The 87,572-nt window shown below is 44.1% G+C and carries 77 protein-coding genes and 1 riboswitch; of the genes, 21 read left to right on the plus strand and 56 right to left on the minus strand.

Annotation, left to right across the window (positions count from 1 at the left end; genetic code table 11):
* Window positions 1–27: 27 nt before the first annotated feature.
* From FD04_RS04650 to FD04_RS04680, 8 genes are all read right to left on the minus strand, one after another.
* Window positions 28–843, minus strand: a complete 816-nt coding sequence (locus tag FD04_RS04650) for a hypothetical protein (RefSeq protein ID WP_054698992.1) — start codon at window positions 841–843, stop codon at window positions 28–30.
* A gap of 208 nt (window positions 844–1,051) precedes the next feature.
* Complete coding sequence (locus FD04_RS04655) at window positions 1,052–2,224, minus strand: aminotransferase class V-fold PLP-dependent enzyme (protein WP_056947393.1); 1,173 nt, start codon at window positions 2,222–2,224, stop codon at window positions 1,052–1,054.
* 12 nt (window positions 2,225–2,236) lie between these two features.
* On the minus strand, window positions 2,237–3,370 hold the full coding sequence (locus FD04_RS04660) for an aminotransferase class I/II-fold pyridoxal phosphate-dependent enzyme (RefSeq protein ID WP_056947394.1): 1,134 nt from the start codon (window positions 3,368–3,370) through the stop codon (window positions 2,237–2,239).
* Between the two features lie 448 nt (window positions 3,371–3,818).
* Window positions 3,819–3,983 (minus strand): hypothetical protein, encoded by a 165-nt coding sequence (locus FD04_RS12780; RefSeq protein ID WP_235805643.1) that lies wholly within the window; start codon window positions 3,981–3,983, stop codon window positions 3,819–3,821.
* A 42-nt stretch (window positions 3,984–4,025) separates the two neighbouring features.
* A complete protein-coding gene (locus tag FD04_RS04665) occupies window positions 4,026–4,532 on the minus strand; it encodes a hypothetical protein (RefSeq protein WP_056947396.1) in 507 nt (168 codons plus the stop codon).
* A gap of 12 nt (window positions 4,533–4,544) precedes the next feature.
* Window positions 4,545–4,988, minus strand: coding sequence for a hypothetical protein (locus tag FD04_RS04670; protein WP_054698987.1), 444 nt, complete (start codon window positions 4,986–4,988; stop codon window positions 4,545–4,547).
* Between the two features lie 122 nt (window positions 4,989–5,110).
* Entirely contained in the window at window positions 5,111–6,121 is a 1,011-nt protein-coding gene (locus FD04_RS04675) for a lipoate--protein ligase (RefSeq protein WP_054698985.1), read from the minus strand.
* 297 nt (window positions 6,122–6,418) lie between these two features.
* Window positions 6,419–7,429, minus strand: a complete 1,011-nt coding sequence (locus tag FD04_RS04680; RefSeq protein WP_054698983.1) for a lipoate--protein ligase — start codon at window positions 7,427–7,429, stop codon at window positions 6,419–6,421.
* Window positions 7,430–7,744: 315 nt separating this feature from the next.
* Between FD04_RS04680 and FD04_RS04685 the strand changes: the two genes are divergently transcribed.
* Both FD04_RS04685 and FD04_RS04690 read left to right on the plus strand, forming a co-directional pair.
* Window positions 7,745–8,212: a universal stress protein gene (locus FD04_RS04685; protein ID WP_054698981.1), complete on the plus strand. Its 468-nt coding sequence runs from the start codon at window positions 7,745–7,747 to the stop codon at window positions 8,210–8,212.
* Between the two features lie 121 nt (window positions 8,213–8,333).
* Window positions 8,334–9,242 (plus strand): RluA family pseudouridine synthase, encoded by a 909-nt coding sequence (locus FD04_RS04690; RefSeq protein ID WP_056947398.1) that lies wholly within the window; start codon window positions 8,334–8,336, stop codon window positions 9,240–9,242.
* 97 nt (window positions 9,243–9,339) lie between these two features.
* Here the strand turns inward: FD04_RS04690 and FD04_RS04695 are convergent, their stop codons facing one another.
* From FD04_RS04695 to FD04_RS04725, 7 genes are all read right to left on the minus strand, one after another.
* Window positions 9,340–10,560: an ABC transporter permease gene (locus FD04_RS04695; RefSeq protein WP_056947400.1), complete on the minus strand. Its 1,221-nt coding sequence runs from the start codon at window positions 10,558–10,560 to the stop codon at window positions 9,340–9,342.
* Window positions 10,557–11,450: an ABC transporter ATP-binding protein gene (locus FD04_RS04700; RefSeq protein ID WP_056947402.1), complete on the minus strand. Its 894-nt coding sequence runs from the start codon at window positions 11,448–11,450 to the stop codon at window positions 10,557–10,559. Before FD04_RS04700 ends, FD04_RS04695 begins: the two co-directional genes overlap by 4 nt.
* A gap of 402 nt (window positions 11,451–11,852) precedes the next feature.
* Window positions 11,853–13,622 (minus strand): ABC transporter ATP-binding protein, encoded by a 1,770-nt coding sequence (locus tag FD04_RS04705; RefSeq protein ID WP_235805644.1) that lies wholly within the window; start codon window positions 13,620–13,622, stop codon window positions 11,853–11,855.
* A gap of 20 nt (window positions 13,623–13,642) precedes the next feature.
* Entirely contained in the window at window positions 13,643–14,200 is a 558-nt protein-coding gene (locus tag FD04_RS04710; protein ID WP_054698977.1) for a MarR family winged helix-turn-helix transcriptional regulator, read from the minus strand.
* Between the two features lie 194 nt (window positions 14,201–14,394).
* Window positions 14,395–15,570, minus strand: a complete 1,176-nt coding sequence (gene queG, locus FD04_RS04715) for a tRNA epoxyqueuosine(34) reductase QueG (protein ID WP_054698975.1) — start codon at window positions 15,568–15,570, stop codon at window positions 14,395–14,397.
* 170 nt (window positions 15,571–15,740) lie between these two features.
* On the minus strand, window positions 15,741–18,119 hold the full coding sequence (locus FD04_RS04720) for a phosphoketolase family protein (protein ID WP_056947406.1): 2,379 nt from the start codon (window positions 18,117–18,119) through the stop codon (window positions 15,741–15,743).
* A gap of 788 nt (window positions 18,120–18,907) precedes the next feature.
* Window positions 18,908–19,636 carry a GntR family transcriptional regulator gene (locus FD04_RS04725; RefSeq protein WP_056947408.1) on the minus strand — a complete coding sequence of 243 codons (729 nt, stop codon included), beginning with the start codon at window positions 19,634–19,636 and terminating at the stop codon, window positions 18,908–18,910.
* A 159-nt stretch (window positions 19,637–19,795) separates the two neighbouring features.
* Here FD04_RS04725 and FD04_RS04730 point away from each other — a divergent pair, with 159 nt between their 5' ends.
* The gene (locus FD04_RS04730; protein WP_056947410.1) at window positions 19,796–20,311 is read left to right on the plus strand and encodes an aminoacyl-tRNA deacylase; all 516 of its coding nucleotides are present in this window, start codon (window positions 19,796–19,798) and stop codon (window positions 20,309–20,311) included.
* A gap of 98 nt (window positions 20,312–20,409) precedes the next feature.
* Here FD04_RS04730 and FD04_RS04735 read toward each other — a convergent pair whose 3' ends face one another.
* Entirely contained in the window at window positions 20,410–21,069 is a 660-nt protein-coding gene (locus FD04_RS04735; RefSeq protein ID WP_054698971.1) for an HD domain-containing protein, read from the minus strand.
* Window positions 21,070–21,296: 227 nt separating this feature from the next.
* On the opposite strand from FD04_RS04735, the gene aroD reads away from it, so the two are divergent.
* The gene (gene aroD / locus FD04_RS04740; protein WP_054698969.1) at window positions 21,297–22,049 is read left to right on the plus strand and encodes a type I 3-dehydroquinate dehydratase; all 753 of its coding nucleotides are present in this window, start codon (window positions 21,297–21,299) and stop codon (window positions 22,047–22,049) included.
* A 203-nt stretch (window positions 22,050–22,252) separates the two neighbouring features.
* Complete coding sequence (gene rbsK, locus FD04_RS04745) at window positions 22,253–23,185, plus strand: ribokinase (protein ID WP_054698967.1); 933 nt, start codon at window positions 22,253–22,255, stop codon at window positions 23,183–23,185.
* A gap of 720 nt (window positions 23,186–23,905) precedes the next feature.
* On the opposite strand, the gene FD04_RS04750 is transcribed toward rbsK, so the two are convergent.
* Both FD04_RS04750 and FD04_RS04755 read right to left on the minus strand, forming a co-directional pair.
* Window positions 23,906–25,759: a DUF2029 domain-containing protein gene (locus FD04_RS04750; protein WP_054698964.1), complete on the minus strand. Its 1,854-nt coding sequence runs from the start codon at window positions 25,757–25,759 to the stop codon at window positions 23,906–23,908.
* A gap of 156 nt (window positions 25,760–25,915) precedes the next feature.
* Window positions 25,916–26,233 carry a hypothetical protein gene (locus tag FD04_RS04755; protein ID WP_054698962.1) on the minus strand — a complete coding sequence of 106 codons (318 nt, stop codon included), beginning with the start codon at window positions 26,231–26,233 and terminating at the stop codon, window positions 25,916–25,918.
* 417 nt (window positions 26,234–26,650) lie between these two features.
* Between FD04_RS04755 and FD04_RS04760 the strand changes: the two genes are divergently transcribed.
* Window positions 26,651–27,304, plus strand: coding sequence for a response regulator (locus FD04_RS04760; protein WP_056947412.1), 654 nt, complete (start codon window positions 26,651–26,653; stop codon window positions 27,302–27,304).
* Here the strand turns inward: FD04_RS04760 and FD04_RS04765 are convergent.
* The gene (locus FD04_RS04765; RefSeq protein WP_056947414.1) at window positions 27,290–28,216 is read right to left on the minus strand and encodes a helix-turn-helix domain-containing protein; all 927 of its coding nucleotides are present in this window, start codon (window positions 28,214–28,216) and stop codon (window positions 27,290–27,292) included. The genes FD04_RS04760 and FD04_RS04765 overlap by 15 nt on opposite strands.
* Before the next feature lie 601 nt (window positions 28,217–28,817).
* Here FD04_RS04765 and FD04_RS04770 point away from each other — a divergent pair.
* The 4 genes from FD04_RS04770 to FD04_RS04785 all read left to right on the plus strand — a co-directional run bounded on the left by FD04_RS04770 (window position 28,818) and on the right by FD04_RS04785 (window position 33,124).
* Window positions 28,818–30,050, plus strand: a complete 1,233-nt coding sequence (locus FD04_RS04770) for an FAD-dependent oxidoreductase (protein WP_056947416.1) — start codon at window positions 28,818–28,820, stop codon at window positions 30,048–30,050.
* Entirely contained in the window at window positions 30,043–31,308 is a 1,266-nt protein-coding gene (gene preA, locus FD04_RS04775) for an NAD-dependent dihydropyrimidine dehydrogenase subunit PreA (RefSeq protein WP_054698957.1), read from the plus strand. Before FD04_RS04770 ends, preA begins: the two co-directional genes overlap by 8 nt.
* A gap of 78 nt (window positions 31,309–31,386) precedes the next feature.
* Complete coding sequence (locus tag FD04_RS04780; RefSeq protein WP_054698955.1) at window positions 31,387–31,947, plus strand: DUF1097 domain-containing protein; 561 nt, start codon at window positions 31,387–31,389, stop codon at window positions 31,945–31,947.
* Window positions 31,948–32,143: 196 nt separating this feature from the next.
* A complete protein-coding gene (locus tag FD04_RS04785; RefSeq protein WP_054699613.1) occupies window positions 32,144–33,124 on the plus strand; it encodes a choloylglycine hydrolase family protein in 981 nt (326 codons plus the stop codon).
* Between the two features lie 105 nt (window positions 33,125–33,229).
* On the opposite strand, the gene adhE is transcribed toward FD04_RS04785, so the two are convergent.
* From adhE to FD04_RS04800, 3 genes are all read right to left on the minus strand, one after another.
* The gene (adhE, locus tag FD04_RS04790; RefSeq protein WP_056947418.1) at window positions 33,230–35,851 is read right to left on the minus strand and encodes a bifunctional acetaldehyde-CoA/alcohol dehydrogenase; all 2,622 of its coding nucleotides are present in this window, start codon (window positions 35,849–35,851) and stop codon (window positions 33,230–33,232) included.
* A 333-nt stretch (window positions 35,852–36,184) separates the two neighbouring features.
* Window positions 36,185–36,703, minus strand: coding sequence for a DUF1836 domain-containing protein (locus FD04_RS04795; protein WP_056947420.1), 519 nt, complete (start codon window positions 36,701–36,703; stop codon window positions 36,185–36,187).
* Between the two features lie 153 nt (window positions 36,704–36,856).
* On the minus strand, window positions 36,857–39,184 hold the full coding sequence (locus FD04_RS04800; protein WP_054698951.1) for a cation-translocating P-type ATPase: 2,328 nt from the start codon (window positions 39,182–39,184) through the stop codon (window positions 36,857–36,859).
* Window positions 39,185–39,377: 193 nt separating this feature from the next.
* On the opposite strand from FD04_RS04800, the gene FD04_RS04805 reads away from it, so the two are divergent.
* Window positions 39,378–40,226: an aldo/keto reductase gene (locus FD04_RS04805; protein ID WP_056947423.1), complete on the plus strand. Its 849-nt coding sequence runs from the start codon at window positions 39,378–39,380 to the stop codon at window positions 40,224–40,226.
* Between the two features lie 84 nt (window positions 40,227–40,310).
* Here the strand turns inward: FD04_RS04805 and FD04_RS04810 are convergent, their stop codons facing one another.
* From FD04_RS04810 to FD04_RS04830, 5 genes are all read right to left on the minus strand, one after another.
* A complete protein-coding gene (locus FD04_RS04810) occupies window positions 40,311–40,730 on the minus strand; it encodes an Hsp20/alpha crystallin family protein (protein WP_054698949.1) in 420 nt (139 codons plus the stop codon).
* Between the two features lie 402 nt (window positions 40,731–41,132).
* Window positions 41,133–42,497 (minus strand): L-fucose:H+ symporter permease, encoded by a 1,365-nt coding sequence (gene fucP / locus FD04_RS04815; RefSeq protein ID WP_054698945.1) that lies wholly within the window; start codon window positions 42,495–42,497, stop codon window positions 41,133–41,135.
* Between the two features lie 67 nt (window positions 42,498–42,564).
* Window positions 42,565–42,960, minus strand: coding sequence for a D-ribose pyranase (gene rbsD, locus FD04_RS04820; protein ID WP_054698944.1), 396 nt, complete (start codon window positions 42,958–42,960; stop codon window positions 42,565–42,567).
* Window positions 42,961–43,218: 258 nt separating this feature from the next.
* On the minus strand, window positions 43,219–43,689 hold the full coding sequence (locus tag FD04_RS04825) for a DUF3021 domain-containing protein (RefSeq protein WP_056947425.1): 471 nt from the start codon (window positions 43,687–43,689) through the stop codon (window positions 43,219–43,221).
* Window positions 43,686–44,129: a LytTR family DNA-binding domain-containing protein gene (locus FD04_RS04830; protein ID WP_054698940.1), complete on the minus strand. Its 444-nt coding sequence runs from the start codon at window positions 44,127–44,129 to the stop codon at window positions 43,686–43,688. The genes FD04_RS04825 and FD04_RS04830 overlap by 4 nt, the downstream gene beginning before the upstream one ends.
* A 212-nt stretch (window positions 44,130–44,341) precedes the next feature.
* On the opposite strand from FD04_RS04830, the gene FD04_RS04835 reads away from it, so the two are divergent.
* Window positions 44,342–44,857: a helix-turn-helix domain-containing protein gene (locus tag FD04_RS04835; protein ID WP_054698938.1), complete on the plus strand. Its 516-nt coding sequence runs from the start codon at window positions 44,342–44,344 to the stop codon at window positions 44,855–44,857.
* A gap of 202 nt (window positions 44,858–45,059) precedes the next feature.
* Here the strand turns inward: FD04_RS04835 and FD04_RS04840 are convergent, their stop codons facing one another.
* The 6 genes from FD04_RS04840 to FD04_RS04865 all read right to left on the minus strand — a co-directional run bounded on the left by FD04_RS04840 (window position 45,060) and on the right by FD04_RS04865 (window position 51,864).
* Window positions 45,060–45,674, minus strand: a complete 615-nt coding sequence (locus FD04_RS04840) for a hypothetical protein (RefSeq protein WP_235805645.1) — start codon at window positions 45,672–45,674, stop codon at window positions 45,060–45,062.
* Window positions 45,675–45,760: 86 nt separating this feature from the next.
* Window positions 45,761–46,783: an SH3-like domain-containing protein gene (locus FD04_RS04845; protein ID WP_056947429.1), complete on the minus strand. Its 1,023-nt coding sequence runs from the start codon at window positions 46,781–46,783 to the stop codon at window positions 45,761–45,763.
* 177 nt (window positions 46,784–46,960) lie between these two features.
* Window positions 46,961–47,560 carry a hypothetical protein gene (locus FD04_RS04850; RefSeq protein ID WP_235805646.1) on the minus strand — a complete coding sequence of 200 codons (600 nt, stop codon included), beginning with the start codon at window positions 47,558–47,560 and terminating at the stop codon, window positions 46,961–46,963.
* 427 nt (window positions 47,561–47,987) lie between these two features.
* Window positions 47,988–49,157 (minus strand): iron-containing alcohol dehydrogenase, encoded by a 1,170-nt coding sequence (locus tag FD04_RS04855; RefSeq protein ID WP_056947433.1) that lies wholly within the window; start codon window positions 49,155–49,157, stop codon window positions 47,988–47,990.
* A gap of 391 nt (window positions 49,158–49,548) precedes the next feature.
* Window positions 49,549–50,940 carry an amino acid permease gene (locus FD04_RS04860; RefSeq protein ID WP_056947434.1) on the minus strand — a complete coding sequence of 464 codons (1,392 nt, stop codon included), beginning with the start codon at window positions 50,938–50,940 and terminating at the stop codon, window positions 49,549–49,551.
* Window positions 50,941–51,489: 549 nt separating this feature from the next.
* Window positions 51,490–51,864 (minus strand): hypothetical protein, encoded by a 375-nt coding sequence (locus tag FD04_RS04865; RefSeq protein WP_054698927.1) that lies wholly within the window; start codon window positions 51,862–51,864, stop codon window positions 51,490–51,492.
* A 208-nt stretch (window positions 51,865–52,072) separates the two neighbouring features.
* Here FD04_RS04865 and FD04_RS04870 point away from each other — a divergent pair, with 208 nt between their 5' ends.
* A complete protein-coding gene (locus FD04_RS04870) occupies window positions 52,073–53,974 on the plus strand; it encodes a flavocytochrome c (protein ID WP_056947436.1) in 1,902 nt (633 codons plus the stop codon).
* 265 nt (window positions 53,975–54,239) lie between these two features.
* Window positions 54,240–55,610, plus strand: coding sequence for a hemolysin family protein (locus tag FD04_RS04875; protein WP_056947507.1), 1,371 nt, complete (start codon window positions 54,240–54,242; stop codon window positions 55,608–55,610).
* Window positions 55,611–55,661: 51 nt separating this feature from the next.
* Here FD04_RS04875 and FD04_RS04880 read toward each other — a convergent pair whose 3' ends face one another.
* Window positions 55,662–56,177, minus strand: coding sequence for a helix-turn-helix domain-containing protein (locus tag FD04_RS04880; RefSeq protein ID WP_054698925.1), 516 nt, complete (start codon window positions 56,175–56,177; stop codon window positions 55,662–55,664).
* A gap of 161 nt (window positions 56,178–56,338) precedes the next feature.
* A complete protein-coding gene (locus FD04_RS04885; protein WP_235805647.1) occupies window positions 56,339–57,787 on the minus strand; it encodes an aminotransferase-like domain-containing protein in 1,449 nt (482 codons plus the stop codon).
* 36 nt (window positions 57,788–57,823) lie between these two features.
* Here FD04_RS04885 and FD04_RS04890 point away from each other — a divergent pair, with 36 nt between their 5' ends.
* The gene (locus tag FD04_RS04890) at window positions 57,824–58,441 is read left to right on the plus strand and encodes a LysE/ArgO family amino acid transporter (RefSeq protein WP_054698923.1); all 618 of its coding nucleotides are present in this window, start codon (window positions 57,824–57,826) and stop codon (window positions 58,439–58,441) included.
* Here the strand turns inward: FD04_RS04890 and FD04_RS04895 are convergent, their stop codons facing one another.
* Window positions 58,442–59,029 carry a TetR/AcrR family transcriptional regulator gene (locus tag FD04_RS04895; protein ID WP_056947438.1) on the minus strand — a complete coding sequence of 196 codons (588 nt, stop codon included), beginning with the start codon at window positions 59,027–59,029 and terminating at the stop codon, window positions 58,442–58,444.
* Window positions 59,030–59,347: 318 nt separating this feature from the next.
* On the opposite strand from FD04_RS04895, the gene nrdI reads away from it, so the two are divergent.
* The 3 genes from nrdI to FD04_RS04910 all read left to right on the plus strand — a co-directional run bounded on the left by nrdI (window position 59,348) and on the right by FD04_RS04910 (window position 65,056).
* Complete coding sequence (gene nrdI / locus FD04_RS04900) at window positions 59,348–59,815, plus strand: class Ib ribonucleoside-diphosphate reductase assembly flavoprotein NrdI (protein WP_056947440.1); 468 nt, start codon at window positions 59,348–59,350, stop codon at window positions 59,813–59,815.
* Window positions 59,816–59,826: 11 nt separating this feature from the next.
* Window positions 59,827–60,588 carry a nitroreductase family protein gene (locus FD04_RS04905; protein ID WP_054698917.1) on the plus strand — a complete coding sequence of 254 codons (762 nt, stop codon included), beginning with the start codon at window positions 59,827–59,829 and terminating at the stop codon, window positions 60,586–60,588.
* 277 nt (window positions 60,589–60,865) lie between these two features.
* The gene (locus tag FD04_RS04910) at window positions 60,866–65,056 is read left to right on the plus strand and encodes a mucin-binding protein (RefSeq protein WP_056947442.1); all 4,191 of its coding nucleotides are present in this window, start codon (window positions 60,866–60,868) and stop codon (window positions 65,054–65,056) included.
* A 168-nt stretch (window positions 65,057–65,224) separates the two neighbouring features.
* Here FD04_RS04910 and FD04_RS04915 read toward each other — a convergent pair whose 3' ends face one another.
* The 15 genes from FD04_RS04915 to folB form a co-directional block, all read right to left on the minus strand.
* Window positions 65,225–66,376: an MDR family MFS transporter gene (locus tag FD04_RS04915; protein WP_056947511.1), complete on the minus strand. Its 1,152-nt coding sequence runs from the start codon at window positions 66,374–66,376 to the stop codon at window positions 65,225–65,227.
* An 11-nt stretch (window positions 66,377–66,387) separates the two neighbouring features.
* Entirely contained in the window at window positions 66,388–67,410 is a 1,023-nt protein-coding gene (locus FD04_RS04920; RefSeq protein ID WP_056947444.1) for a zinc-binding alcohol dehydrogenase family protein, read from the minus strand.
* Between the two features lie 142 nt (window positions 67,411–67,552).
* A complete protein-coding gene (locus FD04_RS04925; RefSeq protein WP_056947446.1) occupies window positions 67,553–68,332 on the minus strand; it encodes an Ig-like domain-containing protein in 780 nt (259 codons plus the stop codon).
* 238 nt (window positions 68,333–68,570) lie between these two features.
* Window positions 68,571–68,822 carry a hypothetical protein gene (locus FD04_RS04930; RefSeq protein WP_056947448.1) on the minus strand — a complete coding sequence of 84 codons (252 nt, stop codon included), beginning with the start codon at window positions 68,820–68,822 and terminating at the stop codon, window positions 68,571–68,573.
* Window positions 68,823–68,852: 30 nt separating this feature from the next.
* Window positions 68,853–69,380 carry a shikimate kinase gene (locus FD04_RS04935; RefSeq protein ID WP_054698904.1) on the minus strand — a complete coding sequence of 176 codons (528 nt, stop codon included), beginning with the start codon at window positions 69,378–69,380 and terminating at the stop codon, window positions 68,853–68,855.
* Window positions 69,377–70,243: a prephenate dehydrogenase gene (locus tag FD04_RS04940; RefSeq protein WP_056947450.1), complete on the minus strand. Its 867-nt coding sequence runs from the start codon at window positions 70,241–70,243 to the stop codon at window positions 69,377–69,379. The genes FD04_RS04935 and FD04_RS04940 overlap by 4 nt, the downstream gene beginning before the upstream one ends.
* 14 nt (window positions 70,244–70,257) lie before the next feature.
* On the minus strand, window positions 70,258–71,544 hold the full coding sequence (aroA, locus tag FD04_RS04945) for a 3-phosphoshikimate 1-carboxyvinyltransferase (protein WP_056947452.1): 1,287 nt from the start codon (window positions 71,542–71,544) through the stop codon (window positions 70,258–70,260).
* 26 nt (window positions 71,545–71,570) lie between these two features.
* A complete protein-coding gene (gene aroC / locus FD04_RS04950; RefSeq protein WP_056947454.1) occupies window positions 71,571–72,737 on the minus strand; it encodes a chorismate synthase in 1,167 nt (388 codons plus the stop codon).
* A gap of 29 nt (window positions 72,738–72,766) precedes the next feature.
* Window positions 72,767–73,087, minus strand: coding sequence for a chorismate mutase (locus tag FD04_RS04955; protein WP_056947456.1), 321 nt, complete (start codon window positions 73,085–73,087; stop codon window positions 72,767–72,769).
* 381 nt (window positions 73,088–73,468) lie between these two features.
* Window positions 73,469–74,614 (minus strand): dihydropteroate synthase, encoded by a 1,146-nt coding sequence (gene folP / locus FD04_RS04960; protein ID WP_056947458.1) that lies wholly within the window; start codon window positions 74,612–74,614, stop codon window positions 73,469–73,471.
* A gap of 6 nt (window positions 74,615–74,620) precedes the next feature.
* Window positions 74,621–75,205, minus strand: a complete 585-nt coding sequence (locus FD04_RS04965; protein ID WP_054698900.1) for a non-canonical purine NTP pyrophosphatase — start codon at window positions 75,203–75,205, stop codon at window positions 74,621–74,623.
* The gene (locus FD04_RS04970; protein ID WP_056947460.1) at window positions 75,202–76,524 is read right to left on the minus strand and encodes a bifunctional folylpolyglutamate synthase/dihydrofolate synthase; all 1,323 of its coding nucleotides are present in this window, start codon (window positions 76,522–76,524) and stop codon (window positions 75,202–75,204) included. The genes FD04_RS04965 and FD04_RS04970 overlap by 4 nt, the downstream gene beginning before the upstream one ends.
* 5 nt (window positions 76,525–76,529) lie before the next feature.
* On the minus strand, window positions 76,530–77,099 hold the full coding sequence (folE, locus tag FD04_RS04975) for a GTP cyclohydrolase I FolE (RefSeq protein WP_056947462.1): 570 nt from the start codon (window positions 77,097–77,099) through the stop codon (window positions 76,530–76,532).
* Entirely contained in the window at window positions 77,089–77,595 is a 507-nt protein-coding gene (gene folK, locus FD04_RS04980) for a 2-amino-4-hydroxy-6-hydroxymethyldihydropteridine diphosphokinase (RefSeq protein WP_156660398.1), read from the minus strand. The genes folE and folK overlap by 11 nt, the downstream gene beginning before the upstream one ends.
* The gene (gene folB, locus FD04_RS04985) at window positions 77,588–77,953 is read right to left on the minus strand and encodes a dihydroneopterin aldolase (protein WP_056947464.1); all 366 of its coding nucleotides are present in this window, start codon (window positions 77,951–77,953) and stop codon (window positions 77,588–77,590) included. The genes folK and folB overlap by 8 nt, the downstream gene beginning before the upstream one ends.
* Before the next feature lie 164 nt (window positions 77,954–78,117).
* Between folB and FD04_RS04990 the strand changes: the two genes are divergently transcribed.
* A complete protein-coding gene (locus tag FD04_RS04990; protein WP_054698898.1) occupies window positions 78,118–78,621 on the plus strand; it encodes a phosphatidylglycerophosphatase A family protein in 504 nt (167 codons plus the stop codon).
* Window positions 78,622–78,700: 79 nt separating this feature from the next.
* On the opposite strand, the gene FD04_RS04995 is transcribed toward FD04_RS04990, so the two are convergent.
* Window positions 78,701–78,913, minus strand: coding sequence for a helix-turn-helix domain-containing protein (locus FD04_RS04995; RefSeq protein ID WP_054699609.1), 213 nt, complete (start codon window positions 78,911–78,913; stop codon window positions 78,701–78,703).
* A 503-nt stretch (window positions 78,914–79,416) separates the two neighbouring features.
* Here FD04_RS04995 and zwf point away from each other — a divergent pair.
* Both zwf and gndA read left to right on the plus strand, forming a co-directional pair.
* Window positions 79,417–80,889, plus strand: a complete 1,473-nt coding sequence (zwf, locus tag FD04_RS05000; RefSeq protein WP_056947466.1) for a glucose-6-phosphate dehydrogenase — start codon at window positions 79,417–79,419, stop codon at window positions 80,887–80,889.
* A 352-nt stretch (window positions 80,890–81,241) separates the two neighbouring features.
* Window positions 81,242–82,678, plus strand: a complete 1,437-nt coding sequence (gndA, locus tag FD04_RS05005) for an NADP-dependent phosphogluconate dehydrogenase (protein WP_056947468.1) — start codon at window positions 81,242–81,244, stop codon at window positions 82,676–82,678.
* Between the two features lie 319 nt (window positions 82,679–82,997).
* Here gndA and FD04_RS05010 read toward each other — a convergent pair whose 3' ends face one another.
* The 4 genes from FD04_RS05010 to FD04_RS05025 all read right to left on the minus strand — a co-directional run bounded on the left by FD04_RS05010 (window position 82,998) and on the right by FD04_RS05025 (window position 87,323).
* Window positions 82,998–83,558 carry a VanZ family protein gene (locus tag FD04_RS05010; protein ID WP_054698896.1) on the minus strand — a complete coding sequence of 187 codons (561 nt, stop codon included), beginning with the start codon at window positions 83,556–83,558 and terminating at the stop codon, window positions 82,998–83,000.
* A gap of 156 nt (window positions 83,559–83,714) precedes the next feature.
* Window positions 83,715–84,356, minus strand: coding sequence for an SDR family oxidoreductase (locus FD04_RS05015; protein WP_056947470.1), 642 nt, complete (start codon window positions 84,354–84,356; stop codon window positions 83,715–83,717).
* 329 nt (window positions 84,357–84,685) lie between these two features.
* Window positions 84,686–85,036 carry a hypothetical protein gene (locus tag FD04_RS05020; protein WP_054698892.1) on the minus strand — a complete coding sequence of 117 codons (351 nt, stop codon included), beginning with the start codon at window positions 85,034–85,036 and terminating at the stop codon, window positions 84,686–84,688.
* A 150-nt stretch (window positions 85,037–85,186) separates the two neighbouring features.
* Window positions 85,187–85,352, plus strand: a riboswitch (M-box (ykoK) riboswitch).
* Window positions 85,353–86,042: 690 nt separating this feature from the next.
* Window positions 86,043–87,323, minus strand: coding sequence for a cation:dicarboxylate symporter family transporter (locus tag FD04_RS05025; RefSeq protein WP_056947472.1), 1,281 nt, complete (start codon window positions 87,321–87,323; stop codon window positions 86,043–86,045).
* Between the last annotated feature and the right edge of the window lie 249 nt (window positions 87,324–87,572).

Below are 87,572 nucleotides of genomic sequence, written 5' to 3' on the forward strand. Positions count from 1 at the left end.
CAGTCTCTAAACGCTTGTTTTTGCACCTTACTTGACCACACTCTGCCCCGTTGGTACTAAATAAATGCCGAATGAGCCGTAGCCGCTGACCCACTTCTTGTAATCTGATGCGTAGCCATGCGGGGTCGCGTAAATACCGATTTGATAGCCCTTATACTTTGCCCGCTTGGCCGCGGTATATCCCTGCTTTTCCAACGCTGACGTAATCAACGTCGTGTAGTTGGTTTTACTGGTCGTATTGACCCAATTATATGGTGAGAATATCCCAATTGCTTTCGTGTTTTTATCCGTTTTAGAATAACCATTTGCTTTATTGATGCCAGCATTTAAGTCCGTTCGTGCATCCGCCGAATAAGCCGTATTTAAAATCGTGCCTGGAAACAATGCCAAAATATCGGCTTGCAACGTCTGTGCTTCACGAGCCGACTTGATACTAGCCAGATTAGCCCCGTAAGATTTGACATCTTCGCTATTGGCATAGGCATCCTTGGGGTTGTTGCCCTTCTTTAGATAACCACGAGCAACCAGCCCAGCAATTGAATTCGAATTATTCTTCACCAAATAGTAGATGCCAGTCTTCTTACCAAACTGAATCTTCACACTTTCCGACAAATACCACGTTGTACGCGGATAATTCTTTAAGTTGTGAAGCTTTTTGGTATGCTTCAAGTTCCACATATACGCAGACTTAGTTGTATCTTTAAGATGATAAGCTAGATCGCTATATTGCTTGGTTTTGACCCACTTGTACCCCGTTGCTGCATGACCCGTCATCGGAGCTGTCGTCACTCCGATACCCCCGACTAACATGCCAATTAATAATCCCATTGTTTGCTTCTTCATATGACTCTCCCCCATCGTCCGTTAATGGTGTTGCCTTTAATGTAGCAGAGCGAACTAATTGTGGCAAGTTTTGGACACAATGTCTCACAATAAGTAACTAAAAACAAGATTATCAGCCTATCATAAAAACAGCGCCGTGAATTCCACCGAAATTCACGACGCTGTTTTACGTACACCTATGTTTCAAAGTGCCTTATTCACTATTTCATTACACACGTTGCTTCTCAGCAATTTTGGCAAAGGCTTGCGCGAAATCAGCTTCGAGGTCTTCAACATCTTCTACCCCAACTGAAAGCCGTAGTAAGCCATCTGAGATGCCACGAGCATGGCGTTCATCAGCTGAAAGTTCAGCGTGTGACATCTTTGGTGGGTAAGAGAGAATCGTTTCCACTGCGCCAAGTGATACAGAGAAGACTGGAATCTTGAGTTCCTTCACTAGCTTACGGACGTTGTCTTCTGAGCCGATATCAAAGGATAGCACTGCACCACCAGAAATTGCCTGGTCGAATTGTACGTCATGACCCTTAAAGTCAGTTAGACCAGGATAGTTAACTCGTTGCACGATTGGTTGTTCTTGCAACCACTTCGAAATCGCTAAAGCGTTTGCCGCTTCCGCCTTCATCCGGATACCTAACGTCTTGATACCACGGAGCAGTAGCCAGCAGTCGCTCACACCCAGCGTCGCGCCCATGGCGTTTTGAATGAAGTAAACCGCATCACCAAGTTCTTTGGTCTTAGTGACAATCAAGCCGGCCAAAATATCAGAGTGCCCCGCTAAAAACTTAGTCCCTGAGTGCAACACCAAATCGACGCCTAAATCCAACGGTTTCTGGAAGATTGGTGTCATGAAGGTATTGTCAGCAAATACCAAAGCATCGTGTTCATGAGCAATTTTAACGACTTTCTTGATATCCGTTACTTTCAAGGTTGGGTTAGCTGGCGTTTCGACGTAAACGACCTTGGTGTTGGGCTTGAAGGCCGCCTTCAGCGCCGCTTCATCGTCAAGGTCAACAAAAGAATACTCGATACCGTAGTTCGGTAATAATTCCGTCACGAGTCGGAAGGTGCCACCGTAGACGTCATTGGTCACGATAACGTGATCGCCTTGATGAAGCGTTAAAAAGGCGGTTGAAATAGCGGCCATGCCAGTCGCAAAGGCGAAGCCACGGGTCCCATGCTCCAGCTCGGCAATGCTTTCTTCTAGAACGTCCCGAGTAGGATTGCCACTTCGCGTATAGTCGTATTTGCCAAAGTGATCTAAGTCCGGTTGTGCGAACGTTGATGAAAGTTGGATTGGTGGGTTAAGTGCCCCCGTTGCTGGATCTGGTCTAGTGGTCGTTTTAATTACTTTTGTATCATCTGAATAATCTGAAATACTCATGTTACTATCCCCCTACTTTACGGTTTGTGTATTCGCTGCAATGTTAATTGCCTGCGTTAAATCATCTATTAAATCGTCACTATTTTCAAGGCCTACTGATAGTCTTAGCAAATTTGGCGTAATATGCTTAGCCTGTCGTTGTGCTTCAGACAGGTCCGCGTGGGTTTGAACAGCCGGCACAGTAATCAAACTCTCTACACCACCCAAACTTTCGGCAAATGAAATGACCTTGAGGTGCTGCAAAATACTATCGACCCACTGTTCATCATGGACGTAAAAACTAATCATACCACCGTGACCCGGATAAAGGATCTGATCCACGGCATCGTTTTGTTGAAGTGCGGCAACGATGGCTTGGGCGTTTTTTTCATGCTGTGCAAGGCGCAACGGTAAAGTCTTCAAACTTCTAAGTAGTAACCAACAATCAAACGGATCAAGCGTTGCGCCGGTCGTCGTCAGATTTCGTTCCAACCATTTTGCATCTGCCTCATGCTTACAAATGACTGCACCAGCTAGAATATCATTATGCCCACTGAGGTATTTAGTGGCACTGTGAACGACAATATCGGCGCCCTCGTTTAACGGCTGTTGCAATAATGGCGTGTAAAAAGTGTTATCGGCAATCAATTGTACATGGTGTTCATGGGCAATCGCCGCTGTTTTAGCAATATCGATGATTTTCATCGTGGGATTAGAAGGTGTCTCGATCCAAATTGCTTTGACAGCATCTCTAGCGGTTAACGACGTCAATTTTTTCTCATCTTGACCATCCCACAAATGGAATTTTAGGCCATAGTTGTCAGTTAACAAATCAAAGAACCGAAATGAGCCACCATAAAGATCGTCCGAAACGATAATCTCATCGCCGGTTTTAAACTGTGAAAAAACCAATTGAATCGCTGCCATCCCTGAGCTTAGTGCAAAAGCTGAAACGCCATCTTCAAGCGTCGCAAGCGTTTTTTGTAACACATCACGGGTGGGGTTGGTTTCGCGAGAATAATCGTACCCGGTTGACTGACCCAACCCGGCGTGACGATACGCAGTCGAGAAGTATAGCGGTGTTGAGACCGCCCCGGTTTTCGCATCATCTGTGCGATTACCTGCTTGCGCCAAAATTGTTTCGATATGTGCTTGATGTTCTGTCATGATAGTCCCTCCAAAAGTCTGGCTGTTTGTATGGATAACTCAGCAGCAAATAAAAAAGCCTCCGCCCCAAAGTTACTCGGGACGAAGGATTCGCGTTACCACCTGAAATTTACCTGAACTTCACAATTCAAGTCTTGATAAGTACGACAGTTAACCTGTTATACTCCGCAAGATATCGATTGCTAACGGACTGGGTAGCATGGGTCGTGGTTGACCTACCCCCAGTCAGGCTCAGAGATCATCTTCAGTTAATTATCCTGGCTGCATCGCATCAACCGCAGCTCTCTTCACAGGACGTGATAACTTACTCTTCTCTTCGTTGCTTAATTATTAGATTAAATCTCATTGTACTCTCATATTAATTGGTGTCAAGTTCATTTCAGTTTCAATTAGTTTTAGGTGTCGAACTTTCGACCACAAAAAAGCCCCTAGCACAAAGGCTAGGGGCTTAATACAGCCACTTAACAAAGTTAAATGGGTTCTCAGAAATCCACATTTCCTTTGAACCAAGGCAGCCACATATCCGGTGGTAAAACATTGCCTGCTGTGCAAAAAAATCACCAAGTTGCTTGCGCAAACTGCTATTGCTAACAGCGTGATATTCTCGACTCATCGCATACCAAGTATCATAACACGTTTAGCGACTCTTGTGAAGTTACTTATCATTCACGTCTGAATCATCTGGTGCAGTCTCTTCATCTGCTTGTTTCTCTTGATTCGTCTTGATTTGTTCAAGCTGTGTATCAAGCCAAGTCGCAATTGCGCTCGCCATATCAGCTTGATGACTGACAAAATCGTCAGCAGAAGCCACTTTATCAATTCGCAATGATGATGCATTGACGTCTGGTGATTCAACGATACTATAAACACTAACTGGCAAGGTCTCGTCATCTGCCAGCATCTTCTTCATCGCATTGACGTAACGAAGTGGTAGGTTAACCACGCTAGTTTCAAGACGAACCTGGATGTCAGCATCCGTTAATGACAACGTTGCTTGTGCTAACTGATCAGATTGCACGGCAGTACTAATCATATCAACCAACGGTGCCAAAGCTTTCTTGGCGCCATTTTGATTTAAATCCGCTAAACTACCGCCAAAGTTCTCGGTTTCGAATTCTTCAGCATCAACCTTTTCGATAAAATCCTTTACTAAACTTTCCATAGTTAACCTCGATTACTTCGTTTGATTGGCCTTTTGTTGATTTAATTTTTGATATAACTTCTCATCTCGTCTACGATCTAACCACTTCCGATAGCGAAGCGCTAGAACTAGCCAGTACCCGTTAAAGACGATGACGAGTAAATTGGCTAAACTCATAACCGCCTTAACGCCCATATCCGCGTGACTTGCCGTCAGTACCGTCACCATCCCGGCAAACATCCCAAACGAATATATGACGATGACGATGGCTAGTACATAATAACCAGCATTCTTACCAAGTGCACCAATAATCATCGGTACAGCGTAAAGAATCAGTGAGATGAGAATTGACTTCATCACATCACCAGTTTGGACATTTTGCCCCAAGGCAATGAATTTCGAGGACATCAGCAAATTAATGACTGAAAACAGCACCCACGAAACAATGCCAAACGTGATTAGTTTTTGTTTTAACATAAAATACTCCTTAATCGTTGTCAATACTAGAATTGTAGCATAGTTCACGACACAAAAAAATAGTCCCGTCTTCGACAAATTATCGATGACGAGACTAAGTTGTTATGAGTCATTCATTTCGATTAAGCTAAAAGATCAACCAATTCGTCCTTTGAAATACCCATGAAATACTGACCGATTTCAACGTCGTTCAATGCTTCTTCGATATGGTCACGATCGTAACGAATTCCGGTTAACTTATCCGCCAATTCGCTCGCATCCTTAGGACCAAAGAAATCACCAAAGAATTTGATTTGGGCAACTTTACCTTGATCGACCAAGATTCGGGCATCAATGGTCCCTGAAGTAAAGTGTTGACGCTTCTTCACCGTAAATTCTGGTGAAGTCCCGTAAACCCAATCCCAGTTGTTGTAGTATTCTTCGTAAATTTTATCGATTTCAACCTGTTCTTCAGGTGTCACAACGTATTCTTTATCTTTGATTTCATCCAAACTATCAACGTGGAAGAGTTCCTTGAGTAAAATATCACGGAATTCTGGCACAGTGATGTTTTGGTATTCAGGTGCTAAGTATGGTTTCAGGTTAGCAACCCGTGAACGAACTGACTTGATACCCTTTGAAGCAATCTTATCTTCTGGGACATTAAGCGCGTTCGCAATCACGTCTTGGTCGACGTCAAGCATCAGCGTACCGTGAGAGAACGTCTTGCCGTTCTTGGTGTACATTGCGTTGCCAGAGAACTTCTTGCCGTCCACTAAAATATCGTTACGACCTGAAACTTCAACGGATTTGGCACCCATATCGTGTAAGGCATCCACGATTGGTTGTACAAATGACTTAAAGTCACCAAACTGTTCTGAATCACTATCTAACACGAAGCTAAAGCATAAATTACCGAGGTCTTGGTAAACTGCCCCACCACCAGAAAGACGACGGGTAACAGTGATGCCATTTTCCTCCACGTACTTTTGGTTGATCTCTTCCAAGGTATTCTGGTTGCGACCAACAATGATGCAAGGTTTTTCATAATAGAATAATAGCAGTGGTTCACCAAAATCCTTGTTATTCATCAAATATTGTTCAGTAGCCAAATTACGACCGATATCATGGGCCGTCATTGAAACGTAGCGCATAGCCAAACTTCCCTTCCAATAAAATAACCAATCTTGTAACCAGTTTTCATTCTACCATAAATCATGTAATCGGTTACAGTTCATGGCTTAAAAACTGACATCAGCCGTAGTGCCAGTGGTGGTGATAAGTTGTTGTTGGCGCTTTAGCGTCTACAACAACTGGACGGTTTTGAGACTTGACCTTTAGGCTCAAAACCGAGGCGGAAGACACATGAGTGGCTGAAGCTGGTCCCACTTCTACTGATCACCAAAACCACCAGTGGCCGAAGGCGGCATCACACATGCTGATTAAGAAAATTATCCAAGCAGTTGAACAAACTGATCAATGCTGATACCAGCAAAGTAATCCGTAATATCAACGTCTGCCAATGCTTCACGTAACGAAGGCTGATCATAGCGGACACCCTCAAGCTGAGTGGCTAAGTCTCGAGCGTCCTTTTCGCCGAAGAAGTCACCGAAGAACGTCACTTGCTTAATTTTACCTTTTTCGACTAACACTCGAGCATCAATCGTCCCTGAAGCAAAATGTTCTCGCTTCTTAACCGTAAATTCAGGAGATGAGCCATAGACCCAATCCCAGTTATTGTAGTAATCATCATATAACTTTTGAATGGCTTGCTTATCATCAGCCGTTAATTGATAGGCTTTGTCAGCAACGGCTGCCAAATCGTCAACACCGTAGACCTTACGCAAGATCGTATCACGAAATTCGGCGATAGTAAGATTCTGATACTCCGGCTTCAAAAACGGCTTAAGATTAGTCACGCGCGAACGTACAGACTTAATGCCCTTTGAAGCCATTTTATCCTTTGGCACGTTTAACGCATGGGCAATCACACTCTGATCAACATCGTACATCAGCGTCCCGTGTGAAAACATTTTACCGTCCTTCACGTACATCGCGTTACCAGAAAACTTCTTACCATTTACCAAAATATCATTTCGACCGGATACCTCGATATCAGTTGCGCCCATTTCTTTCAAAGCGTCCACAATCGGTTTCGTAAAGGCCTTAAAATCGCCAAATCGTTCATCATCACGATCAACTACGAAACTAAATGAAACGTTGCCAAGGTCGTCGTACACCGCCCCACCGCCAGAAAGGCGTCGCGTCACTTGAATATTGTGTTCGGCCACATAATCTTGATTGATTTCTTCTAGCGTATTTTGGTTCCGACCAACAATGATGCAAGGTTTTTGATAGTAAAATAACAAAATCGGTTCATCGAAATCCTTATTATTCATCAGGTATTGTTCTGTGGCCAAGTTATAGCCAATATCTTCTGATGCCATATTGTAATAGTACATAAGCGTGCCACCCTTTTAAGTAATTACTTAAAGTTTACCGCTTTTTCGACAAAATGAAACCGCTACAATTCACAAGCTGTGATTGTAGCGGTCTCTTAATAGTGGCCGTGGTCACTATTCCAATTTACAGCTTCATTATGAAGACTTTTCTGAAAAATGGCAACGATCCTGCCTCATTTTTCCGATTAAAATCTCCAAATTATGGTAAAATGAGAAGTGAAGTACAAGTGGTTCTCTAATGTTGGGCAAAACCATGGCGTGCTTACAGAAAAAGCTTCATATTTGAATCTATTATTTTGTGAGGGAGTGGCGTATATGGACCAACAATATCAAAACATCTTAGCACCAGTTGATGGCTCAAAAGCAACTGATCCGGTGTTAGATAAAGCAATTGAAGTCGCTAAGTTAAACGATACTCATTTAGATATCTTGAACGTTTTGGAAGTCAACCAATTTAGTGATACTTATGGTGGTGCCGTTAGTGGCGACGTTATCTATAAGTTATCAGAAGACGTTCAAAACCGATTGACGGAATTAAAGCAAAAGGCGCTTGATGCCGGTGTGTCATCCGTTGACATCCACGTGCGTTTTGGTAACCCCAAGCCCGTTATCGCCCGCGAATTCCCAGCTGACCACGATACCCAACTGATCGTGATTGGTTCAACTGGCCTTACCGCTGTTGAACGGTTAATGATTGGTTCCGTTACCAACTATGTCAGCCGTTCTGCAATTTGCGACGTTCTGATCGTTAAGCCAGCCGAATTGGCCAAGTTAGATAAGTAACGGCGGATCTTACCCCCGTTAACTTCTAAAAATCGTCCCAAGACTTTAAGCATTTAGAAGTCTTGGGACGATTATTTTATCTGTTCATCACCCGACAATTCTTTCAAGAGGAGGTCTCATCATGTCTGATAGCTGGCAATTTACCGCTACTCTCCCTGAATATTTTGAAGCAAAGCCACTCCGGCAATTTTTAATTCAAGATTGGCTGTTGCCTAAACACCTCGTTTTCAGTCTGAAACGCGGTCAACGGATACTGGTTAATCAGCGTTACCTCCCCGTTAATTTTAGCGTTAGTGCGGGTGACAACATTCAGCTTACTTTTTTGCCTGATGACTTTGACCGTCCATACGCACTGGTTGATCCAGATAGTGCGGCGACCGTTAGCGTACTCTATGAATCGCAAAGTTTGCTGGTGGTGAATAAAACCCAAGGTAGCAAGACCCACCCGAATCAACCGGGGGAACTTGGTACCACGCTCAATCACGTCGCGGCTTATTTAGCCCCCAAACACCAGCAACCTTACGTAATCAATCGACTTGATCAAGAAACCAGTGGCGCCTTGTTAATTGCTAAAAATCCCGCTGTGGTTCCAGTTTTGGTACGCCTCGTGAAAGAAAAATTAATCCAGCGAACCTACCTGACCTGGGTGCACGGTCAATTTCGCAGTAAGCATGGCACCATCGCCCTGCCAATCGGACGTGATATGACCGACCAACGCAAACGGGCATTAGATGGCGACCACGCCCAAATGGCCATTACTCACTACCGGGTCATTAAACAACGATCTGATGCAACCCTCGTTGCAATTCAACTGCAAACCGGTCGCACTCACCAAATTCGGGTACACCTAGCCGGACTCGGTCATCCGATCGTGGGCGATCCGCTGTACGCACATGATGTAAGGCAACAGCGATTGCTTCTTCACAGCTGGCAACTGCGCCTCCCACTGCCGTTCTCATTTGACCAAGTGACGATTACGGCGGATATTCCGAGCACGTTTAAAACATTTGAAAGCACAACTAAACCTTAGTCGTTACCTTCCGGAAGTCATCATTGTTCAAAACAATATCAAAGGGTTACGTTCACCGTGTAAATTTCACGATGTCGTAACCCTTTTTTAAACGCCATTACCGATACGACAATCCCCGTCTGAAACGGTGCCAGAGGTTGCCTTCATCTGCTTGCAAAATCAAGCCCTTATAAATACCACTAATATACCAAACTAATAATAATATCGCGACAATTAATAATCCCAATGAAAAGCCAATTTCAACTGGCGAAGCAACACCGTTGATGATGCGTAGCGGCATGAAGTATGATGAAAAGAATGGTACATATGACAAGATTTTCACCAATAAAGCGTCGGCATTATTTTGAAACGGGAACGTTGCAAAAAAGGCAGCCATACTGAGATAAACTGCTGGATAAGACGCTTTTGAGGCATCCTCAGCTTTAGCAACTAATGCACCGCTGAACGCTGCTAAAATCGTGTAAATGATGACACCCAGGAACAAGAATAACAGGTTGACGCTCACCAAATTACCAATCACCTGATTGACGAGTGAGCCATAATCCCGGAAGAAACTGTCTGCCATGCTCATATGGTGTGCAGCAATTAAGCTCGCCCAACCACCTAACAAATACACGACCAGTTGAGTCGCAATCACCATTAAAACGCCGAGAATTTTACCACAAAAGTATTTGCCGGCCGTGGTGCTTGAGAAAATAATCTCCATGACCTTCGTGCCCTTTTCCGACGCAATTTCCTGTGCAGTGATTGAAGAGTAGGTGGTCAAAATCATGTAAACCATGAAGACGAGAATCCAAAACGACGCTAATTTAGCAATTTTAGCCAGTCCGTCCTTTTTTTGGACCACCTGTTTAAAAATTGGCTGTTGTTGCAATTGACTAAGTTGCCGGTGTGATAGCTTTGCTCGCACGACGTTGGCCTGCGTCTGTAGTTTATTTAAGAAACTGGTTAACCGTGTTTTATCAAAACTCGCCATCGCTTCGGTACCATGGTAGGTTGCCTGATACCGTTGACCTGCCGAAAGCACCAGATAACCCTTAATAGCCTCTTTTTTGAGTGCTTTTTTAGCTGCCGTTTCCGTTTTCACACGTTGGTCGACCTGGTCGTGGCCGACGACCTTAATATAGGCTTGGCGAACCGCTGATTGATTTGATACAACGGCAATCTGGTCACTATCTGCAGCAGAATTAGCAGACACAAAACCCACTCCAAATGAAACTGCCAGCATGATAAACGGTGACAAAACAAGAATCACAAAACTCCATGACTTCACTTGGCGAAGATAGGTACTTAACGTCACGACCCATAGCTTTTTCATTGATCATTCCCCGCTTTCATTCTGAAAATTTCGTCCAGAGTTGGCGGCTGTTGACTGAATTCCTCAATGTACTCGCCATGTGAAAGTCGTTGGAAAATTTCCCGTCCCGCCGTTGGATCATCAACTCGAAGCAAGTAGCGTTGATTAGACAGCGATGTCACTTTGATGACGTGGGGTAGTTGCTGCAACTCAACAGCTGACCAAGGTGTTGTGACAAAAATCTCACTTTTGCCAAACTGGTCTCGAATCGCTCGAATTTCGCCGTGTAACACCATATCACCCTTGCGTAGCATCACCAGTTGATCACATAATGCTTCCACGTTACCCATATCGTGGCTCGAAAAAATAATCGCAGCGCCCTCCCGTTTAGCGTTCGAAATTGCCTGTTCCAGTAAATCCACGTTCACTGGGTCCAGACCGCTAAACGGTTCATCTAAAATGATCAGCGAAGGATGATGAATCAGTGTGCAGATTAGCTGAACCTTTTGCTGATTACCTTTAGACAGTGATTTGATTTTGTCGTTTTTTTTGCCTTTCACTTCAAAACGTGCCATCCAATCATCAATCTCTGAGCGAATTTTCCGTGCCGATTGCCCCTTCAACTGTGCTAAGTAGAGAATTTGTTGTTCAATTGTCATTTTCGGCATGAGGCTGCGTTCTTCCGGCAGATAACCAATTTGGTTAAAGACCGCTTCCGTAATCGGTTGTCCATCCCAATTGATCGTCCCATCATAGTGAATAAAACTTAAAATGCTATGAAATGTGGTTGATTTACCAGCGCCATTTTGACCGATCAACCCCATAATTTCACCTTTTTCAACGTTGAAATTAACATCGTTGAGTGCCTGTAATTCACCAAAGTGCTTTGATAAGTGTTCGATTGCTAGCATGATGTCCCCCCCTATACGAATCTCGTTGGTTTCATCATACCAAATGTTGGTAATCAGGGCGATGGTTATTGGGGAGAATTGGGATTGTGCAGGGATGGACGAAATTTTTTTGGGGGTAAGACGCGACTGTTACGAATTTAAATTTTGGATTTAAATCGTTTTTTTCATTACATTACATAGCTGAAACGCGCAAAATAAAACTGAGACCTATGTATAAGGCCCTCTCGTCATAAATCCAAGTTCGGGATTTATGATGAGAGGACTTTTTTCTTTTACGTAGCCGAAACGCGCGGAACAAAACTGAGACCTATGTGTAAAGCCCTCCTGTCAAAAATCCAGGTTCGGGATTTTTAACAGGAGGGCCTTACACGCCGGTCTCAAAACGTTTCGTTCCGCACTCTTTTATTTTGCACTCTGCAACTGATTCTCCACGTACTCCCGGTATAGTGGATGGGTAGCTACCAACTCTTGGTGCGTGCCATGGCCGCTTACCTTACCGTGTTCAATGAAGTAAATCTGGTTGGCGTCCACGATGGTGCTTAAGCGGTGGGCGATTACTAGCGTTGTTCGATTATGCATGAGTTTTTCCAGTGCCTTTTGGACCATCATTTCCGATTCCGAGTCCAAGCTGGCCGTGGCCTCATCCAGCATCAAAATTTTCGGATCACGTAGGAAAGCTCGCGCAATCGCAATTCGCTGTCGTTGGCCACCCGATAATTTGACCCCACGTTCACCGACTTGGGTATCGAGGCCCTTCGGCATTTCCGCCACAAAATCCTTTGCGTACGCCATTTCAAGCACGTGCCATAATTGGTCATCTGTGTACTCATCTTTGAGGCCATAGGTTAAATTAAACCGAATCGACCCTGCCATAATGGTTGCATCCTGGCTCACCAATCCAATCTGTTGTCGCCACTGACCTAAATTAACGTCACTGATAACCTGATTACCAATCTTGACCTCTCCATTCGTCGGATCGTAAAACCTTTCCAGTAACTTGAAGATGGTTGATTTACCACCACCGGAAGGCCCCGCAAAGGCCACCACACTGTTAGGGGTTGCCGTAAACGAAACATTCTGTAAAATTGGATCACTGTCTGAGTAGGCAAAATCAACGTGATTCATCGTCAGCGTCTTGCCCGTTGCATCGACCGCTTCACCAGCAAGTTGATCCTCTTCAGGCGCCTGTAACAACTCTTGAATGCGGGCCGTTGAACCGCTGGCCTTAGCCATGTCAGAGAAGAATCGACCCAATGTTGAAAATGGCCCAATCAACTGAACAAGGTACATTAAAAATGAAATCAACGTGCCAAAAGTCATCGAACCGGCAGCAACCCGGCTGGCCCCATAAATCAGCATACCAATTACAAGCGCCATCATAACCATCTGCATGATTGGTGATGCGATTGAATCGTAAATTGCTTCCTTAAGACCAATTCGATAAAGCTTGTTAATCTTGCCATGACCCGTTTCACGTTCAACGGCTTCAGCAGTGGAAGACTTTACGAGTTGAATGTCTCCCAGCATTTCACTAGCTTCCGCGTTAAAATCGGCTAGCGCATCTTGACGAGCATGCGCAATTTTACGTGACTGTGTTGCTACTGGCATGATGACAACCACCACTAACGGTACCGCCACGAACATGATAATCGTCATTTTCCAGTCCATAAACAGCATCAAAATCAGCGCGCCAACTAACTGCAATATCGAAGTGACCAAGTTAGGCACCGAGTTGGCCAATAGATCTTTTACTTGTGACGTATCGTTTACTAACCGTGACGCCACCTCACCAGATCTCGTCTCAGTAAAGTAACCGACTGGTAAAACCAGTACTTTGTCCCAAAGGAATCGACGTAGTTTGTTCACAACGTCTTCGCCGAAGAACCCTAAAACACTGCCTGATACGGCGCTAACCAACGCACTTAAAATAAAAGCGGCAATCAGCGCAATAATGAGACCGCTGTTCATCGCGTGACCAAGCTGATTCACCAAATTTTTGGCAAATTGCGGCACGATCAGTTGTCCCACGGTTGCAATCAGGCCTAATAATAAGCCCAGACCTAACTGCCAAAAGTGTGGTTTAATCTGAATCACCAACTTCGTAAACTGCTTAAAGTTGAATTTGGTTGGCGCTTGTTTGGCCACTTGGGCTCGTCCCTGCATCTCTCTCATCTATTCATGCCTCAATTCCATTAGTCTCGGTTATTTGGTCGGCCACCGAAAAAGCCAAAGTTACGAAAATCGCGTCCAAAATCATGATGGTGCTTAAAATAGTGTCGCATCCGCTCCTCATCTGGCCAGTTAGGCATCTTTTCATCTAAATCACCAAGCAGTTTCCGTAAAATACCAGCAAGCTGTTGCTGCTCTTCAGTTGATAATGATGAAAATAAATCTTCGGAAAGTTCATTTTTAAAGTCATGGGCCGTATTAATAAAGTTTCGGCCCTTATCAGATAGTGAAATCAACATGACGCGCTTGTCCTCAGTCGATGCCACTCGCTCAATTAAACCGGCTTCTTCGAGCTTATTGACCAGCACGCTAACAGAACTTGGCCGAATATCCAGCGCTTCCACAATATCTGAATTCGTCAATTGGTCGTGTTTTAACAACAACTGTAAGACACGTAGTTGACCCCGATTAGGCTGATGATGATTATCAAAACGACTGCTTTGCAACACCGCTGACATGAACGTCCGTTGTTGAAATAAGCGTCCAAATAGGTTGATTAAATTTTGTGTATCACTTGTCATATGATTAACCTCTTTTTGATCGATTTTAGTTAGTTTTATTTTTGGATAACTAACTAACAGAAATAGAGTATAGTTATTTAGTTAGTTAAAGTCAACGAAAACTAACTAAATAATTGAGATTAAATTTAAAAACCGTTAAAACACTGATTTAAACAGTCTTTTAACGGTTATCGATAACGATTTATTTGTAAAAATCAATCACTAGTTAAGACTTCAATTCTGGCAAGTGCACGCGCATACTCGTTCAGCAAAGCTGCTTCGGTACCTGCTTGTTGCTCGGCCTCATAAGCCGTTTGCAGTGCCTGCAACATGACTGGCTCTGGCCGTTTAGTTAACCGTCCCACAGCATACGCTGCGGTAGCTCTGATAACCGGTCGAGGATCGTTTTGAATCACGGCCATTAAATCTGGAATCGCACTGGTGTCATTTAAATTGGCCAATGCAATAATGGCGTTACGTTGCAGTGGCTTTTTACCTCGCCACGAACCGGCCATTTCGCCGAAAGTCTCCTTAAACTCACGGTTTGACTGGGTTAACATCGGCACTAATTCCGGTCGAACCCGCTCTGGATCAGGTTCCATTCGTTGATGTAGATGATTATCCACGCCACGGTTAAACGGACAAACCACCTGACAAATATCGCAGCCATAGATGACATTGCGAATCATTGGTCGAAATTCATCCGGCATTTGTCCCTTCGTTTGAGTCTGGTATGACAGGCAGCGTTTGCCGTTAAGCTGACCATTTCCCATCAACGCTTGTGGTGGGCAGGCGTCCACGCAACGAGTGCACTCACCGCACTGACAAGCCATCGGTTCATCTGGTTCGATTGCTAAGTTGGTAATGACCTCCCCAAGATAAACAAATGAGCCAAATTCCGGTGTAATCAATAATCCATTCTTACCAATAAAGCCCACCCCGGCGCGTTGCGCAACAACAACATCCATCAGTTCACCAGTATCCACCATTGGCTTAAACCGGGCTTGAACATCGGCAGGCAATAAGTCACGAATTGCATCGATCAGTGCGTTCAGTTTATCTCTCAAAATAAAGTGATAGTCTTCGCCCCATGATGCGCGTGCAAACTGACCGCGCTTCGAGTCCGTTTTAGCTGGCTTTTCCTGCAATCGAGCCGGATACGCTAAGGCTATCGCAATAATCGACTTCGGTTCATCAAAAATCAGTGATGGATTTAGTCGTTCGTCTAAATTAGGGTGTTCAAACCCAGTTACATGGTCATCTGCCTTCTGCTTTTCAAGGCCCGCACGCATGTACTCAAAATCATCAGCCGTCGTAAACCCAATTTTATCAATTCCCAACTGCTGACTGGCCGTGATAATTTGTTGTTTTAGTGTTGCCGCCTGCACCATGCCGTTCACCCTTTCATTTTTTACTTTGACTTTATTTTAACCGATATGAGGACAGGCTGCTTTAGTGCAATTCCCTAATTAGGTTACATGTTAGAAAAAGTGACCAAAAACTTAAAGTTTTTGGTCACTCATTTATTTCATTTAAACTTTAATAAAACGGTGTCTTTCACTTACTTCAGTGGTTGCCACTTCCAGTTCGTGACTTCTGGCATATCAGTACCATTTTCACGAATATACGCATTGTGCTTAGCAACCATATCGTCCATGCGTTGGGCAAAGTAAGCGCCCTTTACCGCATAGGTTGGCATGCTGAGCACAGCATCTTTGGCCAAGTGGAATCGATCCAACTCGTTCAATACCCGCATATCAAATGGTGTGGTAATATCACCATTTTCACGGTAACCGTGGACGTGAAGATTGTGGTTGTGGCGGTCAAAGAAGATGTCACGTACTAAGTCTTCAAAGCCATGGAAGGCGAAGATCACAGGCTTATCAACCGTGAAGTAACGGTCAAATTCTTCATCACTCAGCCCACGAGGATCACGTTCTGGTGAACGAAGCTTCAAGAGGTCGACCACGTTGATAACCCGGATCTTCATCTCTGGGAATTCGTCATGGAGCAAGGAAACTGCGGCAAAGACTTCCCAAGTTGGTTCACTACCAGCGGCAGCAAAGACAATGTCTGGTTCCTGTCCTTGATCAGTTGAAGCCCAGTCGATGTAGCCTAACCCATTGTGGACAAGGTTCGTCGCTTCATCAATTGAGAACCATTGTGGACGTGGGTGCTTAGATGTAACTAACAAGTTAATCTTCTCATATGAACGGAAAGCCACATCAGCAACAGCTAACAGTGTGTTAGCATCGCCTGGTAAATATTCACGGATAAATTCAGGCTTCTTCTCAGCTAAGTGAGTCAACATACCTGGATCTTGGTGAGTATAGCCGTTATGATCTTGCTGGAACACAGTCGAAGTATCCACAAAGTTCAATGATGGGTACTGCTTACGCCATTGCTGTTCTGCCGCTTTACGTAACCACTTCATGTGTTGTGTCAACATGGAATCAACCACCCGACCGAATGATTCGTAAGTAGCAAAGAAGCCGTGACGGCCAGTCAAAACGTAGCCTTCTAGCCAACCTTCAGCTTGGTGTTCTGACAATTGTGAATCAATCACTCGACCTTCGTGAGCCATGTTTTCGTCGTTTGGCGTCTTGATGCTTTCCATCCACTGACGCTTACCTTCATCAAGCGTTGAGTAAAGCCGGTTAGACTTAGTTTCATCTGGACCAAATGCCCGGAAGTTCTCCGGATTCAACTTCATCGTGTCCGCAACCCAGTCAGACCAAACAATCATGTCTTGAGCAGTTGTGGCACCAGGGGTCGTAACTTTAACGGCGTAATCTTTGTAATTAGGTAACTTCAATGGTTGTGGCTTGATTCCACCATTAGTGATTGGGTTAACTGACATCCGTTGATCACCCTCTGGTGCAAAGGCACGAACTTCATCCTTGATTGAACCATCGGCGTTAAAGAAGTCTTCTGGCTTATATGACTTCATCCAGCTTACCAGTTGGTCAGCGTGTTCCATTGAACCAGCTGCAATAGGTAGCGGCACTTGGTGAGCACGGAAGGAATTTTCAACTGGATTACCATCAAAGTCCTTCTTAGGACCAGTCCAACCCTTTGGTGAACGGAAGATAATCATTGGCCAATTTGGCAAACTATCATCGTTATTTTCACGAGCATTTTTTTGAATGGCGTGAATCTTCTCAATTGCTTGATCCATCGCCTTAGCCATGTCTTCATGGACAGGTTCATGAACATCTGGGTCAGCAACTTCGACAAATTCAGGATCCCAACCCATACCAGTGAAGTAACGCTTGAGGTCTTCATCAGACATCCGCGATAAAATTGTTGGGTTAGAAATCTTGAAGCCGTTCATGTTAATAATTGGTAAAACAGCACCATCTTTAATTGGGTTGATGAACTTATCTGAAAACCACGATGCTGCCAGTGGCCCCGTTTCAGCTTCACCATCACCAATTTCAACAGCAGCAATCACATCAGGATTATCTAAAATGGCACCAGTCCCGTGTGAGAGTGAGTAGCCAAGTTCGCCACCTTCGTGAATCGAACCTGGTGTCTCTGGGGCAGCGTGAGAAGCCACGCCACCTGGGAATGAGAATTGCTTAAACAGTTTCTTCAGGCCGGCTTCGCCTTGAGAAATGTTTGGGTAAATCTCAGAGTAACTACCATCTAAGTATGAGTTAGACACCATGACTTGGCCACCGTGACCTGAACCTTCAATGTAAAACATGTTCAAGTTATACTTCTTAATCACACGGTTTAAGTGCGCATAAATGAAGTTTTGAGAAACGATTGTTCCCCAGTGACCAATGGGCTTAACCTTAACATCTTCAGAGGTTAAGTCGCGGTTCAACAATGGGTTGTCCCGCAAAAATAACTGACCAACGGACAAATAGTTAGCTGCACGCCAATACGTGTCAACACCATCCAAATACTGCTTGGAATCGTAATCTACTGCCATCGAGTAACACTCCTTTGATTAACTAAAAATCATACAGATGAATATGGCTCGTAACCTGCCGAATACATTTGTACTGGCATTTACAAGTCTATCTTAGTGCCATTTTTTCAAAAGTCAACCTTTTAGATAATTGATACGGTCCAATTAACAAATTGTTTATTTAGCTATTTTTACATTTGTTTATTGGCCCACTACCACTCCGACTAGCAGCCTTGGACCGTTACTGTGGGACCGGTTCCAGCCACGAAAATGCCGTGTCTTTCACCTCGCCTTTAAGCCTCAAGCCCCGAGTCTTAAAGACGTCCAGACTTTGTAACCGCCAAGGGCGCTAACAAAGTCTTGTCACCGCAACGGCCCAAGCCTGCTAGTCTCCGTTATCGTTTAATCCGTAGTACCATTAATTCATTCAAAAAATTAATAACGAACACAGTACCTATTGTAAAATAGGCGCATCCTGACCCAAGATTCCATCTATCCTGTCAATATAACTTCAACATGCATCCGCTCCTCACAATAATCGGTCATTCTCCATGCCAGCCGTAGCATCACCGGTGATTTTCAGTTGGTGGCAGTGACTAGTGGTTGTTGACGCTTCAGCGTTTACAGCCACTGGACGGTTATGAGACTCGTTCTTTGAGGCTCATTACCGAAGCGTAAGACGAGGTACTCAGCTGAAGCTGGTCCCACAGCTACGAACTGAAAATCACCGGTGGCCGAGGCGACATCAAACGCAAAAAAAGCCTCACACGGCTAGAAAGCCGTATGAGGTCTAAAAATTATTACCAAGCTTACTCTTCATCTAGAGTAACAAACGTATTGTAGTTGAAGTAATCATAGCGTAAACGCATGTTAGATACCTCAAACGGCGTCCCGTCATCCAAGAAGAAAATTCCTTCCATAATGGCAACCGGTTCAGTCGCTTTAAGGCCCAGTAATTCCTGATCTTCGGCAGTAGACGGTTCAGCCCGTACTGTCATGAACGACTTAGTCACAACCTTATTTTGAACGTCTTCCAAATAGTTAAAAATTGAACCTGACACCACTTTTTGTGAGAGTTCTGGCGCAATCTTGATTGGAATAAAGCCTCGTTCAATCATAAAAGGATGTTCGTCAAACAGACGTAAGCGCTGAATCTCATAAACAAAATCGCCCTTTTCCAAGAACAGATCCTGTTGCATCTCTTCGTTGGCCGGTACAACTTTGAATGATAACAGCTTAATGCCCTGTGTCTGACCATCACTCTTAAAACTATCGGTAATCCCCAAGTTTGAGCCTTCATAATGAAAAATCGTTTGGTTTTTCATGTACAATGGATTAATGAACGTTCCTGAGCCGCGTTTTTTAAAAATGATGCCTTGATTTGCTAAAACACTAAGTGCCCGCTTGATTGAACTGCGGCTGACGTTGTATGCTTCACTTAGGCTTCGCTCATCTGGTAGTCGTTTGTTAGGAAACTGGTTATCGTGGATACGCGATTTTAGATCATGTAGCACTCTTCGATAGACTAAATCTTTCATGAAAATCTCCTCGCAACCAATTCTTCGATTCTTTATTTAGAACGAGTATAACAGATTTTTCACTATTCGGGTAGATTGAAGCGAACTATTAAAAAAATTGGTGCTATTTAATTAGGCATCTGGACAGTACCAAAATCAAAAAAGTAAGGACTGAGTTAAATGTCAAAAAAGAAAAAGGGTGGCAAGTTACATAAAACCCTTGTCGAACAAATTCTCGACAAAGCTAAAATCGAGTATGAACAAATCCCCTTCGCAACCCATGAAGCTGGCGATGTGCAAGAGATGGAAGTTGATGAAAGTAAACTTGATCAACATACCATTTACAAAACCCTGGTTGCTTCTGGCAAAACAACTGGTCCAGTTGTTGGGGTCATTCCACTCGACACACATTTGGACCTTAAAAAACTGGCTAAGGCCTCTGGCAATAAAAAAGTAAACATGGTGCCGTTAAAGGAACTGGTCAAAACCACTGGTTACGAACATGGTGCTAATACGCCAGTTGGCATCTGGGAAAAGCTCAAGTACCCGATTTATTTCGACAATACCGCTAAAGAACAGGGCGAAATCATCGTTTCTTCCGGTCAAATTGGTCGATCAGTTAAAGTTAACGCTGAGGCCGTCTGTCAATTAGTGCAAGGCGACTTCGTTGATTTATTAGAGGTTGACGGCGAGTAACCAGTCGTAATCCACACTTACAAAAAGATCTCAAACAAACGCAAAACAACTACGAAAATCTTAACTCGATTTTCGTAGTTGTTTTTTAGTCGCCTCGATTACTGCATCCCATTCCACTCTGCCTTGAAATTCTCAAGAAAAGTAGTCATGGTCTTCTGACGACCTCTCGCGATTCGTTTCGCAACGGGTGTATTCATTTGGTCTGCTAACTTTAACAGCTTTTCGTAGAAGTGGTTAATAATGGTTTCGTTTTCCAAGTTTCGGTACTCAGCCTTGGTCATGTTTTGACGTGGTTTTACCTTTGGATCATAGATTTTTTCACTGTGATGACCACCGTAGTAAATTGCTCGTGTAATCCCAATCGCGCCAATCGCATCTAATCGATCGGCATCTTGAACAATTTGGCCTTCCAACGGCAGTGGCTGTTGGTCTTCTGTTAACGACTTGCTAAAGGACATATTGTTAATGATTAGCATCACCGTGTTAATTTGTGCTGATGTGAACGCCAATGAAGTCAAAAACTGTTCGACCGCTTGCTGAGCGGCTGCAACGTCATCAACCAACTTGTCATCGATAACATCGTGCAAGTATGCCGCGGTCAGCGTAATGAGATAATCAGCCGATGGTTCTTCAGCCAACAACATCTTTGCATTGGTTACGACACGACTAATATGATCTAATCCGTGACCCGTTTGATCACCTGCCAGTTTCTGCGCTGTATAGTTATTAATTGCAGCTAGCTGTTCAGTTGCTTCCAAATCGCTCACCTAATCTTTCTGAATAATGTTAGCCAATATCATACGGGATTAAGATTAAAATTTGATTAAAACACATCCGCTGTTTACTCAATTCTCCTAGCCATCAGTATTTTACCCTACTCAACCAACCATAATAAATTTCGAAATTGGTCAACTTGCACGAACCCCTACAAGCATGCTAAAGTTTTAAAATGATAAATAGATTAGACAACGGGAGGCATTATTTTATGACGCCAGTTTCTTTTAAAGGGTTATCGATTGGGAGTGGTGCACCCAAAATTTGTGTGCCAATCACGGGTGCTGATACGAACACCGTTATCGGTCAGGCCGGTGAGGCTGTTTCATCCGCCGCTGATTTAGTTGAATGGCGCTTAGATTATTTTAACGACTTAGAAAACACCGTTGAAATCATTGCGACCACCAATCGTTTAACCGAAATTCTTGGAGAATTGCCACTGCTCGTCACATTACGCGACCGTGCTGAAGGTGGTAAACGCCAAATTGCAGACAGCGACTACCTCAACCTCTACACTGAATTGATGCTCAATACTGATATCACAGCTATTGATGTTGAGTGGCAGCGCGATAAAACGGTCACCAACCAGCTGATTGACCTCGCAACCCGTCATCAAGTCCGCACCATCATTAGCCACCACGAGTTCGACCACACACCAACCGAATCCGAAATGCTACAGCAATTAAACGACATGGCCGCCCTAAACGGTGACATCGTTAAATTAGCCGTCATGCCGTTGAGCAATAACGATGTGTTAAACCTGATGAACGTCACGCACCGTGCCAGTCAAACTTTTGAACAACCCATCATCACCATGGCAATGGGTGACCTCGGTACCGTTACGCGTGTCGCCGGTCAAACTTTTGATAGCGTCTTAACCTTTGCATCAGTTCATAGCCAATCTGCCCCTGGGCAGTTAACTGTTGATCAAACTCGGCGCATTTTGAACGTCCTCACCCAATAATTTTAATGAACTCGGTCATTATTTAATTTTCGTTTGATTATAGAGAATGTGAGTTATTTCACATCAAGACTTAATCAAAGATTTTACCTAAAGCTGTTGAAACAGCTTACATTATCTGCTATATTATTAAGTGCAAAGTACGTAAAACGTTTTACTTAAAACGGACAAGACTTAAGACAGACTGAAATGAGGTTAAATTAATCATGACAAATCGTGTAACTGTAATTGGAAGTTTAAACGTCGACACTATTCTCGAAATTCCACGCTTACCAAAACCAGGTGAAACTTTGGCAATGGGCGATCAATCATTTGCTGGCGGTGGTAAGGGTGCCAACCAAGGTATCGCAGCTGGTCGTGCCGGTGCTGATACCTACTTCATTGGTAAAATTGGCGATGATGCCAACGGTAAGTTCATGGTTAAGTCAATGACTGACTCAAACATCAACGTTGACGAGATTACTGTCACCAAGGATGCTAAGACCGGTCAAGCTTTCATCCTATTAGATGAAAATGGTCAAAACTCAATCTTAGTTTACGGTGGTGCTAACCAAGCTTTAACCACTGCTGATGTTGACCACGCTGAAGCAACGATTGCTAAGAGCGACTTTATCATTACTCAATTTGAAACACCACTTGACGTTGCTGAAGCTGCCTTTAAGACCGCTAAAGCAAACGATGTTGTAACCATTTTGAATCCTGCACCAGCCCGCCAAGCAATTCCTGCCAGCTTGATGGCTGTTAGTGACTTAGTTGTGCCGAACGAAACCGAGTGCCAAACCTTAACTGGTGTTGAGATCACTGACGAAGCTTCCATGATCAAGGGTGCCGAAAAGCTCCACGAAATGGGTGCTAAGGGTGTCATCATTACCGTTGGTGACAAGGGTGCCTTCTACCACACCGTTGACGGTAACTACGGCTTCGTTGACGCCTTCAAAGTTAAGGCCGTTGATACGACTGCAGCCGGCGACACTTTCATCGGCGCACTTAGTTCACAACTTAAGAAGGACTTCAGTAACCTTCCTGACGCCATTCGATTTGCAAACCGTGCCTCATCGATCACTGTTCAACGGATGGGCGCTCACCCTTCAATTCCAACTTTAGCTGAAATTGAAGCTGCCAATGCGGCTGCAAAATAAGCTACAGTAAACGACGAAACCTTTAAAAGACACCTTCAGCAATGAGGGCGTCTTTTTTCTTTGTTATCTTCATATACTCACTTACTCACTGGCGATTACTGTCGCCTTCGGCCACTGGTCGTCAGGGTTGGTTGCTGCGGGACCGGGTTCAGCCGAAGAACGCGTCTTCACCCTCGGTTTTGAACCACGAAGTTCACGTGTTTCAAAGCCGTCCAATGTTGTAAGGCCGAAGTCAGGGACAAAGGTCGCGTCCCCAACTTCAACCTAACAACATTTTTCGCTGCTACCAACCCTGACGACCAGTGGCACTACGGCTAATATACAGTATTCGAGTTAGCTTGAGCTAAAGTTATCACGTCCCTAAAGGGGGACAAACTTACGAAACAATTTCGAAATACTCCTCCGAAAATTGTTCAATTTACAGACAAACGCTCTGAATTTTCGGCTAGTATTTAACCAGAACGGAGGACTATCCGGTTTGCCGACAGCAGTGACAAGTGCCAGTTGACGCTTCAGCGTTTACTGGCACTGGACGTTGCTGAGACTTGCGTTTTTTCAAAGCTCAGCAACGAGGCGTAAGACGAGGTACTCGGCTGAAGCCGGTCCCACAGCAGTTGGCAAGCCGGATAGTCCGGAGTGGTAATGGCCAAAATTAAAAAAGTTCAACCACATCATTCGCCTTGAGAAAACGATGTGGTTGAACTTACAGTGCACTAAAAATTATTTACTAGCAGTTGATTTTAAAGACTGGTTCTCAAACGTCGATAACCCAACGTTAGCTGTGGCCAGTTGATTTTTGTTAGTTGCAGTTGCCTTAAAACTGACTTTGTCACCGGTTTGAATAAACTGATAAATCGGCTCAAAGGACTTAGAGGCGGTGTCCATTCGGTAAACATGACTGTCACCCTTCAAAATAAACAAAATCTGCTTATCATCCGGTTTCACAACTCGCTCAACCGTACCAGAAATTGTCTTACCGGTTACCTTCGGCTCAACAGTCGTACCAGTTTTGGCACCGACACGTTGATTGAATAGCTCAAGCGTACTCTGCGCGTCGTCTCCAACAGCGTAAGTACCGCTCTGGTTATTACCATCCGCCAGTAAGTAGACGAACTTCATAAACGAATTGTTATCTCGATCAAGCATTGATACCACCCAAGTTGGATGACCATTGATCCGGTAGAGTAACGGCAGCGTCCCTTTGTAATTTTGCGGGTTAATGTCTTGTTGTGCGTATGATATAGCCCGCTCCGGTGTCATCACGTTACCGTGTTCACGATAATAGTGCAGCGTGTTCGTCCGAGCATCCACAAAGGCATAACCCAAGATGGAACTTTGATGGCTGTTCACACTGGTCATACCCGTAAAGTAATAAATGCGACCCTTGTAGGCGTATGGTGTCAGCGTATCGCCACCCTCGGTCCCGGCGTTAGTTGGCTTCATCACATCATTGTGGCCACCAAAGCTCGTCGCGTTCCAGAACCCATGACGGTATTTACCAAACATCGTCACTTCTTTTTCAACCAATTCGGGTGTTGCAGCTACGTCGACAAACTTCGGCACTTTGTTTGGTGAGTAAACTTTCACCTTACCGTTGATTGTGTTCAACACAGCCACCTTGTAGTGTTTGAAATCCAAGTTGCGGTTAAAATACGAAATTGGCTTAGCTAAAGTTCGCACGTAATACGGTGTGCCGTTGTTATCTACTTCAAGTTGAGAGGTTGAGCCCACCATGGTGTAACCCATGCTATAAGCGTTGATTCGACGATCAGCGTCCCGGTTGAAATAGGCACTTGGCGTATAACGCATTGGTTTAGCGACAAACTTTGGATCAGCGTTCTTATCCGTAGCATTAGTCATAAAGTAACCAGGCACCTTTTGGTAGTGAATATACCGCCAGAAACCGCCAGAGAACTCGACGGGCGCAACGTAAACCATCTTGCCCTTGTACATCTGAACGCGCATGTGATTTAAATCATACACGTTAGAGTTCTTAAAGCTATTCAACGAGTTATTCATATCCGTTGAAACCGTCTGTGGTGCGTTTACGACCGGCGTTTCCGTACTGTTTTTAATCACGGGCATCGGTGCGCCATCTGTTGAATTGTTCATTTCAGTTTTAATGGAGCTCACAGCTGGTTTAGGGTTCATCGTCGTGATGACTGAGGCAATGCTCCCAAGCGCAATAATCAACACCACGGCCCCGATTGCAGCACCAATGACGCGGCCGAGCCAGCCAATCGTCACACCAAAACTGCGCATTAAGCGACTAAACGCGTTATCTTCATTTACTGCCCGTTCCGTCACTGCATCCGGATTAAACACGAAACGACGCAGAACCGCTACAACGACTAAGCCACCAATCAGCCACATTAGCCAGCCATCAATTAACGCTGGGTAGGCCAGATCTGGCAGATTAAAATAGGTGTTCACGTAACTCACGATAAACAGTGCAACTATTGCAACTGTTCCCCACAGTCGCCAGCGCCGCGTACTGATCCACAAAAACCAGATAAACGGTATCAGCAAGCCCGATAGTTTAACTAGCGTGATCAGGGCAAAATAACTTAACATCTCTACTCCTCTTTCCTATTCGATTCTTCCCAAATTTCTCGTTTCTAACTCCCAGTATACCAAATCAAGACGGGCTAAAAGTACGTTGATTGTTAGAATAACAAAAAGAGCCCTGTGCCAATAACACACGGGACTCGTTTATAATGAACCGTTCAACTAAGAAACACTAGCCGCATACGTATCTAACAATTGGACAACTTCGTTCACCACAGCTACGATATTAATTTCCTTAGCTGCCAAGGTACCACTGGCTAAGAGTTGTACCGCGATGTGTTTATCCGTCAATTCTAAATGGTACTTATCTAAAAGTGTCGTTAGCATGTAGTCTGCGCTACTCTCACGCGCCTCTTGTAACTTAAAGTCGGCTGCATGTCCAGAATCGTTTACCCAAAGGATAAAGGTCTGCAGGTTACGGCACACGTGTGAGATAAAGTTTTTGTCTTCAGGGGTTAAAAGGTAAATGCTGTCGTTCATCCCGACCACCGCTCTCAAAATAATTTCATCGTTCTCTCATTCGTTACTTATTTTAACACAGTTTAACCCCGACCTACAGGGATTGGCAGTGGTTTTACGAATTCATAAAATAATTGAAAATGGGTATTTTTTAGTACTAAAAAAAGGGTTTTCGGAAATCGTCAGTTATTTATTAACATTATCATGTTAGGTTACACGATGATCAGTAAAACACGGACTAACTCATTGAAACATCATAAAACATTCGGTAGTATATTAACGATTGTGAATAAACAAACAATGAGTTTGCATGAATATTTTTAATCGATAACTCGATAAATTGTAACCGTTTTCTATATCAACCAATCCATGGTATCCTAGTAGTTGACAAGTGAAGGACCTTATCCATCAATTAATGTCAAGAAAGGAGTGCCAATCATGTACAACGTCTTACTGAGTGATGACCACCCGATTTATCGGACCGGCTTAATCACCGTTATTAACCAGCAACCCCACTTCAAGGTGGTGGCCGAAACCAGTAATGGGACCGACGCAGTTGTCCGGGTTGCTGAAGGCGATATCGACGTCGTCATCATGGATCTGACGATGCCGCCTGGCGAAAGTGGTGTCAGTGCGACCCGTCGCATTCACGACACCTTTCCGAACGTGAAGGTTCTCGTCAACACAGCTCACGAAGATCACGAATCGATTGATATGGCACTCCATAATGGTGCAGCTGGCTACGTACTAAAAAACTCACCGCAAAGTGAGTTCGTTGCTGCTTTAACGACCGTGGTATGCGATCGGATCTTTGTTGATCAAAATATCGTGTTAACACCAGCCGACTTTAAAGCCATTGATTCTACGAAGTGTGATGAACAGCTCTACTATTACAACGCCCTCTCCAACCGGGAACGAGAGGTTTTACCGTTAATCGTACTCAGCTGCTCGAACAAAGAGATCGCAAGTCGGCTCTACATCACAACTAAAACGGTCGAAGCACATAAGGCTAACATCATGCGAAAGCTTGATTATCCTTCCCACGCTGAGCTTGTAAGTTACGCTGTGAAACACCACCTAGTGGATTTTTAATGACGGATAGATAATTTTAGTGGTCTGTTGTGGATGTGGCTGTTCAAGTCTGCGTTTCAAAGCGGCCAACTTAACTTCAATAACTTGATTACGGTTAATTTTTGCGAACGCCAGCGTCTCGCTCATCAACGATTGAATTTCATTCGTTGGTCGGTGTAAGACGATGGCGTTTTGCGTTGCCAAGAATTTCAGACAAGGCAAATAATACGTCACGTGTTGCTCGGAGCAGAGTTGAACCCCAGCGTCGATCAGTCGGTTACTGGTCCTATAATCACCCTGATTGGCGTAAAATTCCGCCGTAAAGTTGATCATCATCAAAATTCGCAGATCATACTGATTACCACACGATTCATCGTGGTGAATCCGATCGTCACTTAGATAATGCCGAACTTTCTGGAAATAAAACCCGGCACGTTTTGTTTCGTGACGTCGATCATACATAATCCCAGATCCCAGAAAAGCAAGGTAGGTAAAAATCGTTTTTTGACTAGCGTCTAATTCGTTAAAAATCATCGCAAAATCAAAGCTAATATCATCTGCGGAAGCGTTAATCAACGTATTAACTAACCCTCGGAGTGCAAAAAATTGGCTTTTAGCCGGTAATGATTCAATTTGAGTCTCATCGATCTGAGCTAAATCAGCCACAGCTTGACGGTAATTTTGCGTCATCAGTTTCTTTTCAATGTGGTTTAACGTTAATTCAACATCCGTAGTAGCTGATGTCTGTTCGCCATACAAATCATCAACTTTGATCCCCATCCGGGCGCATAATTGATTCAAAATTGTCAGTGACGGTACGTGACCGTTACTTTCAAATTTGCTCAGCGTCGCCTGCGTACAAATCCCATCACATAATCGACATTGTGATAATTTGAGCGCTTTTCGACGGCGCACAAAATGATTAATATCCATCTCCATCGCGCTCCCTTGCTCGTTGCCAATTTAATCACGTAAAATCTAATTTAGAATAGAAATACGCCATGAATCTCCTATTAATACACCATTTAATGACCTTAATCAGTTCGATTTATAACCCAACTGATTACTTGCTTCTATTATAGCGAGAACCACCCTCACGGACTATCAGGAATGACCCTAACACTTTTCACACTGCTTACATACTAAATGATTGACACTGAAACACCCCACTGATTTCTCAATTAAACGCAATAATCTATTCTAAAATCGTATATAAAAATCGCTTGTGGCTTCGACAATTCCACGATCACGGCAAAAAACCAACGACAGAGCATTGATTTAAAGGGAATCTGGACAATTAAGTGTGATTTAACACGGTTTTATATGTCGGATTTCTATATAATATTTTATATAATCACTGAATTTTATACGAATTTCACAGGTATTTTCTAACACTTTTTTGAGTGCTACTAGGCACCATGCTATATTGTAACCGTAGCAAGTGAAGAAACACACAATTACAATGACGAATTCTCAACTACCTACTGTGCGCTTCTTCTATTACACTCATCTCAAATAAGTGAGGACGATTAGCATGACAAAAAAATACCAAACTGAAGCACCGGGTTACACGATGACCACCGTGATGGAAGAAGCCGCACGTTGTCTGCTCTGTCACGATGCCCCTTGTTCACAAGCTTGCCCGGCTCATACAGATCCAGCTAAGTTTATCCGCAGCGTTCGTTTCCGTAACATTAAAGGTGCAGCCGAAACGATTCGTGAAAACAACGCTTTGGGTGCCATTTGTGCCCGCGTTTGCCCAACTGAAAAATACTGTGAATTAGCCTGCTCACGTAGCGGCATCGATGTTCCGATCGATATTGGTGGTATTCAACGTTACGTCACAGACTTCGAACAAGCCGCTGACATGCACATCCTTAAAAAGGGTAACAGCAACGGTATGAACGTCGCCATCATCGGTAGTGGTCCTTCAGGGCTACAAGCTGCAGTGACCCTGCTTGAAAAAGGGTACGGCGTTGATTTATATGAACGTCAAGCCAAGGCTGGTGGTTACCTGACCTACGGCATCCCAGAATACCGTCTGCCAAGCAACATCGTTGATTACGAAATCAAACGAATCACCGACATGGGTGCTAACATTCACCTCAACACCACAATTGGTGAAGACATCACGATGGATCAATTAAAGGCTGATAATGATGCCGTTATCGTCGCTATCGGTGCCAGTGAATCAAAAGTACTCCCAATGTTTGAAAACAACGATGCGGTTGAAACCGCCGTTTCATTCTTAGCACGTACTAAGGATGCACAAGGCAACATTGATTTACCAAAAGATGCCATCGTTATTGGTGGTGGGGACGTTGCAATGGACGTTGTAACTACCTTGAAGAAGTTAGGTGTTAAGCACGTTACCGATGCCGCCTACGAAGAATTCGATGAGTTCCGTGCTTCTAAGAAGGAACTTGCCGGTGCCGAAGCAGAAGGCGTCACCATCTTAGACGGTTACATTCCTGATAGTATTGACGGTCACACTGTTACCTTTAAGCACCGTCACATGAACAGTAAATTAACCATCGAAGCCGATAAGATCATCTTAGCCATCGGCCAAACCGTCAATGCTAACAACCTTGGGATTCGTCTCGAACATGGTGAATCACCATCGGCCGGTTACAAGACCCGCGACGAAAAAGTCTTCATTACTGGTGATATTGCCCAGGGTGATAAGACCGTTGTCTACGCCGTTCAAAAAGGGAAAGAAGTCGCCGACGAAATTGACAGTATTTTAGGAGGCAACCACAATGATTAATAAGGACTTATCAATTGATTTTATGGGCGTCCACTTTGAAAACCCATTCTGTTTATCATCATCACCCGTTGGCAACTGTTACGATATGTGTGCCAAAGCCTTTGATGAAGGCTGGGGCGGTATCGTCTTCAAAACCATCGGACCAGAACACTTCAAAGTTGATGAAGTGTCACCACGTTTTGATGAATTAACCAAGGAAGGCACCCCATTCGTTGGTTTCAAGAACATGGAACAAATCGCTGAACACCCACTGGATGAAAACTTGGCTGACTTAAAGAAGCTCAAGCAAAACTATCCCGATAAGGTCGTTATTGCCTCCATCATGGGGACTAACGAAGAAGACTGGGTTGAATTAGCCCGCCTGGTTGAAGAAGCCGGCGCCGACATGATTGAAATGAACCTCTCATGTCCTCAAATGACTTCTCACGAAATGGGTTCTGATGTTGGGACTAACCCTAAGTTAGTTCAAAAATACTGTGAAGCCGTTAAGCGTGGCTCAAGCCTACCAATGATGGCTAAAATGACCCCTAACATTACCGACATGGTACCTGCTGCCAAAGCAGCCTTAGCCGGTGGTGCCGACGGGATTGCTACCATTAACACCGTGAAATCAATTTCAAACGTTGACCTCGAAAAGAAGACCGCTTTACCAATCGTTAATGGTAAATCATCCGTTTCTGGGTTCTCAGGTAAAGCCGTTAAGCCAATCGCCCTTCGCTTTATTCAACAATTACGGGTAGCTGCCGGACTAGAACAATTACCAATCTCTGGGATTGGTGGTATCGAAACTTGGGAAGACGCCGTTGAATTCATCTTAATGGGCTCAACCACTTTACAAGTTACCACTTCAGTCATGCAATACGGTTACCGGATCGTTGAAGACATGAAGAATGGTCTGATGCACTACATGGAAGAACAAGGTGTCGATCACTTAGCTGACTTAGTTGGTCTTGCCAACAAGAACATCGTGCCTGCTGAAGACCTCGATCGTAACTACAAAGTTTATCCTGAAATTGATTGGGACAAATGTATCGGTTGTGGTCGTTGCTTCATCAGTTGTTACGATGGTGCTCACCAAGCCATTTCATGGGACGACAAGATTCGCCGCCCAACAATTGATACTAGCAAGTGTGTGGGCTGTCACCTGTGCGCACTGGTTTGCCCAGTTGGCGCTATTCACCCAGGCAAGATTGTGATGAAACCTGGCCGTGAAGGCGACCCTGAAAAAGTAGATGTTGTTTCACAACGACTCCATTAATCAACGTCTTAACAAAACGCGCCGCAATGCTGGTAAACTGCTTTGCGGCGCGTTTTCTAAAAAAGGAGCATGATTCTCATGAAAATTAGTAAAGATGTCTGGTTCTCCTCAATTGGTGTTGGTCTCTTCACAGTCATTTATAGTTTAATTTCTGGTTCCTTTAGTCTTTGGATGGGGGCTGCCGCCTTCATCGCTGCTTCTTATTTCTTTGGTGCTGGTTGCCCGACCGATAAGGTGCTCAACATCTCCGTGAGTTTCATCTTCGGTGTTGCCTGGGGGGCCTTATGCTTATGGTTATTCACCTTCCCACACTTAGGCGATGTCATCCCTAGTGCTTTGATTTTTGGCTTTTTAACCTTCTTAGCCCTGTTCCTGCAAGGCACGATTATGAAATTCGCAGTGGTGCCCGCATGGCTACTCGCTTGGGGGACAACCATGCTGATCATTTCAAACATTGCCATCAAGAGCTGGCCAGCCTTCGTCATTGAACTTCTGATTTCGATGTACCTTGGCATCTACCTAATTATTATTGGCTCAAATTACTTCTCAAAGGTCATGTTCAAGCTGTTCCCTGATAAACAGCCTGAAGAAAAACATGATGACAAATCCTCTGCTTCACATGAGGAACGGTTATCTTAATCAGTGCCATTAAACTGAGTCGCAACTTGCGGCTCAGTTTTTTTATTCCGCCTCCGGTAGACAGCGCTACAAATACGGCGTCTGTATCATTAAATCAAACCCGTCAATTTGACATCTAACCAAAAAAGAGTTCATTGTAAACAAAGTTATCAAAGTGTATGATAATCACCAAAATAATATTGAGGAAGCGATTATCATGTGCACAAGTGTAACTTTTTTATCGACTACCGGTGACCATTTTCTAGCTCGGACCATGGACTTCGCCTTTGAATTAGACGGTCGTCCGGTCGTGATTCCACGTCACCAAACTTTTACGAATGACCCCGAAGACAGCTATACCACGACCTACAGTTTTGTCGGTGCTGGTCGCAACTTTGGCCATTACATACTGGTAGACGGCGTGAACGAACACGGTTTAAGCGCGGCAGCACTGTATTTTTCAGGTGAAGCCAGTTACGCTCCGGCCCCTGTTGACGGCAAAGTCAATTTAGCACCGCATGAAGTCCTCAATTGGTTGTTAGGTAACAACACTGACTGTGCGGACTTAGGAAGTAAAATTGATACGCTAAATATTTTCAATAAGTCAAATCGTCTTCTAAAGTTGGTTGTCCCACTACACTGGATCATCGCTGACAAAACGGGTCACACCTACGTGCTAGAAATGCAAGCAGACGGGCTCCACTACTTAGAAAATCCAGTGGGCGTGATGACCAATACGCCTGACTTTAACTGGCACTTGAAGAACTTACACAATTACACGAACTTACAACCTGGTCCCCACCCAGACCGTCAGTTTGATCAAATGCCCGTTTCAGCGTACGGTCCTGGCAGTGGCATGTTAGGAACACCTGGTGACTATACCTCCGTCTCCCGCTTCGTTAGAACTGCCTTCATTCGTCAGTACACACAGGCTGAGTCAACCGAAAATACCGTTAACGTTTTATCACATATTTTGAATAGCGTCGAGATTCCAAAGGGCGTTAAATTAAAAGACGACGGCAGTTCGGACTACACCCAATACCGTGGCTACATGAGCATGGCGGACAGTACCTACTACATGCAGCCCTATCAGGATCAAACTATCTCGCGAGTTCGTTTAACCGCAGACTTAATGAATCTCAAGGAACCTAAGGAGTTTCCGTTACATGATCAGCAGCAAGTTGTTGATTTGGTCTAACTGATTAACAATAACCTTCTAAATAAAATGTAACGACACAAAAGCCCCCACAGGATGAACACTCATCTGTGGGGGCTCTTAAATTAATTCGAATGGTTCAGCAGGTTATTTTTCAACACCTTTGCCGTCATATTCATCAATCATAATTTGACGAAGTTCGCCAATCAGTGGTTCCTTAGGGTTCGCGGTCGTGCATTGGTCTTCATACGCCAATTCGGCTAATTCATCAACCGTTTCGTCAAAGTGCTTCTTATCAACACCATTGGCCTTCAAGCTCAACGTAACGTCAACGGAGTGGGCTAATTCAATTACTTTTTGAACAAGCGCTTCTTTTAACTCTTCGTTATTCTTGCCAGTCAAACCGATGTAACGGGCGATTTCGGCGTAATCTTCATCGGCACGGAAGTACTCGTACTTAGGCCAAGTGGTTAACTTCCGTGGTTCTTTGAAGTTGTAACGAATAACGTGTGGCAGTGTAATGGCGATGGCTAAACCATGAGGAAGACCGAACTCACCACCCAGTTTGTGGGCAATGGAGTGGTTAACACCTAAAAAGGCGTTGGCAAAGGCCATCCCAGCAATGGTTGCGGCGTTGTGCATCCGTTCGCGGGCAGCCAAATCACCGTTGTAAGAAGCCGTCAAGTTTTCAAAGACTAACTTGATTGCTTGCAGTGACCATGGCCGAGTGTAATCTGAAGCCATGTTTGAAACAAATGATTCGATCGCGTGAGTCAAGACATCGAGACCTGCGTATGAAATCGTACGCTTTGGTAAGCTTTCGATGAATTGCGAATCCACGATGGCAACGTCTGGCGTCAGTGCATAATCAGCCAATGGGTACTTAACGTGAGTCTTAGAGTCAGTAATCACAGCGAATGGTGTTACTTCCGAACCAGTTCCTGAAGTCGTTGGAATCGCGATAAATTGTGCCTTCTTAGGCTTTTCGAACTTGTAGGTCCGTTTACGAATATCCAAGAACTTTTGCTTAGCACCGAAGAAGCTAGTGTCTGGGTGCTCGTAGAACATCCACATGCCCTTGGCTGCGTCCATTGGTGACCCACCGCCTAAAGCAACGATTGTATCAGGTTGGAAATTATTCATTTGGGCCGTTCCCTTTTCAACCGTATCCGTAGTAGGATCAGATTCGGTTACAGAGAACAATTGATATTCGATACCATCTGGTTGACGCTTCAATTCACCAAGCACTTTATCAACGTAACCCAGTTCAATCATCACTGGATCAGCAACGATGAAGACCCGCTTCACGCCAGGCATGGTACCAAGGTAACGAACAGACGTCTTTTCAAAGTATACTCGAGGTAATTTAATCCATTGCATATTATTCCGCCGCTTTGCGATTGTTTTAATGTTCAAGAGGTCAAAGGCTGAAACGTTGTGGGAAACGGAGTTCTTACCCCATGACCCAGTACCAAGTGTTAATGATGGTACCATTTCGTTATAAAGATTCCCGATACCACCCAATGCTGATGGTGTGTTAACCAATACACGACTTGCCTTCATCTTGATCCCAAATTCGGTCGCGAGATCTTCATCTAAGGTGTGAATGGCTGCCGTGTGACCAAGACCGCCGAAGTGAAGTAAATCGTCGCATGTCTGGAAGGCTTCTTCATGACCAGCAACTTTATAAACTGAAATCACTGGACACAATTTTTCGGCTGACAACCAGTTTTCTGGGCCGACAACGTTTAATTCAGCAGCCAAAACTTTAGTGTCTTCTGGTACTTCAATCCCCGCTAATTTAGCGATGGCAACGGCTGACATACCGGCGATTGGCCCCTTAACGCCGCCACGCTTTGGATCATACATGGCATCCGCTAAGGCCTTTTGATCACTCTTTTTAATGAAGAAGACTTTACGAGCTTTCATTTCCTTCTTAACGGCGTCGTAAATGTCCGCGTCGATCACAATGCTGTTTTCAGTGGCACAAACCATCCCGTTATCAAACGTCTTAGATAAGACGATGTCGTTAACTGAGCGCTTGATGTTAGCTGTTTTTTCAACGTAGGCTGGTCCGTTACCTGGGCCAACACCCAAGGCGGGCTTACCAGTTGAGTATGCCGCCTTCACCATGCCAGGACCACCAGTTGCTAAAACTGAGGCAACTCGTGGGTGGTTCATTAAAGCAGTCGTAGCTTCCAAGCTTGGTTCTTCGATCCATTGAATCACGCCTTCTGGTGCACCGGCAGCAATAGCGGCGTCACGAACCACGCGAGCTGCTTCACGGGAAGACTTTTGAGCTTGTGGGTGGAACGCAAAGATAATTGGGTTCCGCGTCTTAACAGCAATCAGTGATTTGAATAACGTTGTTGAAGTCGGGTTAGTCACTGGTGTCACACCAGCCAAGATTCCCAGTGGTTCAGCAACAGTGATCAGTTGCCGTTCGTGATCGTCGTTAATGATGCCCACCGTCTTATCATTTTTAATACTGTGCCAAATTTCTTCAGTGGCAAACATGTTTTTGATAGCTTTGTCTTCAGCGACGCCACGACCAGTTTCTTCAAAGGCCATCTTGGCGAGACGCATATGGTTGTCTAAACCAGCCATTGCCATTTGGTGCACAATGTGGTCAACTTTGGCTTGGTCAAATTCATCCATGGCACACAGTGCGTCATGGGCTTTTTCAACTAATGCATCGATGGCTTCCTCAACAGTAGCAGTCTTTTTAGGCTTTTCGTTATTTGATTTTGAATTCATTTCTTTTAACATTTCGAGTCCTCCGTTATGAAAACTTCTTTGTTATCTCTTTCACATGAACTATCATATCACACATTTTTTAAATGTAAATAGTCCTGTTTCAGTTAATATACGATCGATTTGAACCTCGAAAAAAGATTGATATCACAGTTAATCTAGCTGTTTTCATGATAAAATCGGTAATGAAAGCGCTTAATATTTACTCTTGTGAATTAAATCTTTAAGTCGCATTTAGTTTTCATAAATCATGGATTTTCGTTTTCATTTAGCTTAAGAATCCCGTAATAACGGTCTTTAAGGTCAAAATAAAAAAGTTCCACACAATTTGTGGAACTTTTTTGCTAGTTACTTCAATTTTTTAATGGGTTTTTCGATCAGCTTCAATAATTGTTCCGACTGAATTCGATTGATAATCGTGTTAACGGCTACCTGCATCAACTTTTCGTTTAAGTTTTTGGCGGGCGTCGCTGCCGTTCCTTTGCCAAGTTGACGAAGTGCTTCATTTAAGACATCGATAAAATTATCATACGCTTGTTTTGGAAAGTCCCCCGCAGTTACTTGGTCGATTCCATGGCGAATCGTCTCGGTTGAAAAGAGTGGTTTTAACAGTCCAATCAGCAGTAAGTCAGCTAGTTGCATCGTTTGGTACTTCTTTTTGATTGGGGCAATGATGACCTGGTGCTTAACGTAATTGTTGATCATCGCCGGCGTCATCGCCTCGACGCCCAACGACCCAATCGCATCGTTTACGAACGCAATGACTTGGTCCATATACAGGTCAAACTTTGGTAACTCACTCCAATGTGGCAATTGCACCTGTCTAATCTGAGCTTCCCAGCGGTTATATTGATCAAATTCAGCCATATCGACACTTCCTCATCTTTTTATTGATTATCTTAGTATCATTATAACAGGTCATCTAGTCTTTATCACTAGATAATCCATGATTTTAAATTTATCATCTAAACACTTAAATTATCAACAATGATGCGTCACCATATAGTAAGAACATCAATACTATTGCCACTTAATTTTGCCAAAAATCCGTTTACCCAATATTTCTTGAACAACGTAGAAAAACGGGTACACCGTTACTAATAACGGAATATAGAATATGCACATCTGCCAGTTGAAGATACTTGTGAGCGAAAAGAGTCGGCCGAAGAACACAAACACCATGACGAAACAAACCGCCATTAAGACGACCAGTCCGAGTTTCAACCGGTTGAGGGGTCTCGCTGCCATCAATAATGCAATCAAGCACACCGCACCGGTCAATAACACGCACAGCGTTGAAGTTTCTGCATAATTGAGGTTAAACTGCACGCCGCCCACTAGTTCGATCACCATAATATAAGTGACCACGCAAACCGCCGCGGGCAGTGCAATCACCATCACCTGTTTCATGAACTGACCCGTAATTCGCTGGTGGTTAGGCTCCAGCGCTAAAATAAACGAGGGGATTCCGACCGTCAGCGTTGAGATTGGTGTCAACTGAATTGGTTGAAACGGATAGTTACTGATCATGAAAATAAAAATGAGGCTTAAGGCCACTGAATACATGGTTTTGACTAGGTACAGTGACGCAACTCGCTCAATGTTATTGATCACGCGCCGACCTTCGTTTAAAACGTGCAACATCGCGTCAAAGTTGGAGTTGATGAGGACAAAGTCAGCGATACTCTTCGTCGCCTCACTACCACTTGCCATCGCAATGCCGCAGTTGGCCTGTCGCAACGCTAAGATGTCGTTAACACCATCACCCGTCATTGCAACCGTGTGGCCTGCTCGCTGCCAAGCCATGACAAGTTGTTTTTTCTGAGTCGGCGTCACACGGCCAAACACCGTATAGTTGGCGACCAACGCGTCGTAATCAATATCATCTCCCAGTGAACTCATGTCAATTAGTTGATCACTGTGAGCAATCCCAGCCCGTGACGCAATATTGGCAACGGTAGTGGGGTTATCGCCAGAAATAACCTTCAAGGCAACATCTTGATTTTGAAAATAACGGAAGGTCTCAACCGCATTTTCTCGAATCTCATCTTCGATTAAAATCAGGCCTAGCAACTTAACCTCACCAAGGTCATCTGGTGTTAACTGACTGGTCTGAGCAATGCACAGCACCCGATACCCTTTAGCAGCGTACTGGTGAATCTGAGTGGCCAGATCATCAGGCACTCGTTTTAAAATAAACTCTGGCGCGCCAATCACAAAATTCCCCTGCTCGACAGCTGCACCACTCCACTTTCGGGCTGAGGAGAACGGTACCGTTGTTTTAGCTTGCCAATTCGGATCAGGTAATGCACTGGTCAACGCCCTAGCCGTCTCGTTATCGTCGCCAATCGCCCGGGCTATGCCACCAACTATGGTTTCAAGCTGAGTGACCGACTGACTACCAAGCGGTACGATTTGGCTGAACTGCAAATTACCACTGGTGATCGTACCGGTTTTATCTAACCCCAACACGTCAACCCGCGCTAAACCTTCAATCGCCGGTAGTTCCCGTACAAGCACTCGCCGCCGAGCTAGATTCATCGCCGAAACCGCCAACGAAACTGACGTCAGCAAGACTAAACCTTCCGGAATCATTCCAATCATCGCTGCTGTCGTGCCCAAAATTGCTTGATTGATACTGCTATGTCCTAGCAGACGAGAAATAAATAAACCACCACCAAGTGGCACGATGACGATCGTCAAAATTTTAATAATGCGATTGATTGTCGTTAACAGTTGGCTGTCAGACCGCTCACTGGTTTGAACTTCACTGGATAAACTACTCATGAAGCTCTTAGCACCTACGTGAGTTGCGCGCACCGTTGCCTGACCACTCACTAAAAAACTACCGGATACGAGTTCATCACCAACCGTTTTAGCGATTGGTGTCGACTCACCGGTAATCTGAGACTCATCCACCTCGATACCAGTGGTTGCAACAATCTGAGCATCAACTGGCAACTGATCGCCCCGTTTTAGGATCAACACATCATCTTGGACCAGTGCGTCTTGATGCAACGTCACCACGCGCTGATCTCGCTGTACCTGATACGTCGCTTCAGATAATAAACTCATTTTATCAATTTGGCGTTTCGACCGAATTTCTTGAAAAATCCCAATCGCCGTATTCACAACAGCGACGCCTAAAAACAACTCGTTTTTATAACTCCCAGTGAACAGCACGAGGATACCTAAGATCAGATTAATTAAGTTAAACCACGTTAAAATGTTGTCCCGGAAAATCACCTTCACTGACCGCGTTAAGGACGGTGCGGGTTCATTTTGTTGTCCGGCATCAATACGCTGCTGAACTTCTTTTTCAGTAAGGCCCTGTATCGACGTTGCCATGATGAACCACCCTTCTTCACGATATTAAATCAATCCATTTTACATTGGCGCTCTGATATCTACTACCATCATTGTACAAAAAGATTGTCCTTTTAGGCCAATCGCATAAGTTCTTTAAGCAAAAGGCAACAATTGAAAGCGCTTTTGATATAATAGTATAGAAGTTAATGATGTACGACAAGGAGCGACTAACATGACAGAACAAACCATTCAACTCGCAGACGGCAATACGATGCCGTTAGTGGGCTTTGGCACCTATTTAATTAATACTCAAGAACTAATGGATCAAAGCATCAAAACCGCCTTTGATGCGGGCTATCGCCTATTTGATACCGCTCAGTTTTACCGTAACGAAGACTTTCTGGGCCAGACGTTGATCAACCTTCAGATTCCCCGCGACCAAGTCTTCATCACCTCTAAGGTGGCCGAACTCAGTCAGGGCTATGACCATACCATTGAAAGTGTCGACGATTCACTGCAACGACTTAAAACCAATTACTTAGACCTCTTACTCATCCACTGGCCAATGCACGAGTACTTTTTCGATACATGGCGAGCCCTTGAACAACTCAAAGCGGACGGTAAAGTTAAATCAATTGGGGTGTCTAACTTTAGCGTGGCCCACCTTGAACTACTCAGGACGCACGCTAAGGAAATGCCAGTGGTCAACCAAGTTGAATGTCATCCATACTTGAACCAACGCCCACTTGTCACTTTTGACAAGGAAAATAAGATTGTCACTCAAGCCTGGAGTCCACTTGGCCGCGGTGTGACGCTTGATAACGAAATGCTCAAGAAGATGGCCGATCACCATGACGTCTCGGTAGCCCAACTCATCTTGAAGTGGCACCTGCAAAACGGCGTGGCTGTGATTCCAAAGTCAAAAACGCCAAGTCGAATTGCCGAGAATTACCAACTTGATTTCGAACTATCAGAAGACGAATGTGGCATGATCGACCTGTTGAACCGTAACCAACGGACTGGCGACGATCCTGAGTTGGTTTATGAGCTTGGGAAACAGTATGAAGTGCATCATGAATAGATAATTTAAAGACAAAAAAGGCGAATCCGATTTCACGGATTCGCCTTTTTTAAGGGGAATGCAATCAAAGATGATTTGAGTAGACTAGTCGATGCTGATGTGATGACTGTCCTTTTGATCTTCAGTCATCTTAGGCAAGCTCAACTTCAGTAAGCCACCATCATAGGTTGCCTTGATATTATCTTGGTCAACACCTGGTAAATAGAAGCTACGAGTGATATTGCTTGAGCTACGTTCCTGACGAAGAACGCGGCCATCTTCGTCCTTATCTTCTTTTTCGAGGTTATGAACGGCGTTGATCCGTAGGGTGTTATCACGATAATCCAAGTGAATGCCATCCTTCTTGAAACCAGGTAATTCAGCGTTAACTTGGTAATCCGCATCAGTTTCTTTGATATCAGTCTTCATCGATGAATCATCAGTGAAAAACTTGCGACCAAAGTCGTTGAAGAAGTTCATTGGGTCCAAATCATTAAAGTTTCTGTTTGCTAAATAGTTGGTCATAGGAAAAACCCCTTTCAAATTTTAAATTCAATATTAAAGTTGATGGAATCGTGTTCGTTAAGTCCTTATCAACCTTACAAATCATAGTATAGTCAGTATTGGTCAAACATTCAAGCATTTAGCACTCTAAATTATTGAGTGCTAAAAATATTTTTATCCATTTGATCACTATTCCCGTTACCACGAGGATAGCAAGCAGTCATTGACTTAATCAAGTTTGGTGCTCAGCATACTCTTAAACTGGTAGTTGGCAACGTTACTACCTTAGAATAGACTTAAAATATTGTCATATTCAGAATCTTTCTTTCAAAATAATCAACGGCCGAAGGTGGCAGCGTACACAAAAAAACAGGCACAGACCCAATTGCTTGAGTCTGTACCTGTTCGAATTAAGTGTTAAGTTTAGTGTTCTTGCATCAATTCAGGGTGCTTCTTTTCAAAGCGGTATTCCATGTAGAAGTATACCGTGATGTAAAGGAAGAGTAATGCTGGCACGATGAATGAGAACTGCATTGAACCAGTCATGTCGGAAACTAACCCTTGAACAGCAGGGAACACCGCCCCACCGATTAAAGCCATAACAATGATGGCACCGGCAGTCTCAGTGTATTTCTTTTCGTGAACTTGGTCCAACGTGTGGGTGTAAATTGTTGGCCATTCTGGACCAAAGAAGAAGCTAGTCATAATGGCAGCGTACACAGCAGTCATGTTTGGTACCGTAAATGCGATAACCAAGCTGACAACACCAAGCAATGAGTAAACAGACAATGTACCAGTGATTGAGAAACGACTCATGAAGACGTTGGCAACCAGCTTACCGACGAACCATGCGATGTAGCTGTAAATCATGAACGTTGAAGCAGCTGAATCAGTGATACTGTGGTTCAAGTTCAAAGCCAAACGGATGGTAAATGACCATACAGTCGTTTGTAAACCGGCGTAGATAAATTGAGTGAAGACACCCTTTTTGAAGCCGGTGTTGTGCCAGAGGTACTTGATGGTTTCACCTAAGCTAGGACGTTCTTCTTCAGCAATTGCACCTTCTTCTTCAGCAGCGGCTGCAGTTGCTTTGGCCCGTGGCATTGGAACCAAGGCGAAGATAATGAGCATCACTAACAATACGATCAAGATGTACTTGTATGGACGCAAGGTCAATTGCAGCATCTTTTCACCATAAGCGATCCGAGCGGCACCGTGCATGTTAGCCATCTTATCAGCCAAGTTACCAACTGAACCGAAGATCAAATACTTACCAAGTAAGATACCAGTGATATCACCAAGTGGCACAAGGGTTTGTGAGAAGTTCAAACGCAACGTTGCGAATTGCTTTGGTCCAAGCATTGAACTGTAAGTATCACATGAAGTTTCAAGGAAGCTCAAGCCAATCGCAATGGCGAAGATGGCAACCAAGAACATGCTGTAAGTCGCAACTCGTGAAGCTGGGAAGAACATTGCACAACCAAGAATATAGAAAATCAAACCAGTCATGATTGCGAACTTGTATGACATCTTCTTAATGATCAATGAAGCTGGGATCGCGATTAAGAAGTAGCCACCGTAGAAGGCACTTTGAACGAAAGCAGTTGAAGCATCGTTCAATTGGAAAACCGTCTTGAACTGAGTGATTAAAATATCGTTTAAACTAGCGGCAGCGCCCCAAAGTGGGAAAATCAATGACACTAAGATAAACTGAAAAATCGGTGTTTTGCTTAAATAACCGTCGGACAGTTGAGTCCAACCATGGTGCTTTTGAGCAGTCTGTTGCATCTTGTTTACACTCCTTAGATAATGGCAAATTCAATTACATAAAACGTTTTACGTCAACTAAAATAACTTAGAAAGTAACGCCTGATTCGAGAATAATGTTTGAGAATGGTGTCATTTCACCAGTTCGAACAAAGGCGTGGGTGTTGGCCAAGTTCTTCTTCAAGTCTGAATGTGGCATGAAGGCGATTTCAACATCTGGCAACAATTCCTTGATAGCCGTTAATTGCTTTGGGTTTTGCGTCTTGATTTCATCCGCTAAGTAGATCTTTTGAACTTCGAGTTCACTCAAGATGTTCTTCAAAACGTCGATGAAGCTAGGTAGTTGCTTCGTTAAAGCCAAATCAATTTTCTTTGTGCCCATTGGTACTGGCATACCAGCGTCGCCAATACTTAACCAATCCATGTGACCCATTCCGGCAATCACAGTTGAAAGCTCTGAGTTAATGACAGTTGTCTTTTTCACAATAAAGCATCCTTTCACAAATCCGACTATATACTACAACTTCTTAAGAAATGCGCGAAAATAATAGCAAAATATCGTAAACCGTTTTACTTCACGTAAAATATCGCATTTCTTAACTAACGTTTGATACTTTAGCATAGTCTGAAAACGATTGCAACAACTTTCAAACAGAAAATTGTTTAAGTTTAACGTTTCACTAAATCAAAAAATAACCGCATACGCTGTTATTATGCGGTTATTGTCTCTATCATTTTCGATTTAATTATAAAAAGATTCACGATCTTTTTTAATCGCTTCATTCAATTTTCTAACTCGCGCTTTTGCTATCGTCATAAAAATAATCCACATAATCAGGTAAATTACGAGGAACTCAATTGAGAAGCTAACTAACCATTCATGATCTAATGGGAACCAACCAGCCAGAAGCGCAAGTGGTGTGAACAGTGCGTACGTCACCACAAGATGAACTGCCGTTTGTTTCGTAATGCTCCAGTAAGCCGTCTCAAATATGAAGCTACCAACACTAAACGTTACGCCCATCAACGCCCAAAGCCCCGCCGAGATCAAGGTCGCCTGAGTGTTCGTACTGAACCGACCAACAAACGCCGGACTAGAGGGCATAAACGTATCACTTTGATAGGCTAATGAAGTCCCTAACGCGATGAGAAAGCCTACCGTAACACCAATCGCACCGCCAAAGACTAATCGATTAATCACTTTACTGATCATTTCAAAATCGCCTCCTTGATCTGCTTGAGATACCGTCGTGACGGATAAGCTACTGCACCGGTCGTTAAATTAATGTGATACTGACCCGTTTTGGATAACGAGAAGGACGCAATAGCGGTCTGATTCACAATTTCCGAATTGGAGATTGCAATGAAATCAAAATCACTAAGCTGTTTTCTAAGTTCGTACAATCGTTCATTGATTCGAAATACGCGTTCATCCGTCTCGCAAACAACACTTTTATCACGGGTATAAAACCGGATCACCTGATACAGCGGAATCACCGTTTGCTCGTTACCATCATTGCCAATAATCGTCATCCGATTAACAAGTCGATCAATCGCAATTGACAACGCTAATAAATCTTCGTTCTGTCGTTGAGCGTTAATGCTGATAAATGGTTGCGCAAATTTTTCAGCCAAGTTAAAGATTACTTTCATCCGTCAGCCCCCCTTTTGAACTTAGCTTACCGAACTTCACCTCAATTAACCAGCTCGATTGACTAATCGGTCCTCCAACTGTGATAAGTGGTCGCCCGTCAAAGTTTACAGCGCAAAATCAGCAGTGCAACCAGTAAGTGCGCGTCGGTCCAATCACATTTAAGCACTTGTCAGGTATACTGTTGATATCAATTAACTGGAGGAGCAATAATATGAAAATTGGGGTGCAAATTAAACAACAACGTGAGGGACATCAATGGTCACAACAAGAATTGGCGGATAAACTACATATCTCACGTCAATCGATTTCAAAATGGGAGCAGGACACCGCACTACCAAGTTTTGCCAACGTGGTAGCGCTTAGCGATTTATTTGAATTATCAATCGACGACTTGGTTCGCGCAGATGATGACCTGATGAACCACCTCACGTCGCCCTCTCGTTTTAGCTCATCGGAAAAGGTGTTATGGGGCAGCATCTTGCTGGCTGCTGTTAGTTTTGTTTCACTCCTGATATTGCGAGTAAACTTCTCAGTCATCACACCATGGCTTCAAAGCGCTTCTGAAATCTGCTTAATCTGGCTACTTTTTACCGTTGATTGGCGAAAAATTAATCAAGCCATCACGAGGCGGAGTGTCATTCTTGCCATCATCGTACTAACGCTATACTTAATTCCTAGTTTCAATGATTTATTACAAGGCTTTTTGGCTGGTGTAGGCCAAAAGTGAGTGGGACAGAACTCGCTTAGGCCCAGAATAGAACAAATAAGAAGCGTAGATTCCTGATTTTGTAGGAATCCACGCTTCTTCTCACTTCTACGGACGGAACTTGATTTTTGCAAATATAGACTTATTTCCCAGTTTCTTCTCTAATGTTTTTTCGTTTTCCAGTAAATATATAATCAAACGATTGGCCCAAACCCAATGACAATCATCCAGCCCAATTGGCTAATGAGCCAGTTAGCAAAACGGCATCTTCATCAATTTTTTTATTCCAAGTAGTCGAATACGGATCGTTGTACCGAGCTTTACCAACAACGCTGAGTTGTCGAATCTGGGTTGTCGTTCGCCAGAAATGACGTGTTTTGCGCACGACCACTTTAACGTTGTAGGCTTTATGCCTGACGAACAGCGTGCCAGTATACTGTGCTTCACGGTCAGTCTGGTACGTAACAGCGACTAAATTAACCAATTGGCCGTCTGCTAATAAGCGATAAGTCGGTGTCGAACCATCTGACCCGTTCCGTAGTTGTTGGGGCTTCGATGACTTCAAAGCGTGGTTGATTGTTGTCTCAACGGCTTGCATTGGTTGCGTTTTATTCACTCGATCGTTGTGAACCCCAATAATTAAGAATAGTCCCCACGCGAGTAACCCGACAATCAGCAATCGGCGACTAGGTTTAATCAGCGTTGTCGTCATCGTTCGTAATCGATGCAAGGCATTTACCACGAACCATACTAGGATTGTGGCGGGATAACTCATTAATCCAATCCACAACACTTGTGCTGCACTAATATTTAGGAGTGACCATTGCGTCATTGCCATCCTAGGATGCATGGCGTAAATCATACCGATTAAAAGCAGCCCCAGATATGGCCATGTCAACCACTGCTGAACTCTTTGTTTCACCATTATGCAATCCAGCTTAGGACAGGTTCTTGAATCTCAAACGGACTACCGGTACCAACCTTAACCTTCACATCCCCGTCAAAACTTTCACCCTCATAATGTTCCAAGCTTGCTAATGTGATTGAGAGCCGAATCACCTGTAGTTTGGCCAAGTAACGCACTTTAGTCACATTACCGTAGTGATACTTTGCTGTTAGTGTTTTTTCGGCCGTTAGCTTCCGATTAAGGGGTAATTGCGAATAGGTTAGTTTTCCGTCGTTGAGATGGAGCACCGTCGCAGTGCCATTAGTGTTTTGAATCATCAGTGTCTTTAACGTTCCCTGTTCACTGAGACTGGCAATTTTAAAATCACCATAGTCGTTGTTCGTCCAATAATACTGATCAAGCTGATTGCCCTTTAGCAATAGTGTCATGGGTTTGACGTAGCTCCCCTTTTGCAGGGCTGCCTGGTAGATCCAACCCAGCGATTTTCCAGCAGCCGTCTGTACTTTAGCATAGTGTCCGTGTCGAGTAGTCATAGTCTCAGTGACGTATAGCGTTTGAGTAACATGGTCTCGGGCAAAACGAACCTCATTATTTGCAGCCCTTGTATCAATTGGCGATTGCCAGAAATTATGCTTTGTGTTCTGCAATGTGTAAGCAGTCTTTTTAACTCGTCGTTGACTCAATACCGTTTTGACCTTCTTAACGGACGACTGACGAACATAGATTAATGGTATGGGATTTTTCGGTACAGGAAGTGGTACCACGTTACCAATATTCTTGAGCTTCGATTGATTAACGATCCGCTTCAGGCCCAGATAAGTCTGATTGCGATACCGAACCCGTTTCACTTTCACATACAGTGCCTTCGTGCTTTTTAAGCGACCCGTATAGGTCATCGTTTTCTTAAAGTGATACGCCTTTGTGCGCGCCGTTTTAACAACGTAAGCTGTGTTCGACTGACTCGCCTCGGCGGCTCTTTGCCCCATCATGCCACCTGCTAGCAGTCCTAATGCTAACAGCATTACCCCTGATATTTTCATTTTATTCCCCCAAATTAGTACTTTAGTGACATTATTATCTACTGTCATCCTGCGCTTATTAACCTTGATAGTCAAAGTTTTATATAGGATTAATTTTAAGTAATGGATATGGTTAGAAATGCATTTTACCGGAAAGTGACGCTAAGGTCCAGCAAAAGCTCACCCCAACGGCTTGCACTACATTACCCACCATTGATCTTCATAGGGGAGATAGATAAACCCAATTTGGCGCACATTGACTTGCAACGTGGCATTTTCGGAAGTATTCCCCATGGACGCCATTCCAGGTTCAATAATATCCGGTTTACTAAAGCCATAACCATCCGCTACAGAACCAACGAGCGTTGTACGCACCGCGTTAGTTGGAAAGTCATAGCCTGCAACGTATAAACGCACTGCTAATTGTGGTGTGAGTAAACACACCAGCGTGCCAGCAGAAGCAACCAGAACAGACCATTTGAATAGTCGCCGATTGACAGAACCATATAAACTCATGGTAAATATCACGGCAGTCATAAAAATCAACGCGGGTAAAACGATTCCTACATAGGCAGCAATACTCAAAACAAATGTATCAGAACACACCGTTAGTAAGATGACGAGGCCTGCAAAAAGTAACCAACTGCTTTGACCATCCTTTTGCCAACGATACACACTAAAAGCCAAGTAACCTAGTGGTAAGCCGACATACAGCACCCAGCCAATTACCACCAAGTTATCTGAACCATTACCAATAACTGAAACGTTAAACAGATATCGTCGAGCGTACCATACCATTATCCAGATAATTGTGGTGATGCAAAATGTTAAATATTTGGGCCAACGTCGCTTCATCGTTTTACCTCATTCCAAGATAATATTCTTAATTTTAAGCATATCTCAACTACGAATCACTTTTTCAGAATTGTATCTAATTCTTAAAAGAACTTTTCTAAAATATTCTTAAATCGTGGTGCTAAAATCATCTGACTTCCGAAATCCATGCAAAAAATTCGCTTAGACTCCGGCCGCATAAAACGACAGAAAAGGGAAGTGCCCAAAAACCGGCATTTCCCTTTTTATTAATCTTGTTACATTGACTAAAGCCGAGCCATCAGTCAGATGCCGGCCATGTAAGACAAATAAGCCGGGTGTGCACAAAGTTCATGCACACCCGGCTTATTTGTCTTACATTCTGGCATCTAAACGACTGATGTCTCGGTCTCTATTCTGCATCATAAGCTTCCTGGAACAAAGCAACGATTTCTTCCTTAGTCCCCTTACGAGGGTTAGAGAAGGCGTTACCGTCCTTCAAAGCATTTTCAGCCATCAATTCGAAGTCTTCTGGCTTTGCACCGATTGACTTGATTGAACGTGGGATGTTGACATCGTCACACATCTGACGCATTGCCTTGATAGCTAAGTCAGCGGCATCACGTGTTGAAAGGCCATCCGTGTTTTCACCCATAATTTCAGCTAATTCAGCGAAACGTTCTGGACAAGCTTGGATGTTGTACTTTTCAACGATTGGTAACAACATTGCGCAGCAAACACCGTGAGGGGCATCATATTGACCGCCCAATTGGTGCGCCATGGCGTGAACGTAGCCAAGGTCGGCGTTGTTGAAGGCCATTCCACCAAGCATTTCAGCTTCAACCATCTTGGTACGAGCTTCAACGTTGTGGCCGTTAGCAACGACTTCACGTAAGCTATCTTCAACCAAACGAATTGCTTGGATACATTGACCGTCAGTTAATTCGTTACGGTTAGTTGAAACGTATGGTTCGATGGCTTGAACGAATGTATCCATCCCAGTAGCGGCAGTTAAGCCCTTAGGAACGTCTAATTCAAGCATTGGATCGTTAAATGAAACAAGTGGAACGTTACGCCATGACACAACGACGAACTTCAGCTTTGTTTCTTCGTTAGTGATCACACAGTGACGGGTTAATTCTGAAGCAGTCCCGGCAGTGGTGTTAACCGCCATCAGTGGTGGCAATGGGTTTTCCAAGGTTTCGATACCAGCCAAAGCGGTAATATCGTCACCGTTAGTCAACAGGATACCAGTACCCTTACCAGCATCATGAGAAGAACCGCCACCAATGGTGATGATACTGTCACAGCCGTTGTCTAAATAAACTTGCTTAGCTTCTTTAATGTTACGAATTTTAGGGTTTGGTTCAACACCATCGTAAATGGCGTAGCTAACACCTGCTTCGTCCAATGAAGCTAACGTTTGTGCAACCGGACCATTGTCCATGCCACGCAAGAATTTATCAGTTACAATCAAAGGCTTACTCATGTTCAACATCTTGGCACGGTCACCAATCTTCTTGATGACACCTTTACCGAAAAAGTTAACGCTAGGCATTAAGAAATCAAAGTTTTCCTTCATGATTTACACTCCTAAAATATAGTTTGTATGTTATCATTTTCACATCGAATGATAGCACTATATTCAAAAAATGTAAACGGTTAAAGTGTAATTTGTTCAAATTTAAAAAGCTTAATAAAACCTTATATATCGGCATATTCTTCATTTTATTATACAATTTTCACATACAAGTTTAACAAAATTTGCACATTATTCATGCCCTCAACTAATTTTTAATTTCACAAAGTTTATCACCTAAACTATGCCGTTAAAGTCTGAAAAATCAATGATACTGTTAACTATTTTGAGTTTCAAACAAATTAAAAACCTCGTCCGATAAATCTGGCGAGGTTAACAAATAATTTGTAATATTTATTAATTAGTTACTGTACGATATCATCCAAAAACGCCTTTAATTTGATCGCAAATCACCGCGGTGTCGAACGAGGTAGAATATTGTTGCCAATATTAGGACCGCTGCCCCAACAATCACCGAAACCCGGGTATCCGGGTTGATGAACATAAAGATGACGATCACTAATAGCATGATGATGGCAAAGTAATTCGAGTACGGATAAAGCGGTAATTTAAATGGATGGCCCGTCATCACCATCTCATTATTTTTACGGAAACGTAATTCGGCTAACAAAATGACAAACCAGGGAATCATTCCGGGCAGAACCGATGAACTGAACACCACCACAAACAAGTTAGCGGTTGACTGGCTATACATCGACGCCACCATATCAAGGATAAAGCCAAGGAGAATACCACCAGAAATACCTAAAATCGCGGCATCTGGCACGATTCGTTTGGACAAGCGCCCCATAATTTTCGGCGCATCACCTTCGTGGGCCAGCTTATACAGCATCCGACTAGACGAATAAATACCAGAATTAGCACCTGATAACGCCGCCGTTAGAACCACAAAGTTAATCACCGTTGCAGCAGCCGTGATACCAACTTTAGCGAAGGTTGAAACGAACGGTGACCCAATCGAGCCTAACTGGTTCCATGGATAGATCGTAACAATCACAAAAATCGCGCCAACGTAGAAAATCAAAATTCTAAACAGGACCGATTTAACTGATTTGATAATCGCCTTTTGCGGATTCGCCACTTCCCCTGCTGAGATACCAAGCAGTTCAATGCCTTGATATGACCCAACAATAATCGACATCGAGAAGAAAAAGCCACGGGCACCACCAGTAAAGAAACCGCCATGCGCCCATAGGTTACTAAACCCGACTGGATGACCGCCGTTACCAAGGCCGAAAAAAATCACCATAAACCCAAGTAAAATCATCATGATAATCGTGATGACTTTGATCATTGCAAACCAGAACTCAAGTGAACCATACGCTTTAGCACTGGCAAGGTTGGCTGAAACCAAGAATAAAATGATAATTAAACCACTCGTAAACGTATTAATGTTAGGCCACCAATACTTTAAATACTCCGTAGCGGCCACCACCTCTGACATGCCAACCACAATGTACTCGAAAACGTTGGCCCATTTTGCCAAGTAACCTGCGAGTGGGTGAACGTATTCGGTCGCATAATCGGCAAACGAACCAGTTCCAGGGTTGATGTAAATCATCTCACCCAACGCTCGCATCACAATGTATAAAATCAAACCGACAAACATATAGGCAAGTAACACTGATGGCCCAGTCCACTTAATGGTTGCTGTAGACCCCATGAACAGGCCGACACCGATTGCCCCACCAAGGGAAATCATTTCCATCTGACCAGCTGTCATCGAACGCTGTAAGGCTGGCGCTTGTTGCACTTTTCGTTTCATTTTCTCTCTCCAAGTTAGTTCAAGTATACGGTTTAGCATAGCACAATTACGTATTTACCAGTAACCATTTCATTCAAGTAGAACAGTAAGTTTTGTCTGCCACTGTCACTCCGACAAGCAACTTTGACCAGTTGCTGTGGGACCAGCTTCAGCCGAGTATAGTCCGCGTAATTCTGAAATGGCTGGACACACTCGGTTGTCAGAATGCATGATATGAGCCGGAGCGTCGCCAGCGCTTTTGGGTACTGGTGGCAGTGATAAATGTTGTTAGGTTGAAGTGAGACACAGAACCATCGTGTCTTGCTTCAAGCTTACAACATTGGACGGGGCAGAGACTCGGTTTCTGAGGCTCTGACTCGAGGCGGAAAACGCGAAGCGGTTGTAGCCGGTCCCACAGCCACGAGTACCCAAAAGCGCTGGCGACCGGAGGTGGCCGTTAAAGCTAACCAAGTTGACTATCTAAATAAATCCCAATCACAAAAAATGCGCTGTCTACCATCACAGGCAAACACCGCATTAATTTAAAGTCGCCAAATAGCGAAACAATTTTTAGTTGGTAATATCTTTTTCAATTTCGTCCAGGTTACCATTGATGATTTTATCGCCTAATACTTCACCTAACTTGTGGAGCGCATCATCACGGGTCTTAACTTGATCCATATCGAAAATAATCGCAGCGATGTCACCACCGGCGTAATCAAAATCTTCGTGATAAATATAGCGACCAGCCGTTTCATCAACGAAATGTTGGTCCACCTTTTCACCTAAACCGTAAGCCCAGTCGAGGTCCTTCATCTCTGGAATGTCCTTGCGGGTGACGTAACCTTGCTTGGCAATCAGGTCGGCAGCCTTTTGAATCATTTCGTCCGTGTATTCAAAAGCCGGCTTGGTTGTTGCGCCCTTATCTGCACTTTTTGTTGCCATAACTAAGATCTCCTTTGATTTGTGTTACAAGTCTAGTTTAGCACTGATTGGCAAGAATGGTCAGAATCTGCTGTGTGATTTCGCAAATTATTAAAGCGCTTACGTTTCTTTTCTAATGCAAACAATGACACCCGACTTTTCACCATTTCGTGATAAACTATACCATGTATACGCTAACATTTAACTCTAAAATAAAGGACGTAATCAAATGGCAAACGATAAGCAAATTTTTAAGCCCGGCAAATACACCGTTACGGCAACTGGTCACAACGGGTCTTTCCCAATGGACGTGACTTTCTCCGAAGACCGGATCGAATCAATTGATATTGACGCTAAAAGTGAGACCCGTGGTATCAGCGACGTCGTTTACGATCGAATTCCTACCGCAATTGTCGACGGACAGACACTAAACGTTGATGCGGTGACTGGTGCTTCCGAAACCAGCCGTGGCATCTTAGACGGTGTCGCCGATGCAGTTAACCAAGCCGGTGGCGATGCTAGTGAGTGGCAAGCCCGTGATAAATACACGCCGGCAGTTGCTGAAAACACCGATTTGCAAACCGACGTTGTTATTATTGGTGGCGGTGGTGCTGGGCTGGCTGCGGCAGCAACGGCCCTCGACCAAGGACAAAAGGTTGTTTTACTCGAAAAAGCCCCTGCTCTTGGTGGCAACACCATCCGTACCGGTGGTCCAATGAACGCCGCTGATCCGACCTGGCAAAACACTTTTGATGCACTACCAGGTGAGGACCAGACACTACAAAACCTATTAGACATGTCAGTCGATGACATTGACGAAGACTACCAAGCTGATTTCAAGACGTTACAAACTCAAATCAAAGCTTATTTTGAGGACATCAAGGGTAAGACCCCTTACTTGTTTGATTCAGTTGAACTACATCGCATCCAGACCTATCTCGGTGGTACTCGAACTGACTTACAAGGCAACCGCATTTATGGTAAATACAACTTAGTTAAAACCTTGACCGATAACGTACTTAAATCGCAAAAGTGGTTAGCGAAAATCGGCGTTAAATTTGACGAAAACGAAGTGACCATGCCAGTCGGTGCGCTTTGGCGGCGTGGTCATAAGCCAGTTGAAGATGCTGGCTTTGCCTACATTTCAGCATTAAGTGATTACGTGAAGCATAATGGCGGTGTGATCCTTACCGATAGTCCTGTCACTAAATTGCTCTACGCCAAGGGTGTTCTCAGTGGTGTCCTTGTTGAGAAGCCTGGTGACCATGCCTTTACCGTTCACGCTAGGGCCGTCATTCTTGCCTCTGGTGGCTTCGGGGCTAACACCAAATTAGTCCAAAAGTACAACACTTACTGGAACAACATTGACGATGATATTGCCACCACCAACGCCCCAACCATCACGGGTGATGGGATTGCCTTGGCTGAACACGTCAACGCCGACTTAACGGGCATGGGCTTTATTCAAATGATGCCCGTATCTGACCCAAAGACTGGCGAGCTCTTCTCTGGCATTCAGTGCCCACCGGCTAACTTCTTAATGGTTAACCAACAAGGTAAGCGTTTTGTAAACGAGTTTGCCGAACGTGACGTTCTTGCTCAAGCTGCGTTTGATAATGGTGGTCTCTTCTACCTCATCGCAGATAACGAAATCAAGAAGACGGCTTACAATACGAGTGAAGAACAACTTGAACAACAAGTTAAAGATGGCCGCTTATTCAAGGCTGATACACTGGCTGATTTAGCAAACCAAATTGGTGTGGATCCCGAGACACTTGAACAAACCGTTACTACCTACAACAGCTACGTTGACCAAGGTAGCGATCCAGACTTTGGTAAAAACGTCTTTGATTTAAAAGTGACGCAAGCACCATTTTACGCAACGCCTCGTAAACCGGCCATTCACCACACCATGGGTGGCTTAACGATTGATGAACACGCCCACGTCCTCGATAAGGCTGGCCAACCAATCAAGGGCCTCTACGCAGCCGGCGAAGTCGCTGGTGGTATTCATGCTGGTAACCGTTTGGGTGGTAATTCCTTAGCTGACATCTTTACCTTTGGACCGATTGCTGCCAAAACTGCTGGCGATGAACTCATTGACACCGTGACATCGGCATCCGTTCACTAAACTTGATCCTACAGCTAACCTATTCGACTGAATTTAACAATTACCATCAAAATATCTCGCGCGACTCAGCGGTCGTACGAGATATTTAACTGTTCCGGGACAAACCCGTATTATACGAACAGATTTCATAACATTTTCCGTATTTAAGCGATATCACCGGTTTTACTGCGATGAAACCAGAACAATTTCACGTCAACGCTTAAAAAAACACTAGTGAAGCTGTATAATGATTGGTAGACTCTTACTACTGATTACAAATGACGAAATGAGGAATGAATTCTTGGATAGTGGTCAGATAATTATCAATTTGATTGTCATATTAATCACTTTCTTCTTCGCGGCCTTCTTTGTGGCCTGCGAATTTGCCTTGGTCCAATCACGACCAAGTGCGATTGAGGAGGCCTTGGAAAAAGGTGAAGGCTCCAAAAATCGACTAAAGCGCTCTTTAAAAATGGTAACAAACCTAAACGAGTACCTTTCAACCACCCAAGTTGGTGTTTCGGTTGCCGGAATCATTTTAGGTTGGCTGGGTGAATCAACCCTGTCTGCCATTTTAATTGATTTACTCAACGTGACACATACTAATCCGGGTGGTGCGACCACCCATATCATTGGTGCCGTTTTTGGTGTGCTCTTTCTGACATACTTGGAAGTGGTTTTCACCGAAATCGTGCCTAAGAATATCTCAATTGATATGCCAATGCAGGTCATGCGCTACATTACAACGCCGCTACACTACTTCCACATCATGTTCTACCCGTTCGTGTGGTTGTTAAACATCTCTGCTAACGGTGTTGTCCGGTTGATGGGCTTACCTGTCGCCAATGAGAGCGATGAAGTTTTCTCTCAAGCTGAAATTTTAAACCTATCTCGTAATGCCGTTGAAGGCGGCGAGCTGGAAAAGAACGACTACGTTTACATGCAACGTGCCTTTGAATTAAACGACAAGGTTGCCAAAGATATCATGATCGACCGAACTGCGTTGATTGTGATCGATATTACAGCTAACGTTAAGGAAGCCATTAACATGTACCTGCAGGAGAAGTTCTCCCGCTTACCAGTTGTGGCCGATGGCGATAAGGATAAGATTTTGGGTTACGTCTATAACTACGACTTAATCCGACAGCAACAAGTCGATCCCACCATTCATATCGACAAGTTATTACGTAATATCTCGACCACGCCTGAATCGACGCCAATCACAGAAGTACTCCAACAGATGATTCGTAAACGGACGCCTATCGTGGTAGTGGTTGATGAATACGGTGGGACTTCTGGTATCATCACCGATAAAGATATTTACGAAGAACTCTTCGGTACCGTTCGCGACGAAATTGACGATGCCTCTAACGAAGATATCTTTAAGCAGCCAAATGGCACTTACCAAGTGAGTGGTAAGATGACCACCTATGATTTCGAACGTTACTTTGATACGGACATCAAGGAATTCGACACCAATGACGTGGTGACGTTGGCTGGCTCACTGTTGGACAACTATCCAAACCTGAAGCAAGGTAGTGTCATTAAGATTGAAAACTTTGACTTTAAAGTCGTCGATTACGAAAATTCATTTGTGAACTGGTTTGAAGTTACCGTTCATGAACCTGAACCAAAAACCGATGAAGACGATGATTAAACAAAAGCACTGGCGATAAACGCCAGTGCTTTTTCTATTCTAAGAATCTTGCTACTTTACACGATATACCGTGGTCTGCGTTGGTGATAACCAATTATCAGATACGTAGACACTTGTCCCAATTACACTCACAATAATCATAATCACAGACACCAAATATATCACCTTGTACAAACTATTATACTTATTGTTGCGCCACATAATATAGATGGGTAACACGATACCCACTGGTGGCACTATCCCTGACACAAACGCTAACACCAACAGGAAAAGGCCCTCATCACGATTTTGATATAATTTAGGCGATAATTTCACGCTGGTTGTCTTTCGTTGAGTCTTATTCGCCTGGGTCGTCGTGTCTTCAACTGACCCTTTTAAAAGACTATCCACCGTCACGCCGTAAAGATCACTAATATATACTAGATTATCGAGATCCGGATAACCATGATCATTCTCCCACTTTGAAAACGACTGTCTGGACACATGAATAATCGTTGCCGCCTCATTTTGCGAAAGACCGGCCTTTTCGCGAGCTGCTTTCAACCGTTTCCCTAAGGACCCTTGCATCAAACTCTCCTCCATCAAACAAATCTGAATTATCGTCGTCTAAAACAGGATACCATATCAAAAACCGCAAACATGAGAAATTCTCATATTTGCGGTTTTTGGTTGGGTGACTCATTTTCATTTGGCTGGTCTTCAATCAAACAAAAGTCGGTACAATCGACCTATTGCTTTGAAAGTTGTGCCTGAATCAGCTTGGCTAATTGTTTGATGCCAAATGAGAAGCTTGCTTCATCCGCATAGGCATACGACAACCGAATCTGATGGCTTGCACCGTGACCATAAACCGACCCTGGATTAAGTAAGATTCCCTGTTCAGCAGCGCTATCAAATAATCGCTGTACAGAGACGGTGTCCGGCAACGTCAGCCAAATGTAAAAGCCACCTGCTGGCGTAGTCCAGCTGGCTAGTGTGCCCAGTTCCTGGGTGAGCACCATCAACGCATGATCACGACGCCGTTTTAACTGCGTACGAAAGTGCATCAAATATTGATCATACGCTGGGTCGTTCAGTACCGAGGTCAACACAAGCTGTGATAACGAGCTGGCCCCATAGTCCGTTTGCATTTTAACATCTGCCAGCCGTTTGATAATTGGCTGCGGACCAACGATCCAGCCGATACGCATGCCCGGGGCCAGCGACTTAGAGATGGTCCCTAGGTATAAGACGTTACCCGCTTGATCCAAGGCCTTCAGCGGCTGTGGTGGTCGTTGTTCTAGCCATAAATCTTGATAGGCACTGTCTTCAATAATTGGTAGCTGGCGTTCCTGTGCGTACTTCATCAAATCGATGCGTCGTTGCTGGCTCATCACTTGTCCGGTCGGATTATCAAAAGTCGGGATGACGTAAAGTAGTCGTTGGTGTGTCGAAGGCGCGATATGCCAGTACTGCAAGCCTTCACCATCCGTTGGCAGGGACTTAAACTGAGCTTGCACCGACTGTAAGACCCGCAACGATTTCAAATAACTGACGGGTGTGGTGTACACCGTTGCCGCTTGTGCAAGTAGTGACACCGCAACTAACTGTAATGATTGCAGCGAGCCGGAGGTAATCAGGACGTTCTCAGCGGTTGTTTCGATTCCCCAGCTGGCTAATCGCTTGGCAAGCACCTGTCGTAATGGTAGGTAACCTTGAGGTGCCAAGTAATTCAGATTCGTCAGGTTGTCTGTGGCAGCCCGCATCGCGCGTTGCATCAGGGCCTTAGGAAAGAGGTCAGGGCCAATTTCACCCGTACTCAATCGGATTTTAGCCTGAGTTTCGATCTCATTAATGGTTTGAATGGTCCGCTGATTAGCCACGAATTCACCAGCATCAATGTAGTGTTGCCAGTCAACCGGGGTCTGATGCACCATCGTTGACCAACTATTACTGGCAACGCGAGTGCCACCGCCAAATGCCGTGGTTAAAACACCGTCGTCCAGTAAAACCGTCATTGCTTTACTGATCGTGCTCCGATTGAGACTGAGTTGGGTTGCTAATTGTCGTTGCGAAGGTAACTGGGCACCAATTGGCCAATCCCCTGCTTGAATATGCTGCACACAAATGTTGACGAGCTGCTGATACACTGGTGTTTTACTCGTTAAATCTGGTTGCCAATTTAGTTCAATCACCATATCGCCTACCTTCACTTTTATTAAAGGAGTTTTATCATGTTAAATTTATTCAAAGGGTTACTGTTCGGAATTGCGTACGTTGCGCCCATTGGGATGCAAAACCTCTACGTAATTAACACGGCGCTTGGTCAACCCAAGCGCCGCGCCTATTTGATCACCATGATCGTCATTTTGTTTGATATTTCGCTCTCACTGGCCTGCTTCTTTGGCGTCGGTCAGCTCTTAGCATCCGTCCCATTGTTAAAAATGCTACTGTGGCTTTGTGGTGGTAGCTTTGTAGCCGTTCTTGGGGTTCAACTCATGCGTTCATCCGCAACGCCACTTGACGTTGATGCGACACCAACCACGTTCCACTACCGTAAAGCAATCGCAGCCGCCTTCGCGATTGCCTGGCTAAATCCACAAGCTATTCTAGACGGCACGCTGCTGCTTGGCGCGTTTCGAGCTTCACTGCCAGGTGTCAAGGGCGACCTGTTCGTCAGCGGTGTCGCATTGTCATCATTCATTTGGTTCACTGGCCTCACCACGATTGTCAGCCTGTTAAAATCTCAGCTGAACGCAAAAGTCTTAACCTGGATCAATCGCATCTGTGGTGTCGTCATGTTAGGTTACGCCATCAAACTACTCAGTCAGTTTGCGCTAGCACTCTTCTAACTACAGACTACCATCTAGCCCATTGGCTGGGTTCAACACGAATTCCTGCAGCCGGTCACCAAACTGAATTACCGAATCATTCTTACCATTTCGTAACTGCCATAACAAGAACAGCATAACGTTGCTGGCGTACAGGTCACTCAAGTAATCAAGCGGCAACTGAATTTTATCTGGCAATTCAACTCGCTGGAAATAATCATACGCCGTTTCCCGTAAAATTTGTTTGAAATTACGTTCCAAATCGGCTGTTTCTGTATGAATATCAAACAGCTGTAACAAAATCTCACGATACTGGGTTAGGGCTAAAATTAAAACTTTAACGGTGTTCGAGCCAATCTCTGGTGTATGTATGCTAAACCGCTGATCAACAATGACTCGAAAGACATCGGTATACTCAGCCACTAATTTTTCCAGTAAGTCATATTTATCGTAATAGTGACTATAAAATGTCGACCGACCAATTCGTGCATGTTTACTAATGTCTTGTACTGTCATGGCCTTGAAGCCCTTTTCTTTCAGTAAGACAAAAAAGGCCTTCGTAATTTGCTCATTTGTCCTTCTGACGCGCAAATCTTGTTTCTCAGTCATGCTCTCTCACCTCTGCTATGTCTTTGTTGCTGAGCTTGATTATATCACTAATGCTATGATGTGTACTCACGCTGATGCCAACATTTTGATGAAATCTCGTCCATTAATTGACCTGCTAACGGTCAAAATCAAACGATATATATATCTATTCCATGACATCCAGTTTTCTAAAATCCTCAGATACTACAAAACGTTCATTTCGTTCGTTCCCCTAGATTGCGTTTAACGTGCTACAATAAATTGTAACACTATCCGTGCTTATATCGAACGTCTAGAATACAACATCTACCAATTTATCGTTTATCTGGAGGAGACATCATGGACTCAATTCGTATTTTATTTATTTCAATCGAAGGCAACACTCGTAGCTTTGTGGAGCATCTAACCCGATATGCTATGGCGCAACACATTAAAAACAAGGCACTGCCTGAAATCAAAGCCACCGAGATCTCAGAACAGACTGACTTTGCTGATGAAACCAGCCCCTATTTTTGCTTCGTCCCAACTTACCTCGATGGTGGTAATGGCATCGATACAGGTGTAAAAGAGCTGATGACTAATGTGATGGGTGAATACATTGACTACCACGATAACGCCAAGCAATTAATTGGCGTCGTCGGCAGTGGCAATAAGAACTTTAATGAACAATATTGTCTCACTGCTCGTCGTTATTGTGCCCAATTTGATGCACCCTTTATCGACGACTACGAGTTGCGTGGCGTACCTGCCGACGAGGCTCGCGTTTACAAAAAACTCGTCGAACGGGTCCAGTTTTTAGATTTATAGGAGGCACTTTTTTGACAAATGATATTTTAACGTTACTTGGACAACACCGTAGCGTCCGTCAATTTGATGGACAGCCACTCTCATCTTCTGAGGTTAATACCTTAGTTGACGCGGCTCAACATGCCGCAACCAGTACGTTTGCACAACAATATAGCATTATTAGCATCACAGACCCAGTAATCAAACATGAACTTGGCAACATCAGTGGTCATCATTGGCTAGAAAAGAGCGGTCACTACTTTATGATGGTCGCCGATCAACATCGAAACTTACAGATTGCAACGGCGGCCCACGCGAATACCGATATTCTGCACTCATTTGACAAGTTTTTGGCTGGTACTTTTGACGCCGCGATTGCCACTGAAGCCATTGTCACGGCTGGCGAAAGTTTAGGACTAGGGAGCACCATCATGGGTAGCATCCTAAACCACGCGCAATCAGTAATCGACTTACTCCACTTGCCGTCGCTGACTTTTCCATTATTGGGCATTGCTATTGGTCACCCGGCTGAAAACCCCGATTTAAAACCACGACTGCCACAACCCTTAATGCATTTTGATAATCAGTATGCGTTACCAACCGATTTTAACCAACAGCTTTCGGGCTATGATGCACGGGTTGCCGAATACTACCAACACCGTAACAGTCATCTCAAGCAGATTGACTTTAGTCAACATATGGTCCAAGAGCTTTCGCGTGATCCAAAGCTTCGGTCCGAGTTGATTCAGGTTATCTCACAGCAGGGATTTGATGTTTCAGCGCATGAAGTTTAGTTGAAGTTTGCTTGCTGTAAATCTTTTTTTATTATATGTACTCTTTTTATTTCAGTGCGGCCGGTTATAGTGTCCTTACGTTAAACCGCCGCTTTTTGTTGTGCAATAATTTTGGGGAGTTCATTGAAACTCTAGTTCATCCTGATCTGTTTTATGTGTTGTATATGCAAAGTGCTAAATATTGTAGAAATCGTGATTCACAAGTAGTACTATAAATTTGTATAGAGGGATAAGTTATTAGTTAATGGGATTAACTATTTTGGAGGAGGACTATCTCATGGGGAATAATACAGATAAGACAAAACGGGCCATCAATAAATTACAGCACGACGAGCAAAAAATCACGGTTCGCAAGAAGCTATATAAGGCCGGCAAGCTATGGGTGGTTGCCGGTATCGCCACCACTGCTTTTGGCGTTGCATCAATTAGTAATACGCTGAATGCCAGTGCGGATACAGCAGATACTGCGCTACCAACAACCACAGTTACAACACCAACGACTACCAGTACATCATCGACAACTGTAAAAATGGCCGATAAGACCTCAATCGCTGGTACTCAAAGCGCCAAATCGACTGACACGACTGAACCAACAGCTCAAAACACCACAGTTGCTACTGCGACCACAAGCAGTGTGAGTGCCGCAACTGATACTGCAAGTACCGATGCCAGCTCAACTCAACCAAGTTCGACGGTTAAGCAAACCGCTAAAGCTACTCAACCAACCATGAACGTTGAGACTACACCAGATACTACTCAGTCCGTTACTGCTGAACCATCAACCAAGGTTGCATCAGTTACCCAGACTGCTAAGGCAACTCAAAATTTAGGCACAGCTGATGAAACAACCATCGCTGCGGTTAAAAAAGCTGCAGCACAAACCTACCTTTCAACTGGTCAGGCGCAAAAGGTAACGCAGGTTGCTGCAACTGTGACTGGTACACTGGGCAGTACCACCTATGATTTGGATGATAACGGCTTATTGACTATCCATGCTGGGGTGTTAGATACACCCGTTCAACGACTAGCGGCCAAGGCTGCAATTAAGTCTATTTATGTCGAAGAAGGCGTTAAGGTTGATGTTACTGGTAACGACTATGCAGGCATGTTCGGCCAATTAGCGAATGTGGTCTCCATTGATGCGCATAATCTTGATGTAAGCAGTGTTAATGGGTTCGGGGGCTGGTTTACTAACGATGTGGACCTTACTAGTTTAAACATTAGTGGTTGGAATACGAGTTCAGCCAAAATTTTTAGCAATATGTTTTATAACACTCAGTCTCTAAAAACACTTGATGTGAGTGGACTAGATACATCGAACGCAACCGCTATGAGTAACATGTTTGCTAAATCTGGCTTAGCCACGCTGGATATTTCAAACTTCAACATGCAAAATGTGGCAGCAGATACGGATCGAGCCAACATGCTTGGCAATATGACGAGCTTGTCTGAACTGACATTGGGCCCCGGTGTCAATATGAGTGGTACGAATCTACCAGATGCACCGGCTGCTGGGACAGCGGTCGCCAATGATGGCATTACGAACGTCACAGTTGCTGCACTTTGGCAGGCTGTTGGTGCAGGAACTGCGAGCGCACCGGAGGGTACACGACTTACTGCAGCCGATTTAATTGCACTGTACAACGGTACTACCGCTGCCGGCGTTGCTACTTACGTATGGGCTCAGGACCTTTCGAATAGCGTGAACCTAGTCGATGCTTCAACAGGCGTAAAAGTAACCGAAAGCACTGTTAGCGGAGAACTTGGCGACACCATTGACTTTACCACTGAATTGCCAACTGGTTACCACTACGCAACGGGCGATGAACTTGGCAGCTATACACAACCAGTGGCACCGGTTATTGGTGCATCCGGAACAACCTTCACGGTATACGTGGTTGCTGACCCCGTGATTAACATTAGCTACGTCGATGCCACTGACGGGACGGTGCTTACCGCTAAGACAAGTGGTGCACTGAACTCAACCAGCGACTATACCACTACCGCCGACTTGGCAACTCTTGCAGCCAAGGGGTATACCTACGTTAGCGATAACTTACCAAAGTCACTGACTTTCGATGCTGAAACGGCAAACTATACCGTCAATGTGAAGCATACACTGACAACGGTTAGTGGTAAAGATGCGACGACACAAACGCAAAAACGAGTAGCGACAATTATTATTAATGCAAGTACAATTGGTACGACACTGACGAGTGACCAAATTCGGCCAACCGGTCCGATTACGCAAGATTTAACGTTCTATCGAGATGCTGTCATTGATGAAGCGTTGAAAGCACAAGGTGCGCCAGCATCTGAGTATACCAGTTATGGTGACTGGAAAACTGATGACGTAATGGTACCTGTAGTAACTGCTCAAGTAACGGGGTATTACGCCGCAGCCAAAGTGATTAATCTTGATACCCTTTGGGACGATAGCCATACAATTCTCCAATTAGTCACTTCGGTATTAAACCAAGCTGGTGGTGATTTTAGTTACACCATCAGCTATACGTACACCATTTTATCTTACCCAGTTGCCGTACAATATGTTGACCAAACCACGGGGGAAGTGGTCGGGCAAACTGAAAAGTTAACCGGTGAGTATCAAGCACAGCTTGCTTACCCTGTAATTGCGCCAACGGGATACGTTGTTGTACCCGGACAAGATGGCATTGTGAACAATAAGATGATCTTAACGTATGGGCCAGATCTCAAGACAATTAGCATCTACGTCACACCAGCAATTACCAATCAGTACGCAACGGTCAGCTACAAAGATGTCACTGGAAAAACAATTGCAATCGAGTTATTAAATGGTGACTCTAACACGGCCATTCAGTTTGATACAGCCGATTACGTCGCTAAGTCCTTACCCAACTACACTGTTGTGACTGACGAAACTACTTCAGGCGCCATTTACGATGATCTAACAGATACCGTTCAGAACTTTAATGTGACGGTAGCAGCTCCAGAAATCTCAACCTTGGTGACACCGACAGATACCACTGGTCAGCCAATTCCAGGAAATAGTGCCACTAAAGTGACAGGGCAACCGGGAGATGACATTACCAACCTTCCCCAAATTACTGGCTATGTACTGGTTCCAGGACAGACGCCACGAATTTCACAGGTCGATGGCGCTGTGACAACAGTGTATTATATTAAAGATGCGCCGCGTGTAACCACTAAAACCATTACTAAAACCGTCCATTATTATGATATGGATATGAATGAACTGGCCCCTGATTTTACAGATACAGCAGTGATCACTCAGTCAATTGATGCTGCGACTGGTGAGGCGACCTATACAACAACCGATGATATTTTGGCTGGCAATCCTAACCCAGCAATAAAGGGCTACACCGTCTACATTGAATGGGAAGATGCTACGACAGATCAAAAAGTCACATTTGATAGTAAGGATATTGATACGTACACGGCATACTTGAAAGATGCGCCAACCAAAACCACCAAGACCATTACTAAGACCGTTCACTATGTCGATGCAGATGGCAATCAACTTGCGCCAGACTTTACGGACACGGCGGTGATTACAAAGTCAGTGGATGCGGCGACAGATCAAGCAACGTTTAGTTCAAAGGATGATCAATTAGCTGGTCAAGCTAATCCGACATTTAAAGGATATACTGTGATTCAAAATGACCCTGAGGCTGCTGCAACTCAAACAGCAACGTTTGATGCTAATGACGTTGCGTACACGATCGTATACGCGAAAGATGAAGCGAAAACGACCACCAAGACAATTACAAAGACCGTTCACTACGTTGATGAAGCGGGCAATCAAGTGGCGCCTGACTTTACAGATACCGTAACGATCACTGAGTCAACTGATCCAGTTACTGGAGCTGTGAGTTACTCGCCAGAATTTGCAACACTTGGCTTTCAAGTTACACCTACTATCACAGGTTACACAGTAGTCAATGCCCCAGCAGAAGTCAGTGTAACCCAAACTGTCAGTTATGATACAGCAAGTCAAACGTACACGGTTACCTATAAAAAAGATGCATCCGACACTACAACGACGCCAAGTGGAAACGATGGGGGAACAATAACGCCTAATGACGTAACCACTCCAAGTAGTGATAACGATACGCCAACTAATGTGACGCCGGTAACACCAACCCCAACCAGTGAGACCACAGTGACGACACCAGAGACCGACGAAAATCAAACAACGGTGCCAGATGGTAAAACTAATACTCCGGATGATAAGTCTAGTAATACAGTAATAGCCGATAAGTCCGCCAGTGGGACCACACAGATAGCATCAGTCACTGTAGCTAACGATACCGTCAATCAGACTAATCAAAGTAACAGTCCAAAAGTGACTCAATTACCACAAACCAGTGAACAAAGCAGTGTGCCAATGGTGGTAATTGGAATGGCATTGTTAGCCGAAATGGGTGTCTTGAGTTACGGATTCAAAAAACAGCACGGTGAATAATAGTACGGCATTTCAATTTACCAAGTAAGGCTTTAACGTTATAGAATAAATAAGTCGCCAACAGATTGTCTGCATGATCAGGCAATCTGCTGGCGGCTTATTTTTATAAGACTCACTATTTTATTTAGTTTAATCAGACAACACCAAGCAGAGACTTGGTTCTGCACCTTATCTCGCCCGATTTCTTCCCAACACCAGTCCCATTGTAATGAGCATTGCCAGTGTCACTGTCAGAAACAGCGCGCGATAGCTGAAGTAGTCGATCATCAGACCACCAAATAGCGGTCCCACCGCTCTTCCCAGTGAGATAGCCACGTTGTACATCCCTTGGTACTTCCCCTTACGACCATTTGCGGCTAAACCGTCGATCCATGCTGGTAGACCTGGGAAGCCGATCATTTCACCAACGGTTAGAATCACCATAATGATGACAAAAGCACTGTATTGACTCGCAAAAATCAGTAAGAAGAACGAAATAGCAAAAATCGTCACACCGAGACCAATTTGAGTTGATAATTTTCGACTAGCAAACAGACGGTTCATCACTGGCTGCCCGAAGACAATCAAGAAGCCATTTAACGTCCACAACAGGCTGTAGTCTTTAAACGCGATGTGTAAATTCGTCATATGAACTGACAGTACACTCTCCCAAAGCGAATAACTTGCGTAGATGGTAAAAACCATCAAGCAGATCAACCAGATGACCTGCAAATTCACCTTTGGCACTGCACCGCCATTTTTTCGTTCGCTATGTTGTTGATTAATATCAACTTTAAATTCAGTTACCATCAAAACAAACAACAAAATATAGCAGAACGTTGTCACTGTAAAGACTACGGTGACCCCGAAATCCATTAAGTAACCCACAAGCAGCGTCCCAATCACGACACCAACATTGAGGCCAATATACATCAAGTTAAAGACCTGCCGCGTTGATTTGTGCGTAATGGTAGCTGCAAATGAATTACCGACCGTTAAACTAATCCCATCACCAAAACCAACGATAAAGAGCAAGATTGCAAATATTGGCCAATCATGGTACCAGATTAACGTGATCATTGCCGCTAATGACAGGCCGGCACCCAAAATTCCCGTTTTATAAGGTGACCAGCGATCAAATAAAATACCACCAACGTAATTACCAACCATCATCAATAACGACATAATCAGTAACACGATTCCTGCCGTAGTCAATGACTCGCCCAGTTGCTTGTTCATATAAACCGTCGTTAGCGGCCACATGAAGGCCGCTCCTGCGTTCAACATTAGTGTTGCAATAAAGAGTGATGGTAACCGAATTCGTTGCTTGGTTGCAATCATCTTTGTGAGTCTCAACTTTCTACCACCGCGTTAAAGTCACCCGTCAAAACTAGTTTGCCATGCACCTTACCAGAGCTCACAGCGGCATGAGCTTCGGTCAAACTAGCTGCGTTGATTCCCGCCGTCATAGTTTGTGTGAGTGTTGACGTCAACACGCCCTGGTCAAGTAACCGTGCAACCAACTGTAAAATCTTACCTTGAGTATTAACGTGATAAACGGCGTCTGATTTAGCAAACATGTACTCCCAATCAAAGCTAGCCGCCTTATTTTTAATCTTGTAAAGGGGTAGAGCTGCTGGGCTACCCACAATTGAACCAATGTGACCGAATGGTGCGACCAGTTCTGCTGCCAAATCAAAATAGGCCTCAGGTGCATATAAAATAGCCACTGCATCAACTGATTGATACCCAAGGTCATGAATCTGTGCTAATAAGTCATCATGATAATCTAACGGATAATCAACTTGATTTTGTTTCAACCAGTCAAAGTTTTTGGGGCTACTAGTGGCCAGTACGGTAATGCCTGCCCAGTGTGCTAGCTGTGCCATGATTGAGCCGACACCACCCGCACCATTAATAATGAGTAGCGTCTTTTTTTGATTTTGGTTCGCCTTACCAACAAATTGTAATTTTTCAAACAGCAGTTCATAAGCCGTTAACGTCGTCAAAGGCATCGCCGCTGTTTGTGCATCAGTTAGTGTCCGTGGCGCTAAACTTGCCAGCCGTTCGTCAACTAACTGATATTGCGCATTCGCACCTGGCACTTGCGTTGAACCAGCGTAGTAAACCCGGTCGCCAACTTTAAATTTGGTGACCTCTTTACCAGTTTCTACCACCGTGCCAACCGCGTCATAGCCTAGAATCTTAGGTGCGGTTTGAGCAGTAACGCCCTCTTTTAATTTCGTATCAACTGGATTGACCGAAACCGAACTCACTTGTACCAAAATTTGATTTGAACTGGCACTTGGTTTAGTCACTACCAAATCGACTAACTGTTGATCTTCAGTTGCGCCGATTGCTTTCATAGTTGTCATGATGCTCGCCTCCAATTTTGTCTCTTAAGCACATTGTAACAGAGGTTAGAGCGTACGCAAGTTGTGAGAGACGACGCGATCAAAAAGCTCAAAATAAAAAAGCCGTCACCACTTGGCAACGGTTTTAAGAATTGAGGCTAAATTAAGCTAATTTAAACGTGTAATAAGCAGCGGGTGCCTTACCAACGGAAGTCTTAATCTTCTGGTTCTTGCTGTTAACTAAGACGAACTTGTTCTTAGCTGTAAAGCGCATGTAGAAGGTCGACTTCTTGCCGTCCTTGGCCTTAACGTTGATCTTCCAGAAAGTTGTGGTCTTTGGTGTAACGCTGTAAGTGGCGTTCTTCAAGACGTGGGCAGTCTTCTTACCTTTGATCACGTATTCATTCAAGCCAGTCTTTTGGCTGAAGACAAACTTCATTTTGTAACCCTTTGAGCTGGTTGAGTTCCAAGTCCCAGTTGGTGTGCTAACTTTAAAGCTTGCGCTGGTTGACTTTTTGCTTGATGAACTGCTCTTAGTTGTTTTTGACGTTGTCGTCTTCTTAGTTGAAGTGGTCGTAGTCTTCTTTTGAACCGTAATGATACGGTAGAAGTAACGACCAGTCTTGGTGTTCTTGGCGTAAACGTAAAGCTTCGTACCAGCCTTTTGCTTAGCTGGCAGCTTAACGCTGTATGCACCAGTGGTCTTTGATGCCGTGGCACTAGCTAAGGCCTTCTTCTTAGAAGACTCCACGATCACCTTAACACCCTTGGTTGCCTTACCGGTAACCTTAGTTGTCGTCGTGTAAATCTTGTTAACTGATAAGCTTGGGCTACCAGCTGCAACGGTTGTGCTTGCTGATGCTTTGGTTTGGTTCACAACACCAAGCCCCATCAGGCTAAATGCTGCAATCAAGCTGGCTGTTAATACGGCCAATTTTTTCATATGAGTGTCTCTCCTTCTATATCATCCATGGTCTTACCCACGGATCTTATTCGCAACATCGAGTATAACGCACTATCCGGTGACGGACAAAGTAAATAAGCCAAGTTTTATGACTTTTTAATGATTGCCGGATTGCTCTGATGGTCGATGGTTAACGACTGTTTGCCGCCTCAGGGTCGCGCAATAAAAATGAGCTAACTAATTGAAACAACTAGTTAACTCACGTTTTTACATTCAGTTAGGTTCGTAAAATCAATCGGTACTCACGGCCGTTAGCCATAAACGGCTCCGACATCATTTGATCAGGTTGAAAATATACTTCAATTTTTTGATACACTTTTCGATCCGCGTCAACCAGTTCCAAATGCACACCATACTGATTGGTCCGAAAGGGGCTCTTCGTCACGCGGTACTTAATTCCCGTGCCATCGCGGTAACGCTGACTGATCATCTTATCCAGTTTTCGTAAGGGAATATCAATCAGTTCCACGATTCAGGCCACCTATCTCAAAAATAATGACTATCCGACGTGTCGCCGTTTTTGCCTAAGCTGTGCTAGATCAAGAATCATATCAACGACAGCTTCTGGTGTTAACTCATCGGTATCAATTTCAACATCACTCACACCATGATACCGCGAATCCCGTTCAGATTTAAGTCCAACTAACCCGTCGAAGCCAAGTTCCTTAACTAATGGCCGTTGGTTGTCACCTGCTAGCCTAACCATAATCGTTTCTGGTTTAACGTTCAGTAAAATCACCGGGACATCGCTTTCACGTAACAACTCATAATTAGCGGGTTGAATGGGTGTGCCACCGCCAGTAGAGAGGATGCCTTGTGTATGTTGCAGTGCATCAGCTAAAACATCGTGTTCCATCTGTCGAAAGGCTAACTCACCATCCTCGTCAAAAATGCGTTGAATGCTTTTGCCTGCCCGCTCAACAATCACGTTGTCGAGGTCACGGTGTGTGGTCCGTAACCGTTTTGCTAATAACTGGCCAACCGTTGTTTTTCCGCTGCCCATGAAGCCAACTAAAATTGCTTTCATTGTAAATCCCCCTTGGACTCTAATCGTTGGCGCGTTGTCTGCGCCCGGTCAAAAAATTGATAAATTGCGTCTTGATCTTGTGTCTTAATGGCTTGTTTAATCTGCTCTAACTGCTCAATGTATGTATCAAGTTGCGTACTGATTGCGTCTGCATTACTCATCATAATTGCGGTCCACATAGTTGGATCCGCGCCTGCGATTCTTGTCGTACTCTTAAAACCACCCGCGGCGGCATTAAGGCCAACTGGATCGTGTGCTAATTGGTGGGCCGCCGTATTAACTAGGTTAGCAGCTAACACGTGTGGGACATGACTGATTTCACTCACCAACTGATCATGCGCCTCTGCTGTAACTGTAACCCATGATAATTGGGCTGCCTGCAAGAGATGTTCAAACCGCTCAACTTGTGTCGCGGTCTGTGACCCGTTGACTAGAAAATATGTGGCGCCATTAAATAAATTCTGACGACCTGCACGCCCACCCGATTCGTGTGAACCGGCCATCGGGTGACCGCCCATAAAGGCGATGCCACGGTGTTGCAACGTCTTAGATGCTTGCATAACCTGTGTCTTAGTACTCCCAACATCCGTCACCAACACGTCTGGTTTCAAGGTCACCTGCGTTAATTGCTGCAACTGGTTCACGATGACTGAGACAGGACCAGCCAGGATAATTAAATCAGCACGCTTGGCTGCATTTACCAGTGTGCCACGTTCATCAATTACCTGCTGATCCAGCAAAAACTGACTGGTATCATCGTTAGGGTCGTCACCAATAATTGTGATTGGTTCATCACTTTGCCGCATCACCCGTGCCAATGAACTGCCAATTAATCCTAATCCGCTAATCAGTACCGTTGTCACATCACATCACCTCGTTAAAGTAGTTTGTCTAAATCATCAAAGAAGGCCGGATATGAAATACCAACACTTTCAGCACCGGTCAACGTTACTGGTGTATCCACCAACAACGCCGCGATTCCAAGTACCATCCCAATCCGGTGGTCATCATGCGCATCTAGATTCGGATCAGTAACCCGCCAAGGCTTGCGACCATCGATAACGAAACCGTCTGGTAGTTCCTCAATGGCAATCCCAAGTTTTTTAAACTCGGTCACAATAGCACTGATGCGATCCGTCTCTTTCACCCGTAATTCTTCAGCACCGGTGATTCTGCTAACACCATTAGCCTTAGCTGCAAGTAACGCCACTAGCGGCAATTCATCAATCACAGCTGGAATATCGTCTTTGCCAATTTCAATTGGTTTCAAGTCAGCTGATTGAACGGTTAAGTCCCCAATCGGTTCACCGTTAGTTGGCTCAGTGCTAATCGTGACTTTACCGCCCATTCGCCGCAAAATGTCTAGTAAACCAGTCCGAGTTTTATTTAACCCAACGTCTTTCAGCGTAATAGTCGACCCTGGTACTAAGCTAGCTGCCGTAATGAAAAATGCCGCTGAGGACATATCTCCGGGCACCGTCATGGTTTGTCCGAATAAATGCGGTTGTGGTTGAACCGTAATCGTAACGCCGTCCGCTGCAGTGTTAATTTGACCGCCAAACGCCGTTAACATCCGCTCTGTGTGATCACGCGTTGGTAATAGCTCTGTTAACGTACTTGGTTCAGTTGCCTGTAACGCCGCTAAAATCATGGCACTCTTCACTTGTGCGCTGGCCACTTTCAATTGGTAATGTGTCGCACGTAATCGCCGGCCCTTGATTGTAACGGGTAAATGCCCATCAGTTGTTTCAATCGTGGCGCCCATTCGAGCTAGTGGTTCACTCACCCGACGCATCGGCCGCTTTGAAAGGGATTGATCGCCTATCAGAGTAGTATCGAAGTTCTGGCCGGCAAGTAAGCCCATAATGAGTCGCGTTGTTGTGCCAGAATTTCCCATATCAAGCGGTTGTCCGCTAGCGTGTAAGCCGTGTAGCCCAACACCTTGAATCGTGACGTTGGTCCCAACTCGTTCAATTGGAACACCCAGTTGCTGAAACGCCGCTAGCGTTGATAAACAGTCAGCTGAAGTTAAGAAGTGACTAAGTTTAGTTGTGCCTTCACTGATGGCCCCCAGCATGATGCCACGGTGTGAGATGCTTTTATCGCCAGGAACGACAAGCGTACCGTGCAAGCCTCCCGTTGGTTTTCCTTTAAGTGTCTTCATCTGGTGCGCCTCCATCCATTTGTAGTTTAGTAGTGCTTTAATTCTTCTCGGTAATCCTTCAGTTGAGCCTTTAAACGTTCCATATTACTAGCATCAAAGGTATCCATAATTGCCTTGGCTAATTCAATCGCCACCAGACTTTCAATGACGATCGAAGCTGGTACGATGGCTGTGGTATCTGAACGTTCAACGCTGGCCTTCTTCACTTCTTTGGTCTGAACATCAACGCTTTGAAGTGGCTTATACAACGTTGGAATTGGTTTCATGGCCGCTTTGACAATAATTGGCATCCCGTTAGTCATCCCACCTTCAAAGCCACCTAAGTGATCTGACTGCCGGGTAAATCCTTCACCTTCATGCCAATCGATCTCATCCATGACTTGGCTACCAAAACTAGTTGCGGCTTTGAACCCATCACCAATTTCGACACCCTTCATGGCGTTCATACCCATGACTGCACCGGCAAGTTTGGCATCTAACTTGGTATCCCAACTGATGTAGCTGCCTAAACCAGCAGGTACGTTCGTAGCAACCACTCGGATAATACCGCCAAGGGTATCGCCGTCCTTTTTAGTCTGATCGATCAAAGTATGGATTTCATCAACTTTCTCAGGTTCAACAATACGCAAATCATTATTGGTAATAACTTCGTTAATCTTTTGAACGTCTAATGGTGCCTTTGAATCTGCATTAACGGCCCCAATTTGTTGAACATAACCGACTAATTCAATATCAAGTTGTTGCAAAAACTGTTTCGCAATTGCCCCGATTGCCACTCTCATCGCCGTTTCTCTGGCACTCGAACGTTCCAAAACATTGCGCAAGTCACGGTGATTATATTTCATACCACCAACCAAATCAGCGTGTCCTGGTCTTGGTCGCTCAACTGTTCGCAGTGAATTCTCAGCCGTTTCCTCCGCTACTGGGTCCATGATTTTACCCCAGTGAGCGTGGTCTCGATTATTCACGACTAACGCGATTGGTGACCCCATCGTCTTCTTGTGACGAACGCCACCAACGATCGTCACTTGGTCGTGTTCAATTTGTTGGCGACTGCCACGACCATAACCGCCTTGCCGGGCAGCTAACTGTGCGTTGATGGCATCGATATCGAGCGTTAATCCGGCTGGTAGGCCTTCAATAATCCCCGTTAATTGTGGTCCGTGTGACTCACCTGCTGTTAAGTAGTTCATCGTTTGTCTTCCTCTCTTATTTAGCTTGCCTAATGATCGTCTTTTTTAAGTTGTGCTTGATAAGCACGCGAATTTTTCATGATGGTTTTAAAGATATCTTGCATATAAGCTCGCGTAGCCGGATTAGGGTCTGATTGTGCGACCCGGTCCAGAACTTGATCTTCTCGTCCCTGATCCATAACCGGTATATGAGCAGTCTGCTTAGCTTGATTAACTTGAATCACGGCCTCAAAACGTTGCGTCAACAGGTCAACAAGTTGTTCATCGATTTGATTAATTTGTTGGCGGGCAGCTGCTAATTGATTGGGTTGCCACGCGCCTTTTTCTGTTTCATCTTGTGATACCATCATGTTGGTCACTCCTTAGGTTTTAGGTACGAAAAAAGCCAGCTAGACAAATCTAGCTGGCTTGAGTCGACTTCTATCGAATCAATGGGTAGCACAGCTAGAACTTCACGTCTAGCTGGCCATGACAAGTAACGGCTCTGCTTTAGACGCGAACGCGATGTTTCGGCGTCCGCATCATTACTGCGGACGCTAACTAAAGTAATAGCCGTACCAATACGCATTAACTTGGGTTAACTGAGTCGTCATGGTCATTGATCCTTTCTCGTTAAATGTTGTAATCATTAAAACATATTAATTTTAATCCGTCAACGTTTAATTCATTTTTAATGTTTTGAATTTAATAAAGACAGTTTTTAACTAGTGTCACACTAACGCCACTTGATATTACTTCAGCCAGTAGCCGTTATTAATTCGATCCAATAATGTCACCATCTGGCGGGTTTCTTCAACGTCATGGACTCGAATGATTTTACCGCCCTTTTGAATCATGGCGACTTCACTCACCAAGGTCATTGGCAAGCGCTCATCCTTCTTTAAACCAAGTAACGTTCCCATATAACCTTTACGTGACACAGCCACCATCATCGGGCGGTTAAGGTCGTTAAACTGATCAACGTTATTCATAATCACATAATCTTGATCATCGTTGTTAACCTTGCTGTCAGCGTAACCAAGACCTTGATCAATTGCGATTCGTTCAAAATCAATTCCAGCATCGACCAACATTTGAATATTTTGCTCGAAAAACGAATGCGATTCAGCAGTCATCACGCCAAAATCAAACTGCCGGCCGTTCAACATCGTCAATAAGCCAACGTTAGACTGTGCCATCAGTGTTAGTTTGGCCGGATCATCCGCAAAACTATTCACATCGTTAATAATCGCAACACCAGCGTCAATGGCTTCGCTCATGACGGGAGCTTTATAGGTATCAATCGCTAAAACAGCCTCTGGAAAACGACTCGTAATGGCCTTGATATACGGAATTGTCCGTTCAATTTCTAACTCTGGCGTAATTTCAGTATAACCGGGTCGGGTCGTTTGACCATTGACTTCGATAACATCGGCCCCCGCTGTTAACATTTGCTCAACGTGAGCAAGGACTGCATCCATGGTTGTATACCGACCACCGTCATAAAACGAGTCGGGCGTAATGTTCATAATACCGTAAATCATCTCAGTATCACGTAGCTTAAATTGATGATCGCCAGCTTGCCAGTTTAAAGAATGGGTCTTTAAAATTTGATTGAATACCTGCTGTTCCTGATCAGTCGAGTCAAACCAAGCTTGACAATGGGTACTCAGTAACTTGACGGCCGGAATTGTCAACAGGGCGGTCACCGTCTCGCCTTCGTTCATCACGACGGCATCAAGCTGGTTCAACCGAAACAGTAACGCCTCTTGCTGCTTAGTCGTTAATTGTTCAAATTGAAGAATCATTAACCGCTGGCGTTGTGCCAGTTGATATAGGGCGTGACTTTGTAAATCAGGGGCAAATTCAAATTGGGTTGTCACTTCAGTTACTTGCATGTCAGTCTATTCTCCCTTCAATTGCTGCGCAAGTTGGTGCGCGGCGCGGCCACGATGTGTCAATGGCAAACGTTGTTCATCAGGCAGCTGCGCTAACGTCGATTGCTGATGATCTAATTGAAATAATTTGTCAAAACCGGTCGAATAGTCACCGCGGCTTGTTTGGGCAATCTGACCAGTTACCCGACCGGTCACAACAATTGCCGGTTGATTGGGCTGCACCGCCGCCAGCGTACTGACCATCGTAGCACGACGGTCGGCTTGACCTGCCATTGCCAACAAAATCGTCTGGTTGTCACTGTGAGCAACATCTTGGTGTAGCTCCCGTTTAGTGGTCACACCAAGGTGCGTACCCAACGCCGGAATCTCGATACCACTATCATCTGCAATGACCCCACATGACGTTATTTTGGCTAAAAACTGAGCCTTCGTCAAAGCATTAGTCTCGTAACTTGTTGTGGTTTCGCTGGGAAAGGTAACTGGACTAAGCACGTTGGTATACGGTTGCGCCTGAATCCCATAAAACGCTAGGCATTTGATGAGATCGGCTGTTTTAAAGGCATTATTTGACGCAATTAACCAATCTGTCATCGTTCGGCCTCCATCATCTCGGCGAGTTCACGGGCGACGTAAAAAGAACCTGCAACCATGATCATACCATCTGCTGGTAGATCTGCTTTTGCCTGCGTCACAGCGGCTGCCATACTGTTCATCGTCATCACTGTCGTTTGTGGTGATAGTGCTTGAATTTGTTGGGTGAGCTGCTGCGCTGGGAGTGCTCTCGCTGGATTAGCCGGCGTCACCGTCAAGACTTGATTTGCCAGTGGTAATAGCATCGTCAGCATTTCAGACACCGCTTTATCGGCCAAAAAACCAACGATCCAAGTAACCGGACGCCCTTGTCTGAATGCGCCTAAGCTAGCAGTTAGGGCCGCCATACCATCCGGATTATGCGCCACATCAACTATTGTGAGCGGTGTTTGCGCCACAACGGCAAACCGATCTGGTAGTGACACTTGCGTTAACCCAGTCAGTACTGCTGAATCCGTCAGACTAACGTGTTGATGACGTAGAACCGAAACCGCAGTCAGTACCAACGCTAAGTTTTGCGCTTGAAAATCACCACTGAGTTTGAGCGTCACGCTTGGCCAATCGAACGCTGCGCTGTGAACGCTGACTGTCATCTGCCCCGGTTGTCGCGACAAAATGGTTGTCTCAACCACCGGCGCAACAAACTTCACACCCTGCTTTGTCGCTTCCGATTGGAGCACCGTCATTGCCGCCGGCGCTTGATCGTGCAATGTCACGACCGTCGTTCCCGGTTTTGTAATTTTAGCCTTCTGCGTTGCGATTTTAGTTAGCGTGTCGCCCAAAATTTGCATATGATCCATGGCAATTTTAGTAAAAATCGTGAGTTGCGGTGCACTAATAGCGTTGGTCGCATCCGTTAAGCCACCCAGACCGGCCTCTAAAATCACATAGTCCGCTCGCTGGTTTTGATACCAAATCAGACTAATTAAAAACTGCCACTCAAAAATCGAAATATCTGTCGACGCTAGTCCCAATCGCTTAACCACCGGCAGAATTTCAGCATAACTATCTAAAAATTCAGCCTCACTGATCCATTGGTGATTAAATTGAATCTGCTCTCGATCATTTAAAATGGCCGGACTATTAAAACGACCCACTTGATAACCTTGTTGTTCTAAAATTGCGCTAAGCATGGCGCCAGTGGACCCTTTGCCGTTCGTTCCCGCAATATGAATAACGTGGTAGCCTTGATCAGGATGACCAAGAGCGGCCACAATCTTTTTCAATAAAGGCACGCGGTTGGTATCCCCAACTAAGCGTGCCTGGTTAAACTGTTCAATGAGCTGTTGATATAATTGATGAACTGCTTGTTGATTCACATTAATCACCCGTTAATTCGTTGTAAAAATTCGCGTTTTAGATCTTGATCAGTTTTAAAACTACCCGTGTAGTAACTCGTTTCAGTCAGACTACCCGTTTTTTCAACGCCCCGCATCTCCATACACATGTGCCGTGCTGAAATTGAGACGGCAATTCCCTTGGGATCCAAGATTCGAGTCAGTTCCTTGGCAATGTTAACCGTCAGTCGTTCTTGGACGTTAGGTCGCTTCGCACAGTAGTTCACCAAGCGTGGAATTTTGCTCAATCCCATCACCCGTTTTTGATCCGGAATATAGGCGACGTGAACCTGACCGAAGAATGGTAACAAATGATGTTCACACATTGAATAGAAGGGAATGTCTTTGATCAGTACCATTTCCGTCGTTTCATCAACCGGAAACAGTTTGTAGTTATCAAAAGCTGGTGCGTTCACAGAAGAGAACACTTCACCATACATCCGTGCTACCCGGGCCGGTGTTTCAATTAACCCTTCTCGTTTTGGGTCTTCACCCACGGCCTCCAAAATCATTTTAACGGCCTGTTCAATTTTTTGTTGATTTGCTTCATTTATCATTGTCTATCAAGACCCCTTCTACTTTTCTGATCCAACTGGTATCTTGTTTGGTTTTTAAGGCAGCTTCGACTAGCTTTAACACACCGTCATCATCACCAGCAATTTCTTGAACCGGTAACAAAACAAAATTACGTGCCTGAGCCCGTGGGTGTGGGACGGTTAAGGTCGGCGTCTCGATACGTTGTGTTCCCCAGTACACGATGTCTAAATCAATCGTCCGTGGTCCCCAGTGTTCGAGCCGCTGCCGGTGTCCTAGCTGTTCTGCACGATGTAACACGTCTAACAGCGCCGTTGGCGTCAGTGAAGTGGTTAATGACACCGCAATATTATAGAAATTAGCCTGATTTAAATTGCCCCAGGGCTGCGTTTCATAAACCGACGACACGCGAACAATTTGAACATCAGCTCGTTGTCTTAAATACGCAACAGCCTGATTAAGGTTTTCGAGTCGATCCCCGATGTTAGAACCAATGCTTAAATAAACTCGATCACTCACGCTGCTCACCTGCCACTTCAATCTCCACATCATCGAAGATTCCGGGCATCGGCACACTGTATTTACGAATTTTGAGTGTAATGCTCGTCGCCATTGGAAAATTAGCTAACAACGTCTTTAATAACTCGTTGGCTAACGACTCAATTAACTTATAAGAATGTGTATGTACAAACTGATCGATCGTCTTATTCACATCTGCGTAACTAATCGTCTCGTCCAAATCATCGTGTTGTACCCGCGCTTCAATTGGATAGTTCAACGCCACATCGATGGCAAGTTGTTGACCATTTTTCCGTTCTTCTGGAAATACCCCATTAAATGTATGAAACTTTAAATTATGAATTCGAATAACGCCCATGGTGGCATTCCTCCCCAAAAAGTCGATTGGACTTAAATTTGTTCTATTTTAACATCGTTTACAGACTCATGGTTAATCATACCAAAATAGTCACTAGAATATTAACCTGAAACCCATGAAATTTGGTAAACTAGGTTTAATGTAGATTGGAAGGGATGACAGCGTTGAATAATCGAGATTTCAAATACCCAGATACGGCTGCTTATAAGAGTGTCATTGATTATTTTGAATCAAAAAATATCAAGGTTGAAGACATTGCCGCTATTACATACGACATGCAACGTCAATACGTGCCTGAATTGAAAAAGGAAGAAGCCGTTGAAGCGGTGATCGACGTCTTACACAAGCGCGAAGTCATGAACAACGCAATGGTCGGCATTGCGTTGGATCAAATCGCCACTAAACACGGGTTACCAGAGCCACTACAAAGCATCGTTGAAAACGATGCTGGTGTTTTTGGCGTTGATGAACTGCTAGCCGAAGGGGGCATTTCCGGGATTTATGGTAAAATTGCGACCACTAATTTCGGTTACCTTGACCGTGAAAAACACGGTATTTTAAAGAATCTAGACACCGTTAAGGGTGAAGGGGTTAATACCTTCTTAGATGATATTATTGCCGCAGTGGCAGCCGCTGCTGGATCTAAAATTGCGCATAAGTACGCTTAAATTTTATTAACGAACACCAAAAAGGACGTCAGACATTGCCTCAATGAGGAATACCTGGCGCCCTTTATTATTAATTAGACTATACTCGTGCTTCACACAGCGGCATTAAGTTTTTGAGTTCAGCTACCGAGGAACCATTTTCGACGAAACAGTTTACCATATCCAGCCAGTAGAGATCGTTGTCCGAGTATAAGCTCGCCGTATCTTTACAAGGTAATAGGCCAGCACGCGTGAACGTCGCAATCTGTTCAGCTGCAATGCCTGACTTGGCTGCAAGTTCTCCCAAAGTCATTGTCGTTCCCTTTCCTTTCGATAAATTCAAAGATATTTTACACTGATTGACAAGAAAAGCAAGCTTTATCGGTTTTCCTAATTTTGGATGAAAATGATTGGTTGGCGCCGAACGATTCAGCGTGAACTTATAAACCACAATCCTTGCTATACCGCGTTTCACACTGTATAGTGAATGGGTGATTGGTTGAAATATTTTGAATTGGTACAAACCAATTATCATGTGTATTCATTAATTTTCAAATTATTGAAAATCAAGAAACCATTTTCTATAAATTTTCTTTCAAAAACGTTATATTCTATGAAAGCTTTTTTCATATAGTATAGAAACCGGTAACACAGGTTTTAGTCTAAACTACTTTGAGAAAGTTTTCGTATTTACCTTTTTTTACTCAGAATTTGTTATATAATAATTTCGATACAAGTGGTCTAGACGAGGATGAATCTCTGTCAGCCACTTAGTCATCGACTACTTTATCTCATTAATTTTAAGGAGTGACTGTATTGGCTTCAGAAAGAACTGCACTATTCATCTTCTTTGGTGGGACCGGTGACCTAGCATACCGGAAACTTTATCCTTCCATGTTTAACTTATACAAAAAAGGTACTTTAAGAGAACACTTTGCTGTTCTTGGTACTTCACGAAACAAATTAACTGATGCTCAATTCCAAGAAGCAGTCCGTAAATCACTTGGTACGACCAAGACTGATAAGGAAGCTGAAAAGTTCATCTCACACTTTGCTTATGAAGCACACGATGTGACTGATCAAGCCCACTATTCTGTATTAAAGGACCGTGCTAACGAACTCGATAAGAAGTTTGAATTACAAGGCAACCGTATTTTCTACCTATCACTTGCCCCTTCATTCTTCGGCGTCGTTGCTGGTTACCTTAAGAGCGAAGGCTTAACTGATTCAGAAGGCTTCAACCGTCTTGTGATTGAAAAGCCATTCGGTCGCGATTACGACTCTGCTGAAAAACTTAACGATGCCCTTAGCAAGTCATTTGAAGAAGAACAAATCTTCCGAATCGACCACTACTTGGGTAAAGAAATGATTCAAAACATTGAAGCTGTTCGTTTCGGTAACACACTGGTTGAATCTCTTTGGAACAACCGTTACATCGACAACATTCAAGTAACGCTTTCTGAAAAGTTAGGTGTTGAAGAACGTGCTTCTTACTATGACAACTCTGGTGCTTTACGTGATATGGTCCAAAACCACATCATGCAAATCGTCAGCTTGCTTGCCATGGAACAACCTGTTTCATTTACCGATGTCGATATTCGTGCTGAAAAGGTGAAGGCTCTTCGTTCACTCCGTGTCTACAACGTAGCCGAAGCTTCAACTAACTTCGTACGTGGTCAATATGGCGCCGGTGACGAACAACGCGCTTACCGTGATGAAGATAATGTTCCTCACGATTCAACCAACGAAACTTTCGTTGCTGGTAAGTTATTGTTTGATAACTACCGTTGGTCAGGTACCCCATTCTACATCCGGACTGGTAAGATGCTAGCTGACAAGTTCACTCGTGTGGACGTTGTCTTCAAGAAGCCACTCATCGACATCTTCTCATTCCCACAAAACCACAACGCACCACTTGAAGCAAACGTTTTGACGATGTACATTGAACCACACGCTGGTTTCTCACTTCGTTTGAACGCCAAGACGAACGGCCAAGGTTTCCAAACCGCTCCAATCGACTTGGACTACTTCGTGGACGATGCTGATTCAAAAGCAACGCCAGAACCATACGAACGTTTGATTCACGATGCAATGAAGGGTGACGGCACCAACTTCTCTAGTTGGCAAGAAGTTTCCTATGCATGGCGCTTCGTTGACCAAATTCGCAAGGTTTGGGACTTGCAACAACCACAGTTTCCTAACTACACCCCAGGTTCAATGGGTCCTGCCTCAGCAGACGAATTGATCCAACGCGACCACCGTCAATGGGTATATCGCTTAAACAAGTAATCATCAAAAACACTTAGGCCTAACCGGTCTAAGTGTTTTTTTATCCTGTCGAATAGTGACGTCTTAATCTGTCACCGTACCGCGTGAATTATTTCGTGCGTTAGTTAACAATCATCAATCACTATAATCATTCACAAATCACCTTTAGAATTTTCAATAGTGACTTTGTTTGTGAAATTTCAACTATTAACACGCATTATTAAAACAATGAAAACGTTATATACCACTAATTATCAATATTATACCGTTTAAAAAAAGTCTTAAATGAGATTCTTTTACTTCACATTTAAATTGTGAAATGTTAAACTATTAGCGTATTCAAATCAATAACTCATTTAAAGGAAGGTTTGTAATGGCTGATAAATTAGCAAACATTGGTGTTGTCGGAATGGCTGTTATGGGCAAGAACTTAGCCCTTAACATTGAGAGTCGCGGTTTTACTGTAGGTATCTACAACCGTTCAGCTTCAAAGACCGATCAAGTAATGAAGGATCACGCTGAAAAGAAACTGATTCCTAGTCATACAATTGAAGACTTTGTTGATTCACTTGAAAAGCCTCGTCGAATTTTATTGATGGTTAAAGCTGGTAAGCCAACTGATGCCGTTATTGATGAACTTTTACCACTGCTTGATAAGGGTGATGTCCTCATTGACGGTGGTAACACAAACTTCCACGATACAATGGCACGTAACGCTAAGCTTGATGAATCAGGTATCAACTTCATCGGCATGGGCGTTTCTGGTGGTGAACTTGGTGCACTCCAAGGACCATCCTTGATGCCAGGTGGCCAAAAGGAAGCTTATGACTTGGTTGCCCCAATTCTTGAACAGATTTCTGCCAAAGCACCTCAAGATGGCAAGCCATGTGTCGCTTACATTGGACCAAACGGTGCCGGTCACTACGTTAAGATGGTGCATAACGGTATCGAATACGGTGACGAAGAGTTAATTGATGAAAGTTATAACATCATGCGCAATGTGTTAGGTATTTCCGTCGATGAAATGGCTGACATCTTCAAAGAATGGAACAAGGGTGAACTTGATAGCTACTTAATCGAAATCACCGCTGATATCTTAACTCGTAAGGATGATTTAGGCGACGACAAGACGAAGCCAATCGTTGACATGATCTTAGATCGTGGTAACAACAAAGGGACTGGTAAGTGGAGTTCTGAAGATGCTTTGGATATTCAAGTGCCACAATCCGTTATTACTGAATCTGTTTACGCTCGTTACATTTCAATGTTGAAAGACGAACGGGTTGCAGCATCTAAGGTCTTACCTGCTGCCAAAGCTGATGAAAAAATCGGCGACAAGCAAGAAATGGTTGAAAAGATCCGTGAAGCGCTCTACTTCAGTAAGATTATGAGTTACGCTCAAGGCTTCGAACAACTTCGTTTCGCCTCAGAACACAACAACTGGAACTTGCAATTTGGTCAATTAGCCCAAATCTGGCGTGCCGGTTGTATCATCCGTGCTCGTTTCTTACAAAACATCACTGACGCCTACGACAAGAACCCTAACTTAACGAACTTACTCTTGGATGACTACTTCAAGGACATCGCTACGAAGTACCAAGAATCAACCCGTGAAGTGGTTGCCTTAGCCGTTAAGATGGGCGTACCAGTGCCTAGCTTCAGCGCTTCCATCACTTACTACGATTCATATCGTTCAGAAGTCTTGCCAGCTAACTTGCTACAAGCACAACGTGACTACTTCGGTGCGCACACTTACGAACGAACTGATCGTGACGGTATGTTCCACTATCCATGGTACGAAGAACAATAATTGATGCTATGTATCTTTTGAAGTGAGTGGGCAAAAACTCGTTTAGGTCCCAGAATATAAGAAGACCGACCCGTGGATTCCTGGTTTTGGAATCTACGGGCTGGTCTTTTTATATGGCCGGGACCTGAGCTTTTGCGCACGTTTAGATCAGATAACGGTCTTGAGCTAAAGTGAAATTTTATACTCACTTCGAGTTAAGAAATTAATTCGATACTTACCAATATGGACTTTTTTCCCAGCCTCTTTTTGTTGCAGAATAATAATAGGCGCCTCTCAAACATGATTGTTCGAGAAGCGCCTATTTAAATTGTTAGGTTGCTTAAATCTTCTGTGGTACTAATTGACCCTTGGTTAATGAAAAGAACCGTACGACGCGTTTAAATGGCGAGTGCTTTAACAGCATAACTGCCAAGTACCCAACGACCACACCAGCTGCGTTCGTAATCACATCGTTTATATCGACCCAGCGCGACATGTGTAACGCCATATCTAACACAAACTGCGTGCTCTCAATACTGGTCCCAATCAACACACCAATCAATGTGATTTGCCATGTCGACCGTTGTCGGAAAAGACCGAAGTAAACCCCCATTGGAATCATCATCAAGATATTCATATAAAAATCGAGTTCGATTCCTCTAAATGGAATTGGATTAGTTGGCACCGTACCGACCCAGACTGGTTCCATAGTTGGCACGATACCATATGCAAAGGAAGTTGGGGTCAGCGTCAGATAACCCACGACAGTTAAATAGACGCCAAATGTCACTATGGTAATCAATTGCCCCGCTGTCCGCTTTTTACTAGTTAATAGCCCCATACCAACGAGTACGACGAATACATAGGCGATATATGGTAGCCACTGCGTAAAGTTTGTCATCCGATCACCACCCTTCTATAAATTAAAGGACCAGAGCTGACATATTCGTCACTCCCTGGCCCAATTGATAATCTGTTGACTATCTGTGACCTTGCTTGTTCATCAAGTGTCACTATAGTACCAATCATTTCTTAAAGCTAGTTTAAACCAAATCGTTTAACTCTTTTTTAACGCTTCAGCAATTGGCGTTTCGCCGGTGACCATTGAAATCGTCTTCTTAATCGTTGCCGGTTCACTTAAACTAGCAACAACAGCACTGGCAACGTCTTCGCGAGCAATTGAGCCACCTTCAATACCAGCCGTTTCAATTTTGCCCACACCGGCGTCAAACGTCAGTGCACCGGGTTCAATAATCGTATAGTCAAGGTTAGTGCGATAGCGTAACCATTCATCCGCGTAGAATTTGGCTGCGTAATAAGGTTTAATTGCTTCACTCCAGCGGTTACGGTTTTCAGCAAAAAGGGCACTCACTAACACGAATCGTTTGATGCCAGCTATTTGAGCAGCTTGCATGCTTTTGACTGCGCCATCTAAATCAATTAAGAGCGTCATATCATCGCCAGTTTTGCCACCTGAGCCCGCTGTAAAGATAACTGCGTCAAATCCATCAAGGGTTACGCCCATCTCTTCAGGACGTCCTAATAAGTCGATATGCGCCGTTTTGATTTGACGATCCTCAAAGAATGCTGCTTGTTCAGGTTTTCTGATCCCTGCTACCACAGAAACACCTGCTGACGCGAGTTGTTCACTGATTAAGCGGCCGATATGACCGTTCGCACCAATTACAAAGACTTTCATACAAATAACCTCCATTTTTCCACACATTTTAAAATATGTTGGAAATCATGCTTGAGTTTTCAACTATTGATTATAACGTACTCGTACACATTAATGCTATTATCCCGTTCGCTATTTTAAAGATAATAGCATTATAGGTTTCTTTAAGCTTCGTTTAAGGTGGAACAATTAATCTATTAACTGTAGTAACAAACTACTACATCCTTTAATCATATAGAGTATCGGTTTACTAGGCAAAACCGACTCTTATCCAATTTCCCCTACAAATTGGATCTAATCTACTTTTCAACCCCAATAAAAAACGACCATTACTGGTCGTTTTTTTTATTTTAAAGTCCTGGTTTGATTGCATCGTATTGCTTTTGATACCATTCTTCATAGTTTGATTCCGCCATTACACCATTCTCCATAAAGGATTCATGTAAGGCGCTAATGATTTGTGCAAACAAATGTCCGTCGTTTTCACTTAAAAATTGACGTAACTGTTCTGGGTGGAAACTAATGTTTTGTTGGATATCGTGGTTGATTTGTTCCATTTCGTACTGAATTGGAAAATCAGTCAAGATTTCTAAACTACCACTTTGGTATTTGTTAAGGTAAAAGTCAATAAAGTCGCGTACTGCACGTTGTTTGGCCGATTCACTTAACTGATCAAATAAAACGACACCTGGCTGTAACACTCTGATCACTCCTTATTTTGTTGTCTAATATAACCTTCATTTCCAGTATAGTTCTTTTAGCCCTATTTGGTAAGACAAGCACTTTTATATCAAGGTTAGGCAGATTGATTGTCAGAGTTAACTTTAACGTGTATACTTAAATGTAGAAATGGAATAAGCCGTTAGGTGAGGCTCCTATACGGAAAACGCTACTGCTCAGAAACGTCGAAAAACGCCAATGAGTCAGCTGTCCGAGTTAAAAAAAGGCTCGGTCTAATGTAGCTGTTATCTAATAACTACGCCGTATAGTGCTAAAGCTCAACGATTGGCTAAACGACCCAGATGGGTTATTTGAGTGCGGACTACATAAGCGCTCAGTCAATTGTTGGCTGAGCGCTTTTTTACATCTAACGCACGGCAACCACAATTGGAGGTGAGGGTGTTATGACAACTGAAATACATGATCCTGGATCGCAGTCTTATCACGCGCGTCAGGGAAAGCGAGCTGCTATAATGCCCCATCTAAGCGGCATTGACAGATAGACCGAGCTCTAACTGTACAACCTACTTTCCCTGCCCTATATTGGCGTTTTTAAAATGATCGAGCCATTAATCAGCCACTGTTTTACCCCGTAATTAGTGTTGTAACTAATTGATAGCGGAGTGCCTGTTAGATATCGTTAGTGCGATTAATTGTTCATTCGATTGAATTGGGAAAGCAAGGGTTGGCAGTCAGGGTCTCGGCACCCAAGGTTGACCAGTCGGCAGTGAAATGCCGGTTAACACAATTATGCTTCACCACTAGGGGAACTTAGTGGGGAGATTTTAGTACGGCTAACTTCAGCATCAAAGCGTAAGAATTTCACTTTAAAAACGACACCATCATCATAAAATTTACTATAACGCCGGCAACGTTGACCATGATTTGTAACAAGTATAGCTTGATGGGAATCAACCTCACTTGTGCAACATCCAATGACGACGGCACCAAAAAAGCGACTCGCAATTGCGAGTCGCTTTTAAATTGTTATTTTTTATTAAATGATGCAGCGTAAGCAGTTGCTTGATCTTCATCAAATTCGTGTTCAGATTTAGCAATAACGACTGAAGCCAGTGAATTACCGACCACGTTAACCGCAGTCCGCCCCATATCGACTAAACGGTCAATACCGGCAATGAAGGTTAAGCCCGCCATTGGTACGCCAATAGTTGAGATCGTTGCGAGTAGCACAACGAATGAGGCTCCTGGCACCCCTGCCATCCCCTTTGATGTAATCATGAGGACAACTAACAGGGTAATCTGTTGACCCAAACTCAGGTGAATATGGTATGCCTGCGCGAGGAACAACGCCGCCAGTGATTGATAAATTGCAGAACCATCAAGGTTAAATGTGTAACCGGTCGGAATCACGAACGAGACGATTCCTTGACTAACACCAAACTTATCCATCTTGTCGATGATCCGTGGTAGTGCAGCTTCAGAACTTGCCGTTGAGAAGGCCAAGACAACTTCATCCCGAATGACTTTGAGGAGCGTAAAGATATTAAGCCCAAACAGTTTACCGACCAGACCCATAAAGACCAGAATGAAAACGGCCATTGTCGCATAAGCCAAAACAATGAAGTAGCCAAGCGGCGCCAACGCAGACAGTCCCATCTGGGCAACGGTCACACCAATCAATGCACAGACACCAATTGGCGCAGCGTGCATGACCCAATTCGTCACTTTAAACATCACTTCAGATACAGCCTGCAAGAAATCGATAATGATCTGACCTTTTTCACCAATAGCAGCTGTCCCGAGGCCAAAGAAAACGCTAAAGAAGATTACCGGCATCATATCACCGTTGCTTAATGAACTAAAGATATTCGTTGGAATAATCCCCATCAGTGTATCCCAAATACCACTGTGTTGTTTGGCAGTCTTTGCAGTTGAAACATACTGACTAATATCTTGCGATTGTAATGAGTGGATATTAATAAAATCCCCTGGGTGAAAAATATTGGCAACGACTAACCCAAGAATAATGGCAATTGTTGTCATTAGTTCGAAGTAGATCAGCGTTTTACCACCGATACGACCCAGTTTTTTAATGTCACCCATGTTGGCAATTCCGACCGTTAGACAGGACACCACAATTGGCAATACAATCATCTGGATCAGACTAATAAACATCGTCCCGATATTTTGCATCGCCATAATGGCCGTTTTGTTTTGGTAAAAAACAACACCAAGCACAATTCCCAGTACCAATCCAATTAAAATTTGCCACCCTAAGGTTAACCGATAGCCTCGATAATGTTTCATTCTACGCCCCTCATTCCAAATAATTATTAAAACACCCTTACTATTTTATCATATTCCATGTTAATTAGTGTCTCACTTTTGAAATTTGACTTGTTCAAGGACTACAATGCTGTTATATCAAGGTTTACCGGTCAACTTTTTTCTCATTTAATGACTTTCTATTACAAAATTTTGAAGTGTGTTTGATTTTTTAGACAAAAAAAGAGCTTCCGATTACTCGGAAACTCTAGGTTGCGTGGCAACGTCCTA

The organism is Secundilactobacillus odoratitofui DSM 19909 = JCM 15043 (assembly GCF_001434895.1).
GTDB classification, from domain to species: domain Bacteria; phylum Bacillota; class Bacilli; order Lactobacillales; family Lactobacillaceae; genus Secundilactobacillus; species Secundilactobacillus odoratitofui.

Excerpts from the sequence above, each read along its gene's own strand:
- FD04_RS04650 (WP_054698992.1), bottom strand. The coding sequence starts at position 843 with ATGAAGAAGCAAACAATGGGATTATTAATTGGCATGTTAGTCGGGGGT.
- FD04_RS04655 (WP_056947393.1), bottom strand. The coding sequence starts at position 2,224 with ATGAGTATTTCAGATTATTCAGATGATACAAAAGTAATTAAAACGACC.
- FD04_RS04660 (WP_056947394.1), bottom strand. The coding sequence starts at position 3,370 with ATGACAGAACATCAAGCACATATCGAAACAATTTTGGCGCAAGCAGGT.
- FD04_RS12780 (WP_235805643.1), bottom strand. The coding sequence starts at position 3,983 with ATGAGTCGAGAATATCACGCTGTTAGCAATAGCAGTTTGCGCAAGCAA.
- FD04_RS04665 (WP_056947396.1), bottom strand. The coding sequence starts at position 4,532 with ATGGAAAGTTTAGTAAAGGATTTTATCGAAAAGGTTGATGCTGAAGAA.
- FD04_RS04670 (WP_054698987.1), bottom strand. The coding sequence starts at position 4,988 with ATGTTAAAACAAAAACTAATCACGTTTGGCATTGTTTCGTGGGTGCTG.
- FD04_RS04675 (WP_054698985.1), bottom strand. The coding sequence starts at position 6,121 with ATGCGCTACGTTTCAATGACGGCCCATGATATCGGTCGTAATTTGGCT.
- FD04_RS04680 (WP_054698983.1), bottom strand. The coding sequence starts at position 7,429 with ATGTACTATTACAATATGGCATCAGAAGATATTGGCTATAACTTGGCC.
- FD04_RS04685 (WP_054698981.1), top strand. The coding sequence starts at position 7,745 with ATGGACCAACAATATCAAAACATCTTAGCACCAGTTGATGGCTCAAAA.
- FD04_RS04690 (WP_056947398.1), top strand. The coding sequence starts at position 8,334 with ATGTCTGATAGCTGGCAATTTACCGCTACTCTCCCTGAATATTTTGAA.
- FD04_RS04695 (WP_056947400.1), bottom strand. The coding sequence starts at position 10,560 with ATGAAAAAGCTATGGGTCGTGACGTTAAGTACCTATCTTCGCCAAGTG.
- FD04_RS04700 (WP_056947402.1), bottom strand. The coding sequence starts at position 11,450 with ATGCTAGCAATCGAACACTTATCAAAGCACTTTGGTGAATTACAGGCA.
- FD04_RS04705 (WP_235805644.1), bottom strand. The coding sequence starts at position 13,622 with ATGAGAGAGATGCAGGGACGAGCCCAAGTGGCCAAACAAGCGCCAACC.
- FD04_RS04710 (WP_054698977.1), bottom strand. The coding sequence starts at position 14,200 with ATGACAAGTGATACACAAAATTTAATCAACCTATTTGGACGCTTATTT.
- queG (WP_054698975.1), bottom strand. The coding sequence starts at position 15,570 with ATGGTGCAGGCGGCAACACTAAAACAACAAATTATCACGGCCAGTCAG.
- FD04_RS04720 (WP_056947406.1), bottom strand. The coding sequence starts at position 18,119 with ATGGCAGTAGATTACGATTCCAAGCAGTATTTGGATGGTGTTGACACG.
- FD04_RS04725 (WP_056947408.1), bottom strand. The coding sequence starts at position 19,636 with ATGAAAGATTTAGTCTATCGAAGAGTGCTACATGATCTAAAATCGCGT.
- FD04_RS04730 (WP_056947410.1), top strand. The coding sequence starts at position 19,796 with ATGTCAAAAAAGAAAAAGGGTGGCAAGTTACATAAAACCCTTGTCGAA.
- aroD (WP_054698969.1), top strand. The coding sequence starts at position 21,297 with ATGACGCCAGTTTCTTTTAAAGGGTTATCGATTGGGAGTGGTGCACCC.
- rbsK (WP_054698967.1), top strand. The coding sequence starts at position 22,253 with ATGACAAATCGTGTAACTGTAATTGGAAGTTTAAACGTCGACACTATT.
- FD04_RS04750 (WP_054698964.1), bottom strand. The coding sequence starts at position 25,759 with ATGTTAAGTTATTTTGCCCTGATCACGCTAGTTAAACTATCGGGCTTG.
- FD04_RS04755 (WP_054698962.1), bottom strand. The coding sequence starts at position 26,233 with ATGAACGACAGCATTTACCTTTTAACCCCTGAAGACAAAAACTTTATC.
- FD04_RS04760 (WP_056947412.1), top strand. The coding sequence starts at position 26,651 with ATGTACAACGTCTTACTGAGTGATGACCACCCGATTTATCGGACCGGC.
- FD04_RS04765 (WP_056947414.1), bottom strand. The coding sequence starts at position 28,216 with ATGGATATTAATCATTTTGTGCGCCGTCGAAAAGCGCTCAAATTATCA.
- FD04_RS04770 (WP_056947416.1), top strand. The coding sequence starts at position 28,818 with ATGACAAAAAAATACCAAACTGAAGCACCGGGTTACACGATGACCACC.
- preA (WP_054698957.1), top strand. The coding sequence starts at position 30,043 with ATGATTAATAAGGACTTATCAATTGATTTTATGGGCGTCCACTTTGAA.
- FD04_RS04780 (WP_054698955.1), top strand. The coding sequence starts at position 31,387 with ATGAAAATTAGTAAAGATGTCTGGTTCTCCTCAATTGGTGTTGGTCTC.
- FD04_RS04785 (WP_054699613.1), top strand. The coding sequence starts at position 32,144 with ATGTGCACAAGTGTAACTTTTTTATCGACTACCGGTGACCATTTTCTA.
- adhE (WP_056947418.1), bottom strand. The coding sequence starts at position 35,851 with ATGTTAAAAGAAATGAATTCAAAATCAAATAACGAAAAGCCTAAAAAG.
- FD04_RS04795 (WP_056947420.1), bottom strand. The coding sequence starts at position 36,703 with ATGGCTGAATTTGATCAATATAACCGCTGGGAAGCTCAGATTAGACAG.
- FD04_RS04800 (WP_054698951.1), bottom strand. The coding sequence starts at position 39,184 with ATGGCAACGTCGATACAGGGCCTTACTGAAAAAGAAGTTCAGCAGCGT.
- FD04_RS04805 (WP_056947423.1), top strand. The coding sequence starts at position 39,378 with ATGACAGAACAAACCATTCAACTCGCAGACGGCAATACGATGCCGTTA.
- FD04_RS04810 (WP_054698949.1), bottom strand. The coding sequence starts at position 40,730 with ATGACCAACTATTTAGCAAACAGAAACTTTAATGATTTGGACCCAATG.
- fucP (WP_054698945.1), bottom strand. The coding sequence starts at position 42,497 with ATGCAACAGACTGCTCAAAAGCACCATGGTTGGACTCAACTGTCCGAC.
- FD04_RS04825 (WP_056947425.1), bottom strand. The coding sequence starts at position 43,689 with ATGATCAGTAAAGTGATTAATCGATTAGTCTTTGGCGGTGCGATTGGT.
- FD04_RS04830 (WP_054698940.1), bottom strand. The coding sequence starts at position 44,129 with ATGAAAGTAATCTTTAACTTGGCTGAAAAATTTGCGCAACCATTTATC.
- FD04_RS04835 (WP_054698938.1), top strand. The coding sequence starts at position 44,342 with ATGAAAATTGGGGTGCAAATTAAACAACAACGTGAGGGACATCAATGG.
- FD04_RS04840 (WP_235805645.1), bottom strand. The coding sequence starts at position 45,674 with ATGGCAATGACGCAATGGTCACTCCTAAATATTAGTGCAGCACAAGTG.
- FD04_RS04845 (WP_056947429.1), bottom strand. The coding sequence starts at position 46,783 with ATGAAAATATCAGGGGTAATGCTGTTAGCATTAGGACTGCTAGCAGGT.
- FD04_RS04850 (WP_235805646.1), bottom strand. The coding sequence starts at position 47,560 with ATGGTATGGTACGCTCGACGATATCTGTTTAACGTTTCAGTTATTGGT.
- FD04_RS04855 (WP_056947433.1), bottom strand. The coding sequence starts at position 49,157 with ATGAAGGAAAACTTTGATTTCTTAATGCCTAGCGTTAACTTTTTCGGT.
- FD04_RS04860 (WP_056947434.1), bottom strand. The coding sequence starts at position 50,940 with ATGAAACGAAAAGTGCAACAAGCGCCAGCCTTACAGCGTTCGATGACA.
- FD04_RS04865 (WP_054698927.1), bottom strand. The coding sequence starts at position 51,864 with ATGGCAACAAAAAGTGCAGATAAGGGCGCAACAACCAAGCCGGCTTTT.
- FD04_RS04870 (WP_056947436.1), top strand. The coding sequence starts at position 52,073 with ATGGCAAACGATAAGCAAATTTTTAAGCCCGGCAAATACACCGTTACG.
- FD04_RS04875 (WP_056947507.1), top strand. The coding sequence starts at position 54,240 with ATGAGGAATGAATTCTTGGATAGTGGTCAGATAATTATCAATTTGATT.
- FD04_RS04880 (WP_054698925.1), bottom strand. The coding sequence starts at position 56,177 with ATGCAAGGGTCCTTAGGGAAACGGTTGAAAGCAGCTCGCGAAAAGGCC.
- FD04_RS04885 (WP_235805647.1), bottom strand. The coding sequence starts at position 57,787 with ATGGTGATTGAACTAAATTGGCAACCAGATTTAACGAGTAAAACACCA.
- FD04_RS04890 (WP_054698923.1), top strand. The coding sequence starts at position 57,824 with ATGTTAAATTTATTCAAAGGGTTACTGTTCGGAATTGCGTACGTTGCG.
- FD04_RS04895 (WP_056947438.1), bottom strand. The coding sequence starts at position 59,029 with ATGACTGAGAAACAAGATTTGCGCGTCAGAAGGACAAATGAGCAAATT.
- nrdI (WP_056947440.1), top strand. The coding sequence starts at position 59,348 with ATGGACTCAATTCGTATTTTATTTATTTCAATCGAAGGCAACACTCGT.
- FD04_RS04910 (WP_056947442.1), top strand. The coding sequence starts at position 60,866 with ATGGGGAATAATACAGATAAGACAAAACGGGCCATCAATAAATTACAG.
- FD04_RS04915 (WP_056947511.1), bottom strand. The coding sequence starts at position 66,376 with ATGATTGCAACCAAGCAACGAATTCGGTTACCATCACTCTTTATTGCA.
- FD04_RS04920 (WP_056947444.1), bottom strand. The coding sequence starts at position 67,410 with ATGACAACTATGAAAGCAATCGGCGCAACTGAAGATCAACAGTTAGTC.
- FD04_RS04925 (WP_056947446.1), bottom strand. The coding sequence starts at position 68,332 with ATGAAAAAATTGGCCGTATTAACAGCCAGCTTGATTGCAGCATTTAGC.
- FD04_RS04935 (WP_054698904.1), bottom strand. The coding sequence starts at position 69,380 with ATGAAAGCAATTTTAGTTGGCTTCATGGGCAGCGGAAAAACAACGGTT.
- aroA (WP_056947452.1), bottom strand. The coding sequence starts at position 71,544 with ATGAAGACACTTAAAGGAAAACCAACGGGAGGCTTGCACGGTACGCTT.
- aroC (WP_056947454.1), bottom strand. The coding sequence starts at position 72,737 with ATGAACTACTTAACAGCAGGTGAGTCACACGGACCACAATTAACGGGG.
- FD04_RS04955 (WP_056947456.1), bottom strand. The coding sequence starts at position 73,087 with ATGATGGTATCACAAGATGAAACAGAAAAAGGCGCGTGGCAACCCAAT.
- folP (WP_056947458.1), bottom strand. The coding sequence starts at position 74,614 with ATGCAAGTAACTGAAGTGACAACCCAATTTGAATTTGCCCCTGATTTA.
- FD04_RS04965 (WP_054698900.1), bottom strand. The coding sequence starts at position 75,205 with ATGACAGATTGGTTAATTGCGTCAAATAATGCCTTTAAAACAGCCGAT.
- folE (WP_056947462.1), bottom strand. The coding sequence starts at position 77,099 with ATGATAAATGAAGCAAATCAACAAAAAATTGAACAGGCCGTTAAAATG.
- folB (WP_056947464.1), bottom strand. The coding sequence starts at position 77,953 with ATGGGCGTTATTCGAATTCATAATTTAAAGTTTCATACATTTAATGGG.
- FD04_RS04995 (WP_054699609.1), bottom strand. The coding sequence starts at position 78,913 with ATGACTTTGGGAGAACTTGCAGCCAAGTCAGGCATTGCAGCTGAACAG.
- gndA (WP_056947468.1), top strand. The coding sequence starts at position 81,242 with ATGGCTGATAAATTAGCAAACATTGGTGTTGTCGGAATGGCTGTTATG.
- FD04_RS05010 (WP_054698896.1), bottom strand. The coding sequence starts at position 83,558 with ATGACAAACTTTACGCAGTGGCTACCATATATCGCCTATGTATTCGTC.
- FD04_RS05015 (WP_056947470.1), bottom strand. The coding sequence starts at position 84,356 with ATGAAAGTCTTTGTAATTGGTGCGAACGGTCATATCGGCCGCTTAATC.
- FD04_RS05025 (WP_056947472.1), bottom strand. The coding sequence starts at position 87,323 with ATGAAACATTATCGAGGCTATCGGTTAACCTTAGGGTGGCAAATTTTA.